The 110,326-nt window shown below is 67.6% G+C and carries 81 protein-coding genes (1 of these 81 running past the window's edge); 33 read left to right on the top strand and 48 right to left on the bottom strand.

The window, feature by feature from the left end; genetic code table 11:
• From ON22_RS11530 to ON22_RS11520, 3 genes are all read right to left on the bottom strand, one after another.
• On the bottom strand, positions 1 to 798 hold a 798-nt coding region (locus tag ON22_RS11530; RefSeq protein WP_043740018.1), incomplete at its 3' end, for an ABC transporter permease.
• Positions 799 to 1,156: 358 nt separating this feature from the next.
• Positions 1,157 to 1,384: a hypothetical protein gene (locus tag ON22_RS11525; RefSeq protein ID WP_033246181.1), complete on the bottom strand. Its 228-nt coding sequence runs from the start codon at positions 1,382 to 1,384 to the stop codon at positions 1,157 to 1,159.
• Positions 1,385 to 1,474: 90 nt separating this feature from the next.
• Positions 1,475 to 2,401 carry an alpha/beta hydrolase gene (locus tag ON22_RS11520; protein ID WP_033246278.1) on the bottom strand — a complete coding sequence of 309 codons (927 nt, stop codon included), beginning with the start codon at positions 2,399 to 2,401 and terminating at the stop codon, positions 1,475 to 1,477.
• A gap of 332 nt (positions 2,402 to 2,733) precedes the next feature.
• Here ON22_RS11520 and gnd point away from each other — a divergent pair, with 332 nt between their 5' ends.
• Both gnd and ON22_RS11510 read left to right on the top strand, forming a co-directional pair.
• Positions 2,734 to 4,179, top strand: coding sequence for an NADP-dependent phosphogluconate dehydrogenase (gnd, locus tag ON22_RS11515; RefSeq protein ID WP_033246182.1), 1,446 nt, complete (start codon positions 2,734 to 2,736; stop codon positions 4,177 to 4,179).
• 81 nt (positions 4,180 to 4,260) lie between these two features.
• Positions 4,261 to 6,111 carry an N-acyl-D-amino-acid deacylase family protein gene (locus ON22_RS11510; protein ID WP_081595504.1) on the top strand — a complete coding sequence of 617 codons (1,851 nt, stop codon included), beginning with the start codon at positions 4,261 to 4,263 and terminating at the stop codon, positions 6,109 to 6,111.
• On the opposite strand, the gene ON22_RS11505 is transcribed toward ON22_RS11510, so the two are convergent.
• Positions 6,039 to 6,995: an oxygenase MpaB family protein gene (locus tag ON22_RS11505; protein ID WP_033246183.1), complete on the bottom strand. Its 957-nt coding sequence runs from the start codon at positions 6,993 to 6,995 to the stop codon at positions 6,039 to 6,041. The two genes, ON22_RS11510 and ON22_RS11505, sit on opposite strands and share 73 nt — an antisense overlap.
• 62 nt (positions 6,996 to 7,057) lie before the next feature.
• Between ON22_RS11505 and ON22_RS11500 the strand changes: the two genes are divergently transcribed.
• Positions 7,058 to 7,747, top strand: coding sequence for a TetR/AcrR family transcriptional regulator (locus ON22_RS11500; RefSeq protein WP_255218526.1), 690 nt, complete (start codon positions 7,058 to 7,060; stop codon positions 7,745 to 7,747).
• Between the two features lie 11 nt (positions 7,748 to 7,758).
• On the opposite strand, the gene ON22_RS11495 is transcribed toward ON22_RS11500, so the two are convergent.
• The 5 genes from ON22_RS11495 to ON22_RS11475 form a co-directional block, all read right to left on the bottom strand.
• Positions 7,759 to 9,966, bottom strand: coding sequence for a molybdopterin-dependent oxidoreductase (locus ON22_RS11495; protein WP_051157467.1), 2,208 nt, complete (start codon positions 9,964 to 9,966; stop codon positions 7,759 to 7,761).
• Between the two features lie 339 nt (positions 9,967 to 10,305).
• On the bottom strand, positions 10,306 to 11,358 hold the full coding sequence (locus tag ON22_RS11490) for a Gfo/Idh/MocA family oxidoreductase (protein WP_033246184.1): 1,053 nt from the start codon (positions 11,356 to 11,358) through the stop codon (positions 10,306 to 10,308).
• A 27-nt stretch (positions 11,359 to 11,385) separates the two neighbouring features.
• Complete coding sequence (locus ON22_RS11485; RefSeq protein WP_033246185.1) at positions 11,386 to 11,799, bottom strand: YjbQ family protein; 414 nt, start codon at positions 11,797 to 11,799, stop codon at positions 11,386 to 11,388.
• A 197-nt stretch (positions 11,800 to 11,996) separates the two neighbouring features.
• Complete coding sequence (locus ON22_RS11480) at positions 11,997 to 12,890, bottom strand: Sir2 family NAD-dependent protein deacetylase (RefSeq protein ID WP_081595497.1); 894 nt, start codon at positions 12,888 to 12,890, stop codon at positions 11,997 to 11,999.
• 153 nt (positions 12,891 to 13,043) lie between these two features.
• Positions 13,044 to 13,274 (bottom strand): hypothetical protein, encoded by a 231-nt coding sequence (locus tag ON22_RS11475; protein ID WP_033246186.1) that lies wholly within the window; start codon positions 13,272 to 13,274, stop codon positions 13,044 to 13,046.
• Between the two features lie 422 nt (positions 13,275 to 13,696).
• On the opposite strand from ON22_RS11475, the gene ON22_RS11470 reads away from it, so the two are divergent.
• The 3 genes from ON22_RS11470 to ON22_RS11460 all read left to right on the top strand — a co-directional run bounded on the left by ON22_RS11470 (position 13,697) and on the right by ON22_RS11460 (position 16,699).
• Complete coding sequence (locus tag ON22_RS11470) at positions 13,697 to 14,467, top strand: MHYT domain-containing protein (RefSeq protein ID WP_033246187.1); 771 nt, start codon at positions 13,697 to 13,699, stop codon at positions 14,465 to 14,467.
• A gap of 212 nt (positions 14,468 to 14,679) precedes the next feature.
• Positions 14,680 to 15,750, top strand: coding sequence for a nucleoside hydrolase (locus tag ON22_RS11465; RefSeq protein ID WP_033246188.1), 1,071 nt, complete (start codon positions 14,680 to 14,682; stop codon positions 15,748 to 15,750).
• Positions 15,751 to 15,796: 46 nt separating this feature from the next.
• Positions 15,797 to 16,699 (top strand): amidohydrolase family protein, encoded by a 903-nt coding sequence (locus ON22_RS11460; RefSeq protein ID WP_373280853.1) that lies wholly within the window; start codon positions 15,797 to 15,799, stop codon positions 16,697 to 16,699.
• Between the two features lie 7 nt (positions 16,700 to 16,706).
• Here the strand turns inward: ON22_RS11460 and meaB are convergent, their stop codons facing one another.
• Genes meaB through ON22_RS11445 form a run of 3 tightly spaced genes read right to left on the bottom strand, consistent with a single transcriptional unit; the run spans position 16,707 to position 21,855 of the window.
• On the bottom strand, positions 16,707 to 17,699 hold the full coding sequence (gene meaB, locus ON22_RS11455) for a methylmalonyl Co-A mutase-associated GTPase MeaB (protein ID WP_033246189.1): 993 nt from the start codon (positions 17,697 to 17,699) through the stop codon (positions 16,707 to 16,709).
• Positions 17,696 to 19,981 carry a methylmalonyl-CoA mutase gene (gene scpA / locus ON22_RS11450; RefSeq protein ID WP_033246190.1) on the bottom strand — a complete coding sequence of 762 codons (2,286 nt, stop codon included), beginning with the start codon at positions 19,979 to 19,981 and terminating at the stop codon, positions 17,696 to 17,698. The genes meaB and scpA overlap by 4 nt, the downstream gene beginning before the upstream one ends.
• Positions 19,981 to 21,855, bottom strand: coding sequence for a methylmalonyl-CoA mutase family protein (locus tag ON22_RS11445; protein WP_081595495.1), 1,875 nt, complete (start codon positions 21,853 to 21,855; stop codon positions 19,981 to 19,983). Before ON22_RS11445 ends, scpA begins: the two co-directional genes overlap by 1 nt.
• A 336-nt stretch (positions 21,856 to 22,191) precedes the next feature.
• On the opposite strand from ON22_RS11445, the gene ON22_RS11440 reads away from it, so the two are divergent.
• Together ON22_RS11440 and ON22_RS11435 are read left to right on the top strand one after the other, a co-directional pair.
• Complete coding sequence (locus ON22_RS11440) at positions 22,192 to 22,914, top strand: TVP38/TMEM64 family protein (RefSeq protein ID WP_051157465.1); 723 nt, start codon at positions 22,192 to 22,194, stop codon at positions 22,912 to 22,914.
• Between the two features lie 159 nt (positions 22,915 to 23,073).
• Positions 23,074 to 25,020, top strand: a complete 1,947-nt coding sequence (locus ON22_RS11435) for a cellulose biosynthesis cyclic di-GMP-binding regulatory protein BcsB (RefSeq protein WP_051157464.1) — start codon at positions 23,074 to 23,076, stop codon at positions 25,018 to 25,020.
• Positions 25,021 to 25,040: 20 nt separating this feature from the next.
• Here ON22_RS11435 and ON22_RS11430 read toward each other — a convergent pair whose 3' ends face one another.
• From ON22_RS11430 to ON22_RS11420, 3 genes are all read right to left on the bottom strand, one after another.
• On the bottom strand, positions 25,041 to 25,271 hold the full coding sequence (locus tag ON22_RS11430) for a glycosyltransferase family protein (RefSeq protein ID WP_033246191.1): 231 nt from the start codon (positions 25,269 to 25,271) through the stop codon (positions 25,041 to 25,043).
• A gap of 251 nt (positions 25,272 to 25,522) precedes the next feature.
• Positions 25,523 to 26,791: an SPFH domain-containing protein gene (locus tag ON22_RS11425; RefSeq protein ID WP_033246192.1), complete on the bottom strand. Its 1,269-nt coding sequence runs from the start codon at positions 26,789 to 26,791 to the stop codon at positions 25,523 to 25,525.
• The gene (locus tag ON22_RS11420; protein WP_033246193.1) at positions 26,792 to 27,223 is read right to left on the bottom strand and encodes an NfeD family protein; all 432 of its coding nucleotides are present in this window, start codon (positions 27,221 to 27,223) and stop codon (positions 26,792 to 26,794) included.
• 100 nt (positions 27,224 to 27,323) lie between these two features.
• Between ON22_RS11420 and ON22_RS11415 the strand changes: the two genes are divergently transcribed.
• Positions 27,324 to 28,151, top strand: a complete 828-nt coding sequence (locus tag ON22_RS11415) for a DUF3097 domain-containing protein (protein ID WP_033246194.1) — start codon at positions 27,324 to 27,326, stop codon at positions 28,149 to 28,151.
• Between the two features lie 64 nt (positions 28,152 to 28,215).
• Positions 28,216 to 29,031, top strand: a complete 816-nt coding sequence (locus ON22_RS11410) for an Rv1486c family protein (protein ID WP_033246195.1) — start codon at positions 28,216 to 28,218, stop codon at positions 29,029 to 29,031.
• Positions 29,032 to 29,443: 412 nt separating this feature from the next.
• Here ON22_RS11410 and ON22_RS11405 read toward each other — a convergent pair whose 3' ends face one another.
• From ON22_RS11405 to ON22_RS11375, 7 genes are all read right to left on the bottom strand, one after another.
• The gene (locus tag ON22_RS11405) at positions 29,444 to 30,502 is read right to left on the bottom strand and encodes a ferrochelatase (protein WP_033246196.1); all 1,059 of its coding nucleotides are present in this window, start codon (positions 30,500 to 30,502) and stop codon (positions 29,444 to 29,446) included.
• A 25-nt stretch (positions 30,503 to 30,527) separates the two neighbouring features.
• Complete coding sequence (inhA, locus tag ON22_RS11400) at positions 30,528 to 31,361, bottom strand: NADH-dependent enoyl-ACP reductase InhA (RefSeq protein ID WP_033246197.1); 834 nt, start codon at positions 31,359 to 31,361, stop codon at positions 30,528 to 30,530.
• A gap of 118 nt (positions 31,362 to 31,479) precedes the next feature.
• The gene (gene fabG1 / locus ON22_RS11395) at positions 31,480 to 32,196 is read right to left on the bottom strand and encodes a 3-oxoacyl-ACP reductase FabG1 (protein ID WP_033246198.1); all 717 of its coding nucleotides are present in this window, start codon (positions 32,194 to 32,196) and stop codon (positions 31,480 to 31,482) included.
• Positions 32,197 to 32,374: 178 nt separating this feature from the next.
• Positions 32,375 to 33,376 carry a VWA domain-containing protein gene (locus tag ON22_RS11390; protein WP_033246199.1) on the bottom strand — a complete coding sequence of 334 codons (1,002 nt, stop codon included), beginning with the start codon at positions 33,374 to 33,376 and terminating at the stop codon, positions 32,375 to 32,377.
• Positions 33,373 to 34,323: a DUF58 domain-containing protein gene (locus tag ON22_RS11385; RefSeq protein ID WP_033246200.1), complete on the bottom strand. Its 951-nt coding sequence runs from the start codon at positions 34,321 to 34,323 to the stop codon at positions 33,373 to 33,375. Before ON22_RS11385 ends, ON22_RS11390 begins: the two co-directional genes overlap by 4 nt.
• Positions 34,324 to 34,352: 29 nt before the next feature.
• Positions 34,353 to 35,507, bottom strand: coding sequence for an AAA family ATPase (locus ON22_RS11380; RefSeq protein WP_081595494.1), 1,155 nt, complete (start codon positions 35,505 to 35,507; stop codon positions 34,353 to 34,355).
• Between the two features lie 511 nt (positions 35,508 to 36,018).
• Positions 36,019 to 36,708, bottom strand: a complete 690-nt coding sequence (locus ON22_RS11375; RefSeq protein ID WP_174375573.1) for an Rv1476 family membrane protein — start codon at positions 36,706 to 36,708, stop codon at positions 36,019 to 36,021.
• A gap of 289 nt (positions 36,709 to 36,997) precedes the next feature.
• On the opposite strand from ON22_RS11375, the gene acnA reads away from it, so the two are divergent.
• The 5 genes from acnA to ON22_RS11350 all read left to right on the top strand — a co-directional run bounded on the left by acnA (position 36,998) and on the right by ON22_RS11350 (position 42,755).
• Positions 36,998 to 39,802 (top strand): aconitate hydratase AcnA, encoded by a 2,805-nt coding sequence (gene acnA, locus ON22_RS11370; RefSeq protein ID WP_033246201.1) that lies wholly within the window; start codon positions 36,998 to 37,000, stop codon positions 39,800 to 39,802.
• A 290-nt stretch (positions 39,803 to 40,092) separates the two neighbouring features.
• Positions 40,093 to 40,659 (top strand): TetR/AcrR family transcriptional regulator, encoded by a 567-nt coding sequence (locus ON22_RS11365; RefSeq protein WP_033246288.1) that lies wholly within the window; start codon positions 40,093 to 40,095, stop codon positions 40,657 to 40,659.
• A gap of 49 nt (positions 40,660 to 40,708) precedes the next feature.
• Entirely contained in the window at positions 40,709 to 41,125 is a 417-nt protein-coding gene (locus ON22_RS11360; protein WP_033246202.1) for an acyl-CoA thioesterase, read from the top strand.
• 212 nt (positions 41,126 to 41,337) lie between these two features.
• The gene (locus ON22_RS11355; RefSeq protein WP_033246203.1) at positions 41,338 to 41,784 is read left to right on the top strand and encodes a hypothetical protein; all 447 of its coding nucleotides are present in this window, start codon (positions 41,338 to 41,340) and stop codon (positions 41,782 to 41,784) included.
• Between the two features lie 11 nt (positions 41,785 to 41,795).
• Positions 41,796 to 42,755, top strand: coding sequence for an MvdC/MvdD family ATP grasp protein (locus ON22_RS11350; protein ID WP_033246204.1), 960 nt, complete (start codon positions 41,796 to 41,798; stop codon positions 42,753 to 42,755).
• 86 nt (positions 42,756 to 42,841) lie between these two features.
• Here ON22_RS11350 and ON22_RS11345 read toward each other — a convergent pair whose 3' ends face one another.
• Complete coding sequence (locus ON22_RS11345) at positions 42,842 to 43,075, bottom strand: helix-turn-helix domain-containing protein (RefSeq protein ID WP_033246289.1); 234 nt, start codon at positions 43,073 to 43,075, stop codon at positions 42,842 to 42,844.
• Between the two features lie 82 nt (positions 43,076 to 43,157).
• Positions 43,158 to 44,789: an ABC-F family ATP-binding cassette domain-containing protein gene (locus ON22_RS11340; protein ID WP_033246205.1), complete on the bottom strand. Its 1,632-nt coding sequence runs from the start codon at positions 44,787 to 44,789 to the stop codon at positions 43,158 to 43,160.
• Between the two features lie 191 nt (positions 44,790 to 44,980).
• Between ON22_RS11340 and ON22_RS11335 the strand changes: the two genes are divergently transcribed.
• Positions 44,981 to 45,745 (top strand): SDR family oxidoreductase, encoded by a 765-nt coding sequence (locus tag ON22_RS11335; RefSeq protein WP_033246206.1) that lies wholly within the window; start codon positions 44,981 to 44,983, stop codon positions 45,743 to 45,745.
• A 157-nt stretch (positions 45,746 to 45,902) separates the two neighbouring features.
• Here the strand turns inward: ON22_RS11335 and ON22_RS11330 are convergent, their stop codons facing one another.
• Positions 45,903 to 46,349, bottom strand: a complete 447-nt coding sequence (locus ON22_RS11330) for a PaaI family thioesterase (protein ID WP_086007707.1) — start codon at positions 46,347 to 46,349, stop codon at positions 45,903 to 45,905.
• Between the two features lie 348 nt (positions 46,350 to 46,697).
• The gene (locus ON22_RS11320) at positions 46,698 to 47,405 is read right to left on the bottom strand and encodes a hypothetical protein (protein ID WP_033246208.1); all 708 of its coding nucleotides are present in this window, start codon (positions 47,403 to 47,405) and stop codon (positions 46,698 to 46,700) included.
• A 229-nt stretch (positions 47,406 to 47,634) separates the two neighbouring features.
• On the opposite strand from ON22_RS11320, the gene ON22_RS11315 reads away from it, so the two are divergent.
• The 8 genes from ON22_RS11315 (at position 47,635) to ON22_RS11280 (ending at position 57,255) form a co-directional block, all read left to right on the top strand.
• The gene (locus ON22_RS11315) at positions 47,635 to 48,024 is read left to right on the top strand and encodes a BlaI/MecI/CopY family transcriptional regulator (protein ID WP_033246209.1); all 390 of its coding nucleotides are present in this window, start codon (positions 47,635 to 47,637) and stop codon (positions 48,022 to 48,024) included.
• 38 nt (positions 48,025 to 48,062) lie between these two features.
• A complete protein-coding gene (locus ON22_RS11310) occupies positions 48,063 to 49,001 on the top strand; it encodes a M56 family metallopeptidase (protein WP_033246210.1) in 939 nt (312 codons plus the stop codon).
• A complete protein-coding gene (locus ON22_RS11305; protein WP_373280852.1) occupies positions 48,994 to 50,331 on the top strand; it encodes a DEAD/DEAH box helicase in 1,338 nt (445 codons plus the stop codon). Before ON22_RS11310 ends, ON22_RS11305 begins: the two co-directional genes overlap by 8 nt.
• Before the next feature lie 184 nt (positions 50,332 to 50,515).
• Positions 50,516 to 51,952, top strand: coding sequence for a GuaB1 family IMP dehydrogenase-related protein (locus ON22_RS11300; RefSeq protein ID WP_033246292.1), 1,437 nt, complete (start codon positions 50,516 to 50,518; stop codon positions 51,950 to 51,952).
• 248 nt (positions 51,953 to 52,200) lie between these two features.
• Entirely contained in the window at positions 52,201 to 53,595 is a 1,395-nt protein-coding gene (locus tag ON22_RS11295) for a hemolysin family protein (RefSeq protein WP_033246211.1), read from the top strand.
• On the top strand, positions 53,588 to 54,655 hold the full coding sequence (locus ON22_RS11290; RefSeq protein WP_033246212.1) for a hemolysin family protein: 1,068 nt from the start codon (positions 53,588 to 53,590) through the stop codon (positions 54,653 to 54,655). Before ON22_RS11295 ends, ON22_RS11290 begins: the two co-directional genes overlap by 8 nt.
• Positions 54,652 to 55,548, top strand: a complete 897-nt coding sequence (locus tag ON22_RS11285) for a 3-methyladenine DNA glycosylase (RefSeq protein WP_231508714.1) — start codon at positions 54,652 to 54,654, stop codon at positions 55,546 to 55,548. The genes ON22_RS11290 and ON22_RS11285 overlap by 4 nt, the downstream gene beginning before the upstream one ends.
• A gap of 129 nt (positions 55,549 to 55,677) precedes the next feature.
• Positions 55,678 to 57,255, top strand: a complete 1,578-nt coding sequence (locus ON22_RS11280) for an LVIVD repeat-containing protein (protein WP_051157462.1) — start codon at positions 55,678 to 55,680, stop codon at positions 57,253 to 57,255.
• 287 nt (positions 57,256 to 57,542) lie between these two features.
• Here ON22_RS11280 and ON22_RS11275 read toward each other — a convergent pair whose 3' ends face one another.
• On the bottom strand, positions 57,543 to 58,379 hold the full coding sequence (locus ON22_RS11275; RefSeq protein ID WP_033246214.1) for an MHYT domain-containing protein: 837 nt from the start codon (positions 58,377 to 58,379) through the stop codon (positions 57,543 to 57,545).
• 159 nt (positions 58,380 to 58,538) lie between these two features.
• A complete protein-coding gene (locus ON22_RS11270) occupies positions 58,539 to 60,233 on the bottom strand; it encodes a hydrogenase maturation protein (RefSeq protein ID WP_033246215.1) in 1,695 nt (564 codons plus the stop codon).
• Between the two features lie 886 nt (positions 60,234 to 61,119).
• Here ON22_RS11270 and ON22_RS11260 point away from each other — a divergent pair.
• Entirely contained in the window at positions 61,120 to 61,989 is an 870-nt protein-coding gene (locus ON22_RS11260) for a methyltransferase domain-containing protein (protein ID WP_051157461.1), read from the top strand.
• A 40-nt stretch (positions 61,990 to 62,029) separates the two neighbouring features.
• On the opposite strand, the gene ON22_RS11255 is transcribed toward ON22_RS11260, so the two are convergent.
• From ON22_RS11255 to ON22_RS11230, 7 genes are all read right to left on the bottom strand, one after another.
• Entirely contained in the window at positions 62,030 to 63,235 is a 1,206-nt protein-coding gene (locus tag ON22_RS11255; RefSeq protein WP_231508715.1) for an aminotransferase class V-fold PLP-dependent enzyme, read from the bottom strand.
• Positions 63,236 to 63,248: 13 nt separating this feature from the next.
• Positions 63,249 to 64,568: a pyridoxal-phosphate dependent enzyme gene (locus tag ON22_RS11250; RefSeq protein WP_033246218.1), complete on the bottom strand. Its 1,320-nt coding sequence runs from the start codon at positions 64,566 to 64,568 to the stop codon at positions 63,249 to 63,251.
• Complete coding sequence (locus tag ON22_RS37540; RefSeq protein ID WP_197039718.1) at positions 64,565 to 65,191, bottom strand: type III PLP-dependent enzyme domain-containing protein; 627 nt, start codon at positions 65,189 to 65,191, stop codon at positions 64,565 to 64,567. The genes ON22_RS11250 and ON22_RS37540 overlap by 4 nt, the downstream gene beginning before the upstream one ends.
• Before the next feature lie 33 nt (positions 65,192 to 65,224).
• Entirely contained in the window at positions 65,225 to 66,004 is a 780-nt protein-coding gene (locus tag ON22_RS37535; protein WP_197039719.1) for an alanine racemase, read from the bottom strand.
• A gap of 223 nt (positions 66,005 to 66,227) precedes the next feature.
• On the bottom strand, positions 66,228 to 67,262 hold the full coding sequence (locus tag ON22_RS11240) for an acyl-CoA dehydrogenase family protein (RefSeq protein ID WP_033246219.1): 1,035 nt from the start codon (positions 67,260 to 67,262) through the stop codon (positions 66,228 to 66,230).
• Between the two features lie 244 nt (positions 67,263 to 67,506).
• Positions 67,507 to 68,781: a cation:proton antiporter gene (locus tag ON22_RS11235; protein ID WP_051157460.1), complete on the bottom strand. Its 1,275-nt coding sequence runs from the start codon at positions 68,779 to 68,781 to the stop codon at positions 67,507 to 67,509.
• A 471-nt stretch (positions 68,782 to 69,252) separates the two neighbouring features.
• Positions 69,253 to 70,656 (bottom strand): MFS transporter, encoded by a 1,404-nt coding sequence (locus ON22_RS11230; protein ID WP_033246220.1) that lies wholly within the window; start codon positions 70,654 to 70,656, stop codon positions 69,253 to 69,255.
• A 72-nt stretch (positions 70,657 to 70,728) separates the two neighbouring features.
• On the opposite strand from ON22_RS11230, the gene ON22_RS37930 reads away from it, so the two are divergent.
• The gene (locus ON22_RS37930; RefSeq protein WP_255218527.1) at positions 70,729 to 71,298 is read left to right on the top strand and encodes a Fur family transcriptional regulator; all 570 of its coding nucleotides are present in this window, start codon (positions 70,729 to 70,731) and stop codon (positions 71,296 to 71,298) included.
• Positions 71,299 to 71,378: 80 nt separating this feature from the next.
• On the opposite strand, the gene ON22_RS35640 is transcribed toward ON22_RS37930, so the two are convergent.
• On the bottom strand, positions 71,379 to 71,882 hold the full coding sequence (locus ON22_RS35640) for a flavin reductase family protein (protein ID WP_081595492.1): 504 nt from the start codon (positions 71,880 to 71,882) through the stop codon (positions 71,379 to 71,381).
• 98 nt (positions 71,883 to 71,980) lie between these two features.
• On the opposite strand from ON22_RS35640, the gene ON22_RS11215 reads away from it, so the two are divergent.
• Entirely contained in the window at positions 71,981 to 72,694 is a 714-nt protein-coding gene (locus ON22_RS11215) for a class I SAM-dependent methyltransferase (protein ID WP_033246221.1), read from the top strand.
• 48 nt (positions 72,695 to 72,742) lie between these two features.
• On the opposite strand, the gene ON22_RS11210 is transcribed toward ON22_RS11215, so the two are convergent.
• From ON22_RS11210 to ON22_RS11190, 5 genes are all read right to left on the bottom strand, one after another.
• Positions 72,743 to 74,035, bottom strand: coding sequence for a cytochrome P450 (locus ON22_RS11210; RefSeq protein WP_051157457.1), 1,293 nt, complete (start codon positions 74,033 to 74,035; stop codon positions 72,743 to 72,745).
• A complete protein-coding gene (locus tag ON22_RS11205) occupies positions 74,032 to 75,192 on the bottom strand; it encodes a Gfo/Idh/MocA family oxidoreductase (RefSeq protein WP_231508716.1) in 1,161 nt (386 codons plus the stop codon). Before ON22_RS11205 ends, ON22_RS11210 begins: the two co-directional genes overlap by 4 nt.
• A complete protein-coding gene (locus ON22_RS11200) occupies positions 75,189 to 76,328 on the bottom strand; it encodes a saccharopine dehydrogenase NADP-binding domain-containing protein (protein ID WP_033246223.1) in 1,140 nt (379 codons plus the stop codon). The genes ON22_RS11205 and ON22_RS11200 overlap by 4 nt, the downstream gene beginning before the upstream one ends.
• A gap of 203 nt (positions 76,329 to 76,531) precedes the next feature.
• The gene (locus ON22_RS11195) at positions 76,532 to 82,027 is read right to left on the bottom strand and encodes a non-ribosomal peptide synthetase (RefSeq protein WP_033246224.1); all 5,496 of its coding nucleotides are present in this window, start codon (positions 82,025 to 82,027) and stop codon (positions 76,532 to 76,534) included.
• The gene (locus tag ON22_RS11190) at positions 82,024 to 92,271 is read right to left on the bottom strand and encodes a non-ribosomal peptide synthetase (protein ID WP_255218525.1); all 10,248 of its coding nucleotides are present in this window, start codon (positions 92,269 to 92,271) and stop codon (positions 82,024 to 82,026) included. The genes ON22_RS11195 and ON22_RS11190 overlap by 4 nt, the downstream gene beginning before the upstream one ends.
• Positions 92,272 to 92,434: 163 nt before the next feature.
• Between ON22_RS11190 and ON22_RS11185 the strand changes: the two genes are divergently transcribed.
• The 4 genes from ON22_RS11185 (at position 92,435) to ON22_RS11170 (ending at position 97,792) form a co-directional block, all read left to right on the top strand.
• Positions 92,435 to 93,448, top strand: coding sequence for a methyltransferase (locus ON22_RS11185; protein WP_033242086.1), 1,014 nt, complete (start codon positions 92,435 to 92,437; stop codon positions 93,446 to 93,448).
• A 14-nt stretch (positions 93,449 to 93,462) separates the two neighbouring features.
• Positions 93,463 to 94,695, top strand: a complete 1,233-nt coding sequence (locus ON22_RS11180) for a cytochrome P450 family protein (protein WP_033242085.1) — start codon at positions 93,463 to 93,465, stop codon at positions 94,693 to 94,695.
• Positions 94,696 to 94,770: 75 nt separating this feature from the next.
• Positions 94,771 to 96,360 (top strand): NAD(P)/FAD-dependent oxidoreductase, encoded by a 1,590-nt coding sequence (locus ON22_RS11175; protein ID WP_051157455.1) that lies wholly within the window; start codon positions 94,771 to 94,773, stop codon positions 96,358 to 96,360.
• A 106-nt stretch (positions 96,361 to 96,466) separates the two neighbouring features.
• Positions 96,467 to 97,792 carry a salicylate synthase gene (locus ON22_RS11170; protein WP_033242084.1) on the top strand — a complete coding sequence of 442 codons (1,326 nt, stop codon included), beginning with the start codon at positions 96,467 to 96,469 and terminating at the stop codon, positions 97,790 to 97,792.
• A gap of 801 nt (positions 97,793 to 98,593) precedes the next feature.
• Here ON22_RS11170 and ON22_RS11160 read toward each other — a convergent pair.
• Together ON22_RS11160 and ON22_RS11155 are read right to left on the bottom strand one after the other, a co-directional pair.
• Complete coding sequence (locus ON22_RS11160; RefSeq protein WP_033242082.1) at positions 98,594 to 100,339, bottom strand: ABC transporter ATP-binding protein; 1,746 nt, start codon at positions 100,337 to 100,339, stop codon at positions 98,594 to 98,596.
• Positions 100,336 to 102,186, bottom strand: coding sequence for an ABC transporter ATP-binding protein (locus ON22_RS11155; RefSeq protein ID WP_033242081.1), 1,851 nt, complete (start codon positions 102,184 to 102,186; stop codon positions 100,336 to 100,338). The genes ON22_RS11160 and ON22_RS11155 overlap by 4 nt, the downstream gene beginning before the upstream one ends.
• A 592-nt stretch (positions 102,187 to 102,778) precedes the next feature.
• Here ON22_RS11155 and ON22_RS11150 point away from each other — a divergent pair.
• Positions 102,779 to 103,195 carry a Fur family transcriptional regulator gene (locus ON22_RS11150; RefSeq protein ID WP_063820573.1) on the top strand — a complete coding sequence of 139 codons (417 nt, stop codon included), beginning with the start codon at positions 102,779 to 102,781 and terminating at the stop codon, positions 103,193 to 103,195.
• 139 nt (positions 103,196 to 103,334) lie between these two features.
• On the opposite strand, the gene ON22_RS11145 is transcribed toward ON22_RS11150, so the two are convergent.
• Genes ON22_RS11145 through ON22_RS11125 form a run of 5 tightly spaced genes read right to left on the bottom strand, consistent with a single transcriptional unit; the run spans position 103,335 to position 109,339 of the window.
• The gene (locus tag ON22_RS11145; protein WP_033242510.1) at positions 103,335 to 104,768 is read right to left on the bottom strand and encodes an ABC transporter ATP-binding protein; all 1,434 of its coding nucleotides are present in this window, start codon (positions 104,766 to 104,768) and stop codon (positions 103,335 to 103,337) included.
• Positions 104,765 to 105,568, bottom strand: coding sequence for an ABC transporter permease subunit (locus ON22_RS11140; RefSeq protein WP_051157454.1), 804 nt, complete (start codon positions 105,566 to 105,568; stop codon positions 104,765 to 104,767). Before ON22_RS11140 ends, ON22_RS11145 begins: the two co-directional genes overlap by 4 nt.
• Complete coding sequence (locus tag ON22_RS11135; RefSeq protein WP_231508066.1) at positions 105,565 to 106,518, bottom strand: ABC transporter permease; 954 nt, start codon at positions 106,516 to 106,518, stop codon at positions 105,565 to 105,567. Before ON22_RS11135 ends, ON22_RS11140 begins: the two co-directional genes overlap by 4 nt.
• Positions 106,506 to 108,077, bottom strand: coding sequence for an ABC transporter substrate-binding protein (locus tag ON22_RS37925; protein ID WP_033242079.1), 1,572 nt, complete (start codon positions 108,075 to 108,077; stop codon positions 106,506 to 106,508). The genes ON22_RS11135 and ON22_RS37925 overlap by 13 nt, the downstream gene beginning before the upstream one ends.
• Positions 108,074 to 109,339 carry an MFS transporter gene (locus ON22_RS11125; protein WP_157170406.1) on the bottom strand — a complete coding sequence of 422 codons (1,266 nt, stop codon included), beginning with the start codon at positions 109,337 to 109,339 and terminating at the stop codon, positions 108,074 to 108,076. The genes ON22_RS37925 and ON22_RS11125 overlap by 4 nt, the downstream gene beginning before the upstream one ends.
• Before the next feature lie 115 nt (positions 109,340 to 109,454).
• On the opposite strand from ON22_RS11125, the gene ON22_RS34575 reads away from it, so the two are divergent.
• Positions 109,455 to 110,326 carry the 5' portion of a LysR family transcriptional regulator gene (locus ON22_RS34575; RefSeq protein ID WP_051157452.1) on the top strand. 46 nt of this gene lie beyond the right edge of the window, so 872 of the gene's 918 nt are visible here — the first part of the coding sequence; the start codon lies at positions 109,455 to 109,457; the stop codon falls past the right edge of the window.

Raw genomic sequence — 110,326 nt, 5'->3', positions numbered from 1 at the left:
GTAGATCAGGAAGGCCGAGACCACCAGCGCGGCCGCCGCGGCCATCAGGGTGGAATAGCGGATGATCATCACCGCACCGCCCGCCTGGGCGGCGCGCAGCCCCGGGTCGGCCACCACCGCCCGGCCCGCGACGGTATCGGTCAGGGCGGTACGCAGCCGTTCGATATCGGTGCCGGATTCGGCGATGATCTGGATGGAATCGAGCTGCCCGGTGCGGCCGGTGAGTTTCTGCGCGGTCGCCAAGGTGGTGGCGATCAGGTACCCGCCGTTGAGTTGCCCGGCGCCGTCGGTGTCGAGTATTCCCGCAACGGTCGCGGTGCCGGAGCCGAGCGGAAACGTTTCGCCCTCCCGGTATCCCATGGCGGCGCCGGTCAGCACGCCGTTGGGCACGGTCAGCAGTTTCGTGGCATCCGAGCCCAGCGATCCGGTGAGCGAACTGCCCAGTTCGGCGATCCGGGCATCCGCGCCCACCAGCAGTGCCCGGTCCGCGTCGGCACCGGTCTGCGCACGCAGCATCGGCACCGCCGTCCGCACTCCCGGGGTCGCCGATACCGCGCCCAGCAGGTCCTGGCCGAACCCGGCATCGGTGATACCGCTGATCTCGAGCTGGGCATCGCCACCGAGACCGGCGACGAGTTTGTCCACCGAACCGGTGACCGAACCGGAGATACTGAACACCGCGACCAGCAGCGCCGCCGATACGGCCATGACGATCAGCGACATGAGGGAGCGGCCCCGGTGGATCAGCAGATCACCGATATTGAACAGCCGGAACCGGTCCCAGCCGGCGGCGATCACCGCACTCCCCGCTCGCCGTGCCCGGCCCCGCGGCGCACAGCCCTGTTTCGCCTGACGTCCACTCTCACAACCCCGGTCCTGTCCCCCGGCCCATACATCCCCGACGCCGTCCATCCTGGTGCATCCCGGCCCCGGACGCCATACCTCGAACCGGGTTCGGTGTCTCCTCCGGATGCCGCTACCGGGGTGTCCGTGGCTTCCGCGCTGTCAACCCGGCGGCCCCGGCCACGAGAGTCACCCGTATTCCGGTCGCGGCCTGCAACAACCCGAGCTACGGCCTAGTCGCGGTGATCGACCTCGGCACCCAAGGCTGTACCGCCTCGGTGGCTTTCGTGGTCTCAGCAGTAGAGCCGGGCCGTTATTCGTGTTCCGGGCGGGCGAACATCTCGAGGTGACCGCAGCGCACGCACCGGTAGGTGTCGACCGCGCGCCGTGGTCGGCCGATACGTTTGGCGCCGCCCAGAATTCCCCGTTCCAGGGCGCCCGCAACCCAGCGCACATGCCCATCGGCTCCGTGCCCGCGATCCTCCAGGAAACCTGGTTCCAGTTCCGTTCCGGCGCAGTAGGTGCACCGCAGTTCGTTCATACGATCATGATCGCCGATCGGTGCGCGCTCGGCCCGGTGTCGCTGCGCCGGCGGGCTCCGGCTATCCGGCCGATTCCGCCGTCCCGGCGCTCACACCCCGAGGGCGCGTGCGAGATGGGGCCAGGAATCGTGCAGGTCGTATTCGAACTGTCCCCAGGTGTGCGCGCCGGCCGGGCGGTCGACGTGTACGGCGCCGACCCCGAGTTGGGCCAGCCGATCGGCGAAGGCCGATGTGCAAGCACTGGCGACGGCTTCGACAGGCGGGAAACCCCAGCCGCGGTCGATGGTGCCCGGGATGCCCGAAGCCGCGGACAGGTACACCGATTTACCCGCGAGCCTTCCGGCATGCCGGAAGGCATCGTGCGCCTGCCACCCGGGGCCACCGGGCGGACCCCACATATTGCCGGGGTTACCACCGCCGCGAAGCACCTGCGCACCTACCATCGCGACCCCGGCCGCATCCGCCGACCAGGGACAGCCGCTGTAGGAAGCGACCGCCTCGTAGCGGCCGGGCGCTTGGATCGCCAGGTCCACTGCCGAGCCGCCGCTCATGGATACGCCGGCGATCGCATTGCGGCCGGTGGTGGCGAACCGGGCGTCCACCACCGTGGGCAGTTCCGCGGTGAGATAGGTCTGCCAGCGGGCGCGCCCGAGCGCCGGATCATCGGTCTGCCAATCGGTGTACATGGTGTACGCACCACCGATCGGCATCACCACGTTCACCTTCTGGTCGGCGAAGAACTGCCGGACATCGGTATCGTCCCACCAGGAGATGCCGTCGGTCCCACCACCGATACCGGTGAGCAGGTAGATCGTCGGAGCGGGCCCGCCACCGGCCGCCGGAATGACCCGGTTGGTGATCACCGTGTTCATCGCCGGGGAGAACACCTCCAGTTGCACGGCCCGCCCGCCGAGCGGCCGCTCCGCATCCACCCGTGGGCCGGGTGCGGCCGCCGCCGGGGACGGGATGAACAGTGATACGGCGGCAACGAGCGCCGCACTCGAGACCGCGAACAGATATTTCCACCGCACCTTTCTCTTGTACCCGTTCTCGCGGCGCAGCAACGTCTCGCGGTGTTCCCGGTTACCTTGCGCGGGAACCGAGTCCGGTACGAACGGCTGTTGCCGGGGCGCCCATGGAACTCCCGGCACCGCCGCGCCGCCGGAGTCCGGCAGGCCCCGATGCGCGGGCGCCGGGCCGGCATCGGCGGGTCCGCGCGCACGGGCCGGGAGCCACCCGGTAGAAAAGACATAGAGGCAGTCAGCCGTGCTCGCGAGCGAACCGCACCTGTTCGCGGACGCGGCGCGACCGGCCGGAAACCAAAACTGTCGAACGAAAGAGCAGGTTCATGGCGTCCTCCACAGCGCGTGCCCAGATCGGGGTCACCGGCCTGGCGGTGATGGGCAGCAATATCGCCCGTAACTTCGCCAAGCACGGCTACACCGTGGCCCTGCACAATCGCAGCGTCGCCAAGACCGATGCGCTGCTGGCCGCGCACGGTGGCGACGGTGAGTTCATCCGTACCGAAACTGTCGCCGAGTTCGTCGCGGCGCTGGAGAAACCGCGCCGCGTGCTCATCATGGTGAAGGCCGGGGACGCCACCGATGCGGTGATCGAAGAGCTCGCCGCGGCCATGGAGCCCGGCGATATCATCATCGACGGCGGTAACGCCCTCTACACAGACACCATCCGCCGGGAGGCGGCGCTGCGCGAGCGCGGCCTGAACTTCGTCGGCGCCGGTATCTCCGGTGGTGAGGAAGGCGCCCTCAACGGGCCCTCCATCATGCCCGGCGGTCCGGTCGAATCCTACGAGTCGCTGGGTCCGCTGCTGGAGTCGATCGCCGCGCAGGTCGACGGCACGCCGTGCTGCACCCATATCGGTCCCGACGGTTCCGGGCATTTCGTGAAGATGGTGCACAACGGTATCGAGTACGCGGATATGCAGCTGATCGGCGAGGCCTATCATCTGTTCCGCGCCGCCTTGGACCTGGATCCGAAGCAGATCGCCGATATCTTCACCCAATGGAACTCCGGTGACCTGGAGAGCTACCTGGTGGAGATCACCGCCGAGGTCCTCGGGCAGGTGGACGCGAAAACCGGTAAACCGCTGGTCGATGTGATCGTCGATGCCGCGGAGCAGAAGGGTACCGGGCGCTGGACAGTGAAATCGGCGCTCGATCTCGGTATCCCGGTGACCGGTATCGCCGAGGCGGTGTTCGCCCGGGCGCTGTCGGGGTCGCGGGCCCAGCGCGCCGCCGCCAAGGATCTGGCCGCGGGCGAACTCGCCGCCAAACCGACCGATATCGCGCAGTTCACCGAGGATATCCGGCAGGCCCTGTACGCCTCCAAGGTTGTCGCCTACGCCCAGGGCTTCGATCAGATCGCGGCGGGTAGCGCAGAGTACGGCTGGGATCTGAAGCCCGGCGATATGGCCACGATCTGGCGTGGCGGCTGCATCATCCGGGCCCGCTTCCTGAACCGCATCAAGGAGGCCTACGAAACCGATCCGGCGCTGCCGAGCTTGATCCTGGATCCCTATTTCCGCAGTGCGATCGAAACCGCGATCGACAGCTGGCGCCGTGTGGTCGCCACCGCGACCCTGCTGGGTATCCCGGTACCGGCGTTCGCGTCCTCGCTGTCGTACTACGACGCCCTGCGCGCGCAGCGGCTGCCGGCCGCGCTCACCCAGGCCCAGCGTGATTTCTTCGGCGCGCATACCTATGAGCGGGTCGATGCCGAGGGTAAGTACCACACGCTGTGGAGCGAGGACCGGTCCGAAGTCCGGACCAGCTGAGCATCCGGTGCCGGGCGGATCGGCCCGCCCGGCACCGTCCGCCTCTTGACTCCGGTCAGATGACCAGTTGCAATGGGGCGTGTGAGATACGACACGATCATCCGCGGTGGCCGCTGGTTCGACGGCACCGGGGCACCCTCGGCGATTCGACACCTGGGTTTACGCGGCGACCGGGTCGTGGCCGTATCCGAGACCCCGCTCGACGAAACCGGTTGCCCGGATGTGGTGGACGCCCGAGGGAAATGGGTGCTGCCCGGGATGATCGATATTCACACCCACTACGACATCGAAGTGCTGAAGACACCGGCACTGTCGGAATCGGTACGGCACGGCATCACCACGGTGCTGCTCGGTTCCTGTTCACTGTCGACCGTCCATATCGATCCCACCGGGGCCGGCGATATCTTCGGCCGGGTGGAGGCCATCCCCCGCCGCCACGTCATCGACACCCTCGACGACACCAAAACCTGGCACTCGGCAGGCGAATACATCACCGCACTCGAACAGCTGCCGCTGGGCCCGAATATCGCGGCGATGCTGGGCCATTCCGATATCCGCACCGCCCGGATGGGCTTGGACCGGGCCACCCGTCACGAGGTGCGGCCCACCCGCGCAGAGCTCGCGGATATGGAAGCGTCACTGTGCGAGGCGCTCGATGCCGGGTTCGTCGGGATGTCGGCGCAGCAACTGTTGTTCGACAAGGTCGACGGCGAGACCTGCCGCTCCCGCACCCTCCCGTCGACCTACGCGAAGGCCCGTGAACGCCGGCGGCTCAACGCGATCCTGCGCCGGCGCGGACGCATCCTGCAGGGTGGTCCGGATATCACCTCGCCGCGCAGTCTGGGGGCGATGATATTCAGCAGTCTGGGGATCGGGCGCAAACGGTTGAAAACCACACTGCTGTCGGCCGCCGATATCAAGGCCAACCCGTTCGCTGTCGTGCTGATCGGCACGCTGGCCCGCCTGGTCAACGGGCTCGGCGCGGACTTCCGCTGGCAGCATCTGCCGGTGCCGTTCGAGGTGTACGCCGACGGAATCGATCTGGTGATCTTCGAGGAATTCGGTTCCGGTGCCGCGGCGCTGCATCTGGCCGACCGGGTCGAACGTGACGCGCTGCTGGCCGACGAGAGTTACCGTCGCCGGTTCCGCAAGGACTACGACGCAAAGTTCGGGCTGCGGGTGTGGCATCGCGATTTCTTCGACGCCGAGATCGTCGGCTGCGCCGACGAAACCGTTATCGGGAAGACCTTCGGTCAGGTGGGTGCCGACCGGGGTGGTGTACATCCGGTGGACGCCTTCCTCGACCTGGTACTCGAGTACGGGACGAAGCTGCGCTGGCGCACCACCATTTCCAATCACCGCCCGGAGATCCTGGACCGGTTCGCCGCCCACCCCGGAATCCAGCTGGGGTTCTCCGATGCCGGTGCCCATCTGCGGAATATGGCCTTCTACAACTTCGGGTTGCGTTTCCTGCGCCGGATGTACCAGGCCGAGCAAGCCGGGCGGCCGGTGATCCCGCTGGAGCGCGCGGTGCACCGCCTCACCGGTGAACTCGCCGACTGGTACGACATCGACGCCGGACATCTGCGCGTGGGTGATCGCGCCGATGTGGTGATCGTGGATCCGTCCGGGCTCGACGATTCCCTCGACGCCTACGCCGAGAGCCCGGTCGCCCAGTACGGGAATCTGTCCCGGATGGTCAACCGCAACGATGCGGCTGTGACGGCGGTGTACGTCGGCGGCCGTTTCGTTTTCGGCAACGGATCCGCCGATCCGGTGCTGGGCGCCGAGCGCACGGGTCGGTTCCTGCGAGCGGGCAGCGCTGACCCCGGGGCGGCCGTCGCGGCACCCCGGCGGGTTCAGCGCCGGTTCTCGGGGACGGCGAAGGATTCCAGGCCGAAACTGCGGAGGGTCCGGATCAGCTTCTCGTAGTGGATCCGGTTGTATGCCAGTGGCTGGAGCAGCACGCGGTCGGGCAGGTTCCGCCAGGCCCATTGCAGCAGCCGGGCGTAGAGTGCGAATTCCTGGTCGTGGCGCGGTTTCAGTTCGAAACCGGTCAGCTCCTGCACCCGCGGATGCATCACCTTGGACGAGCACACCTGGATCACATGGCCCGCGACCGGTCGCACCACCAGCCACATCGGGGTGAGTGCCCGCCGGGCCGGCGAGGGAAGACCCAGGGTGGGCAGCGGAAGGTGGGTGAGTCCGGCGAATTTCTCCACCAGGAACGGGTTCGCGCGGAGTTCCTCGGCCGCCATCGTGTCGTAGTATTCGCGGGCTTCCGCAAGGTCGGCGGGCAATTTGCCTGCGGCGCTGGGTAGTTCGAGATCGGCGAAAGCCTCGCGGAGCAGCTGGTAGGCCGCTTCCTCCTCTTCCGGCCGCAGTGCGGTACCGGTGCAGTGCGTGAAGGTGTTCAGTACGACGAAGATGCCGCTCACCGCGATCCACTTCCAGGTGAACGGGCTCAGCGCACTGTATTTCACGTCGCCGAAATCCTTGGTCCCGGTGCCGCGGACATCGCGATGCCGCACTTTGAGCCAGTCGGCCTCGGCGCGGCGGTCGTCGGAATCGCCCCACAGCGCGATCATCGCCGAGGCCCCGCTGCGAACCCCGCGGTCAGCGAAATTGGCGGCGAACCGGCCGGTGCGGTCCACCGAGGCAGCCACCGGCACCAAGGCGACCTGGTCGAAGGCCGCTCCGGCGAAGACACCGGTCAGGACGCTACCGGAATGCTTGCGGAATTCCCGCAGGACCTCGGGCCGGATCCGGGGGTCGGTGGACTTTTCGGCGGTGCGCACCGTTGCGTTGTTCGCCATTTCGTCACCTCGAGAGGAGTGGAAAATGATAGTTCAACCACCTTCAGGCTATCATCGAGGTCGTGCGCGCACCAGCAGACCGAGGCCCAGACGATCATCCCGCCGCGTGGCGGGCCGGTAGGCCGGCGCGAATGGAGACCGCTGCGCCGTGGACCGAACTGCAGCAGTTGGATACCAGATCACGCGGTATCGTCGACGCCGCCCGGGACTGTTTCGCCGCCGACGGATTCGACGACACCACCATGGTCCGGATCGCCGAAACCGCCGGTGTCGGCGTCGCCACGGTATACCGGCGGTTCGGCACCAAATCGGCCATCCTGCGCTACGCGCTGATGGCCGAATCGCAACGGGTCTCGACGATTGTGGCCGATGCGATGCACCGGTCGTCCGGCCCGGTGGGTGCACTGGCGGATATGTTCGCCGCGTTCGTCAGCGAGGCCACCGCGCCCCTGCTGCTCACCCGCAGTCTGCGGTCCTCGGGCGGCGCCGAACAGCTCACCGATTTCCTGACCGGCGACGATGCGGTCACCCAGGGGCGCGACCTGGTGGCGCGTTTCCTGACCTATTGGCAGCAGCGTGGGGACCTCGGCACTTTCGATCCGGAAGTGGTGGCCGAGCTGTTCGTCCGGCTCACCATGTCATTCATCGCGAACCCGCGCGGGGTGCTTCCGCTCGGCGATACCGAGGCCGCGCGGGAATTCGCCCGCTGCTACCTCGCGCCGCTGATGTACCCGCACTCCGGCGGCGACTGAGCCGGCACCGGTCAGGCCGGCGCCAGGGTGACGGGTACACCGTTGAACACTGCATTGCCGGACGGTATGTCGAGTACCGCATCATCGGTCAGCGTATTGGCGTTCACCCCGGGGTTTCCGACCGCCACTTGTTGCGCGCTTCCGTCGTGACCCCAGCCGTGTGGCAGGCTCACCACTCCCGGCATGATCGTCTCGGTGGGTTCCAAGGGAACGATCAGGGAGCCGGCGGCCGATTTCACGATCGCATGCTCACCGAGCCCGAGGCGGGCGATATCGTCGGGATGGATCTGCAGTGTGCAGCGGTTGGTACCGCCGACCAGCCGCTCCATATTGTGCATCCAACTGTTGTTCGAGCGCAGATGACGCCGGCCGATGAGCACCAGATCCGCCGGTGCCGCCGCCGAACCGGCTCGTAGTCGCTCGATATCGGTCAACAGCAGCTCGGGGGCGAGTTCGACCTTTCCCGAGGCGGTCCGCAGGACCTCGGGAAGGCGGGGCCGCAGCGGGCCGAGGTCGATACCGTGCGGATTGTCCAGCAGAGTCTGCAAACTCAGGTCGCCGCCGTTCCAGGCACCATAAGGGCCCAGGCGCAGCATCAGGTCCACCCGTTGTTCGGTGGTGGTGGCGCCGAGCAGATCCGGACGGCGCTGGGCGAAACCGGCGCGCTGCAGGGTATCGGCGATAACGAATTCGTCGAAGGCGGCGAGCGGATCGAAATCCGCGGTGGGGTTGTGCGGCTGCCCGCTCACCGCCGCGCCCAGCCGCACATACACCGCCGCCTCGGAAGGCTGGTCACCCAGCGGTACCAGGGGTGGCGAGTACCGGGCGTAGTTGCGTACCGCGAACTGCAGTAGCGCGAAATCGTAGTGCGGCGACTGCACCGGGCGGGGCGGGGGCAGGATCACATCGGCGTGCCGGGTTGTCTCGTTGAGGTAGCGGTCGACGCTCACCATGAATTCCAGCCCGGCGAACGCCTCGTCCAGCCGGGGGCCGCTCGGCGCGGACAGCACCGGATTACCCGCGACGGTGATCAGGGCACGGACCTGACCCTCACCCGGTGTGGTGATCTCGTCGACGAGGGTCGCGATCGGCAGTTCGCCCATCGCCTCCGGAAGCTGCCGGACCCGGCTGCGCCACCGGCCCGGACGGAAGGGTTTGGTGCGGACGATGCCGCGCGCGGCGGCGGTCGCGAACATGACCCCGCCGGGACGGTCGAGATTGCCGGTCAACGCATTGAGTACATCGACCAGCCATTGGGTGAGAGTGCCGAATTCGGCTGTGCACGTTCCGATGCGGGCATACACCGCGGCGCTGGGCGCGGCGGCCAGTTCACGTGCCAGGCGGCGCACGGTATCGGCGGTGACTCCGGTCCGCTCGGCCACCAGTTCCGGCGGGAAATCCGCCGCCGCGGCCCGCACCTCGTCCAGACCGTTCACCTCGACGCCGATATCGGTGAGGTTCTCGGCGAACAGGGTGTGCACGATTCCGAAGAGGAGGTAGGCGTCGGCGCCGGGCCGGATGAACAGATGCTCGTCGGCGACGGCCGCGGTCCGGGTGCGCCGCGGATCCACCACGACCAGCCGGCCCCCGCGTTCCCGCAAGGCGCGCAGGCGACCGGGGAAATCCGGGGCGGTACATACCGAACCGTTGGATTCGAGCGGATTGGCGCCCAGCATCAGCAGATAGCCGGTGCGGTCGAGATCGGGCACCGGCACGGCCAGCGGATCACCGAAGAGCAGACCGCAGGCCAGCTGCTTGGGCATCTGGTCGGCAGTACTGGCGGAGAACAGGTTTTTCGTACCGAGTGCGCGAATCACCGCCGGGGCATACAGAGTGCCGGCAACGGTGTGGGCGTTGGGATTGCCCAGATACAGCGCGACCGCCTGGTTGCCGTGCGCCGATTTGATCGCGGGAATACGTTCGGCGATGAGATCGAAGGCCTCGTTCCAGCTCGCGGTGCGCCAGGTGCCGCTCGCGCGATCCCGGATCATCGGCTCGGTGAGGCGATCGGGGTCGCTGTCGAGGCGGCCGAAGCTCGCGCCTTTCGGGCAGAGGAAACCGGCGCTGAACGGGTCCTGTTTATCACCGCGGACCGCAGTCACCCGGTCGTCGGCGTCCAGGGTGAGTTCCAGGCCGCACACCGCCTCGCACAGCGGGCAGGTGCGCAGTAGATTCCGCGAACCGGTCGCGGGGTCAATAGGAGACGTAGGACGGGCCATGACTCCATCATGGCCCGGCGGCCCCGTCCTCGAGGAGTATTCCGCCGTTTCGGTGGATATAACTGCGGCACCCCGCCCTCAGTCGACCCTGTCCTGATCATCCAGGACGGACGGGTCGGCTGACGACCGCGTGGTAGATGTACCGGCAACTCCCGGCCCGGGCATCGCCCCTTTGCGCTTGCGCCGGCCCCAGCGCGGTCCGGGAACTCGTTGCGGTGGACGAGTTGCGGTGGACGATGGGCCCGTTACGGCCGAGCGGTGGCATCGACACGTTCCGGGTGCCCGGTCAGCGCGTTCCCCGCCGACAGGATTCGGCACGCGTCATCACCGCACACGCAGTCAGAGGTGCACCACACTGCCCGACCCGGCCGATTCCCGGGCGGCCTCGAGGATTTGCAGACCGGCCAGGGCGTCGCGCGGGTCGACCGGAACCGGTGCGCCGTCGAGCACCGCATCGGCCAGGGCGCGGTAGAAGGCGAGATAGTCGCCGGGCAGGGTCGGAACGGCAGACCCCTCCGGGTCCGCGCCGAGGATTCCGTACCGTTCGGGTTCCACGGTCCCCCAGGGCTTTCCGTCGCCGGGGCGTCGGCCGCTGCGTAGCGCAGCCTCCTGCGGATCCAGCCCGTACACCTCGTAGCCGGCCTTCTCCCCAAGTACCCGGAAACGCGGGCCGAGGCGCGGCGCGACCGCGCTGGCCCACAGGTGGGAGCGAACTCCGCCGGTATGGGTCAGCGCCAGGAACACATCGTCGTCGGTGCTCACCCCCGGGCGCCGGGAGTCGAGTTCGCAGTAGACGGCGCCGACCGGGCCGAACAGGGTCAATGCTTGATCGACGAGATGGCTGCCCAGGTCATAGAGGGTTCCGGCGGCGTCGGCGGCGGTACCGGTCTCGCGCCAGCCGCTCTTGGGCACCGGCCGCCAGCGTTCGAACCGGGATTCGAAACGGCGCACCTGGCCCAGCCGGCCCGACCCCGCCAGTTCGCCGACCGTCCGGAAATCACCGTCCCACCGGCGGTTCTGGAACACCGTCAGCACGCTGCCGGCTCCTTCGGCATACCGGACCACCTCCGCGGCCTCGGCAGCGGAGACCGCGAACGGCTTGTCCACCACTACGGCGGCGCCCGCGGCGAGCGCCCGCAATGCCAGTTCGGTGTGAGTGCGGTTGGGTGCGGCGACGACGACCACATCGATTCCGGACAGATCCGCGAACAACGCATCGGCGTCCGGCAGAACCCGCACCCCCGGATGCTCGCGCCGGGCCTGCTCGCCCCGTTCCCGCGAGCCCGTCACCACCGCGGCGACCCGCAGTCGCGGTTCGGCGGCGACCAGCGGTGCATGGAATACCGCACCGGCCAAGCCGTACCCGATGATCGCGACGCCGAGACTGCTCATACCCGCGACGTTACCCGGCGCCGCCGCTCACCCCGCGGAGGCCAGGAACGACAGCCGCACCTGCCGATCGGGGTTGTCGACATTCACATCGACGAGGGCAATGGACTGCCAGGTGCCGAGCGCGAGTTCCCCATCGAGCACCGGAACGGTCGCATACGGGGCGATGAGCGCCGGCAGGACATGGGAGCGCCCGTGCCCGCGCGACCCGTGCACATGCCGCCAGCGATCGTCGGCGGGCAACAGATCCCGCAGCGCGGCCAGCAGGTCGTCGTCGCTGTGGGCACCCAGTTCCATGATGGCGACACCGGCGGTGGCATGCGGAACGAAGACGTGTAGCAGTCCATCGCCACCCGCCTGCCGTACGAATTCCGAGCATTCGCCGGTGATATCCCGGACCGTCTCCGTACTCCCGGTGCGTACCGCGATCAGTGTGCTCCGCATATCCGCAGCGTACGCGGCGACAGTTGCCCTCGACCAGCGTGCAGGCCGTGTGCCACAGCGCGCTGAGCAGGTGACTTCCGACCGCCGCGGCGGTCGCAGCGCCGACCGTTCACTGCCCCTCGAGCACTGGTCGGTGCAGGTTCGGGCGAGCGCTGCCGCATCGAACGGCTGATGGGCTGACCGTACCGCGTGGACTTTCACCACCGCCCTGAATGGCGGCGCACCAACCCACCCTGATAGCGCTCGGCGATCCGGACCATGATCGGCGAACAGCCGGCGGCCACCGTGCGCGCGGCCAAGTGGTCGCTGCGAGTGGGGCCACGGTTGACGATCAATACCGTGCCGCCGCGGCGGGCGACGCGGTGGACGAAGCGGCGACCGGACCACACGGTCAAACTGGACCCCGCCACGAGCACCACTTCGGCCGCGTCCACCAGCGCATAGGCCGCTGCTACCCGGTCCGGCGGCACATTCTCGCCGAAGTAGACGATATCGGGCTTCAACAGTCCGCCGCAGTGTTCGCAATCCACCATGCGGAAGCCGGCGATATCCTCCACCACCGCGTCCGCGTCCGGGGCGACCTCGAGGCCGGTCACCGAGGAGACGGCGAAACCCGGATTGACGCGTTCGAGCCGTTCGGCGAGCGCCATCCGGGAGATCCGGGACTCGCAGGACAGGCATCGGACCTGTGCGTAACTCCCGTGGAGGTCGATCACCCGCCGGCTGCCCGCTTTGGTGTGGAGCAGATCGACATTCTGGGTGATCACACCGGCCACCACATTGTGGCGCTCGAGCGCGGCCAGCGCACGATGCCCGTCGTTCGGCCGGGCAGCGTCCATATACCGCCAGCCCACGTGATTACGGGCCCAGTACCGGCGGCGGAATTCCGGATCACCCACGAACTGCTGGTAGGTCATCGGATTACGCGGCGGCGAATCGGGCCCCCGGTAATCGGGAATTCCGCTGTCGGTGGAGATTCCGGCGCCGGTGAGGACGACAACGCTCCGGTTTCCGATCAGCGCGACCAGGTCATCGGCTGCGTCCACGTCGCGTATCGGGCGGTCGTCACTGAGCAGCGCCGTATCGGACATGCTCCCGAGAGTACGGATCTACCGGCACCGTCACATCACCCCTAGGGCGACAGGGGTGGCTACCGCCTCACGGCACGCATACACCTGGCCGGTCGGTGACGGGGGCTCGCGCAGGAAGCCGCGAGTCGGCGGTGCGCGCGAGCCGGCCGGGAATCAGGTCTGGAGACCGGCTAGTTTCCCCGCCTCAGCGTCGAGTCCGAGCATCGCTAGGAGGTTCCGGCAGTCGGCGGCATCGGTCGAGTGTCCGGCGACGATCCGGGCGGCGACGGCGCTGCGACGGGCGACCTCCGCCCGCTCGGCGCTGCGGATCTCGGCGAATTCGGCCAGTTCGGCCTCGGGTAGCTCGTGATCGACAGGGGTGGGGCGGCTGGATGTGCCAGGCATGGGTCTCCTTCGAGGTTGCCCGAAGCCTACGCTGCCCGCGGGTGCGGCACATCCCAACCGGAAAACATCCGGCGCCGCACCGTGGACATCGAGGGCGGGACCCGGTTGGTCCGGCGGAACTTCACTGCAGGCGATTACCGGAGTACGGTGCGGCGGTATCCGGCAGGTCTACTGGAGAATTGCCGCTTCCGGCGGGTGCCGATCGATTGCCGGAACAATGGTGGATACCGAATCCAGGCGTGGAGGATCGCCACCGGCGCCAACCGGAAACACGATTGTCTCCAATACGCCTATGTCGCTTCTGGGGCCCTTGTTTTATACGACATATCTCCTCTAAATTCACTCCCTGCACGTTCACCGTTCTGGAATGCCCGTGCTCCGCAGCCGTGCGGCCGGGGTTCCGTGTAGCGAGGAGGTCCCCGGTGGAGATCGACCACTTCAGCCACGGCTGGCTCACGCCCGTGGTCGCCTACGTCATGTCGTTCACCGGGTCGTTGCTAGGTCTACGGTGCATGAGCCGGGTGCGTAGCGGTTCGATATTCGACGGCTGGCTCATCGCCGCCGCCGTCGCCATCGGCGGCACGGGAATCTGGGTTATGCATTTCATCGCCATGCTGGGTTTCCGGATCGACGGCGCGGCCATCAAATACGACGTCCCCGTCACGCTGGCAAGCGCCCTGATCGCGATGATCGTCGTCTGGCTCGGACTGTGCCTGGCCCAGCAGCGCAGCCTGGGAAACCGGGGGCTGCTGGTCGGCGGCGTGGTGACCGGACTCGGCGTGGGCGCCATGCACTACGCCGGTATGTATGCCATGAAAACCGATGTGGAGATCGGCTACGACTGGCCGACCGTCATCCTGTCGATGATCATCGCGGTCCTCGCCGCGACCGCCGCACTGTGGTTCACCCTCAACGTGCGCAGCACCCTCGCGACTCTCGGCGCCGCCCTGGCCATGGGGATGGCCGTGGCCGGAATGCACTACACGGGGATGTTCGCCATGCATATCGGCGATCAGCAGCACCATATGCCGCCGGCGGGCGCGGGAGCCGCCCAGTTGCTCACACCGCTGATCGTGAGTGTCAGCCTGGTGACCGTCGGCATGCTTTTCCACCTGGGCCTCACGGAGGTCGGCGGCGCGACACCCCTCACCCGACGGCCTGCCACCGAGAACTACTGGCCGACCCGGGACTGAATTCGCCCAGTGTCCGAAGTGCGTCACGTGACGTAGCCACGCCACCGCAAAGTTCGGCCGAATTGTTCAGTGCGGAATGCCCTATCCAGCGGGCCCCTTGTTCTCGTGGCGCCCGGCAATCCGGCGCCCCCGGGGCAGCGGGCGGATCATCGCGCCACCGCTCGATACGGGGCGCAGGCGAAGGCGCCCTGCGACGCCACTAGGCTCGGGGAGTGCGGCAGCGGATCATCGTGGATGTGGATACCGGCGTGGACGATTCCCTCGCGCTGCTGTATCTGCTCGCCAGCCCGGACGCCGAGATCACCGGCATCGCCGCGACCGCCGGAAACGTGCCCGCCGGACAAGTCGCGATCAACAACCTGGCCTGGCTCGACCTGGTCGGCGCCCCGGATATCGAAGTGGCGCTGGGCGCGACCGACCCACTCGAGATACCGCTGCGCACCACCGAGGACACCCACGGACCGCAGGGTGTCGGCTACGCCGAACTCCCCGCACCGGCCCGCCGGATCTCCGGCCGCAGCGCGGCGCAGATGTGGGTCGATCAGGCGCGGGCGCATCCCGGGGATCTGCTCGGCCTGTGCACCGGACCGCTCACCAACCTCGCCCTCGCCCTGCGGATCGAACCCGAGTTGCCGCGGCTGCTGCGCCGGCTGGTGATCATGGGCGGGGCGTTCAACCATCCGGGCAACACCACCCCGACCAACGAGTGGAATATCCACGTCGATCCCGAAGCCGCGAAAATCGTTTTCGACGCCTTCTCCGCCGCGCCGGCGCATCGGCGACCGGTGGTGTGCGCGCTCGATATCACCGAAACCATCGAGATGCGGCCCGCACATCTCACCCGGCTGGCGAGCCGGGCCGGGAGCTTCCCGATCGAGACGGTATCGCCGGCGGATCCGCCCGCAGCGCGGTCGGCGGCAAGCAATCCGATCATCCGCCACGTCACCGATGCCGTCCGCTTCTATTTCGACTTCCACCACGGCTATGACCTCGGCTACTTGGCCCATATGCACGATCCGTTCGCGGCTGCCGTAGCCCTGGACCCCACACTCGCCCGCACCCGGCCCGCGACTGTGGACGTAGAGCTCGCCGGCACCCTCACCCGCGCCACCACCGTCGCCGACTGGGCGGGTATGTGGGGCCGCCCGCCCAACGCCGATATCGTCGTCGCCACCGACCCGGACCGGTTCTTCGACCGGCTCATCACCCGGATCGGCGATTATGCCCGCGCACGCTTCCCCGCGGCCGCCGGCGAACACACGCTCACAGCGGAATCGAGCTGACCCGGCCGCACCGAAGTGCCCGATCCGACCCCAGGAGGACCAGCCAGTGACCACACCCGGTGGCGCCGAGATCCCGGCCGACGAAGCGTATCTGACGCAGTTGCGGCAACGCCTCGACCTGCCCGGACTGATCGATGTACACACCCATTTCATGCCGCACCGGGTCATGCGCAAGGTATGGGCATATTTCGATACGGCCGGACCGCTCATCGGACGCCCGTGGCCGATCACCTACCGGGACGAGGAACCGGCGCGGCTCGAGGCGCTCCGCCGGTTCGGGGTCCGCGCGTTCACGGCCCTGGTCTACCCGCACCGCCCGGATATGGCGGCGTGGCTCAACGACTGGACGGCGAAATTCGCTGCAGAAGTCCCGGAATGCCTGCATACGGCGACGTTCTATCCCGAACCGGCCGCAGCCGGATACGTCACGGCCGCACTGGACCAGGGCGCACAAGTCTTCAAGGCACATATCCAGGTCGGCGCCTACGACCCCCGCGATCCCCTGCTGGAACCGGTGTGGGGTGCACTCACCGACGCACAGGTACCGACGGTTATCCACTGCGGTTCCGGACCGGCGCCCGGTATTTTCACCGGCCCGGAACCGATCACCGAGGTACTCCGCCGTTTCCCGCGGTTACCGCTGATCGTGGCGCATATGGGTATGCCGGAATACCGCGAGTTCCTCGATCTGGCCGACCGCTATCCCGGTGTCCATCTCGATACCACCATGGCGTTCACCGATTTCGCTGAGGAGGGCAGCCCCTTCCCGTCCGATGCCCGGAAACGGCTGGCCGATTACGGCGACCGGATCATGTTCGGCAGCGATTTCCCGAATATCCCGTACCCATACCGCCACGCCGTGCAGGCGCTGGAACGCCTCGATCTCGGCGACGACTGGCTGCGCGCAGTCTGCTACCGCACCGCCGCAAAGCTTTTCGCTCTCGACTGACCTCCGGTCAGCTGTCGAAGGCGTCCAGTAACCGTTCCGCGGCCAGCGCAGCGGTGAGCGCGCCCGCGCGCACCTGCGCCTCCACATCGCCGCGGATCGACTTCACGTTCGGGTTGTCGGCCAGTCGGCGCAGCAGCTGATCGTGCACCATGGTCCACGTCCAGTCGACCTGCTGGCGGCGCCGCTTCTCGGCGAACTCCCCTGCCTCGGTGAGCACCCGGCGATGGTCCAGCACGGTCTGCCAGAACTTGTCCAGCCCGGTGCCCTCGAGGCCGCTCATGGTGAGTACCGGCGGTTTCCACAGCGCATCGTGCGGATGGATGAGCCGCAGCGCTCCGGACAGCTCCCGAGCCGCGCCCTTGGCCTCGATCTCGTGTTTACCGTCGGCCTTGTTCACCGCGACCAGATCGGCCAGTTCCAGCACACCCTTCTTGATGCCCTGCAACTGGTCACCGGTGCGGGCCAGGGTGAGGAAGCAGAAGACGTCGACCATATTCGCCACCGTCACCTCGGACTGGCCGACGCCGACGGTTTCCACCAGGATCACGTCGTAACCGGCCGCCTCGAGCAGTGCGATGGTCTCCCGGGTGGCCTTGGCGACCCCACCGAGTGTCCCGGCGGTCGGTGAGGGCCGGATGAAGGCGTTCGGCTCCACCGACAGCCGCGCCATCCGGGTCTTGTCACCGAGGATCGACCCGCCGGTGCGGGTGGACGAGGGATCCACCGCCAGCACCGCGACCCGGTGGCCCTCCTGGATCAGGCTCATCCCCAGCGCGTCGATGAAGGTGGATTTACCCACCCCTGGCACACCGGTGATCCCGACCCGATTCGACAGTGCGGCACCGGGTTCCGGAGTCAATTTCAGCAGGAGCTGCTGGGCCAGCTCCCGGTGGTCGGTCCGGGTGGACTCGACCAGGGTGATCGCCCGGGCGAGGGCGGCCCGCTCACCGGAGCGGACCGCCTGCGCGAGCGCGTCGACATCGATGGCGCGCGCGTTCATCCCTGGGTATTCGCCTCGGTACCGGTTGCGCCGGAACCGAGCTCGTGTCCGAGCGCGGCGCCGAGCTTACGCAGCAGGTCGATCGCGGCGTCCGCGATCACCGTGCCCGGCGGGAAGATCGCCGCGGCACCCGCCTCGTAGAGCTCGTCGAAATCACCGGGCGGGATGACCCCACCGACGATGACCATGATGTCGGGCCGGCCGACATCGGCCAGTGCCTGCCGCAGGGCCGGCACCAGCGTGAGATGACCGGCCGCCAGCGAGGACACACCGACGCAGTGCACATCGTTGTCCGCGGCCTGACGGGCCACCTCTTCGGGGGTCTGGAACAGCGGACCCACATCGACGTCGAAGCCGAGATCGGCGAAGGCGGTGGCGATCACCTTCTGACCGCGGTCGTGACCGTCCTGGCCCATCTTCGCGACCAGGATGCGCGGACGCCGTCCCTCGGCCTCGGCGAACTCCTCCACCAGATCCCCGGCGGTGGTGATGTTGGTGACCTTGCCGGCCTCGTCGCGATACACACCGGACAGGGTACGGATTTCGGCCTGGTGCCGGCCGTAGACCTTCTCCAGCGCGTCGGAGATCTCGCCGACGGTCGCCTTCGCCCGCGCGGCGTCGATGGCCAGCGCCAGCAGGTTGTTCTCCATCCCGCCCTCGGACGATGCGGCGGCCCTGGACAATTCGGCCAGCGCCCGCTCCACCGCGTCCTGGTCGCGATCGGCGCGCAGGCTCCGCAGCTTCTCGAGCTGTTCGGCCCGCACCCGCGAATTCTCGACCTTGAGGACCTCGACCTCGTGATCCTCGGCGACCTGGTACTTGTTGACACCGATCACCGGCTGCTGGCCGGTATCGATGCGGGCCTGGGTCCGGGCCGCGGCTTCCTCGATTCGCAGCTTCGGAATACCCTCACCGATGGCCTGCGCCATCCCACCGTGCGCCTCCACCTCGGCGATATGCGCGCGCGCACGTTCGGCGAGCTGATGGGTCAGCCATTCGACGTAGTAGGAGCCACCCCACGGATCGATCGGACGGGTGGTGTTCGACTCCTGCTGGATGAGCAACTGGGTGTTGCGCGCGATACGGGCCGAGAAATCGGTCGGCAGCGCGAGCGCCTCGTCCAGGGCGTTGGTGTGCAGCGACTGGGTGTGCCCCTGGGTCGCCGCCATCGCCTCGATACAGGTGCGGGCCACATTGTTGTAGGCGTCCTGCGCGGTCAGCGACCAGCCCGACGTCTGCGAATGGGTCCGCAGCGACAGCGATTTCGGGTTCTTCGGCTCGAATTTCGCGACCAGTTCGCTCCACAGCAGCCGGCCCGCGCGCAGCTTGGCGACCTCCATGAAGAAATTCATGCCGATGGCCCAGAAGAACGACAACCGGGGCGCGAACTTGTCGATCTCCATTCCGGCGTCGATTCCGGCTCGCAGGTATTCCACGCCGTCGGCGAGGGTGTAGGCGAGTTCGAGATCGGCGGTCGCACCGGCTTCCTGGATGTGGTAGCCGGAAATGGAGATGGAATTGAACTTCGGCATCTTCGCACTGGTGTAGGCGAAGATATCGGAGATGATCCGCATCGACGGTTTCGGCGGATAGATATAGGTGTTGCGGACCATGAACTCTTTCAGAATATCGTTCTGAATCGTTCCGGCCAGCTGTTCCGGCGCCACACCCTGTTCCTCGGCCGCCACCACGTACAGCGCCAGGATCGGCAGCACCGCGCCGTTCATCGTCATCGAGACGCTGACCTGGTCGAGCGGGATCTGGTCGAAGAGCTGGCGCATATCCAGGATGGAATCGATGGCCACGCCCGCCATGCCGACGTCACCCTGCACCCGCGGATGGTCGGAGTCGTACCCGCGGTGGGTGGCCAGGTCGAACGCCACCGACAGACCCTTCTGGCCGGCCTGCAGGTTACGGCGGTAGAAAGCATTGGAATCGGCCGCGGTGGAGAAACCCGCGTACTGGCGGACCGTCCACGGCTGGTTCACATACATCGTCGGATACGGCCCGCGCACGAACGGCGCGACACCGGGGACGCTGTCGAGCGGGAAACCCGCCGCGGCCACGGCGTCCCGATCGGCCTTGGTGAACACCGGCGGCACATCGATCCCCTCGGGGGTCGACCACACGAGCTGTTCGGGGGCGTAGTTGTTCGCCGTGGCCGATTCCTGAACGAAGGCATCGCGTGCGCTGTCGTCGGCCGCGGCCGGGGTCAGCCCCGGCTCGGTGAGCGGTACATCGGCGAAACTACCGACCACCTGCTCGATTCGCTGAGTCGTCATCAGGCTCCCACTTTCTCCAGCAGGGCGGTCAGGGCGGCGACCGCGTCGATCCGGGCCGCCAGGAACCCGTCCGGACGCCGGGCCTCCTCGATACCGGCCACGACCTTCTCCGGCCCGGCCAGCAGTACGGTTTCGACACCGGCGCTGCGTAGTTGTTCCACCGCGCCCGCGGCATCGGTGCCGTACCGCGCGTCGGTGCCGCAGAGCACCGCGATCTTTGCGCCGGATTCCTGTGCTGCCGCGGCGATCTCACCGTCGGCCAGGGGGCCAGGATCGACGGATTCGATCCCGCCCGAAGCCAGCAGGTTGGCAATGAAGGTGACCCGCACGTTGTGCTCGGCCACCGTGCCCAGCGGCACCAGCAGCGCCTGCGGACGGGTGCCGTGCGCCGCCAGATAGGTATCCGAACGATCGCGCAGCGCTTCGAACGCGGCGCCGTAGCGCTGTCCCGGTCCGGCCGTCAGGGCGGCCTCCGACAGCGGCGCCTCGGCCAGGTTCGGGAATTCGTTGACACCGGTGACAGCGGTCCGGCGGTGGGCGATATCGCTTTCCCGCAGTGCTTTCGTCGCATCGATCTGCGTGCCGAGGAGGCCGGAATCCAGCGCCGCACGATATCCACCGGCGGATTCGAGTTCCTGCATGAATTCCCAGGCGGTAGCAGCCAGATCGGCGGTGTACTGCTCGACGTACCACGAACCCGCACCGGGGTCGTGCACATGCCCGAGATGGGATTCCTCGAGCAGGAGCAGCTGGGTGTTACGGGCCATCCGCTCCGAGAACGACGCCGAGACCCCGAGTTCGCCCGCGGGCAGCGCGGAATCGAACGGCAGCACGGTGACGGTATCGGCGCCACCCACACCGGCGCCGAAGGCGGCCAGAGTGGTGCGCAGCAGGTTGACCCAGGGGTCGCGCCGGCTCATCATCGCCGCGGAGGTCACCGCATGCTGCGGGGCCGCGCCTTCCGACGGTGCGCCGAGGGCGTGGGCGACCCGCGCCCACAGGCGGCGCGCGGCGCGGAACTTCGCGATGGTGGCGAACTGGTCGTCGGTGGCGGCGAACCGGAACTCCACCTGGCGCAGCGCTTCGGCGACCGGCATCTCCCCGGACAGCACGCGCAGGTATTCGAGTCCGGCGGCGACAGCGGCACCGAGCTCCTGGGCGTCGGAGGCGCCGGCATCGTGGAAGACGGTGCCGTCCACGGTGATCGCGCGGACGGTTTCGGGACGCCGGCCGGCGGCGGCCGCCAGGGCCGTCGTCTCGGCGAGACCGAGCTCCTCGGTACCGGCGAACGCGGCGGTGAGCGGGGCCGCGCCGAGCGAGATCCGGATCGCGGAGCGGTCGGGTGCCGAATACCGGCCGACCACCTCGTAGACGGCTTCGGCCGCTTCGGCGGCCTCGGTGCCCGCGCGCAGGGCCAGTGGTGCCAGCTCGAACAGCAGGCCGTCGAGCGCGGCGGCCAGATCACCGACCGGTACACCGTGCGCACCGGCGGCGAGTTCGACGGCACTCGCGCCGTTCTCCAGGCCGGTGGTGAGCTCCCGGTTCGCGGTCGCCGCATCGGCGGCGGCGATGCGGACGTTGACGTACCAGCCGCGATGGATATCGCGGGTGCCGTCGCCGCCGCGGACGAACGGGTAGGCACCGGGCAGCGGCTGCTCGGGCAGTTCGTCCCGGCGTGTGTACAGCGGCGCGATATCCAGCCCGTCATAGGTGGACTGGTTCAGCAGCTTTTCGGGTTCTGCACCGAGTTCGGCCGCATCGACCTTGCGGGTCTTGGCCAGTACACCCGCCACACCCTTGCGCCAGGCGGGATATTCGGGCACCGCGGACGAGGACGGATCAGCCCCGGCCGCGGGCTCTGCAGCAATCGGCATACCCTGTTCCCTCTTGTCGTTCCAGTACAAGCGCACCAACTACGTGCGCGGGTACCTTGGCATCCGCCCAGCTCAGCGAATACTTTGGTTAACGGGCATTCAGCCCGCCCCTCCGATGCTAGCCGGGACGCCCGATTCGAGCGCCCGGGGCCACCGCTACCAACGGGTAACCTCATCCGGCCGAGACGGCCCGCCGAGTGGTCCGCTACTGTTCTCGGCCACCTCGGCCGATCCCACAACCGCCGGGCCCAGGGATCGTGCCCGGCCACAGCGCCGGCACGCGGCGCGGACAACACCGACTGCCGCGGCGCGGACAACACTGGGTAATCTCGCCCGGTGTTCCGCATCCTCCACGACCGCCGGCTGGTCCTCGTGCTGTGCCTCGCCGTGGTCGTCTGCGCGGCGGCACTACTCACCCCGTTACCCGATCCCCGCCAGATCCAGGAATGGGCCGAGGGCGCCGGCCCGTGGTTCCCGGTGCTGTTCTTCGCGGCACATGCGCTGATCATCATCGCGCCGGTTCCGCGCACCGTGTTCACCGTGGCATCGGGACTGCTTTTCGGCCCATTCCTAGGCCTCGGCGTAGCGGTCACGGCTTCACTGCTGAGTGCCGCAGCGGCCTTCCTTCTAGTCCGCGCATTCGGCCGGGACCGGGTCGCGCCCTATCTCGCCCACCCCACGGTGCAGATCATCGACGACCGCCTGCGCCGCCGCGGCTGGCTCGCGGTCGGCGCGCTGCGTCTGATCGCCTTCGCGCCGTTCTCGGTGGTGAACTATTCGTGCGCGCTGTCCTCCATCCGCTTCTGGCCGTATCTGGGCGCCACACTCGTGGGCATCCTGCCCGGAACGGCCGCCACCGTGGTCCTCGCCGACGCACTGACCGGCGGCACGCATCCGGTCATGGTCGGGGTGTCGATCGCCTGTATCGCCGCCGGCTGCCTCGGCCTGGTGATCGATCAGCGCTGGAAACCGGTCGCGAGCGACTCGGCAACAAGCCCCGGAACACATCGCACCACAGCGCCGTCCGCAACGCCGGACGATATCGTTGCCGACAGGTAACCAAACTGTTTCCGGTTACCATTCAATCGCACCGGTTTACCGCGCACACGTGGCGATTCATCGGAGGAATCCGATTTATGCCACCGGATAGCTGAGGGGTCGTGGCATGCGGATTCTCGTTCGGACATTATGTGCTTGCGGGGCCGCCCTGGCACTGGTGTGCACCTCCCCCACGGCAATCACACTCCCGGGACCGCTGTCCCTCCTGCGGGTGAGACCGCATTCTCCGCCCGCGATCTCGGTCTCGGCGATCCGATCACGCTGCGCGGTGACGACGACGATGTACAGCTGGCGATCCCGGTACCGCCGGGGACCACTCCTACCGAACTCACCATGGCCGTCGACCTGCCGGCCGATCTCGCGCGCGGAACCATCGATGTGGAATCCGGGCAGCGGTTCATCGCCCACGCCGACCTTCCACCGGGGCCGGCGACCCGGGTACCGATCACCCTGCCGTTGAACGAGGCCACCGTCGAGGAGCAGGCCGCGACGGTGACCCTGCACGTCAACCTCTTCCCCGACGAAGGCCGCTGCCCCGACGACTGGTTCGACCACGGAGCCGTACTGCGCGATATCCGGACCGGATACACCGGTAGTCCCGATCCGCCCACCGTCATCGCCGATTTCCTGCCGCCGATCCTGCAGGAGCTCCGCGTCTACGTACCCGATACACCGTCGGACCTCGAGTCCACCGCAGCGCTGTCGCTGTCCACCGCGATCGTCGCCCATTACGGCAGTCAGCCGATCCGGGTGAGCCTGCGCAGGCTCGCCCCGGACGGCTCGATCACCGAACCGGACGATCCGTTCACCCGCTCGGTCGCAATCAGAGCCGGTGGCGATGCGGCCACCACTCTCACTCCGGGCGCCGGCATACCGTCGCTGCTGATCACCGGCAACGACGCGGCGCTGCTCGACCAGACCCGGCTGCTCACCAGCCGGGTCGCCGATTTCGCGGTCGCCAGCCGTGCCGTTGTGGGATCGCTGGATCAGGCACCGGTCCTCGCGCCGGACACCACGACCCTCGGCGAACTCGGGGCGGGCACGCTCACCGCGAGTTCGCATGCGGAGGTCAGCGTCCGGTTCTCCCTCGACCAGTCACAGCTCGGCCGGCCGGCCGGGCATATCCGGATGAAGCTCCAGGGTCACTACACACCGTTACCGCCCAGTCAGGCGGGCCAGCTCGTCGTCACCGCGGGTGAGCAGGAGCTCGCGAACTGGGCGGCGGATTCGGCCGGGCAGATCGACCGCTGGATCGATATCCCCGACGATGTCCTGCAACGCAACACACCGGTTCAGGTGACGTTGCGTACCACCGGGGACACCGGCCGCTGCGGTACCGATCAGCCGCTGACACTGACCATCCTGCCCGGTAGCGAGGTCACCGGCGACGCGGCGCCAGGAGGTCCGCCCCGCGGCTTCCAGGCGTTACCGCAGGGGCTGTTGCCCGTGGTGGAGGTGGGCGCCACGGGCGGCGGTTTCGACGATCTGAGCCGGGCGGTCGCCGTGACTGCAGCTCTGCCCCGACCTCCGGTTCGCCTCGCTGCAGAGCTACTACGACGGCACGCGTCAACTGCTGGTCGCCGCGAGCAACGCCGGCCCCGGCGAACTCGACCGCACCATCGACTGGCTCGCCGGACGGCTGGTATTCGCTCTCCGGCGATGTCCTGTTCACCGCCGCCGGCCGGGAGCCCGTCAATTACAGCCTTCCGGCGCCCGCACCGGACACCGGACCCGAGTCAGCTGTCTCGGCGACCATGCGCACCGTGCTCGTCGTCGCCGCGGTACTGCTCGCCCTCGGCCTCCTCGTGGCATTGTGGTTCGCCGCGCGCGGCCGCCGGACGAACCGACGCTGACCGGCGATGCGCCGCGGCATCGCAGCACCGAGGACGCGCCGTGCGGTGCGCTGGACGATACTGTTCGTCCTCGCCGCGCTGGCGTTCCGGCGCACACTCGCCGATATCTGGCGGGGTGCGGGTGAAGGCACCTCCATCGGTTATCTGTTCGTCCTGCCCGTGCTGGCGCTGGCGCTCATGCTCGGGGTCCGGCGGCACCGCAAACCGGTCCTGCCGATCCATGATCGGGAAACCGATGTCATCGTGGGCCTGATCGGTCTGGTTGTCGCGCGGTTAGATGGTGACGATATCCCCGGTCGCGAAATGCAGCCCGAAGTTGCAGGCTTTGGGTTTGGTCCGGGGATCGGCCGGGGGAACTTCGATGATGCGCAGCGTTTCGGGCGCGTCGACGGCACGGGCGGCCGCGATGGTGGCCTCGTCGTCGGCCTCGAGCAGCAGCAGTATCTGCAGCTTGTCCGCCGGGTACCGGAAGGCGGCGAGGTTTTCGATCACCGTGGCGATCACCTCCGGCTCCCGCGCCCGCTGCCGAGGAGGCCGTGCACCGCGGTTCGCCCCGCCCCGGCCAGAAGGGCGCGGCAAGTCGCTGCACTCCGCAGGAAGGGATCGGCAGGTTCCGCCGGGCGGTCCCGGTGGTACCGGCTCACCGGCTGTTCGCACCCGCCTGATTCCCGGCACCATCACGTGCCGGCTGCCGCCCACTGGGACCGGCCCCGGACTGCGGCTGCCGCAACTCCGTCTACTGCGGAGCGGGCAGGTTACTGCTGGTGCGGTGGCCGCGGCTGCTGGTGGTACTGCTGCGGAGGCGTCCCCGGTTGCTGTGGCTGCACGCCGTACCCGGGACCGGGTTGCGGCGGCATGACCGCCTGCGGGGGCTGCTGCCGCGGCGCGGGCTGCGGATCCGATTTGGCGGTGTTCACGGGCGCTGCCGTATCCACCGGTGTCCGCGCCACGGACTCGGCGGCGCGGACCGCGCGCTCGACGGCCGGATCGGTACTGGTGTCGAACCAGTCCGCGACCTCGTCGGCATCGTCGTCCAATTTGCCCGCGGTCTCGTCCTCGGCCGGGGGCTCGTACCGGAAGACACCGTCGTCGCCCTTGGTTGCGAAATTCTTGGCGAAACCCTCGAGTGCCTTCCCGAAATCGCTCGGCACCAGCCACACCTTGTTCGCATCGCCCCGGGCAACCATGGGCAGGGTCTGCATGTATTGGTAGGCCAGCAGCTCGGGGGTGGGTTTGCCCGATTTGATCGCGGCGAAGACCTTCTCGATCGCCTTGGCCTGGCCCTGTGCCTGCAGGTAGGAGGCGGCGCGCTCACCCTGGGCCCGCAGGATACGGCTCTGCCGTTCACCCTCGGCGGACAGGATCGCCGACTGCTTCGCACCTTCGGCGGAGAGGATCTGCGACTGTTTGGCGCCCTCGGCGGTCTTGATCTGCGATTCCCGGTTGCCCTCGGCGGTGAGGATCATGGCTCGCTTCTCCCGGTCCGCCTTCATCTGCTTCTCCATCGACTCCTGGATCGACGGCGGCGGATCGATGGCCTTCAGTTCCACCCGGGCCACCCGCAGACCCCAGCGGCCGGTCGCTTCGTCGAGCACCCCGCGCAGCTGGCTGTTGATCTGGTCGCGGGAGGTCAGCGTCTCCTCCAGGGTCATCCCGCCGACCACATTGCGCAGAGTGGTGACGGTGAGCTGTTCGACCGCCGCGATGTAGTTGGAGATCTCGTAGACCGCTGCCTGCGGCTGCATGACCTGGAAATACACCACCGAGTCGATCTGCAGCGTGAGATTGTCCTGGGTGATCACCGGTTGCGGCGGGAAGGACACCACGCGTTCGCGCAGATCGACCTTGGCTCGGATCCGGTCGACGAACGGCACCAGGAACGTCAGCTGTCCCGACGCCGTTCGCGAATACCGGCCGAGTCGTTCGATCACCGCGGCCTCGGCCTGCGGTACCAGCGCAATCGACTTGAAAACCACCACCGCCGCCAGCACCACCAGTGCGGCGACGAGTATCAATGCAGCCATTTACGGGCCCTTCCAGACGACCGCTGTCGCCCCGTCGATCTTCATTACGTATACGGTCGCGCCCTCCGGGTACTCCTCCCCCGGGTCCAGGGACCGGGCGCTCCACACTTCGCCGCTCAGTTTCACCCGGCCGTCGTGTTCACCGACCGGTTCGAGCACCAGCGCGGTCTTACCGGTCAGGGCGTCCACATTGGTCGGTGTCGGCGGTGGAGTTCCGAAGCGCCGCAACAGCGTCGGCCGGACGCCGAGCAGCAGCACCACCGCCGAGACCGCGAAGACCACCGCGTCCACGACGACGGGGGCATCGGTCAGGAAGCTCACCCCCGCGGTCAGCAACGCGGCGGAACCGAGCATCAGCAGCGTCAGTTCACCGACGAACATCTCGGCAGCCGCCAGCAGCACACCGGCGACCAGCCAGACAATAGCGGCCACGCCGCCCAGCCTAGTGGGATATTCCCCCGCACGGGGCCCGGACGGCGACACCCGCCCCGGCAGCCGCCGCCGAACCCCTCGATACGCTACTTTCGGGCCGGTGAGCGATCGATACGGCGATATCTTTTCCGGCCATCCGCGCACCGCGAAACGCACCGTTACCCAGGTCGTGGCGGAACCCGAACTCGTGGTGGAGGACGCGGCCAGCGGTTTCTGTGGCGCGGTAGTGGGGTTCGACCGCACCTACGACGGCGATTTCGTGAAATTGGCGGACGCCCGCGGCGCGGTGCGCCTTTTCGCGATGCGCGAAGCGGCTTTCCTCATCGACGGCACACCCGTCACATTGCTGCGGCCGGCGAAATCGGCCCCCGCGAAACCCGCCCGTTCGGCCTCCGGGTCGACCCGGGTCGACGGATTGCGCGCGAAAGTCGCTGCGCCGAGCCGGATCTGGGTGGAAGGTGTGCACGACGCCGCCTTGGTGGAGCGGGTCTGGGGTCACGACCTGCGGGTCGAGGGTGTGGTGGTGGAGCATCTGGAAGGACTCGACAATCTCGCTACGCGCCTGGCCGAATTCGGTCCCGGACCCGGTAAACGTGTCGGTGTGCTCGTGGATCATCTGGTGACCGGGTCCAAGGAAACGCATCTCACCACCGGGCTCGGTGAATTCGTCCTTGTCACCGGGCATCCTTTCGTGGACATCTGGCAGGCGGTGAAACCTGCGGCCGTCGGAATACCGGAATGGCCGCGCGTCCCCCGCGGCGAGGACTGGAAAACCGGTGTCTGCAGCCGACTGGGCTGGGGCACACCGCAGGACGGCTGGCGGCGGGTGTATTCGGCGGTGAATTCGTTCCGGGATCTGGAGGCGCCGCTACTCGGCGCGGTGGAACGGCTGATCGATTTCGTCACCGAACCGGGGCAACAATTCTAACGCGTGCCGACAGCCTGCGCAGACGCTGCCCGCCGACTGCCTGCACCCTTTATGCTCGATGATTATGTGCTCTCCCAGTGCCACCCTCACGCTGTGGGCCGGTTCGTGGCTCGCGGGTCGCAGCGCGCCCGATGACGTCCTCGAGGCATTGCACGCCTGGGCTCCGCGGCACACGCTGTCCGCCGGTGATCCGGTGACCGGCGGGCGCACCGACCTGCCCTGGACCGCACTCGGGGAGACCGCCACGACAGCGGTTATGCCGTTGCTCAAGATGATTCGGCAGGCGCTGGCGGCCCCTGGCGCGGAGCTGCGGCTGGTGCTGCCGGTACCCGGCGATGTCCGCGGGCTGCCGGTGGGGACTGCGTTCGCCACCGATGCGATCGAGGCGGGTGAGGGAATTCTCATCGGAGTTCCGGGCACGGAGGGCACCGGTCTCATCCCGTATCACGAGGACGATTCGACGCTGCAGTGGACGGTCTACGCCGCTCCGATGCCACCGGCCGCGGGCCCCGAGATGTCGCTGGGTGAGGCCGAGTACGCCATGCGCGAAGCCGTGCGGGATGCCGCCGACGCGCTCATGCAGCTGCATACCACCGGCCTCGGCGGCGGCGATGCGGATCCGCGCGAACTCATCGAGGCCGAACTGGCCGACTACTCCCGTCACACCTACCCCGATTACGTACCGCTGCGGGCCAAACGCATCCTCGACACCGCCGACCATGTGGCGGCGATCCTCACCGTCGCCCAGCGCGAGCCCGCCTCCGCACCGACCTCGGCCACCGCTGCCACAACCCACGAATCCCTGCTCCGTCCCCTGTGGGATGCCCTTCGCGCCGCCCGCCTCGTCGCCGTGCACACGGCGGCTCCCCAGGCACGCTGAGCCGACCGCGCGATGGATCGGGCCTCCGGATCTCCGCCGGGCGCTCCGATATCACCAGCCGGATCGTTCACGCAGGGTGCTCAGATCATCACCGATCGACCGTGGTTACGACGGACCCGCTGGACGCCATCCTCACCACCGGCCACGGCGACCGTCTCCCCGCCGGACGTGGCGGAACCGACCACCGCCCCGGACCCCGGACATCGCAGACCGAGCCCCGCGTCCCTGCCGGCCGAGAGAGACGAAGCGACCGCCACCTGCCGGTTATCGTGCCCTGAAGGTGTGGCCGCGGCGATCCGCCGGCCGGCCCGTCACGGTCTGCTATGGCCGCCGGCCGGCGTGAACCCAGTCTTCGAGGTCGGCGAGTGGTGGTGCACCGGCGCCGCGGTGCGGCGCCGGTATGGTGCGACCGCTAGCGACCGCTGGGTCGCCGCACGGGTTCGCAACACCCGACGGCGCACAGCGCGCCGTCGACCGTGCACCCGTAACCGGGTACATCACCGAGACGCCGCGGCGGCGTTGCGCGCAGTTGCTCGGTGATCAACTCGACCACCATTTCGGCGAATCGATCGTCGGTACCCGGAGTTGCCGCGCGGGCGAAGGCGATCCCGAGTTCGGCGGCCTTCGTGGCGGCTTCGTTGTCGAGATCCCAGATCACTTCGAGGTGATCGGAGACGAAACCCACCGGGCAGACGATCACAGCATCGAAACCCTTGTCCGGCAAGGTTTCCAGATGGTCGACGATATCGGGTCCGAGCCATGGGACCTGCGGTGGTCCCGAGCGCGACTGCCACACTACGTCGTAGTCGTCGAAACCTGTTGCGGTGGCACATAACCGCGCGGCCTCGGCGACCTGCCGACTGTAGAGATTACCGCCGTCGGCGGGCGGCCCGGCCGCGCTGTCTGCGGCGATCGGCACCGAATGCGCGGTGAACACCAGGCGCGCGTTATCGGACCGTCCGGCCGGAAGTGTCTCGCGCGCCGCGTGTATCGCGTCCGCGAAGGCCGCGATCAGTAGTGGATGATCGAAATAATGCCGGAGCTTCACCAGTTCCGGCGCCTCCGGGCCCACCACTGCCCGGGCCCTGGTGATGTCCTCGTCGTACTGCCGGCACCCCGAGTAACCGCCCCAGGCCGAGGTCGGGAAAACCAGGGCCGAGTGCACCCCGTCGGCGGCCATCCGCGCCAGTGTGTCCTCGACCATAGGGTGCCAGTTCCGGTTGCCGAAGTACACGGGCAGATCGAGCCCGGTACGCGCCAGCCCGGCCTCCACCGCGGTGATGATCGCGCGGTTGCAGGCATTGATCGGCGACACCCCGCCGAAGTGCAGATAATGCTCCGCGACCTCGGTCAGGCGTTCGGGTGGGACGCCGCGGCCGCGGGTGACGTTCTCCAGGAACGGCAGCACATCCTCGGGCCCTTCGGGTCCACCGAAGGACAACAGCAGCAGTGCGTCGGCCGCGCGGGCCACGGCGCCTCCTTACCAGGTCCGGTGATCAGTCCAGCGGCATGTTCTCGGGGAACCAGGTGTTGTGGCTGGCCCCGCCGTCGACATACACGATCGATCCGGTGGTCGCGGGCAGCCAATCCGACAGCAGCGCCACGATCGATTTGCCGACCACTTCGGCACCGCCGTCCCAGCCGATCGGGGACGCGCCGTCCCAGTAGGTATCCAGCTGTTTGAGCTGTTTCGCGTCATCGGTTGCGGTCCCGGCGATCGCCTTGGCGGCAAGGGTTTTCACCGGACCGGCGGCGATCAGATTGGACCGGATCTGCTTCGCGTAGCCGACCTCACGCGCCACATACCGGTTCACCGATTCCAGCGCGGCCTTGGCCACACCCATCCAGTTGTAGTACGGCATGGCGGTACGGGGATCGAAATCCATGCCGACGATCGAGCCGCGCTCGTTCATCACCGGCAGTACCGCCCGCGCCAGCGCCGCATAGCTCCACGCCGAGATCTCGAAGGATTTCGCCGCATCCGCGCTCGGGCCCTCCAGGAACGGCACGGCATCCGGGCCCATCAGCGTCTTCGGGGCGAAGGCGATCGAATGCAGTACACCGTCGATCCCCTCGGGGGCGAGACGGCGCAGCTCGTCGGGCAGTTTGTCCAGATCTTCCTGGTTGGTGACATCGAGCCCGATGGCCGGCGGCACCTCCTCGGGCAGGCGCTTGGCGATCCGGTCGATCAACCGCAGGCGTTCGGTGAGACCGGTGATGATCACCCGGGCCCCCTCCTTCTGCGCGATCGCCGCCGCGTGGAATGCGATCGAGGCATCGGTGATGATGCCGGTGACGAGGATCGTCTTGCCTTCGAGCAATCCGCCCATGAGTTCTCGGTTCTCCCTGATGTGTGGTGTTGTGGATCGCGTTCGACCGGCCGTGCCGGACGGTGTTCACCGTGTTGCCGACGCGGCCGCGAGATGTGTTCGGTGACCTGTGGGCCGGTCAGTGCCCCATACCCATACCACCGTCGACCGGGATAACCGCACCGGAGACGTAGCCCGAATCCTCCGATGCGAGGAAACTGACCACGGCCGCGACATCCTCGGGTTTGCCGACCCGCTTCATCGGGATGAACTTTTCGGCCAGTTCCCGCATCTCCTGCGGCAGGTCCTTGGTCATATCGGTATCGATGAAACCGGGCGCGACGACATTGGCGGTGATCGAACGCCCGCCGAGTTCGCGCGTGATGGACCGCGCCAGCCCGACGACACCGGCTTTCGACGCGGCGTAGTTGATCTGCCCGGCCTGGCCCGCGAGGCCCACCACCGATCCGAGGAAGATCATCCGGCCCCACCGGGCGCGGAGCATGGCCCGGTTGGCCCGCTTTGCGCACCGGAAGGCGCCGGCCAGGTTCGCATCGACCACCTTGGTGAACTGGTCTTCGGTCATCCGCATGAGCAGCGTGTCGTCGGTGATGCCCGCATTGGCGACCAGTACTTCCACCGGCCCCTGCTGCGCCTCGACCTCGGAAAACGCCCGATCCACCGATTCACTGTCGGTGACATCGCATTTCACTCCGAACAGGCCCTCGGGTGCACCCGAACCGCGATGGGTGACGGCCACCTTGTGGCCGTCGGCGTGCAGGCGCTGCGCCACCGCGAGCCCGATCCCGCGGTTGCCGCCGGTCACCAGAACCGAGCGTGCTGTGAAGTTCGACATGGGGACAAACCTACCTGGCGGTGCCGGTAGCGATCGCATGGGACGTCCACCCATATTTCGCCGGTGTACTTGTGCGTCTCGCACAAAACCGGGGGTACGCCGACGGGCCGGGTTCGATATCGAACCCGGCCCGTCGGCAGCGTGCTCACCGGCCTGCGAGAAGCGCCGGTGGATCCGGTTACGGCAGCCGCTGCCGCAGCAGCAGGGCCACCACGACACCGGCGAGGGTCGCCAGCAGACCGAGCAGCCACCAGGGCCGGCTCGCGTCACCGCGGGTGATCTCGTAACCGATTTGTTCTTCGAGGGTGTCGTAGACGCCGGAGAGTTCCTCCAGGCTGGAGGCCGTATAGAACTCTCCGCCGGATAGTTGCGCGATTTCCTGCATCGCCTCGTCGTCCACCGGAACCTCGACCTGATCGGTACCCCCGTCATCGCGCGGGATCTCGACCACACCCCACTGCGTGCCGAACGAGATCGTCGACACCGGGATCTTTTTGGTCTTGGCCAGCCGGGCCGCCACGAATTCGTGGCGCGGATTATCGAAATCCTCGAAATCCGGCACCGTCTGTTTACCGTCGGACATCAGCACGATCCGGGCCGGCGGCGGTGTCTCCGACCCGCCCAGCACCGAGGCCAGGGTTTCGATCGACTGCAGGGCGGTGAAGATGCCCTCACCCGTGGCCGTGCGCTCGGCGAGGCGAATGTTGTCGATGGCGGCCTTCACCGAACCGCGGTCGGTGGTGGGCGAGACGAGTACCGAGGCGGTCCCCGCGTAGGTCACCAGGCCCAGGTTGATCCCCGGGGTGAGACCTTCGGCGAAATCCTTGGCCGCCTGCTGGGCGACCTCGAGCCTGCTCGGTGATACATCGGTGGCTTCCATCGACAGCGAGACATCCATGACGAGGACGACGGTGGCCCGGTTCCGGGGCACCTTCTGCTCAGCGGTGGGCCCGGCGGCGCCGATGGTGGAGAACACCATGCCGACGATCACCAGGATGATCGGGATATGCCGCCAGAAGGTCGGCCGGTTCGGCGCCACCTTCTCGAGCTGCTCCATATTGCTGAATCGCAGCATATGGCGGTGTTTACTGCGCTGGACCAGCAGATATGCCAGCGCGAGCAGCAGGATGACGGCAAGGAACCCGAGCCAGATCGGGGCGGCGAAATTCGAAATACTCACTGGCGTGGCACCCGCGAAGTCGAGGCGCCGAGGCTGTGGCGCCGAGTGGAGACGAACCGGACCACATCGGCGATCCAGTCCCGGTCGGTCTGCAAGGTCATCACCGGGGCGCCGCAGCTGCGCAGGGTCTGCTCGACCTCCTCCCGGTGCCGCTGTGCGGCCGCCGCATAGTCGGCACGCAGCTGGGGCGTCACGCTGAACTCACGGGTCCGCCCGGTTTCCGGGTCGTGCAGTACGACGTCACCGATATCGGGCAGGGCCATATCGCGCGGATCGAGCACCTCCACGGCCAGCAGTTCGTGGCGCGCGGAGATGGCGCGCAGCGACCGCTGCCAGGTGATATCCCCGAGGAAATCGCTGATCACCACGGCGAGTCCGCGTTTGCGCTGCGGGCGGCGCAGCGATTCGATGGCGCCGTGCAGATCACCGCGTACCCCGTCGCGCGGATGCGGCGTGGTGGCGATACTGCGGAGCAGCGATTGCGCATGCACCCGGCCGCTGCGCGCCGGAATCCGCCGCAGCTGCTCGCCGGTGGCCACCACGGCGCCGACCCGGTTACCGCCACCCATCGTCAAATGGGTGATCGCGGCCGCGGCGGCGACCACGAGATCGCGTTTCTGGCAGGCGCCGGTGCCGAAGTCCAGGCTGGCGGACAGATCCACCACCATCCAGGTTTCCAGTTCCCGATCGGCGATCATCTGCCGGACATGCGGATGGGTGGTGCGGGCGGTGACCGACCAGTCCATCTGCCGGACATCGTCGCCCGGCTGATACGCGCGTGCCTCACCCGGTTCCGAACCGGGTCCCGGGATCAGGCCGAGATGATCGCCGTGCAGTACGCCGTCCAACCGGCGGCGCACCGTGAGCTCCAGGGTTTTCAGGGCGGCCGCCAGATGCGGGTCGGTCAGCTCGCCCGACCGGAACGACGGTGGCGCGTGATCTGCCATGGGCACTCGGGCACGGGGGTCCGGCCGGGTCACTGGGGCTGGTTCGAGCCGGCGGTCTGCGGCACCTGGGGCGCCTGCTGCGGCGGAGCGGGCGGCCGGCCGTTACCGTTCTCGGCGGCGGGCGGCGCACCGGGCGCCACCGCCTGCGGCGCCACCTGCGGCAGGCCGACGGTCTGCAGTACCCGCTGGATCACGTCCTCGGGGCTGACCTCGTCGGCGAGCGCATCGTAAGAGAGCACCAGGCGATGCCGGAGCACATCCGGGATGACCTCGAGGACATCCTGCGGAACCACGTAATCGCGACCGCGGATCAGCGCGACCGCGCGGGCGGCGGCGATGATGCCGAGGCTGGCGCGGGGGGAGGCGCCGTAGGAGATCCAGTTCGCCACATCGTGCATACCGAATTCGGCCGGGACACGGGTGGCCGAGATCACCCGGACCACATAGTCCACCAGTGCATGGTGCACAAAGGTGCTCGCGGCGAGTTTCTGCAACCGCAGCAATTCCGTCGGCTCCAGGATCTGCCCCGGCTCCGGCGGCGCGACACCCATCCGGTAGATGATCTCGCGTTCCTCCTCGACGGAGGGGTAGTCGACAACGATCTTGAACAGGAACCGGTCACGCTGCGCTTCCGGCAGCGGGTACACGCCTTCGCTCTCGATCGGGTTCTGGGTGGCCATCACCAGGAAGGGATCGGGCATCGGGTAGGTCTTACCGCCGATCGATACATGACGCTCGGCCATCACCTCGAGCAGCGCCGACTGCACCTTCGCGGGGGCGCGGTTGATCTCGTCGGCCAGTACGAAGTTGGCGACGACAGGGCCCAGTTCGGTATCGAACTCTTCCCGGCCCTGGCGGTAGATACGGGTACCGACGAGATCGGTGGGCACCAGGTCGGGGGTGAACTGGACGCGGGAGAACGACCCGCCGACCACCTTGGCGAAGGTTTCCACCGCCAGCGTCTTGGCGATACCGGGCACACCCTCCAGCAGCACATGACCGCGGGCGAGCACCCCGACCAGCAGCCGCTCGACCAGCCGGTCCTGCCCGACGATTACCCGCTTGACCTCGTAGATCGCTTTTTCCAGGGTCTGGACGTCGCGTTCGAGGGTGCTCGAAGCAGGCGTCGGCGGTTCTTTCGCCAAATCCGCCCCTTTGACACCGTCCGTCGAAGTCACCAACATCCCCGCTTTCGCCTCGGTCCTGTGCGTGCTGTCACAACTATTCCAGGTGATGACCGTATCCGCCGCAACCGGCTCCACTGTCGCGGATTTCGCCGCCTTCACCTGCGGTCGCCGGTCCGGCGGATGGTGTCCACCCGGTGGCCGCGGCCACCGGCATCGCCCGTCGCCCTCGACCATACGTACCGATAAGGCATGATGCCCGCCGCAGCGGCCGCCGAAACCTGCACAATTTCTGCCGGGCGACAACTCCTCGATCGCCGCGTCCGCCACAACCCCATCAGGCGTTCGCGACGGCGAAGCGCAACCACGGACTGGACGCGCACCCACGAAACACAGAACGACCGGCTCGACGCGCAACCACACGCTTGCGCTCAGGGCATCGAGCCGACAACCCCGGCGGACGGCTTTCCTGGTGCCCGCGAATCCGGGCGCACAGCAGAAGAGGAGCCCGCGATGTCGAGCCCACCCGGCCGAAACGGCACTGCGGACACGGCCGGTGGCAGGCGAAGGCCTATCGCGAGGCCGGTTCCCGCACGGCTTCGTCGGCAAACCGGGTAGGAACCTCGGAGTCCGCCGCGGGTGCCGGAGCATCCGGCGCCGGCGCGGTATGCGCTGCCGTCGTATCGTCACGACGGCGCGCCTTGACCCAGTACAACCCGCCGATCACCAGGACGAGCCCGGCCAGCAGCACCGAGGTGATCTCGGTCCAGCTCACCGTCGGCGTCTGTTCGAGGCGGTGCACCAAGATCTGCGCCGCCTCCTCGCTGTCACCGCCTTTGAACTTCGCCGTGTCTTCGGCCCATTCGAGCCGCACCCGGCTGATCGAATCGCTGGTGGTGCCGATCCAGTCGTCGCTGAAGACCGCGATCGTGCCGTGCTGGAATCCCGCGACCTCGGTGGCCAGATCCCGCAGTTCCGAATCGTGGCCGGGGTTGCCGTGCATCACCACAATGCTCAGGTCGATGCCGTGTGCCCGCGCATCGGCCACGATTGCGGCCAGTTCGCTCTGGTCGTCTCCGTCGGGTGTGAACACCCCGTTGTCGGCGAGATCGGTCCGGACTTCCGCCATGGTGTCCGTGTCGAATTCGTCCGGCAGCTTGGTGGCCCTGAGGGAGAAGGCCGAAGTGTGGGTGACGGTCATCTTCCATCCGGTCTTGGTCGAGGCCGCATCGTCGGACGAGGCGACAGGGGTAGCGAGCACTGGGCACGAATTCCCGGAGTACCCGACGGCACGCCCCGGCAATCCGGTCCAGCTCGAGAGCAGATTACGCGACAACGGAGCGGTCGGTGCACACCCGCCACGCCGAACGGTTGCCACGCCGGGCCGCGGCGACCGGGCACCGCCCCGAAAATTTCACAGGACAAGCGTACTGTTAGGGTTGGGAACCGCGGGGAACCGGCGCCATCCCGGGCCGGCACCTCATGCCAGAGACGTACCGCCGCCGGCACAGCCCCGCCGACGGCGCCCACACCCGACAAGTGGAGCTGACGTGACCAAAAGTATCGATACTTTCGGCGCCAAGGGCAACCTCGAGGTCGGAAGCAACTCCTACGAGATCTTCCGCCTCTCGGCCGTGCCCGGCACCGAGAAACTCCCGTACGCACTGAAGGTCCTCGCCGAGAATCTGCTGCGCACCGAGGACGGCGCGAACATCACCGCCGACCATATTCGTGCGCTGGCCGGCTGGGATCCCAACGCCCAGCCCAGTATCGAGATCCAGTTCACCCCGGCCCGCGTGGTGATGCAGGACTTCACCGGCGTGCCCTGCGTGGTCGACCTGGCCACGATGCGCGAGGCCGTCTCCGCCCTCGGTGGCGACCCGGAGAAGGTCAACCCCCTCTCCCCGGCCGAAATGGTCATCGACCATTCGCTGATCCTCGATGTCTTCGGCCGCGCCGACGCCTTCGAGCGCAATGTCGAACTCGAATACGAGCGCAACGGCGAGCGCTACCAGTTCCTGCGCTGGGGCCAGGGCGCATTCGACGATTTCAAGGTCGTCCCGCCCGGTACCGGCATCGTCCACCAGGTGAACATCGAATACCTGGCCCGCACGGTCATGGTCCGCAACGGGCAGGCCTATCCGGACACCTGCGTCGGCACCGACTCGCACACCACCATGGTCAACGGTTTGGGCGTGCTCGGCTGGGGCGTCGGCGGTATCGAGGCCGAGGCCGCCATGCTCGGCCAGCCGGTCTCCATGCTGATCCCGCGCGTGGTGGGCTTCAAACTCACCGGCGAGATCAAGCCGGGCGTCACCGCCACCGACGTCGTGCTCACCGTCACCGATATGCTGCGCAAGCACGGTGTCGTCGGCAAATTCGTCGAGTTCTACGGCCAGGGCGTCGCCGAGGTACCGCTGGCCAACCGCGCCACACTGGGCAATATGAGCCCCGAATTCGGCTCCACCGCGGCGATCTTCCCGATCGACGAGGAGACCATCAACTACCTGCGCCTCACCGGCCGCACCGATGAGCAGCTCGCGCTCGTCGAGGCCTACGCCAAGGAGCAGGGCATGTGGCACGATCCGGCCGCCGAGCCCACCTACTCCGAGTACCTCGAGCTCGACCTGAGCACCGTGGTGCCCTCCATCGCCGGCCCGAAGCGTCCGCAGGACCGCATCGCGCTGGACGAGTCGAAGATCGCGTTCCGCAAGGACATCCACAACTACGTGGAAGATCAGCACCCGACGCCGCATTCCCAGCTGGACGAGGCAGTCGAGGAGTCGTTCCCCGCCTCCGATCCGGCCTCGCTGTCGTTCGCCGACGACGGCGCCGTCGATGTGCAGTCCGCGGCGGTCAATTCCCAGGGCCGTCCTTCCAAGCCGGTACGGGTTGTCACCGAAGAGCGCGGCGAGTTCATTCTGGACCACGGCGCGGTCGCGGTCGCGGGAATCACCTCCTGCACCAACACCTCCAACCCGTCGGTCATGATCGGTGCCGCGCTGCTGGCCCGTAACGCGGTGGACAAGGGCCTGACCAGCAAGCCGTGGGTGAAGACCAATATGGCCCCGGGTTCGCAGGTCGTCACCGACTACTACGAGAAGGCCGGTCTGTGGCCCTACCTGGAGAAGCTCGGCTTCCACCTGGGTGGCTACGGCTGCACCACGTGCATCGGCAACACCGGTCCGCTGCCGGAGGAGATCTCCAAGGCGGTCAACGACAACGACCTCACCGTCACCGCGGTCCTGTCGGGTAACCGTAACTTCGAGGGCCGCATCTCCCCCGACGTGAAGATGAACTATCTGGCTTCCCCGCCGCTGGTCATCGCCTACGCGCTCGCGGGCACCATGGACTTCGATTTCGAGAACGATCCGCTGGGCACGGACACCCAGGGCAATCCGGTGTTCCTGAAGGATATCTGGCCCTCGGCCCAGGAGATCGACGACACCATCAAGTCGGCGATCAGCCAGGAGATGTTCACCAAGTCCTACGCCGATGTCTTCAAGGGCGACGAGCGGTGGCGCAGCCTGCCCACCCCGGAGGGCAACACCTTCGAGTGGAGCGACGATTCCACCTACGTCCGCAAGGCGCCGTACTTCGACGGTATGGGCATGGAGCCGGAGCCCGTCGCCGATATCAAGGGCGCCCGCGTCCTGGCCCTGCTGGGCGATTCGGTCACCACCGACCACATCTCCCCCGCCGGTGCCATCAAGCCGGGCACCCCGGCCGCGGACTACCTCGATTCGCACGGTGTGGCACGTAAGGACTACAACTCCCTGGGCTCGCGGCGCGGTAACCACGAGGTGATGATTCGCGGTACCTTCGCCAACATCCGGCTGCGCAACCAACTCCTCGACGATGTCTCGGGCGGTTACACCCGCGACTTCACCCAGGACGGCGCTCCGCAGGCGTTCATCTACGATGCCTCGCAGAACTACCAGAAGGCCGGTATCCCGCTGGTCGTGCTGGGCGGTAAGGAGTACGGCTCCGGTTCGTCGCGCGACTGGGCCGCCAAGGGCACCCGCCTGCTGGGTGTGAAGGCCGTGATCACCGAATCGTTCGAGCGTATCCACCGGTCGAACCTGATCGGTATGGGCGTGATCCCGCTGCAGTTCCCGCAGGGCGAATCGGCGAAATCGCTGGGCCTGACCGGAACCGAGGTCTTCGATATCGCGGGTATCGAGGAACTCAACTCGGGCACCACCCCGGCCACCGTCCACGTCACGGCGACCAAGGACGACGGGTCGAAGGTGGAGTTCGACGCGGTGGTCCGTATCGACACCCCCGGTGAGGCGGATTACTACCGCAACGGCGGCATTCTGCAGTACGTGCTGCGGAATATGATCCGGAACTGATCGCAGGTACCGCGAGCCCGGTAGCTACCGGGCTCGCGTACCGGATACCGTGCCCCGAGCCGCCGGCTCATCCGGTTCCGGGCTCCGGTGCGCGGGCCGCTCCCGGGCATTCCGCGAGGCGCCCGGCCGGCCGCAAGGCCACGCCGGACCCGGATGCGGCACGGTTCATCCGGGATCACATAGTAGACACCGGGATTCCCCGCCTCGGTCTCGGCCGCGGCGGGGATGCGCGTATCTGTGACCCACCGCTCGTCATTTCGTATCCATCCCCCGCTGTGGAGGAGAAGTCCATGCCCAAGGTCAGCGACGATCATCTGGCCGCCCGGCGCACACAGATACTCGACGGCGCGCGCCGCTGTTTCGCCGAGTTCGGATACGACGGCGCCACCGTGCGCCGCCTGGAGGATGCCATCGGCCTGTCTCGGGGCGCGATCTTCCACCATTTCCGCGATAAGGACGCTCTCTTCCTGGCGCTGGCCCAGGAGGATGCCGAGCGGATGGCCGAGGTCGCGGCCAACCAGGGCATCGTGCAGGTGATGCGGGATATGCTCGCCGACCCGCAGGAGTACAACTGGCTGGGCACCCGGCTGGAGATCGCCCGGCGGCTGCGCACCGATCCCGAGTTCCGGTCGAGCTGGACACAGCGTTCGGCCGAGCTCACCGCGGCCACCCTGGCCCGGCTGGAGCGCCGTAAGGCGGCCGGAGCGCTGCGCGACGATGTACCCACCGATGTGCTGCTGGGCTACCTCGACCTGGTGCTGGACGGTCTCATCGCCCGCATCGCGTCCGGGCATACGAACGAAAACCTCACCGCCGTGCTGGATCTGGTGGAGGCTTCGGTACGACGCCGTCCCTGAGCGCCGGTGCGGCGGGAACAACAGTGGTCCGACGCGAGTTCGCAGAGGTATGACCTTCTCCGTCCCCATCACTGTCCGTGGTTACGAACTCGACGTCCAGGGCCATGTCAATCAGGCGGTCTATCTGCAGTACGCCGAACACGCCCGCTGGGAGTGCCTGGTCGCGGCGGGCCTGCAGGCGGACAAACTGGTGGCGGCCCGGCTGGGACCCGTCATTCTCGAAACCACCATCAAGTACCGGCGCGAACTGCGCAGCGGCGACGAGGTCCGGGTGAGCTGCGAGTTCGAATGGGGTTCGGGCAAAACCTATCGCATTCGGCAGGAGATGATCCGCGCCGACGACACACTCTCGGCCGAGGTGGTCGGTGTCGGCGGAGTGCTGGATCTGGATGCTCGCCGATTGGTCACGGATCCGGCGGGCCGTTTGCGCGCACTGGCCGAGAAGCCCGAACTCCTCGGCGGCTGAACGGCACCTCCGAAGCATTCGGCAAACCTTCCGGCCGCCGGGCCGTTCTACCCTGTTTCCGGAAAACTTCCGTCCCGGTAATTTCCCCGGTCTCGAAATCGGCCTTCTATGGACGCAAATCCGGCGATATCGGCCGCCACCGCCCCTCGGCGGCGTTATGATCCGGACGCGCTCGGGTCGTGGCACATTGCGAGCTAGATCGGAGAAATCAGATGACCGATGTCCTGCCTCCCGTCGGCACAACGCAATCCGATGCGGTGGCCACCCTCGCCGGTGTGCTCCTCGGGCACGACGAGGGCGCTGTCCGGATCCAGGTCGCGGACGGGACGTGGACGTTCGATCCCTGCGATGTACTCGGGATCCGCGAGCACGACGGCCGGTCCAGCTCCCCTGCGGGCGCGGTCCTGGTCGATATCCGGTCCGGCGCGACCGCCGATTTCACCCGCCGGCTCCGTATCGATGTGGGGGAACGGCCGCTGACGCTGGCGGCGCCCCCGTCACCGGCCCTCGGCGATACCCAGCTCCGCCGGCTCACCGAAACCTGGGCGCGGCGGCTACATCTCGCCGAATTACCACATCACCCGGCGACCTTCACCTTCGCGCAGACCCGGTCGCACAACAGCAGCGACGACGGTGTCCACTGCGACAGTCTCGACTGAGCGGCAGCACGATGACCACCCGGCAGGGGTCGGTCCTCATCGTCTCCGAATCCGATGATCTGCACGCCGCCGCCATGCAGTCCACGCTGCGAGAACAGTACGGCATCGCCACACTACGGCTCGATCTCCGCGATTTCCCCCGGGAATCGGGCAGTTTCCGGCTCGACGGGTCCGCGAGCACACGCTCGTTGGCGGGTCTGTCCGGCCTCGACGACGTCCGCGCGGTGTGGTGGCGGCGTCCGTATCCCAGCCGGGTCCCGGCCGGGATCCGTGCCGACGACGACGCCTACCGGCAGGCCGAATGCGATGGGTTCGCGCAAGGGCTGTTGTGGTCGCTACCGGCCCGGTGGGTCAACGATCCCGGCCACGATCGGCTCGCCCACCGCAAAATCGTGCAGCTCGACACCGCCCGCCGGGCCGGCTGCGCGATTCCGGAGACCCTGGTCACCAACGATCCCGGTGCGGCCCGCGAATTCGTCGAAAACAGTCCGGGGCGGGTCGTTTTCAAACGCACCGGCACGTCCCGGGCGGAGTTCGCCGAGACCCGGCTCATCGAACCCGCCGATCTGGACCGGCTGGGTGCGATCCGCTGGGCGCCGACGATCTTCCAGCGGTATATCGATCCCGAATGCGATCTACGCGTGGTCTGGGTGGACGGGCAGGAGTGGACGGTCCGGATCGATTCCCGCGCGGGTGCGGGCCGCGTCGACTCGCGACTCGACGTCTCGGTCGATTTCTCCCCGGCTCGCCTTCCGGCCGGGGTCAGCAAATCACTGGCCACCCTGATGGGCACGCTCGGACTCCGCTTCGGCGTGCTGGATCTGCGGGTGGGTCTCGACGGCGAGCACTATTTCCTCGAGGTCAACCCGCAGGGACAGTTCGCCTATCTCGAGATCAAGACCGGGCTGCCGATCTTCGCCAGTCTCGCCGGCCTGCTGGCGCACGGCGACAGCGCGGTACCCGGCTGGTGAACCGGGCATCTCCGGCTCGTCACAGCACACCGGGCCGCGCGCCGCCGGGTCGATATCCGGCGGCGGGGCCTGCCGATACGGTGCGGCTAGCGGGCTTTACGGCGGTTCGCGCCACCACGGCTGCGGAGCTGCACATGCGACTCCGTCAACACATTGTGGATGAACCCGTAGGAACGCCCGGTCGCACGTGCCAGCGACCTGATGCTCGCCCCTGCTTCGTATTGCTTCTTCAACTGGGACTGCAGGCGGTCGCGTGACTTTCCCGTGACGCGGGTGCCTTTACCCAATGTGCTCTTGCTCTGTACCGGCCTGTCGCCCATGGCTTCCTCCGAGTCGCCGAGCAGCGTCACTCTCAGGCTAAGCATTCGGCGAGCATCCGGCAATGAGTTCTTGTGATGAAACTCACGCGAGCTGAATCAATTCCAGGTACTCGGCCGACCAGTGGTCCTCGGTGCCGTCCGGGAGCAGGATCACCCGCTCCGGATTCAAGGCTTCGGCGGCACCGGGATCGTGGGTGACCAGCACGACCGCACCGGCGTAGGTGCGCAGCGCGTCGAGGACCTGTTCACGGGAGATGGGGTCCAGGTTGTTGGTCGGTTCGTCGAGCAACAGCACGTTCGCCGCCGAGGAGACCAGCCCGGCCAGCGCCAGGCGGGTCTTTTCGCCACCGGACAGTGTCCCCGCGGGCTGGTCGAGCTGCGGACCGCTGAACATGAAGGCGCCCAGCAGACCGCGTAATTCCTGTTCGCCCGCATCGGGTGCCGCATGCCGGATGTTCTCCCAGACGCTGGCCGTATCGTCGAGGGTGTCGTGTTCCTGCGCGAAGTACCCGACTTTCAGCCCGTGACCGGGCACCAGCGAGCCGCCGGTCGGCTCCTCGGTACCGCCGAGCAGCCGCAGCAGGGTGGTCTTACCGGCACCGTTGAGACCCAGGACCACCACGCGACTGCCCCGATCGATCGCCAGATCCACGCCGGTGAAGATTTCCAGCGACCCGTAGACCTTGGTGAGGTTCTCCGCCATCAACGGGGTCTTACCGCAGGGCGCCGGTTCCGGGAATTTGATCCGCGCGACCTTGTCCGCAACGCGCACCTCGTCCAGTTCGGCGAGCAGCCGATCGGCGCGTTTGGCCATATTCTGGGCGGCAACGGCTTTCGTGGCCTTGGCACCCAGTTTGGCGGCCTGGGTCCGCAGCGCCGAGGCCTTCTTCTCGGCGTTGGCGCGTTCCCGGCGGCGCCGCTGCTCGTCGGTGGCGCGGGCATCGAGATATTTGGTCCAGCCCATGTTGTAGACATCGGCTTCCCCGCGGACGGCGTCGAGGAACCACACCTTGTTCACGACGTCCGCGAGCAGCTCCACATCGTGGCTGATCACGATGAGCCCGCCGTCGTGGTTCTGCAGGAACCCGCGCAGCCAGGTGATGGAATCGGCGTCCAGGTGGTTCGTGGGTTCGTCGAGCAGCAACGTGGTATCGGACCGTCCGCCGCTGCCGTCGGAGGCCGCGAACAGAATGCGGGCCAGCTCGATTCGCCGCCGCTGACCGCCCGAGAGCGTCCGCAGCGGTTGCCCCAGCACCCGGTCCGGCAGGCCCAGGCTGTGACAGATCCGGGCGGATTCGCTTTCCGCGACGTAGCCGCCGAGCGCGGAGAACCGATCCTCGAGCCGCCCGTACTTGCGTACGGCCCGCTCGCGTTCGGTTTCGTCGGCGAGCTCGGCCATGAGCGCCTGCTGCTTCTCCATATCCCGGATCAGTGCGTCCAGGCCGCGGGCCGAGAGCACCCGGTCGCGCGCCAGCACATCGAGATTGCCTTCGCGCGGATCCTGCGGCAGGTAGCCGATATCGCTCGACCGCATGATCGTGCCGGCGTACGGTTCGCCTTCCCCGGCCAGGATGCGCAGGGTGGTCGTCTTACCGGCGCCGTTCCGGCCGACCAGGCCGATCCGGTCGCCGGCCTGTACCCGCAGCGCCGGTCCGGGCGCGGACAGCAGGGTACGGACGCCGGCCCGGACCTCGAGGTCGGTCGCGGTGATCACAGATATCTCCTCGGCAGCAGGTTGGGGGCGACGGTCCGGCGGGTTCGGGCGGAACTTTCCACCCATCATCGGCCGTATCCGGACACGGAACCACCGATTTTACCTGCCCGCGCGGTGGCCCCGACCGCTGCCGCCACCGGCACCGCCGCTGCCGACCGGCAGCCGTCTCGGACACGGTAACGTGCCCGGCTATGAGCACCGATCTGTTGGGTAAGAGCGCGCTGGTCTCCGGGGCCAGCCGGGGTATCGGCTACGCGGTGGCCGCAGAGCTGCTGAGCCGGGGCGCAAACGTGCTGATCACCGCGCGCAAACCCGAACCGCTGGAGAAGGCGGCCGCCGAACTGCGCGGGTTGGGGCATCAGGGCGAGGTCGTCGCGGTGGCCGGTAACTCCGGTGACGCCGAGGCACGCACGGCTGCGGTCCAGCGGGCTGTCACCGAATTCGGGTCGCTGGACATTCTGATCAACAACACCGGCATCAACCCGGTGTACGGCTCCCTGATGGAGGCCGATCTCGACGCGGTCCGCAAGATCTTCGATGTGAACGTCGTCGCCGCCCTGGGCTATATCCAGGAGGCGTACAAGGCCTGGATGGGCGAACACGGCGGTGCCGTGGTGAACGTGGCCAGCGTCGCGGGCCTGCGCTCCACCGGGGTGATCGCCGCCTACGGCGCCTCCAAGGCGGCGCTGATCCGGCTCACCGACGAACTCGCCTGGCAGCTCGGCCCGAAGATCCGGGTCAACGCAGTCGCGCCCGGTGTGGTGAAGACCAGTTTCGCCGATGCGCTGTACTCGGCCGACGAGGAGGCCGCGGCGCAGGTCTATCCGATGAAGCGGCTCGGTTCGCCGGAGGATGTGGCCCGGCTGATCGCGTTCCTGGCCTCGGAGCAGGCGCAGTGGATCACCGGCGAAACAGTGCGCGTCGACGGTGGCCTGCTGTCGACCGGCGGAATCTGAGCAACCCCACATATCCGAGCAGCCGGAGGCCCCGAGCAACCGGAGACGTCCCAGGTGCCCGGAGATATCCGAGTTCGCTCGTTGGCCGGGTCGCGGCCGCGCTGTCCGCGCGGCCGCGGCCCGGCTTTCGTTCGGCCGCCGTTGTGCCGCCCAGGCCTCAGGACCGGTGCGGCAGATTCTGTATCCGTACCTGACCGCGCGCGACCAGCCGATCCTCCTCGTCGGTGACCAGGACCTGCCATAGCTGCTGCATCCCGCCCCGATGAATCGGTGTGGCCTCGGCGGTGAGCTTGCCGGCGCGTACGGCCCGCAGGAAGTCGGTGGAGTTGTTGACTCCGACCACGATTCCCCGGTCCCCGTACCAGGCCGAGGCGCCGGTGCTGGCGAGCGTTTCCACGGCGGTACACAGGACCCCGCCGTTCTGGATCCCGGCCGGCTGATGATGCTGCGGAGTGACGACCCATTCACCCCGCACCCGGTCCGGGCCCAGTTCGGTCACCTTCAGGCCCATCAGGCCCGCGAAGGTCCCCTTGCTGATCTCGTTCAGCTCCTCGGGGCCGAGATCGGCCATCGACTGCGGGAGCCCGGTCTGCTGTTCGGTCATGTCTCAACAATCGCACGGTGGCCGTGTACGGGGCCGAACCGGTTGCCCGATACACGTCCCGGGATTCGCCTTTCGGCTGCGCGCGCTGCCGCTCTGTTCCGGTGCGATCGAACGCTCGCCGCCCAGCTCGGTCGTCGGCCCCGGAGCGTCCTGTGCGTACCACGGCCGGGGCGACGCCGGCCGTACGCGATCCGTGCAGAGTTTCGGTCCGTATGTCATCCGGGAATGAAAGCGGCGGGCCCCACATGTCGTGGAGCCCGCCGCGCGTCTGGATCGGGGGTCACCGCAGCCCTCGGGACTCTCGCGCGATCCGTACGCCGCTTCCAAGTATAGGTCAGGCTTACCTAACTAGGCAACACGTTGGGCGCGCCGGATTGCCAGCCCGCGATCCTCGAGGGCTGTCAGCAGGCCCTCCCCACGCCGGGCGCCCGCCACCGGATCGGCCCCCGCCAGCGCGGGAACGTAGGTCGTGGCGCCACACACGGATTCGGCAACCAACGCCCAGAAGCGCCGCGGGCTCAACCCGGCACACCGGGCCAGCGCACCCTGCACCAGCAGGAGCGACGGTTCACAGCGGTAGGCGAGCCATACCCACATCGCGCGCTCACACGGCAGTGTCACCACACCCGGTGCATCGGCCAGCGGATCCCCGTCCACTACGCGAATCGTCGTATCGGCCAGACCCGCCCAGTCGATACCACCGTCGTTGTCGGTATGGATCCAGATGTTCTCCAGTCCGGGATCCCAGGCCCGACCGTCGGCGACCCACAGCGCCGCGACCCGGCCGACCACCGCATGGATCAGGGCGGTGGCGACCACCTCGGCGGCCGCGGTCGCGCTGATCATCTCGGCGGCGTGCCGCCGGTACATCAGGTCGATCCGCCCCTCACGCAAACCGGTGGACAGCGCCCACCAGCGCCGCTTGCCTTGATCGGCCATGGCCGCGGCGGCGTACACCCGCGGATGCTCCGGCTGCAGCGACCGCAGCCGGGAACATGCCGAACCGAATGCCGCGTCGTAGGGACGGGGGATGCGCACAGTGGCCAGTTCGGACATTCGAACCTCCTCGGGATCGGCGTTGCAGCAACGGCTTGATCGAAAGATAGGTTAGCCTAACCAGACCTGGCAAGTATTTCGCGCAAACGAATCGAATGCGTAGAACGCCGGTCTCGCACCACCCCCGGAATCACCGCCCGAGCGGGCGAACTGTGAGCTATGACCAATCCCACGACGTTACGACACCCTGTAGTACGCCCAAGTGTCGTTGAAGTCGTAAAATCGAAAGATGGCTGGACTTGGTGAACTCGAGAAAGCGGTTATGGACCAGTTGTGGTCGGCCGACGAACCACAAACGGTCCGGCAGGTGCACGAGGCCCTGTCGGCGCGCCGTGAACTCGCGTACACCACGGTGATGACTGTGCTACAGCGACTGGCGAAGAAGAATCTCGTGGTGCAACGGCGCGACGACCGCGCCCACCGGTACGCTCCGGTACACAGCCGCGACGAACTGGTCGCCGGACTCATGATGGATGCGCTGCAGCAAGCCGACGAGGCCGGCAGCCGGGCAGCGGCCCTGGTGCATTTCGTGGAGCAGGTCGGGAAGGACGAGGCTGCGGCCCTGCGGGATGCGCTCGCTAAGCTCGAAGCAACCGAGGACACCGCACCGCCGCAGTGAGCTCGGACCCTGGCCCCACAACGCAGTGAGCAGAGTCGATGAACGCAGCAGCACCGGCATTCGCCGTACTTGCCTTGCTTCTCGCCGGTCCGGTCCCGGAGGCGCTCAGCCGTGCAACCTGGACCTACCGGGTGCCGCGGGCCGCACTCGTCCTCTGGCAGGCCATCGCACTGGCGGCCGTGCTCAGCGCCTTCAGTTCCGGGCTCGCCATCGCCGCCGAACTCCTGGTCCCCGGCCCCGACGGCCGGCCGACCACCAAGCCCACCGATGAAATCGATGCGCTCGGCCTGCCGCTGTGGCTGGCCTATGTCTCGGTTTTCATGCTGACCCTGCTGGTCGGCGCGCGGCTGGTCTACGCGTCGATCAGGGTCGGGATCCACACCCGGCGGCGGCGGGCCCGCCACCGCATGCTCGTGGATCTGCTCGACCAGAGCGGGCCGGTCCGCCGCGCCGCCGATATCCGGGTGCTCTCGGCCACCGAGCCCATCGCCTACTGCCTGCCGGGCCTGCGGCGCCGGGTCGTGGTGAGTGCGGGCACCCTGGACAATCTCACCGAACAGGAACTGACCGCCATCCTCAGCCACGAACGGTCGCATCTGCGGGCCCGCCACGATCTGGTACTCGAGGCGTTCACCGCGGCGCACGAAGCCTTCCCCCGCTTCGTCCGCAGCAAATCGGCACTGGATTCGGTGAAACTGCTGATCGAACTCCTGGCCGACGATTCCGCGGTGAAGGTGACCGGACCCAAACCGCTGGCCCGGGCACTGGTCGCCTGTTCGAAATCCACCGCCCCGCAGGGTGCGCTCGCGGTCGGCGGTCCGAGCACCCTCATCCGGATCCAGCGCCTGGCCGGGCCGCTCGGCGATATGCGTATCGCCGGCGCCGCCTATCTCGCTTCGCTCGCCATCCTGGTGGTGCCGACACTGGCCGTCGCGATTCCCTGGCTCGTCGAGCTGAGCCGGCTCTTCCGTGCCTGATCCGATATCCGTCCCGGAGCGGCAGTCACCGGATTCCACGGCTTCGCCCGCCCGTCCGCCGTTCGCCCGGCTGGGCCTGCCGGTACTGACGGTCCAGGCGCTGCGGCGCGAAGGTCTCACCGACCCACTACCCATCCAAGAAGCGGCCGTTCCCGACATCCTGGCGGGTCGCGATGTCCTGGGCCGCGCACCGACGGGGTCGGGCAAAACTCTCGCCTTCGGGCTGCCCATGCTGGCCCGCCTCGCCGGGCGGCCCGCGATTCCCCGGTCCCCGCGCGGGCTGATCCTGGCGCCCACCCGCGAACTGGCCCTGCAGATCGAACGCGCGCTGGAACCCTTCGCACTGGGTCTGCGGCTGGGTACCGCGGTCGGTGGTATGCCGGCGAGCCGCCAGGCCGACAAACTGCAGCGCGGTATCGACCTGCTGATCGCCACCCCGGGCCGGCTCACCGACCTGGTCGAGCAGGGTGCCGCGGTACTGGATGCAGTGCGGGTCACGGCCGTCGACGAGGCCGACCATATGGCCGATTTCGGTTTCCTGCCCCAGGTGCGGCACCTGTTGGACGCGACCCCCTCCGACGGGCAGCGGCTGCTGTTCTCGGCGACCCTCGACGACGAATCCGTCCAGGACCTCGTCCGGCACTATCTTCGCAACCCGGTCACCCACAGCGTCGCCCCCGAACCCACGGCAGCCGTCGCCGTCCACCATCTGCTCTACGTCGAAACGGCCGACAAACCCGCCGTGCTCGCGCGAATCGCCGCCCGCGAAGGGCGCACGCTGCTGTTCGTACGCACGCAGTACGGTGCCGAGAAACTCACCCGCCGACTACGCGACCAAGGCGTTACGGTGGCCGCCCTGCACGGCGGCAAAGCGCAGAACCGGCGGCTGCGCACCCTGGCAGCGTTCGCGGACGGTGCGGTACCGGCCCTGGTCGCCACCGATATCGCCGCCCGCGGCATCCACGTCGACGCGGTTTCCCTGGTCGTCCACGCCGATCCGCCCACCGACCCGAAGGACTACGTCCACCGCGCCGGGCGTACCGCGCGCGCCGGCGCCACCGGCTCGGTGGTCACCGTGGTGACCCCGGATCAGCGCGCCGAGGTCACCGCCCTCACCGAGGCAGCGGGCGTCGACGTGGTGACCCACACCGTCGGGCCACAGGACCGGGAACTCCAGCAGCTCACCGGCGCTCGCTCCCCCGCGGGCACACCCGCGGCCCCCGAACCGGCAGCCCCCGGCCATACCCGCCCGCGAAGCGGAGCCGGACGCGGGTACCGCACCGCCGACCCGCCCCGGTCACGCCGCCCACATCGACGCCGGACGAAGTAATCGTCCCCGCGGCCCTCCATCACAACGGCCACCGGAACAGCTGTATGGGCACTGTGCCCCCGCGTGCACTGTTCCCGCGACCGCGGTAGTCGCCGGTCACCGAAGCGAAGTCCACACCTGAATGCCGGGAGGAGCCGGGGCAATGCCCGCCCGCCGCGGTCCGGACCCGATTACCATGGGTGCAGTGCAGTTTCTCCCCGGACAAACCCCGCCGTACGACCTGACCTACAACGACGTCTTCCTGGTTCCGAACCGCACCGATATCGCGTCGCGGTTCGATGTCGATCTCACCACGGCCGATGGCTCCGGCACCACCATCCCGCTGGTGGTCGCGAATATGACCGCGGTCGCCGGGCGGCGGATGGCCGAAACGGTGGCCCGGCGCGGCGGGCTCGTGGTGCTGCCGCAGGACCTGCCCAACAGCGCGGTTGCGGAAACCATCGCGTTCGTCAAGAGCCGCTCGCTCATCGCGGATACCCCGGTCACGCTCACCCGGGACGATTCGGTCTCCGATGCGATGGCGCTGATCCATAAACGGGCGCACCGCGCGGTGATCGTCGTCGACCGGGACCGGCCGGTCGGCGTTGTCACCGAGGCGGCCTGCGCCGATGTCGACCGGTTCGCCCGGTTGCACGAGATCGCCACCACCGATTTCGTCACCGCCCCGGCCACGGCCGAACCGTCCTATATCTTCGACCGGCTCGAGGCCGCTCATGCCGATCTGGCGGTGCTGCTCGCCCCGGACGGCACACTCGCGGGTGTGCTGACCCGTACCGGCGCGGTACGGCACGGGATCTACACCCCGGCCGTGGACGGGGACGGCAAGCTGCGGATCGCGGCCGCCGTCGGCATCAACGGTGACGTCCCGGCAAAGGCCAAGGCGCTGGTGGATGCCGGCGCCGATCTGCTGGTGGTCGATACCGCCCACGGGCACCAGGTGAAGATGCTGGAAACGCTGCGTTCCATCCGCGACCTGGGCCTCGGCGTGCCGCTCGTGGCCGGGAACACGGTCTCGGCCGAAGGTACCCGGGATCTGATCGCCGCCGGCGCCGATATCGTCAAGGTCGGGGTGGGTCCGGGCGCCATGTGCACCACCCGGATGATGACGGGTGTCGGCCGGCCGCAGTTCTCCGCGGTGGCCGAATGTGCCGCCGCGGCCGCGGACCTCGGGGCACATATCTGGGCCGACGGCGGCGTCCGCCATCCGCGCGATGTCGCGCTGGCGCTCGCGGCGGGGGCGTCCAATGTCATGATCGGTTCCTGGTTCGCCGGCACCTACGAATCGCCCGGTGATCTGCGGGTGGATCGGGAGGGCAACGCCTACAAGGAGAGCTTCGGGATGGCCTCCAAACGCGCCGTCGCCGCCCGCACCGCCGCCGACCGCGGCTACGATCGCGCCCGCAAGGCCCTGTTCGAGGAAGGTATCTCCAGCTCCCGGATGCTCCTGGATCCCGAGCGGCCCGGCGTCGAAGACCTGATCGACCACATCTGTTCCGGCGTCCGCAGTGCCTGCACCTATGCCGGTGCCCGCACCCTCGCCGAGTTCCACGACCGCGCCGTGCTGGGAGTCCAGTCGGCCGCCGGATTCGCCGAGGGACGCCCGCTGCCCGGCGGGTGGTGAGCGGGCGGCCCCGCCGACCGGCCCGTGCACCCCGGTGTACGGGCCGGTACCATGAGGTGCGTCGGCGGTTGCCGGCCGTGAATTCACCAGGACGAAAGGAACCAGTTGTCACCCGCGTCCGAGGGCGCCACTCAGGAGGGCTCATCTATCGAGCCGGGTGACAGACCCGGCGTCCCCCTCCGCACGACCCTCCACCGACCACCTGTTCGTCCGGCCGTCGTTGCCGATGCCCGCCGGGTGGTGGGGATATGACCGTCGTACTCACCATTGCGAGCCTGATCGGGTTCGTCGCGCTGACCGCGGGCACCGCCCTGTTCGTGGCCGCCGAATTCTCCCTCACCGCCTTGGAACGCAGCACCGTCGAAGCGCATGCCCGCGACGGTGATGTCCGGGCCCGCGCGGTCCGGCAGGCCCATCGCACACTGTCGTTCCAGTTGTCCGGGGCCCAGCTCGGAATCACCATCACCACCCTGATCACCGGCTATATCGCCGAGCCGGTGCTGGCCCGGTTGCTGGCACCGCTGTTCGGCCTGGTCGGCATCCCCGATTCCGCGGTGACCGGTATCTCGCTGGTTCTCGCCCTGATCCTGGCGACCTCACTGTCGATGATCTACGGGGAACTGGTACCGAAGAACATCGCGATCGCGGCACCATTGGCCACCGCACGCACCACCGCGGGACCGATGGTGGCGTTCTCGACGGTGTTCAAACCGATGATCCAATTCCTCAACGGCACGGCGAACTGGGTGGTGCGCCGTCTCGGCGTGGAACCGGCCGAGGAACTGCGCTCGGCGCGGTCGCCGCAGGAACTCGGTTCGCTCGTGCGTACCTCGGCCCAGCACGGCGCGCTCGATCAGCGCACCGCCCAGATCCTGGACCGGTCGTTGCAGTTCGGGGCGCGCAGTGCCGAAGAACTCATGACGCCCCGCGTCAAGATCGAGGCGCTCGAACGCACCGATACCATCGGCGATCTGCTGGCCGCCGCCGCCCGCACCGGTTTCTCCCGGTTCCCGGTGATCGACGGCGATCTGGACAACACGCTCGGCGTGGTCCACGTCAAACAGGCCTTCACCCATCCGGCGCGCACCCGTGCCGGGGTGGGTCTGGCACAGATCGCGCAACCCGTTCCCGTCGTACCCGCCAGCTTGGACGGGGACGAAGTGCTCGAACGGGTCCGGGCCGACGGTATGCAGGTCGCGCTGGTGGTCGACGAATACGGCGGCACCGCCGGCCTGGTGACCATGGAGGACATCATCGAGGAGATCCTCGGCGATGTCCGCGACGAACACGACGAGGAAGAACGCGATGTCCGCCGCGTCTCCGACGGCTGGGACTGTTCCGGGCTGCTCCGGATCGACGAGGTCTCCCGGGCCACCGGCTACCAGGCTCCCGAGGGCGAATACGAAACCCTCGGCGGTCTGGTGCTGACCAGGCTCGGCCGGATCCCGGCGGCCGGCGATATCGTCGTTCTGCCGCAGCGGCACGGCCACGACCGCCGCCATATCGACGGCCCGGGTGGTTGGCTCGCCCGTGTCGATCGGATGGACGGGCGCCGCGTGGACCGGGTCCGGCTCGTACCGGTCGACGACCGATCGCTCGAACGCGAACAGCAGCCGGCCGGACGGGAGTACCACCATGGGTGATCTGTTCGCTGTCGGGTTCACCGTGCTGCTGCTCGCCGGGAACGCTTTCTTCGTCGGCGCGGAATTCGCGCTGATCTCGGCCCGGCGCGACCGGCTCGAGGCGCTCGCCGCGCAGGGCAAACGTAATGCCGATACCGTGATCCGGGCCGGTCAGAACCTTTCGATGATGCTGGCGGCCGCTCAGCTCGGCATCACCATCTGTTCGATTCTGCTGGGCCGGGTCGGCGAACCCGCGGTCGCGCATCTGCTGGAATACCCCTTCGAACTGGTGGGTCTGCCGGAGGGGCTGCTGCATCCGGTGTCGTTCGTGGTGGCGCTGACCATCGTGGTGATCCTGCATATCCTGCTGGGCGAGATGATCCCGAAGAACATCGCGCTCGCCGGTCCGGAGCGCAGTGCGCTGTTGCTGGTGCCGGTGCATCTGGCCTGGTTGCGGATCGCCCGGCCGCTCATCGCGCTCTACAACTTCGCGGCCAACGCGACGCTGCGCATGCTGCGGATCGAACCGAAGGACGAACTCGAATCCGCGGTTTCGAGCGATGAACTCGCCGAGATGATCGGCGAATCACGGTCCGAGGGGCTGCTGGACGAGGAGGAACACCGCCGTCTCACCCAGGCCCTGGGCACCGGGGAGCGGTTCGTGGCCGAGGTCATGGTTCCGCTGCACCGGATGCGCACCGTGCCGTTACGGGGAGCGGGCGGTACCACGCTCGGCGATATCGAAACCGCCGTCGCCGAAACCGGGTTCTCCCGGTATCCGGTGCGGGCCGCGGACGGGTCGCTGGTCGGGTACCTGCATGTGAAGGATGTGCTGGACAAGGTCTCCGACGAGTCGGCCGGACCGACTACCGAGATCCCGCGCACCGATATCCGGCCGCTGCCGACCGTACTGCTGGGCACCACCCTGTACGAGGCGCTGGCGCGGCTGCGCCGCACCAGCAGTCATCTGGGCCGGGTGGTCGACGCCCGGGGGAACACGGTCGGGATCGTGGCGCTCGAGGATCTGGTCGAACAGTTCGTCGGTACGGTGCGCGATGCAACGCACCGGGTAGCCGAATGACGGTCGGTACCGGTGTGGCGGTCCTCGCCGAATCCGAGTGGCGGCCACGTGCCACCGCGCACGCCGCCCGCGCCGATGAACTCGCCGGTGAATATCTGCGCCGGCGAGCCACCGGAACCCGCCACCCGGTGCTCGACTTCCTGTGGACCTACTACGGGCATCGTCCGGCGCAACTGCGCCGCTGGCACCCCGGATACGGCGTCGCCTTACGCGGCGCCGCCGAGTACAGCGGTCTGCGCGGTTATCACCGGCTCGACGGGACCGGCACCGTCTCCGGACCCGTGGTGACCGCCGATCCGCGGTTCCTGCGCGCCCGCGGCGATACCGTGGCCTATATCGCCGGATTGTTGCGTGCGACCGCCTCCCGACCGGCCCAGCTGTCCTGTTTCGGCCTGCACGAATGGGCGATGGTGTACCGCAGCGGCGAGGTCCGTCACGATTCGGTCCCGCTGCGGCTGGGGGCGGCGGGTACCGATGCCGTCCTGGAGTCGATGCCGGTGCGCTGTACCCATTTCGACGCGTTCCGCTTCTTCACCCCGCCCGCCGTGGGCCGTAACAACCGGCATCTCACCCGCGACGACCAGCCGCTCGTCGAACAACCGGGCTGCCTGCACGCGAATATGGACCTGTACAAGTGGTGCTTCAAGCTCAGCCCGCTGGTGTGCTCGGATCTGCTGCTGGACTGTTTTTCCCTGGCTCGTGATGCCCGCGAACTCGATATGCGGGCAAGCCCGTACGATCTGCGGGATTACGGTTACGAGCCCGTACCGATCGAAACCCCCGCCGGCCGCGCCGATTACGTCCGGGCACAGAGCGCGATCGCGGACCGGGCCGAGGTGCTGCGCCGCCGGCTGCTGGATTCCTGCGAATCCCTGTTGGCAGCCCTGGACTGAACACCGCATTCGGCGAAAGCCCTCTTCGGGCGGGCTCCGAATCGCTACCATCACTGGACAATTCCGGATGGTGTCCCAAATACCGTCCGGGCGGGTCGGACGAGGTAGCTCGGGAAGCGCGAGGATGCAATGGGGCGTCCCTTCGGAGAATTCCATCGGACCAGAGCGGTCGTGCTCGGCGTGGTCACGGTGGTCACCGCGATTCTGCTGCCGGGTAGCGCCACAGCGGATCTGCAGGCCGATATCCACAACGAGGTCCGGGAGTTCCTCGACGTGGGCCGTACCGCCGTACCGCGCGCCGAATGCGGCCCCGGCGCCATGCCCGAACCCGGGCTGCAGGGCGACGTTCCGGCGGCCGATCGCGACAGTGGACGCAGCACCCAGGGCTACCGCTGCAATATGTCGATGGTCGGCCAGTTCGCCGGCCGCGGCGCCGGGATCACCTCGACCAGCTTCGAGCACTGCGCCTATATGGGGACCTTCTTCCCCGGGAACCTGCTGCACCAGAACGGCGGGGTGCAGGTCCTCGATGTCTCCGATCCGGCGCATCCGCGCCCGACCGTGACCCTGAACGAACCGGCCATGGTCGCCGGTACCTGGGAGAGCTTGAAGGTGAACGCCCGGCGCAAGCTGTTGGTGGGCACCGGGGTCCCGATGCTGGTCGGGGCCGGATATCTGTCGGTCTACGATATTTCCGACTGCGCACATCCACGGCTGCTGAACCCCGGCCCGGGTACAAACCTCGGTATGCCGCTGCCGATCACGACCCATGAGGGTGGATTCTCCCCGGACGGCAACACCTACTGGGCCTCCGGGATCACACCCGGTTTCCTCAGCGCGGTCGATCTCACCGATCCCGCGAACCCGCGGGTCGTCTGGCAGGGTCTCACCGGTATCACCGCCCATGGTTTCGGGGTGAGCCCGGACGGCAACCGGCTGTATCTGTCGGCTCTCAGCGGCGTAACAGTGCTCGATATCAGCGCGGTACAGCGGCGCGACCCCAACCCGCAGGTGCATCATCTCGGGCGGATGTTCTGGTCCGACGGCTGGGCCACGCAGCACAGTATTCCGGTCACCTACGACGGCCGGCCCCATATCTACACCGTCGACGAGGGCGGTTCAGGAGGCGTGAAACTGATCGACGTCTCCGACGACACCGACCCCCGGGTCGTCGCCAAAGTGAAACTGGAGATCAACCTGCCGCAGCATCTGGACAGCAGTATCGCCTCCTCCATGGGCGGTTCGGTGTTCGCGTACGAATCCCATTACTGTGCCGCCGACCGGCCGGCGAACCCCACCGCACTGGCCTGCGGCTGGATATCGTCCGGTATCCGGGTGTTCGATATCCGCGACCCGCACGCGATCCGGGAGATCGCCTATTTCAATCCACCGGCGCGCACCGGACGCAACCTCGAACTGACCAACTCCCCGCATGCACTGGCGTCACTGCTCGGTATTCCGGCGATGACGGCGCCCAGTGCGGCCCGCGCAGTACTCGAGGGGCAGTTCGACCCGTCGCAGGCGCTCTCCGCGCGGACCGGCAAACTCGCCTTCGGCGATGTCTCGACCGACTGGTGCCTGTCGCCGCCGGAATGGCGGGGCAACGATCTCTACGTGACCTGTTCCGATAACGGTTTCATGGTGTTGCACGTCGACGAATCGGTGTATACACCGCCGGCCGATCAGCAGTCGGTGGTGGGTTCCTGACCGGGGCCCTGCGAGCGCCCCCTGAAACAGCCGAGCCCGGGTGCACTCGGCACCCGGGCTCGGCTCGGCTGTCAGCGACTCACAGCGGCGGGAACCCCGCCGAGCCGGTGGCCATCCAGTTCCAGAAATCCCCCACCCGCATCACGATCAGTGCGGCGATATCGAGCACGGTACTACCCATCGAGCAATCCTCACATCAGTTTGCAGATACGGCGGCCCAGAATAGGACCACCGGCCCATCGGAACAACCGGGCCCCGCCCACGGTGTCACGACTGCGAACACGAGGCTAATCGTGAGTGGGTAGCCGTGGCCACTGGCGTCCACTATGGGCCAAGGTGGCGGGGTCCGTGGTGAGCAGCGTGCCGGCCTCACCCGATTCGCGCACCGTGCTCGCCGCGGCGACACTGCGCACCTCGAGCTCGGCCACACCGACCAGCACCACGAGGCCCACGACGACCAGCGCCACCGTGGTCAGCAGCGGGGTGAGCAGTTCGACGGGCGCGACGCCCTCGGGTAGCCCGTGGTGTTCCCCGTGGTGCGCGCTCATGGACGCCATACCGGTGTAATGCATACCGCAGACCGCGACCCCCATGATCAGCGCCGCTCCTACGGTGTTGCCCCAGCCCTGCACGTGCAGCATGAACCACAACGCGGCGGTGGCCGCGACCACCGCGATCGCGATGGACAGCAGGACCAGGCCGGTGCTGTATTCCATATCGACGCCGGTGCTCATCGCGGCCATCCCCAGATAGTGCATGGCCACCACGCCGAGCCCGGTAATGGCACCGCCGAGGGGCAGTGCGACCGCCTCTCGCTGCCCCCGGACGATCACCAGCCCGATCAGCACCACCACGATCGCAATCACCGCGCTCAGCACCGTCATCGGCATGTTGTACCGGATGCTCGCACCGTCGATGGTGAAGCCGAGCATCGCCGTGAAATGCATAACCCAGATTCCGGCACCGCCCAGCGCGATGGCGGCCGCGACCAGCCAGCCGTAGGCGGGGCTCGCCGTACGCGCACGAACGGCGCAGCGCAGGCCGAGCACCGAACCGATGAACGACATCACATAGGCAAGGACAGGAGTCACCCAGCCGTTGCTGAAGTGCTCGAGTTGTAGCACGTCTCTACTCCGCTTGTACTAGTCGATTTCCGAACCACAGCCACGCAGGCAGAAGTTCGATGTTCCCGAAGCCGGGCTACAAAGTAAAAATTTCACCTCAGGTGGGTATGCCCACGCCACCTGATGTCACAACTGGGCTACCCGGCCCGGACCGGTGAATCAGCCCAGCAGATAGGCCGGGGTGGCCGGGGGGACGACGTTGTACACGAAGTTCTGCCGCAACTGGTGGTACGGCTCGCCCTCGGCGAAGAAGTTCCGACGCATATGTGCCAGCTCCTCGGCACGGTAATCGGCCAGCGGTTTGACCGCTTCGTCCGCTTCCCGCTGCCGTTTCTTCGCCGTCAGGCGGCCCTCGAGCTCCGGCGAATCGGCGAGCAGGGCCGCCTCCCGGCGCACCCATTCACGGAATTCGGCGGTACCGCCCGCCCCGACCCGGTCCACCAGGCCGATGGCCGCCGCCGCGCGGGCGCCGACCGGCAGGGTGTCGCGGGTCAACCGCGCGGCCTCGGTCGCCCCCACGCGGCGCGGCAGCGAATACGTCCAGTACTCCGACCCGTACAGGCCCATGAGCCGGTAGTGCGGATTGAGCACGGCCGATTCGCGGCACCACACCTCGTCGGCGGCCAGCGCGAGCATCACCCCACCGGCCGCGGCGTTCCCGGTCAACGCCGAGATCACCAGTTTGTCCGTCGTGGTGAGGATGGCCTCCACCAGATCGTTCATCGCGGTGATGTTGCGCCACGATTCCTCGCCCGGGTCCTCGGCCGCCTCGATGACATTGAGATGGATACCGTTGGAGAAGAAGTCGCGGGCGGCGCCCAGTACCAGCGCACGGATCGGCCGCGCACAGGCATGACGGTAGGCCGCGAGCAGGCGCCGGCACTGCACGGTACTCATGGCGCCACCGGCGAAGGCGAATTCCAGATAGCCGACGGAGCCCTGCTCGTAATAGCACAGCTCCGACCAGGTATTGCGGACCGCCGCCTCGGCGGGCGTGACCGGTATCTCGGGAATATCGCCGGGCAGATCGGTACCGAGCGCATAGGTGGCGGGTCGTTTGAAGGTCGCCGGGCCGCCCGGTTTCCGGCGTCGCCGCAGCTGCGGCAGCCAGACCGCCCCGTCGACAGTGGCTCGGCAGATCGCTCCGTCGCGAGTGGCCACGACGGCCCCGGGGGTGCCCCGCAACCGGTCTTCGTGGTGACCGCCGTGGAGGAAATACTCCCGGCCGTACAGTTCGTCGAGCACTCCCGGCTGCGAATCGGCGGCGCGCAGTTTGCGCAGGATCGACGCGGTGTCCTCGCTGCCCCAGTCGATCCGGCGGTACTGCTGGGAATGGTAGGGGCGCAACTGCCCGCGCACATCGGGACGGCTGTAATCCAGGGGCTCGGGCTCGAATTCGCTGTCGGCGAACCGGTCGACGGCCAGCAGTACCGCGGTCACGGCGGCATCGGAGACCTCGTTGCGGTACAGCTCGCTCTTCCCGCAGGCGGCCACCGGGAACCGTACGGAAGCCCAGATCGGCCCCGCATCCATTTCCGCGACGGCCTGCAGTACGGTCACACCCCACTCCCGGGCCCCGGTGCTGATCGCCCAGTCGAGCGAGGAGGGCCCGCGGTCTCCCTTCGGTCCGGGATGCACGATGAGCACGGTATGCGCGGTCCAGATGTCTTCCGGGATCGCCGTGGTCAGCATCGGCGCCACGATGAGATCGGGGCGGAAATGCGTGACCCGGGCCCGCAGCAGATCGTCGCCGAGTGCCAGTTCGACCCCCACCTCGTGCCCGCGACCGCGTAACTCGGTGTGCACGCGCTGCGTAAGACTGTTGAATGCGCTGGCGACGAGCAGGACGCGCAAGGTTTTTCCTCCATCGGGTGAGATCTGTTCGATCCCAAAGTATTGTTTCGATTCCCGACAAAGCTAATCCCCCGGCGCGCCATCCGCAGTCCGGGGTGATCCCCGCAACATTTCACCGCACGACGTATCCGTCCACCGCCCAGTACATTCCGAACCCTCCGGGCCGGAAGAGCCACTCGCAGGCAGTCCGGCGGCGGGCGCCCGGCCCACGGCCGATTCCGCCACCGGTACACCGATACGAATGATCTCGCGGTGTTCCCGTTCCGCCGGCGCCCGGTGGCTCCGGGCCGGGCGATCAGGACCCGTTCTTCGCAGCCAGTGCCTTGGCCTCGCGGCGACGATGCAGGATCGGCTCGGCCTGGCCTACCGACTCCGGTTCGATGCGCTGGGCGAATGCGTTAGGCAGCGACCGCAGCCGGCCGCTCCTTGTCTGCTCCCGGGATCAGCACGCCTGCCGCCAACGCACCGACGGCAATGAGGGCGGCGCCCAGCAGCAAAGCCGCGGAATAGCCGTCACTCAGCGCGTCGGGGGATCGGTGGTATTCCTGATGTGCGGGCCACCTCGAGCCCGCCGCACCCCTGCGGTGCGAGCGTGCCGACATCGCGACGAACACTTCAAACCCCGTTCCGTTCGGTGTCGGCACGCTGCCACACACCCCGAGACGCCCCGCGGACAGGCGAGATCGGACCAGACGGTCCAGGTGCCCGCTACGGCTGCGCCAAGACACGCTGTGCGTGACGCGGAGACCGGCGATGCGTTTGCCGTCCAATTCACGAACGGTGAACCGATTCCCACGTCCCGTCGCCCCTCCCGGCTGGGGTTGTGAACGGCAACCGTCGCGCGCCGATTATTCATTGAAAATGATGTTCAGTAGTATCGCTTGCCGTGACGATCAGCCAGCGCCGACGGACCGGCCCAGCGGGGACCGGGACGTCCACCGACGACCCGGCCGCCGCCGAAGCCGTGTTTCTCGATGCCACTGTGCGCCTGCTCGAACCGCTGGGCGTGCGGCCGGGTGAGACCGTCGTCGAGGTGGGGCCGGGTGCCGGGTCGGCGACCGTCGCGCTCGCGCATGCCGTCGGCGAACTGGGCTGTGTCTACGCCGTCGACGTGGACGCCACCATGCTGGACGTCACCGTTGCTACCGCCCGCGCGGCGGGTGTGGCCGATCGAATCCGTCTGGTATTGCACGACCTCGAGGAGGGTGTGCCGCCGTTGCCCGGGCCGGTCGACGCGGTCTGGTCGTCGTGGTGTGTGCATCATGCTCGTGACTGGGACGCTGCGGCGCGCGCGCTGGTCGGCATGCTGCGGCCGGGTGGCCGGATATGCCTGGCCGAGGGCGGGCTGCCGTCCCGGTGCCTGCCCTGGGATGTCGGGATCGGGCGGCCCGGGCTCGAGGTCCGGCTGGACGAGGCACACGATCGGCATTTCACACAGTGGTTCTTCGGTCGGCCGGGCGCCACCCGGCCGAATCGGGGCTGGAACGAGATCCTGCACTCCGCCGGGCTCACCGATATCACTGCGTTCAGCGTGCTGGTCGATATTCCTGCGCCGCTTTCCGAGCGCGCCCGCGACGTGGTGCTCGCCGAGCTGGCGGCCCGGGTCCGGCGGGCACAGCCGTTTCTGGCCGAGGACGACGCCGCGACCTGGTCGCACCTGCTCGATCCCGACGACGCGGCCTGGCTCGGGCACCGCGGTGATCTGGCGCTGCTCACCGCCCGTACCGGATTCAGCGGGCGCAAACCCGACGCGTAGCCACGACCCAGCGGCCGGGAGGCAAGCTGTCACACGGCGTTCAGCTCGTCATCTGTTCGCATCGCCGGACGACCTCGAGCACCCGGTCGATCTCCTCCGGTGTGTTGTAGACGTACGCGCTCACCCGCACAGCGTGGTCGTCGGAGCCACGGCCGGCCTGACATTGGCTGTCCGCCCGCACCATGATTCCCTCGTCGGCGAGAACGAACCCGAGGTCGTCGGCGCGTACCCGATCGTGCCGGAAGGTCACGATGCCCTCCCGGCGCTGTACCGGAGAATCCGCGGAGAGGCTGGTCTGACAACCGAGCACCCGCACACCCCGGAGTCCGGCGAGGCCCTCGGTGAGCCGACTACTCAACGCTGTGGTCCACGCGTGGATCTCGGCGGGGCCGGCGGTGTCGAGCCAGTCGAATGCCGCCGCCAGGCTCACGATTCCCGCGGTGTTCGGGGTCCCTGCCCAGCCGTGCAACCCGAAGCGAGGTCCGCGCCGGTTACGCGCCCATACCGCACCCACACCGGGCAGGGCCAGCATCTTGTGCCCGGAGAAAACCACGAAGTCGACGTCGAGTTCGGCCACCGATACCGGGCGGTGTCCGACGCTCTGCGCGGCGTCCAAGCAGATCGGAATCTCGGGTCCCACCGCCGCACGCACGCGATGCACATTCATATCGGCACCGAAAACATGGTGCACATGGGTCACCGCGACGAACCGGGTTCGCTCGGTCACCAGCGCCGGGAGCGCGCGATGATCGTAGTCACCGGAGGCGGGATCCACCGGCACGGGCAATACCCGCACCCGGGTACCGCTCCGGGCGAGGGTATCCCGCATATCGAGCCAGGGCCGCAAATTGGACTCGTGATCACCGAACGGAACGATGATCTCGTCCCCGTCGACGAGCAGGTCAGCCAGCCATCCGGCGACCGCCCGCAGCCCGGCGCTGGTGCCGTCGACGAACTCGACCACCGAATCGCCGCCGCGATCGCCCAATGCCGAACATACGCGCTGCCGGGCTGCCTCGATCCGGGCGGTGGTGGCGGTGGCCCACGGGTAGGAACCACGCGCGGCATTGGCGTTTCCCGTGCTCAGGTATTCGGTGACGACATCCAGCACCGCCTGCGGTTTCTGCGTGGTCGCCGCGTTGTCCAGATACGCGAGCTCCGGGTTGTCCGCGATAATGGGGAACTGCGCGCGCAGCGATCGCTGCCAGCCGGCAAGGCGGTCGAGCACTTCGCTCGGGTTCGTCACGGCCGTCATCGCATCAGTCCCGGACCAAGAGCGCGCCGGCGTCGCGCCAGGCCACTACACCGCCACGCAGACTGCGCGCGTCCTGGTGCCCCATTTTGGTCAGCAACGCGGCATAACGCGCCGATTTCTCGCCGACCGGGCAGACCAGCAGCACCGGCCGGCTCGCCCCGAACGGCAGGCCGCCGCGGACCAGTTCGTCGAACAAGTCGTCGACGATGTTCACGGAGTTCTCGATGTGCAGGGCGGTGAAGGCGAATGCCCCACGAAGGTCCACGATCAGCGGCCGCTGCCGGGTAATCCACTCGCGTGCCTCGGCGACATCCATCTGCGTTGCCCTGGCGACCTCGGCCTCGGCCAGCGTCTCGAGTGAATTCGGCCGCACCGGCTGGTTGAACAGGTCCGGCCGGCGTTTCCGGATATAGCTCATATAGCTTTCGATCCGGTCGCAGACGATGAATACCGCGGTCCGGCGTTCGGCGAGCCCGGCATCGAGAGCCGAGAGATAGCGCAACGCACCGAAATAAGCGGCACCGGCCGTCGGGCCGCCCAGGATGCCGCACCGGCGGTTGAGGATCAACATTCCCTCGATAGCCTCGTCCGCGCTCACCGCGTCGATGGTGTCGTAGTTCTCCGGTTCGAACAGGCCGACCTCGTTCACCTCGTCGATATTGCGGATGCCCGGGATGAAATCGCTTTTGGACGCGACCAACCCGACCACCTCGACCGCGGGATTGTGTTCGCACAGCACAGACGCCACGCCGGCAGACGAGCCCGCGGTGCCGACGCAGGCGATGAACACATCCGGACCCTGCCCGTCGAGATCTTTGATGATCTCCGGTGCCGTGCCGGCACGGTGCGCGTCGAGATTGCGTGGATTGAAGTACTGATCGGTGTGCAGATAGCCGCTACCGTCCCCGGTGAGCGTGCGGTACATCCGGCTCAGTGGATCCTCGGTATCGGTGGGGTCCAGGCACTCGGTCTGCCCGGGCAGTTCTTCGATCTGCGCGCCGAGCAACAACAGCAGGTCCTTGATCTCGGGCACCCGCATCCGGTTGGTGACGCTCTTGAACGGCAACCCGTGCATCGCAGCGATCACCGCGAGCGCCTTCGCGGTGTTGCCGCTGGACAGTTCCACGATGGCGTCCCCACGCGCCGCGGCGCCGGGCAGTCCGTCGCGCACCATGTTCCAGGCGGGCCGGTCCTTCACCGAGCCGAACGGGTTGAGCATCTCCAGTTTGGCGAAGAGGTCGATATTTCGCAGCCCGTGCACCTGGGGGGCGATACGAACCAGTGGCGTGTCCCCGACCACGTCGAGGATGCTCTCGTACTTCATGAGCGGCTACCTTTCCCGGGCCAATACTGTTCATCCAGGCACCACGACCAGCCACCCCCGTCACGAAACACCGCCGCCGTGCGGGCGATGGGCTGCATCAATGCGTGGTCCGCCGCGAAATCCATGAAGTAACCTGCCGTGTTCACGAAGGCCAGCAGATCGCCGGGAACCGGCGTACGCGGCAGTGTCACACGCCGGCGGGTGATGAAGTCGTCCTCCAGGCACAGGTTGCCCGTGAGATAGACGCCGGCAGGTACGCCGGGCCGTTCGGGCAACAGCACCGGATCCATCAGTACCGCATGACTTTCGGCACTGATGTCACGGGAGTTCGCGGCGACGCGGACCAGCGTGTCCCCCGCCTGGGTAGTGCGAACCTCGACCACCCGGGCCAGCGTGAGACCACACTGATCGGTCAGCCCGCGACCGGGTTCGATATAGAGCTCGTAGAGGTTCTCCAGGAGCAGGGTGGCCAGTGATCTACCCAGCGAGGAAGATTTCCACGACAGCAGCTCGTCGAGGTAGCGCGCACCCGCAACCTCTCGATACGCGGGATAGACCCCCAGCGTGCCGCGTAACGTCCCCGATTCGGCGTGCAGGCCGTAGCCATGGTTCTGCCAGGTCATCGACGGCCGCCTGCCGAGCACGGCAGAACCCAGTTACGTTGTGTAGCGTTCCCACTGCTCCCGATCGGCCAGGTAGTTCACGCCGAAACCGCCACCGATATCGATCGCGGTGGGCGCGAAACCACGAGTCAAGGCCTGGTGCATGGCCAGTAGGCACCCCTCGAGCGCCAGCGCCTTCTCCTCCACTCCGGTGGTGTCGAGGTGATAGGAAACGCCGAGCAACCGCAGGGAATCCCGATGCTTGTCGAGCAGATCCAGTGTCGCGCCCAGTTCCCGGGCGTGCACGCCGAACCGGCTGGGCCGGCTCAGAATCGGCACACCCGCGGAGTCGAACCCCGAGAGCCGGATCATCACCCGCACCGGCGCCGATCCGAAACGCGCCGCGATCGCCGCCAATTCCGCCAGCTCTTCGCAGGAATCGGCGTTGACCACCGCCCCGACGCGGGCGGCCAGCCACAGGAACTCGGCGTCCTTGGGACCGGTCGCCATGATCCGGTCCCCCGTGAACCCCGCCGCGAGTACGTGCCGCAGTTCCCCGAGCGAAGCCACGTCGACTCCGCACTGCCCGGCCACCAGACAGCGGATGAAGGCGCTCGATCGGTTGGTCTTGTGCGCGAAATAGGTACGCCCGCTCAGCCGATACCTGCGATACACGTCGCGATAGTGCTCCGCGTTTACAGCCATCCGTTCCGGGACGACCACATTCAGCGGGGAACCCAGCGCCTCCACCATCGCGGACACCCGCTCGGGTTCGGCGAGAACATCGCGCAGCAGTCCGTCCACCCGCGGTTCCAGGATCGGTTCCGGCTCCACCCTCATCTCCCGTTCGCGCTACGGCACCGCATCGCCGCTGCTGGTACCCGCGGTGCCCGTTGGAAGTGTTCGATATCCTTTCCGCCCACGAGTTCGACCCCCGCAGCAACAGACGAGCCGCGATAGTGCTCCGGAGCGTCTGCACGGCAATGGTTTCCGATACCAGAGTAGCGACCCCACCGATCGCTCGGCCCCTTCACGGGAAGGAGGGAGCCGAGCGGAGTCACCGGGCGGCCATTGTATTCACCAGAATGTCGCGCATTTCCGGCCGGCTTCCCGCCACCGCGGTGAATACCGCATCCCGCAGCGAACACTGCGCATGATTGTCCGCGAGCAGGGCACGGGCACCGGTGCCGGCGATGAGAGCGCCGGCCGCCCGCACCGCCAGATCGGCGGCGCCGGCACGAGCGGCGGGCAGCCGGGTGGAGTCCGCCAGGCCCGCGTCCAGCTCCGTCCGCGCTCGGGCCAACTGCTGATCCAAGGCCGTGGCGGCGTCGACTCGGCCTGCTTCGCGGAGCAACCGGATGGCCCGCCCGGCGACACCGCAGGCGACGCACCCGTTGAGCCGGGAGCCGAAACTCTGCAGACCGACGAAATCGGAGTATGGGCTCGCCGCGATGGTCCGGTCCGAAGTCACGAGGAAATCGGCGAAACGCAGGCGGACGGTTTTCGTGGCTTCGCCGATGGCGAGGTCGATCGGGTCGGCGGTCAACCCGGCACCGGCGGTGGCATCGACGAGACCCGACACCACTGTGCCGCCGCGCCCATCGGGCACCACTGCCGACACTTGCACGACATCCACCACACCCCAGCCGCTGACAAACGGTGCCTCGCCGTTGAGCAGATGGCCGTCGGCAACCGGTTCCGCGTGCAGCTTCGCGGCCTTTGCCAGCACTCCGGCAAAGGCCGCACCGGCCCGGACCCGCCCGTGCACCAGATCGTCGAGGTACCGAGCACGAAGCGCCGTGTTCTCGCTGCCCGCCAGGCTCAGCACCGCGCCGTTGTGCTGCATCCATACGAAAGTGGTGGCAAGGCATCCCCCGGCCAGAATCTCGAGCACTTCGACGATCTCCGCAAAGCCGAGCTGATCCGGCCCCGGTGCCGCCAGTCCGTACAGCCCTTCCCGTGCCAATAGGTCCCAGTGTTCCGGCGGCACCGTACCCGTGCGGTCTACCTGTACGGCCACGGGAAACAGCACGTCATCCGCGATTCGGCGGGCGCGTTGAACGAGAGACTGTGGATCGGCGACGTCAACCATAGGACCTTCCTGACTCGACAGGAGCACGAGCGGGCTCGAACTCACGGACTCGCTGCCGCGTGCACAGCCGCGCAGCGACTTCCGTGGCCGATACCGAATAACACACGCGTATTTTTAATACAGCGTAACCCCCATATGGTCCGCAGCACCTGTCCTTGCCAGAACCCGGGACACCGGGCCCAGAGCCTGCGCTCACCACTGTCGCAGCCGAACAGAAGCGGGCCGTCATCACCGCCGGTGCCGGTCAGCTCCCGGACTGCACCCCTGGCGGCAGGATCCGAAGTTGCGCCTCGGGCCGCCCGCGGGACCGCGAATGCACCAGGGGCATCAGCGCCCCGGTCATTGCCGTTGTCACCAGGGCCATCACCACCAGCAGTGAATACAGGGCCGTGTCGAGCAGACCCAATTGAAGCCCTACAGTCAGCGCGATCAACTCGGTGAGCCCCCTGGTGTTGAGCAAGATCGCGAGTATCGCCGAAGACCGCACCGGGATCCCACTCAGGCGGGCGCCGATGTACGCGCCGAGACCCTTACCGCCGATGGCGACCAACAGCACGAGGGCCAGTTCGCCCAGGACGGAACCGCCGACCTCGGAAAGGTCCACCGCCAGCCCGGCAACAGCGAAGAACACCGGCAGCAGCAGCGAAGCGACTCGCCGCACCCACGGCAGCGTCCATTCGTGCATGCTGTCCCAGTTCCGGCGCGGCATGGCCACACCGAAAAGAAATGCCCCGAAGATCAGGTGCAGCCCCATCCATTCGGTGGCCCCGGCCGACAATGCCAACCCGGCCGCGACCACAGCGAGAACTCCGGCACGTCTCCGCCGCGTGACCCCGGGCCGGCCCCGATTCCAGCGATCTCCCAGCCGAGTCAGCGCAGGCCGCATCACGAATACGAGCAGCACGGCGAACGGCACGACGAAAAGGAGCTGCCACCACAGCGCTACCGCACCGCCGGCCAGCGCGGCTACGACTGCGAGCAGAGTCCACGCCAGAACGTCGCCCACCGCAGCACAGGCCAGCGCGAGCGCACCGATCCGGGTTTCCATCAGCCCACGGTCGCCCAGGATGCGGGCCAGCACGGGAAAGGCAGTGACCGACATCGCGGTTCCCAGGAACAGCACGAAAGCCAGGCGATCCCCGGTGGGGTGCTTGTCGACCAGATACAGCGCCAGCGCAACCCCCAGCACGAACGGCACCGCCATGGAACCCAGCGCTGTACCGGCCACCGCTTTCCCCTGCCCGCGCAACAGCTTCTCGTTCAACTCCAGGCCGACGAGGAACATGAAGAGCACAACGCCCACGTCGGCGAGTATGCGCAGCGGAGGGCGCACTTCGGAGGGGAACAGCAGCCGGGTCAGCTCGCCACTGAGCAACGTCGGGCCGAGCAGAATTCCCGCACAGATCTCACCAACCACAGCCGGTTGGCCGACCCGCTCGGCGAGCCACCCGGCAAGTCGCGCGACCACGAGGATCAGCGCGAAGGCCACCAGCAGACGCAACAGGATATCCGGAGTCACCGAGCCATCCAGTTCCCCGGGCGAACCATGGCACCGACGCCGTTGTGCCACCGGCCTGCTCTGCCACCGTCGCAATTCCACCGGTGACAACCCGCGGCGACGCGACCCGCACCGGCCCCGGAAGAGCGATCGAACCCACCCGGAAACTGGCACTCTGCCGAAGATCCGACCGCTGACCCGCGCCGAAGCCGCACGAACACTGGCGGCGAGGCTGCTTCCCGCCGCAGCGCGAGTGTCCACAGGACCGAGCTCCCACCGCCGAGCGCGACCTCGCCCTTCGACTCCGGCACCACAGACCGGCAGCCGATAAGCGTCCGGGAATGGGTGTGCGAAAGGCGAATGAGATCTGCTCGACATCGCCGAGCCCGGGCGTATGAGACGGTCCGGCACGACCCGCCGCGGGCTGCGCAGACCGAGATTCTGCACAGCCCGCGACGCGCGACCCGAAGAGACGGGTCCGAGTCGCCGAGCTTACGCACCGACCGGCGTCGCCTGCTCCTTTTCCGGCCGCGGGACAAGCACCCCCGCCACTACCGCACCGACCGCGATGAGGGCCGCACCCAGCAGCAGAGCTGCGGAATAGCCGTCGCTGAGCGCCTGCGGCGACCGACCGTCCCCGGTTACCGCAGCCGCTACCGTCGTCAGCACGGCCAGGCCGATCGCACCACCGAGCTGGCGGGAACTGTTCAGCAGACCGGAGGCCATCCCCGCCTCCTCCGCCGAAACTCCCTGCATCGCCACTGCACCCATCACGACAAAGCTGGCTCCGATGCCGATACTCGCCACCATGGACGGACCGAGAAGCTGGGCGGCGAACGAGCCGCCGGGCCCGGCCAGGCCGAACCATGCGATACCCAGCGCACCGAGCAGACCACCCGCCACCAGGGCGGCACGCTGACCGAAACGCCGCACGATCGGCCCGACCCCGAACATACCTATCACCGCACCTATGGAGAACGGAACGAACGCGAGGCCGGCTGCCACCGGAGAGTATTGCAGCACGTTCTGCATGTGCAGCGAGAGGAAATAGAACGCGGCCAGCTGTCCCGCGGTGATCATAAACCCGAAAACGTTGGCGCCCAGCACACTTCCGTGCGCTAATAATCCCAGCCGCATCAGCGGCTCGGACACCCGGGATTCCACCACGACGAACCCGGCCAGCAGGATCACGGCCACCGCGAGAGTCGCCACGGTGGCACCGGATGCCCAGCCCTGCTCGTCGGTCCGCACCACCCCGAGGATCAACAGGATCATTCCCGCGGTGACCAGCAGCGCCCCGAGCGCATCGAGCCGGGGGCGCTCACCTTCCCTGACCCCGCCGATTCCGGCCACCGCGGTGACCACGGCAACGGCGACAATCGGGATATTGATCAGGAAAACCCACCGCCAATCCGCGAAGTCGGTGAGTACACCACTGGCGACAACACCGAGTGTGCCGCCCAGCATGGTGGACGCACCCCACAGGCTCATGGCCTTGGTGCGCGCACGCCCCTCCTCGAAGGTCACACTGATCAACGCCAGCGACAGCGGCGACAACGCCGCGGCACCCAGGCCTTGGACCGCCCGGGCCACGATGAGCAACGCTGGATCCTGCGCGAGCCCGCCCACGAGGCTGGCGATACCGAAGACCCCGAGACCGATGAGCATCGTATTGCGGCGGCCGATCACATCGCCGAGCCGGCCACCGAGCAGCAGGAAACCACCGAACACCACGATGTAGGCGTTGACCACCCACTGCAATGCGGTCGCCGACATCCCGAACTCGGACTGGATCGCCGGCAGCGCGACGTTCACCACGGACAAATCGAGGGAAACCATGAATTGGACAATCACGACCGTGGCCAGCACCGCGGCCGGTCTGTTGAGCTGAGTCATCTACCTCTCCAGCAGAAAATCGAAACGTAGGGCAAAATAGCTCCGCCGCAGCGTCTTCCGTTGCACACGACCGTGTTTCACGGCACGGGCACGTACACAGTCTCGGCGGCTGCACACCCGGGTACAGCCATATCCGTCGACGGCGCGAGTGGCGCACCTTCAGGCGCTGGCAGCCTACTATTGAAAATCATTTTCAGCCATGCTCAACCAGGGACCCTGGTCGGGGAGTATGCGACAACCCCTACGGGACTCCGCTGGTCGCGACAGCGGGAGTTGATCGTGTCCGCGCTCGAAGCCAAGGGGAAGTTCGCCACCACACAAGAGTTGCACACCCAGCTCTGCCGCGATGGACACCGCATCGGAATCTCCACCGCCTACCGGACACTGGCCGGACTGGAACGGGGCCAACGACTCGACATCGTCCGCCAAGAGAACGGCGAACGCAGGTATCAGCTTCGCCGCTCGCGCCTGCATCGTCATCATCTGATCTGCCGGCAGCGCGGGGACAGCACCGCCCTCGACGCCGAGGTCGTCGAGAAATGGATCGACGAACTCCCTCGGACCACCGGGTTCATCGATATCAGGCATGCACTCGAACTCGACGGGGTGTGTTCTCGCTGTATTACATCGCATAACGAGTAGGTCGCCCGAGAGGCGAGTACAGAAACCGTCAGGGATCCGGCCGGCTACCGCGACCGCTCGCAACAGAGCGTGCGACGGGCCTACCACGAGTCGGATGGCGCGGCGAGGAAGTACTCCAGGTCGGCATGCCATGCCGCGTACAACGGATCGATGGGCGCCATAGCGGCGTACCGGCCCCGGTAGAACAACAGCGGCCGACCGGCACCGGCGGATTCCGACAGCGCCAGCACCCGGCCGACGACGATGAAATGATCGCCGCCGTCTACGACGTCCGCCACCGAACAGTGAATGGCCGCGAGTGCATTGCCCAGCACAGGCAGGCCCAGGTCCGAGGTGTACCACTCTGTTCCGGCGAACCTATCGCGCACGTGGGACCCGAAGCGAGCGCACACCTGCTGGAAAGCACGCTGGTCGAATTCGGAAAGGCTCGTCGATGCGATTGCCGTGTCTGCGCCCGGCGCGGCTGCGATCCCCTCATTTCGGCTTTCCCAGCGACTACCGGTCGCCGGAAAGCCGGCCACAGCAATCGACGGGCGGTCAGCGCCCTCGGCGCGAGACTCGTGAGTACTCCGGAACGACGGCATCGCAGACCCTTTCACTGGCACCGAATCACACCAGCATAATGATAATCTTTTTCATTAAACAGCCGCGTGGCTGTGGTCACGAAGCAGGAGAGATGTGCATGGACGACTTCTATTCGCCGGTCGCCGAGTTCTACGACCTGGTCCCCCGCGCTCACGCCGAAGGTGAAGCCGCCCTTCGGAAAATACTGGCCGACGTCGACCCGAGCGCTGGCCCTGTGGTCGATATCGGCGCCGGTACCGGACGTACCTGCCGCATCGTCGCCGAGGTGCTCCCGACGGCGAAAATCCTCGCCTGCGAACCGGCGCCGGCGATGCGGGCGGTCCTGACCCATGATGTGGTCGCCGACGAGGACCTCCGGCGCCGGGTCACCATCGTGGCAGAGCCGGCGGAATCGGTTGTACTGCCCGACTCGATCTCGGCATTGATCGTCTTCGGCGTACTCGGGCATATCGAAGCCGAAGAGCGCCGGGCACTGTGGGATCGAGTACTGCCCCGGCTGGCGCCCGGAGCACCGGTGCTGGTCGAACTGCTACCGGTTACCCGTCCTACGACATTGCCCACTATGGAACTGGCCCGTGAGCAGATCGGCGACCTCGTCTACGAAGGGTCGCTCGAGGCCGAGCCGGTCGGCGGCGATCTGATCCGGATGACCTCGACGTGGCAGATCAGTGGCGATGCGGCACCCACCCGGGTGGTCCGCAATGTCAGCGAGTGGCATACGTTCGGCATCGAGGATCTGGCCGAGGAAACCGGTCTGACCGGCGAACAGCTCACCGCCCAGGCCGGTGTCCTGCGCGCTCCGCGCACCTGAGCCGAGCGGATGTACCCGCGGTGCAGGCCGCGGGTACATCCCGATGCTTCAGTGTTTTTCGTCGATACGTATCACGATGCCACCGCTCGGGTGCATGCCGATCAATCCCGCGGGCCGCGCATCGGTTGTCATCAGCTCACCATCGATTCCTCGCGCGATGACAGCAAAGGCGGCTTTGATCGCCATGGTGGCGAAGTTGGCGCCGGTACAGCGGTGCGGACCGACCCCGAAGGGCAGGAACTCGTGCGGCGCCGGACGGCGATAACGCTCCGAACCCGGATCCCATCTGCTGGGGTCGAAGCGTTGCGGCTCCGGCCACACCGAGTCCAGCCGGTGGGTGTGAAACGGACTGAAGATCAACAGATCACCGGGGACGAACCGCTGTCCGGCCAGGGTGAACTCGGTGGCGACGGTACGCGAGATAATGGCCGTCGCCGGGTAGAGCCGCATGGTCTCGGAGACGAGGTGATCCAGACCGGGCGGATCCGGCTCGGTCGCGCGACGCTCGGCGATCGCGCCGGTGATCTGCGTCCACAGAGGACGATCGCGCAGCGTGCAGTACAGCATCCACGACAGCTGCGCCGCCGTGGTCTCGGCTCCCGCCTCGAGCAGGCTGACCAGCTGGTCGGTGATCTCGTCGTCGGTGAGCCGGGCACCGTCCACCCCGCGCAGCAACGCGCCCAGGACGTCGTTGCCCGGATCGTCCTGTTCGGCCCGCCGCTCGATCTCGGCGGTCACCCAGCGGTGGACCGAAGAACGCGCCAGCAGTGCCCGGCGCCAGACGGGTGACCCCGATCCGCGTTCTATGCTGCCGCCCACTACGTCGGTGTCGATGGCGCGGTGGATATCGTGTAGCCAATCGTCCAGGCCTTCGGAACGTTCCATGGCGGCCGAGCCGAACAAGCTCTCCAGAGTGGCCAGTCGCATGGCCCGGCGCAGTGCTGGGTACACGTCGATAACGTCGCCCGGTGCCCATTCCGCCAGGGCGGTCCCGATATGCCGGGTGACCGTATCGAGGTGGTCGTCGACCCGGCGGGCGGTGAAGGCCGGGGTAACGAGCCGGCGCAGGCGGCGATGCCGGTCACCGTCGTTGACGAGCAGAGCGGACCGTCCGGTCAGCGGGGCCAGCGCGGCGAATGCCGCTTCCCAGCTGAAAAGGTGACTGTTCGCGAGGATGTAGGCGCTTGCCTCGGTGCCGAGGGCTATCCGGAAACGCATCGGTCCGGCGCCGACTGTGGAGATCGCACCGTTGTCACGGTAGAGCCGCTGCATCGTCGTGAACGGGTCGGCCGAGAATGCCTGCAGGTCAGCCAGTTCGCGTGGCGAGTCGGTGGTGGTCATCGGGCATCACCGGTCCACGGCGGACGGGCGGCGAGCAGTTCGGGTAGCGGCACCGGCGTGGGTGTGTCCGGCCGGATCAGCTCGGGTTGCCCGAGCACCGTCGTGAGTCGTTGCCAGAGTGCGGTGACGGTCACAGCCCACTGGCCGGCGCCGATGCAACGGCGCGGATCGGCGATATCGGCGCGCAACTGATCGAGCGCTACCCGGACACTGCCCGGCCAGAGTTCGTCGAAGACGGTCCGGAATGTGGGTACGTCCGCCGGGCCGAGAATCTGGGTGCTCGGTATTTCGAGCCGTTCGGTACCGGGTCCGGACATGACCAGTCGTCCGGTCGCGTCGCGATCGGTGTGCAGCCGCGGACTCCACAACACCGGACCGTGGGTATCGGCGAGGGACAGCACTCCGCCTTCGAAGGCGATCGCGAGCCGGTGCAGCAGCAGGGCGTGGTTGTCCGGGTCGGCGGGGTGAATCTGGTTCTGCACCCGCAACGACACCGGAACACCGCCGATCACCGCGGTGAGGTGGGTGTAGGGCATCGGTGGATCGGCCAGTGCGGCCAGTTCCGGGGGGACAGGTGCGGGATCGCCGATCGCCCACGGCCGGAGCCGGCCGACCGCTCGGCCGACGATATCGAGCAGCGAATAGACCACTTGGCTACCTGCCGCGGCATCGACATGTAACGGCTGCTGCCGCTCCCGCAGGATCTCCGCCGCCTGCAAGAACAGCTCGACCGGCGGTAGGTGCGGATAGAACGAGTTGAGCCGATAGCACACCCCGTTGTCGCGGGCGGTGCGCAGACAATCGGTGAGCTCGCCGGGATGCAGCAGGTGCTCCTGCAACACGTGAATGCCGCGGCTCAACAGGCTCTGCGACAGTTTCGCGCCGTCGCCGCCCGCGGCGCCGGCCCGCACCGCGACGCAGGCGATATCGATATCATCGGGGAGCTGCTCGACGCCGAGATAATGCGGCACTCCATAGGATTTCGCATACCCCCGCGAGGCGGCACTACCGCGCGAGACGACGCCCGCGAGTTCGACGCCCGGGTCTTCGTGCACCGCTTTCAGGTACACCCGGCCGAACGAGGTACCGCACACGACAACCTTCGGTGGTGCGGACTGCATGCTCTGCCGGCTCGGCGTTTCTGGCGATTCGTTCACAAGCTGCCGATCTCCATGGGTTCGTCATGGGCATGACGATGGGTCTGAAATACGGGTAGCGCTCCGAGACCGGTCACGGCGTCGAGTAGCCCGCGGGGGTCGAGGACATCGTCGGCGTAGTGCAGACCCGCGGCGACCTTCCCGGCCAGCACGGATTCGACCGCGTACGCGGCTGTGGCGGCGGTGAGCTCGAAACTGCTCGAGGTACGCAACACCGCGGTAGCGGTGGTGTCCGGGCCGTGCACCGTAAAGGCCATCAGATAGAAGGGGTCGAGTCCGGCCAGGTCGAGTCCGGCCGCCGTGCTGATCTCGTCGGCGATAGCGGCCAGGGTGGCCGGGTCGCTGCGGACCCGGCCGCGGAGCCGGGTGAGCGTGAGCCGCAACGCAGTGCCCACGAACACGTTGTACCAGTGGAGATCGTCGAGTCCCGTCGTGCGGGCGAGCCGCTCGGCGTCCGCTGTCAGGAACGGCATCGTGGTCACCCGGCCGGGGAACCCGGCGACCTCGACGTCCTCGCGCACCGGAAGGGCATTGCGCCGGCGTCGGCCGCCGGCCCACGCGGTGAGAGTCTCGCCGTACCAGTGGCCGTCGTCATCCGCGCCGTCGGAACTGTCGAGTGACAGCGCGAGGTCCCCCGCCGAGGCCGGCGCGAACGGCTCGATACCGCCCGCGTAGACGACCAGCCGGGCGCCGGTGAGGTCGTCGGCCAGCAGCCGGGGGACAACGTTGGCCAGGCCGGGCAACATACCGGCGGACAGCACCGCAGTCCGCTCACCGGTCAGCAGCGGCGACCCTTCGAGCAGCCGATGGGCGGGCCCGTCCCCGGAGACATCGACATAGTCACTGCCGGCCGCCAGCGCGGCCCGCGCCACCCGGTCCACCAACAGGTAGGACGGGCCCGCGCAGTTGAGCACCAGCCGTGTTCCCGCGCAGAACTGCTCGAGCGATGCCGGGTCGCCGGCGTCGACCCGCCGCACCTCGGCCCCGGGCGGCACGGCCGCGGAGTCGATCCCGCCGACCGCTCGCGCGCCGATTCGCAGTTCGCCCATACCGAGCCTGGTGAGCATCCGCACCGCCGCCCGCCCGACGACACCCGTGGCACCGAGCACCGCTACCCGGCTACCGGTCCCTGTCATTACCGCACCTCCTCGACGGCACGGCACCCGGCGCGACCGCCGGTGCCGTACCGGTGACCGGCTCTTCGTACTCAGTCATGAATCCTTCTCGTAAACACTTGGACCTACGGTGACGCAGGCACGGATCCGGGGCTTCCGGCCGAAGCCCCGATCCTGTGCCCGGTCCGGTTCCTCGTTGTGCACGTGACCACCGGTCCGGCTCACTACACCGAATCCGGGAGTGGCGCGGTGATATGGGCGGCGAGCTCGGCGGCATGCGTCGCGGACATGCTGGTGAGATGATCGCCGGGAATATCGGAGATGACGAGGGCGCCGAGCCCGATCTGCGACCAGAACCGGTCCACTTCCGCGCGCGTACCCATCAGCGTCGCGGTCCCGCTGTTGCTCAGTACCCGAATCGGGCCGAAGTAGGGCTCGGCCCGATGGGCGCCCATCGCCCGCAGATTGTGCGCGAAAATATCGAACTGCCTGCGGAACTCCTCGAGCGTGAGACCACCGGACCGGTATGGCCCGGTCCCCGAGGTGGCGGCGGTGTGCAGCGCCGCGAGACGATCGGCGCGTGACACGGCCTCCAGCGCCCGGAGCTCCGCCGCCGGCATCGCCGAGTCGCCCTTCAACCCGGTGAGGGCACCGGCGGGAACCCGGTCCGGAGTGCGGGCCAGAATTGTGCGCAGCGCGGTCTCGAATGCTTCCGCGTCGGCCGGGAATCCGACTGCGGCCGGATCGACGCCGATGGACTGCGCGAAAACGTATTCGGTCACCAGCCCGTCGTGCACCGCAGGGGGCTGGTAGGAGCCGATCACCGTCAGCTCGTCCACCGTCGCACCTGCCTCGGTCAGGTTGCGCGCGATTTCGGCGGCGAGCAGGCCGCCGACGGAGTAACCGATGATCCGGAAGCGGCGGTCGTGTTCGAGCAATTCCTTCGCGTAGTCGGCGGCTTGCCTGGTGATCACGGTATCGGCCGGGAGATCCAGATACTTCCCGGGATCGGCGACTTCGAGCCCGAGCAGCGGACCGGGATGCGCCTCTCGCAGGTGTGGAAGCAGCGCGTCGTACGGCGACAGCGTACCGGTGCCACCGTGAACGAGCACCCAGGCGCCATTGCCGTGCCCTGGTTCACCGCCCAGGGACCGCACCGCGGTCTGCTGAACCGCGGGCGCCGCCGGTGTCTGCGCGTGATGGCGGCGGGCGGCGAGCGCGGCGACGGTGGGGTTGCGCAGCATATCGCGGAGCAGTTCCTGCCATTCGATATCGGCGACCTCGGGCACCCGATCCCGTAGCTTTCCGACCATCTGCGACAGCAGCAGCGAATCGCCGCCGAGGGTGTAGAAGTTCTGGTCGCGGCCCACCTTCGGGACACCGAGCATTTCCTGCCAGAGTTGCGCGATCCGCTCTTCGATCTCGTCGGCGGGCGCGATGTAGGAGGAGTCCGCGTCGTCGCCGGTGGCGGCCGCGGTGGCCCGTTCGGCCAGTGCCGCGCGGTCGAGTTTGCCGTTCGCCGAGCGCGGCAGCGCGTCCAGCAGAGTCATCTCGTCCGGCACCATATGATCGGGCAGCAGGGCCGAGACGTGTTCGGTTAGCTGCTGTTCGGTGACGGTGTGCCGCTCACCTTTGAACCGGGCGAGGAATACCCCCTGACCGGAGGCAGCGAGCGGGGCGTTCTCGGCGGGCAGCACCCGGACGTGGTCGGCGCCTGCGGTGTCGAGCTGGCGCAGCCATTGATCGCGGGTGAAGAACGCCTGCCCGGTCCCCGCGCGGACGTCGGTGAAAGCGGTGAGTTCGCTGAAGAATTCGAACTCCATCGACACCAGCAGCGCGTAGTTGTGCTGCCGGGTGGGTTCCAGGAATACCAGCCAGCCGCCCGGTGCGAGCAGATCGCGTAGCCGCGCGAGCACCTCGTCGGCGTCGACGGAGTTGTGCAATACGTTCGCGCACAGGATGACATCGACCGAGTTGGGCCGCAGGCCCTGGTCCAGCGCGTCGGCGTTGATATCGAAGCGTCCGTAGCGCACCCACGGGTAGTCCGCGAACTTCGTGCGGGCCTCGCCGAGAAAGTACTCCGAGACATCGGTGAACTGGTAGTCCGGCTCGAACTCGGCCAGCGCGGGAATCAGGTCGGTGCTGGTACCGGCGATACCCGCGCCGACTTCCAGCATCCGCAGCCGATGCGGTGACTGCCGGGCGATCTCGCGCACAGTGTCGATCACGATGCGGTGGGAACTGCGTGCCACCAGGTTCGTGCGGTAGACAGCGTGCGCCGCACCGGGCTTGCCCGCGGGGAACAGCAATTCGCGCACATCGAGCGCGCCGCGCAGCAGGTCGTCCAACCGGCTGCTACAGGCACGGATATAGGACAGGGTTTCGCTGCCGTAACCGACGATCTCTTCCAGCTCGTCGATACGCTTCCACGCCGCCTCGACCGCACGGGGGCCGGCGGCGATCAGGTCGCGGTAGCGGCCGGTGTCCGGGTCGTGCACCACCGCTCCCCCATCCGCGAGGGCGGTCAGCCAGCGCTTCAGCAGGCCGTGCTGCCGCTCGGAAACACCGGTGGCCGCGGCGATCTCGGTGAGGTCGTGCGAGCGCTCGCGATCATCGAACAGGCCGCCACCGCGCAGCTGGGCGGCGATGGACAGCATGGCCATATCGTCGACTGCCTGCATCAGCGCGACGAAGGATTCACCGTCGACTTCCTGCTGCGCCGCGGTGGCCGCGTTCTCGGCGGTGGCGAGCACATCGGCCGCGGCCTGCTCGCCGAGGCCCTGGCCGCCGGACGCATCGGAGGCGATCTCGGCGAAACCGAGCAGCCGCGCCCCTGGCCCGCGGTCGTTCACCAGCACCGCGGCGTCGGCCACGGCCGGATGGCGGCGCAGCGCAGACTCGACCTCGCCCAGCTCGACCCGGTGTCCGCGGATCTTGACCTGGGTGTCCTCGCGGCCGAGGAATTCGAGCCGGCCATCTGGGTGGAAGCGGCCGAGATCTCCGGTGCGGTAGAGCCGGGCGCCGGTTCGTGGATGCCGGATGAACCGCTGCGCGGTCAGGTCCTCGTCCCCCAGGTAGCCCTCGGCCAGACCGCTGCCGCCGATGTAGATCTCACCGGTGACGTACTCGGGGCAGTCCTGGAGGGCGGTGTCCAGTACATGCATGGCCTGGTTCCGCAAGGGTGTGCCGTAGGGGATGCTGCGCCACTGCGGGTCGATATCGCCCACCGGGTGGTGGATGGACCAGATGGCGGCTTCGGTGGCGCCGCCCAGCCCGACCACGGTCAGATCCGGGTGGTTCGCACGCATCCGGTCGGGCAGGTCCAGGGGGATCCAGTCACCGGAGAGCAGCACCGAACGCAGCGATTCGGCACGGGCACCGGGTGTGGAGTCCAGGACGTCCAGCAGCATCTGCAGCTGGCCCGGCACGCTGTTCCACAGGGTGACCGAATGCTGTTGTATCAGTTCGAGCCAGTGCGACGGATCGGTCGCACGGTCCTGTTCAGGGAGCACCACGGCACCGCCGGCCGCGAGCACACCGAAGATATCCCACACGGACAGGTCGAATGCCAGGCTCGCGACGCCGAGTACCCGATCGCTCGGCGTGAGGGCGAAGCGCTCATCGATATCATCGAGAGTGTTCGCCGCGGCCCGGTGGGTGACGACGACGCCCTTCGGTTCGCCGGTGGAGCCGGAGGTGTAGATGACGTAGGCCGGGGCATCCGGGTCCCCGGTAACCTCGGGCAGGGTGTCGATGCCGGGCAGCTGGTCCACGGCCACGGACCGTGCGGTCGTGGGGATTTCGCCGGAGTCGCGGAGCCAGGATTGGGTGAGTACCACCGTGGCGCCGGCGCGGTCGATGATCCGCTCGCGGCGCGCCATCGGCTGGGTGACCACGATCGGTACGTAGGCGGCGCCTACCACCGAAGTGGCGAGCACGGCAACGACCTGCTCGGGCCCTTTTTCCATCAGGACAGCCACCCGATCACCGGGTCGAACGCCGGTTTCGCGCAGGGCCGCGGCGGACGCGGCGACACGGCGGCGCAGCTCGGCGAAGCCGAGGACGGTGTCCCGGTGGATCACCGCGGGGGCGTCCGGGTCGGTGTCGGCTCGTTCCAGAATCCGCTGGTGCAGCAAACGTGGTGCGGTGTCGGCAGCGGTGTCGCTGTAGCTGTCGCGGCGGTGCTGCTGCCCGGACGGCAGGGCGACCGGATACTGCTCGGTCCACGCGGCGGGCGTTTCGGCCAATCGGGTGACCAGGTCCACGAACGCGGTGAAGGCCTCGGCGGCGGTATCGCCTGCCAGGACGTCGCGGCGCACGTCCCAGGCGATCATCAGGCCGTTGTCGTACGGGGTCACCTGGCAGTCGAGCCATACCTGTGGGGTGCGGGTGATTCCACGCAGGATCCGGCCCCGGTTCTGTAGCGCGCCGGGATCACCGCTACCGAGCGTGCTGGTGAACACCACGGGCATGAGTACCGGATTGCCCGCGCGGCGGGTGAGTTCGCTGAGTACTTCGACACCGTCGAAGAGCCCATGATCGAGATCGGTGAACAGCTGGGTACTGATACCACGGGCACGCTCGGCGAAAGTGTCCTGTGCGTCGAGGTCGATGCCGAGGAGGTTGACGGAGGTGAAATCGCCGAGCACCGCGCCGATATCGTCATGGGCCGGAAGCCGGTTGAAGACCGGCAGATTGAGGGTGAATTGCCGTTTCCGGCTCCAGCGACCGACGACCTCGGCATAGGCGGCGAGTACCGCGCCGGAGGGGGTGAGGTCGTGCGGGGTCGCATTGCGGGCTAAACCGGCCAGCACCGAGCCCGGCAGCCAGTGATGCAGCCGGTCGAAAGCGGGTTCGGCGTCGACTCCGGTGCCGTCGTCGGTCGCCCGGGTGGGCAGCTCCGGCGCGGTGGGCAAACTGTCGATCCGCTCGTGCCAGTACTCGCGGTCTCGCTGGTAACGCGATCCGTTGCGCAGCTGCTGTACACCCAGGATGTAGTCGCGGAAGCCGATCCCCGGTGCGGACCGCAGCACCTCGTCGTTCCCGGCCTCGTGAACGAGTTCGTCGAGTTCGGCCAGTAGCAGTTGCAGGCTCGCGGCATCCACCACCAGCAACTCCACCAGCAAGTGCAGAACGCACACGGTGTCGGTGCGGGTGATGCGCAGGGCGAACAACGGCCACGTATCGGGGTCGCCGGCCGGGCCCAGCAGGTCGTCGCGTTGCCGGTCGAGCACGGCATCGACCTGTGCGGAGTCGTCGCCTCGGACGTCGGTCACCGGGATCTCGTAGTGCGGCGCGGTCGCCGCGACCTGCTGGTAGCCGTCACTGTGCACGGTCGCGCGCAGCATGTCGTGGCGGCGCACGAGTGCGTTCCAGGCCGCCTCCACGCTGCCGGGCTCGACACCGGCGTAGGAGATTTCGAGGTAACTGGCGCAGGCCACACCCCCGAAGGGATAGGTGGGGTCGCGGCCGATCAGGTAGGCCTGCTGCACCGGGGTCAGCGGAAACGGTTCGTGCGCGGCGGCGGAATCGGCGGATACGCTGATCATCGCCTGATCCCGGGCGAGGAACTCCAGGACCGCGGGCTTGTTCACCACCAGCTGTTCCCGGTGTTCGGCGGTCAGCACACCCTGGGGAGCGCGGAACCGCAATTGTTCGCCGTCGGCCCAGAGCTGAACTCCGCGCTGTCGTAGCTCGTTTACCAGGTCGGAGACGTTCACAAAGCACCTTCTTCGAGGTCGATATCGGTGTGCGGTTGGTTATTGCCGAGTCCGGCGATGGTCGGGGTCGTGAAGAATTCGCGCAGCGTCACGGTGAGGCCGAGTTCCCGGGTGAGGCGGCCCACCAGACGGGTCGCCGACAGTGAATCGCCACCTGTACCGAAGAAACTCGTGTGCCGATCGGGCGGCGCACTGCCGAGCGTCTCCGACCAGATCTGCGCTATCCGGGTCTCCAACCCGGGACGGATCGGCTCGCTCGGCTCGGAACTCGCTGCCTCGGCCGCTGATTCAGCACGTCGCACCAGTGCGGCGTGATCGACTTTTCCGTTCCCGGTCAGCGGCGGGTCGAGGAGTGGGATGAGTTCGGGGGTCCAGGCGGAGGGAATACGGTCGGCGAGGAAGCGTGGCAAACTTTCCGGGAGCCGCGCCGGGTCGGCCGGTGTTTCCGGTTCGACGAAGACGACCAGCCGCGCCTGTGCGCGCTCCCCCACCGCGAGCGCGATCGCCCGTCGAACCTCGGGGTGGGCGGTGATGGCTTGCTCGATCTCACCCAGTTCCACCCGATGACCACGGATCTTCACTTGACGATCCGCGCGACCGAGAAACTCGAGGACGCCGTCCGCCCGATACCGGCCGAGATCCCCGGTCCGGTACCAGCGGATACCGCCTTCCTCGAAAAACGACGCGGCAGTGAGGTCGGACCTGCCACGATAGCCCCGCGCGACTCCGGCACCACCGATCAGCAGTTCCCCCGGCACCCAGTCGGGCCGATCCAAGCCGTTCTCGTCGACCACCCGGAACCGCTGGTTACGCAGCGGCCGGCCATAAGGAATCGAGGTCCACTCCGGTTCCACGGTGCCGACTTCGAAGTAGTTGGACCAGATCGACGCTTCCGTGGCACCACCCAGGGCGACGAATCGGCAATCATCGCCGAGGGCAGCCAGACGGCCGGGCAAATCCAGCCCCACCCAGTCACCGGATACCAGCACCAAGCGCAGCGACGGCACCGGATCGGACTCGGCCACCGTGAGCAGCATGTCGAACATCGCCGGCACCGTGTTCCAGACGGTCACGCCGTGTTCGCGAACCAGCTCGAGCCAGCGATTCGGGTCACGCCGGTCCTCGTCCGGCACGATCACCATGCTGCCACCGGCTCCGAGCACGCCGAACAGATCGAACACCGACAGATCGAAGTCGACAGCGGCCACCGCAAGCACCCGGTCCCGCGGGCCGAGATCGTAGCGATCCTGCAGGTCGACAAGCGTATTCACCGCCTGTCCATGCTCGATCTCGACTCCCTTCGGGACACCGGTCGAACCCGACGTGAAGATCACATACGCAAGATCGCCGAGGCTTCCGCGATACACCGGCGCGGGCTCGTGGTTTCGCGAATCCGCGATCGCCAGCACCGGGACCCCACCGGCGTTCGGTTCGGCGGCGTCACCGCCACCGGCGACGTTGTCGTGTGCGGTCCGATCGGCAACGACACCGGCGTCGTTCGAGGAAACGCGCTTGCCGGCACCGGTCGCATCGGCGGCGTCCGCGGCCGCAGCAAGGACAGCGGTTGCGCTCGTGCCGTCGTGCTCCGGGGGGCCATCGGAACGGCCTGTGCCGGTGTGCTCGGCAGCGGCACCGGCATCGTTGTGCCGGACAGCGGTAGCGAATCGGCTGGTGTCGTCGCTGAGCACGGCCGAAACCCCGGCCTGTTCCAGGATGGCGCTCCGACGCTGTACCGGCTGGTCCTTGGCGACCGGCACATACGCCGCACCAGCGGCCAGGACCCCGTACAACGCCGCCACCTGCGCCGCACCGCGCGCAGCGGACACCGCCACCGCATCACCCGGCCGGACACCGTGCGCGATCAACAGCGCCGCGACCCGGCGGCTCCGCTCGGCGAGCTCTCCGAACGACACCGCTGTATCGCCATCGACAACGGCGATCCGGTCGGGATCGGCAGCCGCTGTGTCGAACATCGCCGTATGCAACAGCCTCGTCGACTCAGCCGCGTTGCCGCCATCGCCCGAGTTTTTGCCGGTACTCGGTGTGGGCAGCCGCCAGGGCCGGGCAGTGTCGTTGACGGAGTCCCGCATCATCCGCTGCTGTGCCGGCAGGATGGGCGAGGTGGCGCCGAGGGGCTGCTCCCAATCCAGCTCGCCCAGCCGCGTCAGCAGCCGGTGGTAGGCGGCCAGCATCTCCTCGACCATCCCGTCGGGGAACAGCTCGTCGACCGAATCCCAGCTCAGCAGGAGCCCGTCCGGGAGTTCGATGACCTGATGGTCGAGCCACACCTGCGGAGTTTGCGTCCGCGTGTAGTCGGGCCAGCGCACCGACCCTGCCAGCTCGTCGTCGACCCCGAGCATGGACGTGAACACCACGGGCACCGGTTCGGCGGGCACCGCACTGTCGCGAGCGAGCTCGCGTAGTACGCGTACCGCGGAAACCTGCTGATGGTCCAGATCGCTCCACAACTGCTCCTGCAACCGCCGCGCCCGCCCCAACCAGCTCTCGTTCTCCGCAGGGCGATCCGCCACCAGCAGCAGCGAACTGAAATCGCCGACCACTCGCATGATGTCCGGATGCACCTCGCGACGATCGAACCGGGTCAACGTCACCGTCAGATCCCGCTGCGCACTCCAACTCCCCAGCACCCACGTGTAACACGCCAGCAGCACCACACTCGGCGTCACACCGAAACCACGAGCCCGCGAGGCGATCCGACTCCAGACATCGGCATCCAACCGGACCTCCCGACGGACGAACCGGGGCCGCGCCACCACCGCCGGCAACACCCGCAAGGGCAACTGCGGGCCCGGCGGCAACTCCGGCAACCGTGCGCGCCAATACGACAGAGCCGCCCGCACCTCGTCTTCCGCCGGCGAACAGGTCATCGCGTAGTCGCGGAACTCGACGGCCAATGGCTCCATGACGAGCGTCGGGTCCGTGTACCAGCGCGTCCATTCGGAGATGAGCACCAGGGCGCTCAGGCCGTCGACGACCAAGCTGTCGAAGACCACGCAGACCCGGGACCTCTCGCCCTCGCGCACGACCCGGATATCGAACAGCGGCCAGGCGGCGGCATCCACGGCTCCGCAGGCCATCTCTTCCCGCAACGCGGTGGCCGCGCCATCGAAATCACCGCCGGCCTCGATGATCGGGATCCGGTACTCCGGGGTGTGGTGGGGCAGGACCCGCTGCAGGCCGTCGGCGCCGACCACCGCACGCATCATCGCGTGCCGCTCGATCACCCGGTTCCAGGAGTGCGCCAACCGGTCCACGTCCAGACCGGGCCAGTCGTATTCGAAATACAGTTGTGCCCCGATACCGCCCAGATCGAAATCGCCCGACCGGCCCAGCCAGTACGCCACCTGAATATCGGTCAGCTCGAACGGATCCAGCCGATGTGCGATATCGGCCGTCAACGCCGGGGCGGCGAATGCATTGCGCAACTGCTCGCCCGGTACGGCGGTCTCGGCCTCGGTCCGGTGGTGGCCGAGTCCGGCGATGGTCGGGTCGGTGAAGAACTGACGCAAGGTCACGCTGATGCCGAGATCGCGGGAGAGGCGGCTCACCAGCCGGGTCGCGGACAGCGAATCACCGCCCGCGCCGAAGAAATTGGCATTCCGGTCCGGAAGACCGCCGCTGAGAACTTCTTGCCAGATCTGCCCGATCCGGGTCTCCAGGCCCGGACGGACCGGCTCGCTTCGCCCGGCGCCGGCCCGGTCGGCGGCAGTCGCTGCTTCGGCTCGCCGTACCAAGGCGGCGTGGTCGATTTTCCCATTGCCGGTCAGGGGTGGGTCCGGCAGTGCGATCAGCTCGGGTGCCCAGCCCGACGGAATCCGGTCGGCCAGAAAGCTCGCCAGGTCTTCGGGCAGTTCCGGTTCGACGAAGGCGACCAGCCGCGCCTGTACACGCTCCCCCACCGCGAGCGCGATCGCCCGCCGAACCTCGGGGTGAGCGGCGATGGCCTGCTCGATCTCACCGAGTTCCACCCGATGACCACGAATCTTCACCTGGCGGTCCGCGCGACCCAGGAATTCGAGGACGCCGTCCGGCCGGTAGCGGCCGAGGTCCCCGGTCCGGTACCAGCGGATACCACCTTCCTCGAAAAACGACGCGGCAGTGAGGTCGGGCCGACCGCGGTAGCCCCGCGCGACTCCGGCACCACCGATCAGCAGTTCCCCCGGCACCCAGTCGGGCCGATCCCGGCCGTTCTCGTCGACCACCCGGAACCGCTGGCTACGCAACGGCCGACCATACGGAATCGACGTCCACTCCGGCTCCACCGAATCGACCTCGAAGTAGTTCGACCAGATCGCCGCTTCCGTCGCACCACCCAGAGCGACGAGACGGCAACTCCCGGACAGCGCGGCAAGGCGGCCGGGCAGATCCAGCCCCACCCAATCTCCGGACACCAGTGCCAACCGCAGCGTCGACGACAGCCCTGGACCGGCCTCGGCCACCGTGAGCAGCATGTCCAGCATCGCCGGCACCGTATTCCACACCGTCACACCGTGCTCGCACACCAGCTCGAGCCAGTGGTCCGCATCACGCCGATCCTCATCGGGCACGATCACCGCGCTCCCACCGGCTCCGAGCACACCGAACAGATCGAACACCGACAGATCGAAATCGACAGCGGCCACCGCAAGCACCCGGTCCCGCGGGCCGAGATCGTAGCGATCCTGCAGGTCGACAAGCGTATTCACCGCCTGTCCATGCTCGATCTCGACTCCCTTCGGGACACCGGTCGAACCCGACGTGAAGATCACATACGCAAGATCGCCGAGGCTTCCGCGATACACCGGCGCGGGCTCGTGGTTTCGCGAATCCCCGATCGCCAGCACCGGAACCGAGCCGACGTCAAGTTCGGGGTCACGAGCAGCACCTGCGGCACCGCACCCGGGAACCGGACCTGCACCATTCGAAGAGAAACGCTGGGCGACACCACCGGGACCGGCCGTGCCGGCAACCCCGGCAATGCCGCCGGGGTCGGCAGTACCGGCAACTTCGGCGACGCCGCCGGAGGTGTGCTCGGCGATCTCGGTAGGTCCGTCCACGGCGTGGCGATCGGCAGCGAGGGTGAATTGCGTGGTGTCGTCGGTGAGTACCGCGGAGACACCGGCCTGTTCCAGAATCGCGTTCCGACGCTGTACCGGCTGATCCTTGGCGACCGGCACATACGCCGCACCAGCGGCCAGGACCCCGTACAACGCCGCCACCTGCGCCGCACCGCGCACAGCGGACACCGCCACCGCATCACCCGGCCGCACACCATGCGAAATCAACAGCGCCGCGACCCGGCGGCTCCGCTCGGCGAGCTCCCCGAACGACACTGCCGTATCGCCATCGATGAGCGCTGTGCGGCCCGGGTCGGCTGCGGCGATCTCGAACATCGCTGTATGCAGCAGGCGGCCCGGAACGCTCCGGCCTGCACCCGGGTGCGTCGCGGCGGTGGTTCCATCGAGTGCGTCGGGCCAGGCGGTGTCGTTCACGCGGTCGCGGACAGCCCGCTGAGCGGGTGGTAGTACCGGCAATGCCGAGTCGAGCGGCTGCTCCCAATCCGTCTCACTCAGCCGGGACACCAGCCGGTGATAGCTGGCCAGCATCTCCTCGACCATCCCGTCGGGAAACAGCTCGTCCACCGAATCCCAGCTCAGCAGAAGCCCATCCGGGAGTTCGATGACCTGATGGTCGAGCCACACCTGGGGCGTCTGTGTCCGCGTGTAGTCCGGCCAGCGCACCGACCGAGCCAGCTCGTCGTCGACGCCGAGCATGGAGGTGAACACCACCGGGACAGGTTCGGCGGGCACCTCGCTGTCGCGAGCCAGTTCGCGTAGTACGCGTACCGCGGATACCTGCTGGTGGTCCAGATCGCTCCACAACTGCTCCTGCAACCGCCGCGCCCGCCCCAACCAGCTCTCGTTCTCCGCAGGGCGATCCGCCACCAGCAGCAGCGAACTGAAATCGCCGACCACTCGCATGATGTCCGGATGCACCTCGCGGCGATCGAACCGGGTCAACGTCACCGTCAGATCCCGCTGCGCACTCCAACTCCCCAGCACCCACGTGTAACACGCCAGCAGCACCACACTCGGCGTCACACCGAAACCACGAGCCCGCGAGGCGATCCGACTCCAGACATCGGCATCCAACCGGACCTCCCGACGGACGAACCGGGGCCGCGCCACCACCGCCGGCAACACCCGCAAGGGCAACTGCGGGCCGGGCGGCAGTTCCGGCAGCCGCGACCGCCAATACGAGAGTGCTACCTGCACCTCGTCCTCCGATGGCGCACAGCTGCGCACATAGTCACGGAATTCCAGCCCCGGTTCGGGCAATGCCAGATCCGGCTCCGCGTACAGTCTCGTCCACTCGGAAAGCAGCACCAGCACGCTCAGGCCGTCGGCAATCAGTGTGTCGAACGCCGCACAGACCCGAGTGTCCGCACCGTCGCGTGCGACCCGGATATCGAACAACGGCCAGCTGCCGGCTTCGAGCAGGCTCTCCGACATTTCGTCACGGACGCTTGCCACAGGGCGCTCGACCACCGGTATCCGATAGGTGGGTACCTCGTCGAGGACCTGCTGCGCGCCGTCCACGGTAATCACGGCGCGCAGCATCGGATGCCGGTCGATCACGCGATTCCAGGCGGCCTCCAACCGAACCGGATCGACCCCGGGCCAGTCGTATTCGATGTACAGGTGCGCAGCGATACCGCCGAGATCGAAGTCCTCCGACCGGCCCAGCCAGTAGGCGACCTGGATATCGGTCAGCGGAAACGGCTCGTACCGGTGCTCGGGGTCCGGCACGATCTCCGCACTCTCCGTGGCGGTGCCGAAGGTCAGGGGCGCGGCGAATGCGGCGAGCGTGGGCGCGGTGAACAGGTGCGCCAGATCCGCGCCCGCCACACCCTCGGCCGCCAGTCGCCGAATCAGGCGGGTGGCCAGCAGACTGTCGCCCCCCAGGGCGAAGAAGTCGTCGTCGCGCCGAATGTTCTCGATATCGAGCACCGCCCCCCATGCGTCGGCGGCGACCCGCTCCATGCCGGCCAGAGGCTCGTCGGAGGCGGTGCCGCCGCGACTGTCCACGGCAGCGGCGAGGGCGGTATGGACCGCGTCCCGATCGATCTTGCCGTTACGCGTGATCGGGAGTTCCGCGCTTCGGACGAACCGGCGGGGAACCATGTAGGTGGGCAGTCGTTCGCCGAGCCAGGCACGCAGTGCGTCGTCAGTGAGGTCGTCGAGATCACCAGTGGCGCCCACGACAACAGCGCCGAGAGACCTGGTCGGATGTTCGAGGACGACGGCGGCCGCGGCAGTGATCCGGGGATGGTCGGCCAGCACTGCCTCGACCTCACCGAGTTCGATCCGGTGCCCGCGGATCTTGACCTGGTGGTCGGTACGGCCGAGGAATTCGAGTACTCCGTCCGGCCGATAGCGCACCAGGTCACCGGTCCGATACCACCGGACGCCGTCGTGCTCGACGAATTTCTCGGCGGTGCGCTCCGGGTCGCCCCGGTAGCCGTGTGCCAACCCGAGCCCCGTGACCCACAGTTCCCCGGCTGCCCAGTCCGGACAGTCCCGGCCGTGGCGGTCGACCACCCGGCAGCCGGCGTGCGGTAGCGGAACCCCGTACGGCACGCTCGACCAGCCGGGGTCGACGGTGCCGACCTCGCAGACGGTGGCATGGATGGCGGCCTCGGTCATCCCGCCGAGGCCGGCGAATCGGCAGCCCGGAACCAACCGGCGTAACCGATCCGGCAGGTCCACGGTGACCCGGTCGCCACCGAGCATGACCACCCGCAGCGCGCTCCCCAGCCCGGAGCCGGCGGCGGCGATCAACAGCATGTCCAGCAGCGCTGGTACCGCACTGACGACGGTCACTTCCCACCGGCGGATCAGTTCGGCCCAGGCCGCGGCATCGCGACGCTGTGGCTCGTCGACCACGACCACCGAGCCGCCGAACGCCAGGAATCCGAACATGTCGTAGGCGGAGAGGTCGAAGTCCAACGCGGACAACGCGATCGTGCGATCCTCCGCACCGATGCCGAACCGGCCGTTCACCGCGTCGACGGTGGCCGCGACGGCCCGGTGCGGAACCTCGACACCCTTGGGCTCGCCCGTGGAGCCGGAGGTGAAGATGACGTACATGACGTCTTCGGGGTTTACCTCGACGATCTGGGTCAACGGGGCGACGGCACGGGCCTGCTCCGGGAAAACCGCGTCGATATCGTCGGGCCACGAGCCGGTGGCCACGGTGTTCCGGTCGGTGACGACCAGTCGGACGTCGGCGGTGCGGTATATCCGCGCGCGCCGCGCAACAGGTAGATCGATCCCCGAGGGCACGTAGGTCGCGCCGGCGGCGAGCACACCCAGCGCCGCGATGATCTGGTCGACTCCTTTGGGCAGGGTGACGGCCACGCTGTCGCCGCGGCCGATCCCCCTGTCCTGCAACAGTCGCGCCATGCGCCGGGCGCGTTCCGAGAGTTCACCGTAGGAGATCGGTGCGCCGGCGGCGAGCAGGGCGATCCGTTCCGGATCGGCGGCGGCCCGGGTGAAAAAGCGCTGGTGTAGCGGTATGGCAGGCGCGAGGGCGACCTCACCGTACCGACGGCCGAGGGCCGGCCACGGCGCCTGACGGTCCCATGCACCGTCGTCGTCCAGCAATAGTTCGACCAACCGCACGTAGGCGTCGAACATGATGTCCAGCAGTCCGGGCGGGAACAGCGAGACCCGGGCATCCCAGTTGAGCAGGATGCCGCCGCCGAATTCGGTCACCTGGGCGTCCAGCCGGACCTGCGGCCCTTGGGAAATCGTCCAGGACGGTTCGCCCAGGCATTTCCGCACGTCGGGGGCATACAGCTCGCCCAGGCTCAGTGCACTGGTGTACACCACCGGCGCGAGTATCCGCTCCCCACCGTGGGCCCGGCTCAGATCCCGTAATACCTCGACGCCCGAATACGCCGCGTATCCCAGTACCTCGCGCAGCCGGGCGGTGATCGCCTGTCCCCGTTGGGTGAGCGACATCGGAGCGGACAGGTCCACGTCGAGCAGCACCGAGCTGGAGAAGTCGCCGACAAGGAGGTCCACGTCGTCGTGCAGGGGCTCCCGGTCGAACGCGGGCAGGTTCAGCAGGAAGCGGTCGGTGCTGCTCCAGGCGCCGATGGTTTCCGCGAAAACCGTCGCGAGCGCGCCGGCAGTGGTCAGTCCGGCGTGCTGTGCCCGTTCACGCAGCTGTGCCGCGCGGTCCGGGGACAGCCAGTGCCGGCGCCGGTCGACCCGTGCCCCGCCGCTCGCTTCCTCGGTCGTCAGCAGTGGAAGTTCGGGCGCTGCGGGCAGTTCCGGCAGCTGCGCCTGCCACCAGCGCCGGGCCTGTTCCTTCGCGGTGGCCCGATTCCGGCCGCGGTCGGCGAGATACCGGCCGTAGCTGTATTCCAGCGCGCGCAGCGCCCCGGGACCGTGCTCGTACAGAGCGGTCAGGTCAGCGAGCAGATTGCGCAGGCTCAGTGCGTCCCCGGCGATCATGTCCAGGTCCAGGTGCACCCGGGACCGACCGCCGGGCAGTAACGAGAGCTGGAGATCGACTACCTCGCCTGCCGCGATATCCATGCTCCGATGCGAGAGAGTGTCCCGGATCCGTGCCGAGCGCCGAATGCGCTCCGGCTCGGGCAATTCCCGGAGGTCGTGGACAACCAGGCCGGGCCAGGAGCCGCGCTCGGTTACCTGCTGCATACCCGCGGCGTCGATCGCCACCCGGAGCATCGGGTGCCGCGCAATCAGGGCACGCATCGCGCGCTCCAGCCGATCCGGGTCGAGACCGCCCTCGTGGTCGAACTCGGTGTAGAAGTGGGCGGCCACATCGCCCAGGTACTGCGTCTGCGTACGCCCGATCCAGAACGCGTGTTGCATCACCGCCAGCGGAAAGGGCGCCGAGTGGTCGACGGCGACCGGTTCATCGGCAGTATCCCGCTCCGCGGGAGCGTCGGATCGGCCGCTGTCCAGCAGTTTCCGCCATGCCCCGAGCGTCGGATTCTGCACGAGATCCCGGAACTCCACCCGCGTACCCGCACGTCGCATGAGCCCGGAGATGCGCATGATGGTCACCGAGTCGAGTCCCAGGCCGAGCAGGTCGGCGTCGTCGGTCAGCGCGTCCACCGGGACTCCGGTCAGCCTGCCGACTTCCTGCCGCAATCCCTCTCCGCCGTGGCCCCAGTCCACCTTTTTCGTCGTACGTGCGAGTGGCAAATGGAGCTCTTCCTGCATCACAGTCCCAACTAGCAAACGATAACCATTTTCAATAGTGCTACAATCTACGGCGTGCCGACAGGTCCGGTCAAGCGACCTCAAAAGTTCGGCGATGCGAAACACATTGGCGGCGAGGCACTTCGGTGACGTACAGGAAGTAGGCATGGCAGCTCATCAGCGACTCATGAATATGATGTTCGGTACAATCTGTTCCCAAGTCGTCGGCACCGCCGCCCGTCTCGGGCTCGCCGATCACCTGGGCGACAGAGAACTCGGTTATCCCGAACTGGCCGAACTCACGGGCACCCATCCCGGTGCACTCGCCCGGCTGCTCCGGGCACTGGCCGCCTTGGAGATCGTCGTCGAAACCCGCCCGGGCACATTCCGGTTGGGTGAGGCGGGAATACCCCTGCGCACCGATCGACCGGATTCCCAGGCAGCCGCCGTGCTGTTGTTCACCGATCCGGCCCTGCTGGATTCCTGGAAACACACCGAGGAGGCGGTACGCACCGGACGGCCGACCTTCGAAGGACTCTACGGCACCGATTTCTTCAGTTTCCTCGCCACGAAACCCGAACTGTCCGAACGGTTCAACGCGACGATGCGACAGGTCAGCTTGCCGATCGCACAACTGATTCCGGTGAGCTACGACTTCACGAGATTTCACACCGTCATCGATATCGGCGGCGGCGACGGCACCCTGCTCTCGCAGATCCTGCGTGGTGCACGGGCCGTACACGGCGTGGTATTCGATTCGCCGACCGGGGTCGCCGAGGCCACCTCGACCCTGACCACGGCAGGCGTTGCCGACCGCTGCCGCATCGAGGCCGGCGACTTCTTCTCCGCCGTGCCCGAAGGCGGAGATATCTACCTACTCAAAAACATCCTGCACGACTGGGACGACGAACGTTGCGTCACGATCCTGGAACGGTGCCACAAGGCAATGCCGGCCGAGGGGCGCCTGCTGATCGTGGAATCCGTCCTGCCCGATGTGGTCGACACCTCGGACCCGGCTCCCTACCTCACCGATATCAGCATGCTCGTCAACATGGGCGGCCAGGAACGCACCCGCACCGAGTACGAAGACCTCTGCCGCCGAGCCGGATTCTCGGTCACCGCGGTACATCCGACCGTCTTTCCCACGTCGTACTCGCTGATCGAGGCAACACCGGTCTGAACGGAACGCCACCCATGCCCGACAAGTCCCGCCCGATCGTTGTCGACCTCCTGGCCGACGATTTCCATGAACGAGCCCACGCTGTCTACGACGAACTGCGCGCGCAGTCACCGGTCGTCTTCGCCGAACTGCCGGAGCAGCCGGGCCGCGGTTTCTGGATGATCACCGGATACGCGGCAGCCGAAGCGACACTCCGCGACAACCGCCTGGCCAACAATCCCCGCGCACTCCTTTCCCCGCAGCAACTCGCGGCCAGGGCGCGAGCCCAGATCCCGGAACCACCGCACACCATGCTGCTCTCCGACCCGCCGGAGCACACCCGGCTGCGGCGGGCTGCGCAGCAAGCGTTCACCTCCAGGTCGATCACCGCGTTGCGGCCCACGGTGATCCGGCATGCCGGACAACTGCTGGACGAGGCGGAAAAGACTGCCCGAAACGGTAACGGCACCGTGGACCTGCTGCACGCCTACGCCTACCCACTGTCGCTGACCGTGCTCGGCGAAATCCTCGGCTTCCCCGAGACCTGGCACCCCGGCCTGCACGATCTCGCCGTACGCGCGGCGACCGCCTCCACCCCGCTCTCCGGCCCCGATCCCGCTCTACGCGAACTGCTCGAGAACTACACCCGCGATCTCGTCCTCCTCAAACGCGACACCCCCGGCGACGACCTGGTCAGCAGGCTGGTACATCCCCGGTCCGGCAAAGACGCCCTGTCCGACGGCGAACTGATGGCCATGATCGGCCTGCTGGTCGCCGCGGGTTTCGAGACCTCCGCCAGCCTCATCGCCAGCGCCACCTTGTCCCTGCTCACCCACCCGGCCCAGTGGGCAGCGCTTCGCGACAACCCGGACCTGGCTGCCCCCACCGTGGAAGAGACCATGCGCTACTGGGGTCCGGTGGAATCCGCAACGATGCGGCTCGCACTCGCTCCACTCGAACTCGGCAACCGGCGCATCGAACGTGGCGACCGAGTCCTGGTGTTCCCCGCCGCCGCCAACCGCGATCCCGCCCACATCACCGACCCGCACCGCTTCGATATCCACCGCCGGCCCCGCCCTCATCTCGGCTTCAGCGGCGGCATCCACAACTGCATGGGCGCCGCCCTCGCCCGCACCGAAGTCGCCATCGCACTCACCACTCTCACCACACGCTGGCCCGAGCTGAGCACCGCCGTGCCGCCGGCCGAATTGCGCTGGCGCCCGGGTATGGGCCTGCGCGGCCTGCGCCGCCTGCCGGTACATCCCTGATCCCGACCATCGCGTGTACCGGGCGCCGCTTCCGCGGCCGGGCACCGAGCACACAACAGCACAAGGAGTTCGACCATGTCATCCCCGACCGACGCCCAGTACGACGTTGTAATTCTGGGCGCCGGAATCGCCGGCAGCACCCTCGCCACGATCCTGGCCCGCCACAAGCTGAAAGTCCTGCTCATCGACGCCGGCGTCCACCCACGCTTCGTCATCGGCGAATCCACCATTCCGCACGCGACCACCACCATGCATATCCTCGCCGAACGCTACGACATCCCCGAGTTCAAAGCCCTCGCCAATTTCGAGGACACCGCTGAGCAGGTGACCAAGACATGCGGGCAGAAACAGAACTTCGGATTCGTCTACCACGAGCAGGGCCGGCCCTCGGATCCGGGCAAAGCAAATCAGGTTGTACTGGCCTCCGGATACCGCCGCGCCGAAGCTCACTGGTTTCGCCAGGACATCGACTCATACACGTTCCACCTCGCCGTCCACTACGGCGCCGAAGTCCGGCAGAACACCCGCATCGACGATATCGAGATCGACCCGCACCGCGGAGCCCGGCTGCGCTCCCCATCCGGCGAGTCCTTTCACGCGAAATATCTGGTAGACGCCACCGGTTTCCGCTCCGTGCTGGCCGACCGATTCGGGCTCCGCGAACAACCCACCCGGGCGCGGACACACTCCCGGTCCCTGTTCACCCATATGATCGGTGTCCAGCCATTCGATGATGTCGCGCCGGTCCGCTATAGCCCGCCTACCCGGTGGCACAACGGAACCCTGCACCACGTCTTCGACGGCGGCTGGCTCTGGGTGATCCCGTTCGACAACAACGACAAGTCGATGAATCCACTGTGCAGCGTGGGACTCACACTCACCGGCGATACGGTCTTCGACGACCGCCCCGCACCAGAACAGGAATTCAACGATTTCCTCGAGCGATTCCCGTCCGTCGCGAAACAATTCGAGAACGCCACAGCCGTCCGGCCGTGGGTGAGCACCGGGCGATTGCAGTACTCCGCATCCCACACCGTCGGCGACCGCTTCTGCCTGACCGCACAGTCCGCCGGAGCCATCGACGCCCTGTTCTCCCGCGGGCTCGCGAATTCCTTCCAAACCGTGAACGCCTTGGCCTGGCGGATCATCGAAGCCGCGCGCGACGACGATTGGTCGACCGAGAAGTTCGCCGGCCTCGACGCGGTACAGCAGCGCATGTACGACGTACACGACGATCTCGCCTACTCGTCGTATGTGGGTTTTCGCGACTATGCCCTGTGGGACGCGATCTTCCGGGTGTGGCATACGTACAGCTTCTATTCCGACGCCGTCTTGGAACACGCCCTGTCCAGGTATTTCGCCGGTCAGGACGACCAGGTGTTCCGCACCCTGGAACGCGGCGATTCCGAGCTGGCCCAGGCTGTGCGGGGATTGTTGACCAGCGCGCGCGAGAACTGTGAAGCGGTCGAGCGCGGGGAGTTGACGCCCACGGATGCCGCGGCGGCGATCATCGACCGGATCAACCGGGACCGCTTCTTTCCCGAATACCTGCCCCACGGAAATCCGGAACTCAAGTACATCGATATCTCCCAGGACAAGGCGATGGAGTTCATGCAGTGGACCCGAACCGAGGCACCGCGGTGGATCACAGAGTCCTTTGCCTGACCCTGCGCTGATATCCGAGGGACGTCCGGCTCCCGCGACCCGCAGTAGCGACCGCGACCCGGACGTCCATCGGACGGCACCTCCTGCGAATCCGATTGTGAGCACGATGAACCGGCCCACCACACTCGGCGTTGACGACTACGTGCATACCGTGCACCCGCACAACACCGACCCATTGACCTTGGCAGCCACTATCGCGGCTTCCGGACAGCTCACCGACTATATCGTGTACGAACAGCCCGGACGCTGGTATGTGGCCGGGAATCCGATCGGCGCGGTGACCGTCGGCCCGAACCGGTTGCACACCACGCTCGGTGGCGACCGCACCGAATACTGGAGCGGCAATCCCTGGCCACAGCTCCACGCCGCCCTCGACCGGGCACCGGTACACCGATGGCGGGCCTACGGCTGGGCCTGCTTCGAACTCTACCGCCCGGACACCGCGGCACCGGACGATATCCTCGCCCACTTCATGGTGCCCGGGGTGGAACTGGAGATCACCGAGACCGCGGTGCACATCCGTAGTTACGGCGTCCCGTTCGAACTGGAACTCCCGGATACTCCTACCCCCATGTCGGCGCCCAGACCGGTACCCGTGGAAACAGTCGACACTGCCTACCTGCTGCGCGTACAGGATGCGCTGGACCGGATCCGTCACGGTGACCTCGACAAGGTCATCTTGTCCCGCCGAGTAGACGTGCCGTTCACGGTGGACATGCCCGCTACCTACGCCGCTGTCCGCCGGATGAACACCCCGGCACGTTCGTTCTTACTGGACCTCGGCGGCTGGCAAGCCGCCGGAGTGAGCCCGGAAACCGTTTTGGAAGCCGACGGCGCCGGGCTGGCGACCACTCAGCCGCTGGCCGGTACCCGGGCCCGGACCGGCGACGCCGAACGCGACCGGGAGCTGCGGGATGATCTGCTCTCCGATCCGAAAGAGGTCTACGAGCACGCCACCTCCGTACGCCTGGCCTACACCGAACTCGACAGTGTCGGCAGCCCGACGCGAGTCAGCGAATTCCTCACCGTGAAAGAGCGTGGCAGCGTGCAACATCTCGCGTCGCGTGTCGAGACCCTGTTGCCCGACGGCCGGACTTCATGGGACGCCCTCGCCGCGGTATTTCCCGCCATCACGGCTTCCGGTATTCCCAAAGCACCTGCCTGCGCCGCGATCGACGACCTCGAACCCGGCACCCGCGGCCTCTACAGCGGTGCCGTCGTGCGCGCGGACAGCACCGGGTCCCTCGATGCCGCACTCGTCTTGCGCGCCGTCTATCAACGTGAGGGCCGAAGCTGGCTGCGCGCCGGAGCGGGTGTCGTCACCGGCTCGACACCGGCACGCGAATACGAGGAGACCTGCGAAAAACTGGCCTGTATCGCCCCTTATCTCGTGCCGGTGCGGCCCGGAAACCGAGGGCCGGCCGCCGAGTAACCCGCCGGTTCCGGCGCCGAGCAAAGACGGCGGCCCGCAATGACCTCTCCCACAGTCGTTCTCGTCCCGGGAAACCTCACCGGAGCCTGGACATGAGCGGACACCGTCGCCTTCCTGCAACAGCAAGGAATTCGGGCACTATAGCTGGAACTGCCGACCAGCGGATCGGCCGCACTCGACGCCGACTTCCACTCCGACGCCCACGCCGTACGCGAGATTCTGGACGCGCTGACACCCCCTGTCCTGCTGTACGGCCATTCCTCCGGTGGCGGAGTGATCACGGAGGCGACAGCGGACCCGCATCCGTCGGTTGGCGCACCTGGTCTACCTCAATGCCGTCGTCCCTGATGCCGGGGGACACTCTGGTAGGGCTCATGACCGCCGCGGCGGCCGACAGCGATCCTGCGGACCGGACGGATCACGCAGTACGGTTCCGCGGCGACGGGCCGGCCGAACTCGTCCCCCAACACGCACGCCGACTGCTGTTCGGCGACAGTATCGATGGACGCGGACGAAGGAGTGACCATGCTGCGTCCCGCGAATATCATCAGCGGAACCCAGGCGTTGAGCGGCGCGGCAGGGCACCACGTTCCGGCCACCTTCGTGCGCTGCACCCGGGACCCGATGCCCGAAGCGATTGCACCGGCCTTCCTCGAACAGGGTCCCGACACCGTAGAACTCCCCGTCGATCACTGCCCCAAACTGGAGCCGCCCGGATCCGACCACCGAACTACTCACCCGCATAGCGAAAACGATGCTGGACTCAGCTACCCCGATAGACCGCTCGCCCGGACCCGCATGCTAGGCCGAGGCGGTCACCCGCCAGTGCCGCGCTCGCGTCTGTGCCTCCCACATCGCGCTGTAGCGCCCCTCCTGGGCGATCAGCTCGTCGTGGGTGCCGCGCTCGGAGACCACGCCGTCTTCCAGGACCAGGATCTGGTCCGCGGCCACCACGGTGGAGAGCCGATGCGCGATGACGATGACCGTCTTCTCCGCGACCAGTGCATCGATGGCCTCCTGGACATAGACCTCGCTTTCGGTGTCCAGGGCGGCGGTCGGTTCGTCCAGCAGGACGATCGGCGCGTTCTTCAAGATCGCGCGGGCGATCGAAATGCGCTGGCGTTCACCGCCGGACAATGCGCCACCGATCTCACCGACCCGGGTGTCGTATCCGTGCGGAAGCCGTTCGACGAAGGTGTGCACATTGGCGGCCCTGGCCGCGGCCTCGATTTCTTCCTGGGTGGCGTCGGGGGCCGCCATGGCGATATTCGCGCGGATCGTATCGTCGAACAGATACACGTCCTGGAAGACCACCGCGATATTGCGGTATATCTCCACCGGGTCGAGAGTGCGCAGGTCCAGCCCGCCGATCCGCACACTGCCGCCGTCCGGGTCCGCGTACCGGGTCAGCAACCTGGTCACCGTCGTCTTACCCGACCCCGACGGCCCCACCAGGGCCGTGAGTGATCGGGCGGGAGCGGTGAAGGAGACTCCACACAGGACCCGGCTGCCGTCGGAGTATCCGAAATGCACCTCGTCGAAGGTGATGTCGTAGGCGGTGATCCGGGCCTCGGGGTCGCTCACGGTCAGCGCCGGGGCATCCAGCACCTGACCGACCCGCTCGAGCGCCGAATCGGTGATCTCGAAAATCGAGGAGAGATTGGCCATGGTCGACAACGGCTCGGCGAAACGCACCGCCGCGGCCACCACGGCGATCAGTAATGCCGCCGACATGTCCAAGTCGAGCACCAGCGCCGCCCCGGTGGCGGCCATCGCCACGAGGCACAGCTGGACGACGCTGGAGGCCAGCAGTCCCGGCCAGGTGAGCCGCTTCTGCATGGCCGACATGGCGTCGTTCTGCTCTTCGAGGGTTTCGACCAGACGCTGCGACGAGCTGCCGATCTGCCCCGTCGCGCGCAGCACCGGCAACCCCTGCACGTATTCGACCACCCGGCTCGCCGCCGCGGCGTCGGCCGCATCGGCCCGGCGCGCACCCACTCCGGTGATCTGCTGGATACGCCGGACGAACAGCACCGCGAACGGAACCGCTACCGCGAGCACCAATCCCAGGCGCCAGTCCACGACGAAGATGATCACCCCGATAACCGCCGGAACCGTCACCATCTGGATGAACAACAACGCCATCCCCGACGAACTCATCGTCGCGTTGGCAACATTGCTGCCCATCACCGTGGTCAGATCTCCTGCGGCCCGGCGCTCGAGGTCGGCCTGCGGCATGGTTCGCAGCTTGTCACCCAGTCGCATCCGGGTAGCGGCGAGCACATCGGCCCACCGGCCGAATTCGAATCGGAGCTGGCCGTAATGGAATGCCGCTTGCGTCACCCAGCAGGCCACCAGCACTCCGAACCAGGTCCACACCACAGTGGTGTCGATATCCGGTTGGCTCAGCTCGTACAGAATCGGGATCAGCATGGCATACGCGGCTGCCTGCAGGACAGAACCGAGAAAGGCACACCACAGGGTGCGACGGAACTCGTCGCGGTAGTCGCCGGCGGCGAGCAGCATGAGCCCCAGAATTCGCCTCATCGGGTCGTGGCCTCCTTCTTCTTACTGCTGCCGAGACCCCACCCGCGAGCGCGCTGGTGATGTTCCCACAGCCGGGCGTAACGGCCGCCGGACGCGACCAGTTCGGTATGAGTGCCGGATTCGGTGACCCGCCCGGATTCGAGCACCACGATCTGATCCGCGTCGACGATCGTGGACAGGCGATGCGCCACCACGAGGACGGTCCGGCCGCGAGTGAGCTCGGCGATCGCGTCCTGGATCGCCGCTTCGTTCTCCGGATCGGCGAACGAGGTCGCCTCGTCGAGGATCACGATCGGTGCGTCCGCGAGCAGTGCCCGGGCGATGGTGATCCGCTGCCGCTGGCCGCCGGACAATCGTGCCCCGCGCTCGCCGACCGGTGTGTCGTAGCCCTGGGGTAATTCCGCGACGATGAAATCGTGGGCTCGAGCCGCCCGCGCCGCGGCTTCGACCTCGGCGTCGGTGGCCGAGGGACGGGCGAGCCGGATGTTCTCCTTCACGGTGTCGGAGAGCAGGAACGGATCCTGGAACACCATCGCCAGCTGCCGGAGCAGGGTCTCGGAACTGATCCGGCGGACGTCCACTCCGCCGACCAGTACATCTCCGGAATCCACATCCCAGAACCGTGGGATCAGGCGCGCGACCGTCGATTTACCCGAGCCGGACGGCCCGACCAGCGCGCACACCGTGCCGCTCGGAATTGTCAGGTCCACACCGTCCAGTGCGGCGCGGTCCGCGCCTCCGTAACCGAACCGCACGTTCCGGAACACGATCGACCCGTCCGCCGGGGACTCCGGGTGCTCCGGCTCGCGCAGCGGTTCGATATCGAGCAGCTCGACGATCCGCGCGGCACCGGCCTTGGAGTCATTGATCAGATTGGACAGGTTCATCAGCGGCACCACCGATTCCACCGGAAGGGTGCCGATAAGAATCGCAGCAACCAGCTGCGCCGGCGACATCGACCCGTTCGCCGTCAACCAGATACCGACCGCGGTCACGATCACGATGGTGGGCAACGGCGCCACCGTCAGGTTGGCGAAGATCATCGCACTGCGATTGTTGTTCTGCCACACGGTGGTCGCCACGTTGAACTGCCGGACCCGGTCCACGAAACGCCGGAACGACACCGTACCGTCGTCGAAGGTCCGTACGACCGGCATGCCCTGGACGAACTCCACCGTCGCCGCATTGATGGCCTCGTTGGCTTCATCGTAGCGACGCCGGGTTTCGACGTAGTCCCGCAGTGTCAGCTGCATTCCGATGAACACCACCGGTAGGAACAACGCGACCGCCAGAAGAAGGCGCCAATCCACGAACCCCAGGGCCACGAGCGCCGCGACGGGCTGGGCCACTGTGAAACCGGCCAGCGGGACGGCATCGGCCACCGCCATGTGCAAGCCACGCACATCGTCCTGGACAACTTTCTTCACAGCCCCCGAACCCAGGCGCTGCGCCTCGCCGAGCGGGACCCGCGCCAGATGGGCGGCGAGATCGCTGCGCAGACGTTGTTCGAGATCGAAGGAGGCCAGGTGTGAGAGGAGGAAAGACCAGGCGCGCATGGCGAATCGGACGAGGAACCCGGCGGCGGCCAGCACCAGAAACGCCACCACCGTGCCGGTTTCGGCGTCGGTGTCGACCAGTTCTCCGAGCGCGAGTGCCAACCCCACGAAACCGGCCACCCCGGCCGCGCCACCGAGTGCACCGACCGCCATGGCGGCACCGAGCCGGCCGCGTACCGGCTCGGTCACCCGGAACAAGGCATTACCGGGCGTCACCCCGGCTTCGGCCGCGGCTACCCGGGGTTCGTGCCCCGCTTCGTCTACCTGGAGCGACGCCCCGGTATCACCCATTACGGCTCCTGTCCGTCATTTACGCGACAACTCCCGGCCCCGCCGACAGGGCGGCCCCGGTACCACGCTCGGGATCTGCCAGATCAGCGGCGACAGCAAAAAAACTGTTTCTAAAAATGATTGTCATTATCGGACAAGCCGGAGGCTAACACAACACCCGCACCGGCGCGACCGATCCGGACCAACGCCAACCGGCAATCACGCACATCGGACCATCTCCGCCGAAGTGCGAACCGCCAGGGAGGGTTTCGACCAGGCAAGCGACATGGCCGCGACCCGAACAAAGTCAACGGATGAAACCCGGCAGCACGGTCGATACGGACCGACCAGGAGCGCCGCCGGACGAGCAAACCGCCCGAGAGGCCATCCGCGAACGCCGCACCCAGCTCCCGGTCCCAGCTGCCGCCACGACAATCCCCTACATTTAACGAACGCGTATTTCTAGTAGCATAAGCAGACCCGCACGCTGTGTCGACACGGTTCGCCCAAACCGCGAAAGACAGTGCACCCTTTCCCCATCCCGATTCGGCGAGCCCATTGAATCAAACCACCATTTGTTGAAAACGATTTTCGTTTGTGCTCAACTGGGCGCATGATCGGGGAGCATGTCGCAGCCCCTGGAATGCGCCGCTGGACACGACAGCGTGAGTTGATCATGTCCGCGCTCGACGCACAGGGAGGGTTCACCACGGTGCAGGAGTTACATACGCGGCTACGCCTGGAGGGACACCGCATCGGCATTTCCACCGTGTACCGGACACTGGCGGAACTCGACCGAGCACAGCACCTGGACGTCGTCCGCCAGGAAACCGGCGAACGGCGATACCAGCTGCGCCGATCCCCGACCCACCGGCACCACCTGATCTGCCGAGCATGCGGGGACAGCACCGTGCTGGATGCCGATGTCGTCGAAGAATGGATCGGCAAACTCCCTCAGATCACCGGATTCACCGATATCGCGCACACCCTCGAACTCAACGGCGTGTGCGTCCGCTGCCGCATCACCTGACCCATGCCGCTGCCGGACCCGCACGGCCGGCCCGCTCGAATTCCCGGCCATGGGCCGGAAAGACGTGCGACCACGCCGGGGCCGCACGACGCCGGCCGCCGAGCCGATACAGGCGCCGACGTGGTGCGGCGGTCCGTTCTCAACCGGACAGCGCGCCCTCCTGCGCCTCGATGGCGCTGTCGGCATCGTCGACCGCCCCGAGCGCGAGCACACGGTCGGCGAATCGGCGGGCGACTCGATCCTCGTGGGTGATGAGAATCAGTGCCATCCCGTCCCGCACCCGCCGTTCGAGAAGATCCAGGACCGCTTCCCGCGTGACCGCGTCGAGGCCGGTGGTGATCTCGTCGCAGACAAGTATGTCCGGGTGTACGAGCAGCGCGCGAGCGAGGGCAGCGCGCTGCAACTCCCCTCCCGACAGTTGGGCGGCCCGGCGGGCGAAACACTCCGGCCGAATACCTACCTCTCCGGCGATATCGGCCAGGGAATTCGCGGTAGCCGACGGATTCTCACCACGCAGGTTCACCGCCGGCCGAATCGCCTGTGCTCCGATCGGACGGAAGGGGTCGAAGGCCGCGCGTGCGTCCTGAAAAACGTACTGTAGCCGCGACCGGTCAGCGCGGCTACGGAATCGCGCCGCCCAGGGGGTCACTTTCTCCGCCAGGCGCAGCTCACCCGCGAATGGCTCGTGCAGGCCGGCGAGGCAGCGCGCCAACGTGGACTTACCTGCACCCGACGGGCCACGCACGGTAAGTGTGCTCCCCCGCTCGAGCCGCAGGTCGAGATCCTGTAGAACCGGCACTCCGCCCCGTCCGTACCTCGCCGAGAGCCCCTCCACACGCAGTACCGGCGAGTCCGCCGCCGCGGATGCGGAACGTCCGGCCGGAATTTCCATCGACCCGGCTCGGAACAGTTGCCGTGTATAGGGTTCGCGCGGATCGGTCCACACCGTCCGTCCCTGCTCGACCACGTCACCGCGCCGGAGGACGAGCGTGTAGTCGGCGAGGCGGCGCACGAGTGAGAGGTCGTGGCTGAGCAGGATGATCGCCGTGCCGTCGTCACGTAGCGATTCGAGTTCGGCGGCGAGTAGATCACGATGGCCGGGGTCCTGGCCGGTGGTCGGCTCGTCCACGACGAGGCATTCGGGGTCGCCGATCAATGCCAGTGCCAGGACCGCGCGTTGCTGCTGGCCGCCCGACAGCTGGTGCGGGAAACGCCTCAGCAACGCCGGATCGAAGTGGGCCCGGGCGACCGCATGTGCGACCGCTGCCGCAATATCGCCGGTACCGCGCACGGCGGCGACTTCACGCAGCACCGAGCCCACCCGCCGGCTGGGAGTGAGTGCGGGCCCCGAATGTTGTGGCAGGTAGCCGACTCGACCGAGATCGCTTTCGACAGTGCCGACGACGACCGAGTCGCCGGGGAACTCCCCCAGTACGGCGAGACCTGTCGTGGTCTTACCGCTGCCCGATTCTCCGACGAGTGCGACGATCTCGCCCGGCCGCGCGGTGAACGAGATCGGGCCGACCAGGGTTCGCTGCCCCAGGCGCACGGTGAGTCCTTCGACCACGATCATGTCTGTGTCTCCTCCACCCGTGTCCGGGTATGCCATTCGTCCATTGCGAGGTTCAGTCCCACCGCGAGCGCAGTGATGAGGCAGGCGGGTAGGAGCGTGGCGAGCGGCTGGAGCAGCAGTCCGTTTCGATTCTGCTCGATCATCACGCCCCAGTTGCTCTGATCCGGGTCAACACCCACACCCAGAAAACTCGCCGACGCGACCAGGTACAGGGCGCCGACGAATCGCACGCCCGCATCGGCCGCAACGGTTCGCAAGGCCGAACGGCCGAGGAACCAGCCCACCCGTCGCCAGCGGGGTTCTCCGGCGAGCAGCATCGCCTCCGCGGCCGGGCCGCTCGCCGGTCCGAGGGCGGCGGCGCGGATGACCCGCGTCGCGTCGGGGGCGAGGACCACCACGACGATGCCGATCAGGACGATCACGCTCTGCGGCGCGATCGAGGCCAGCAGGATCAGCAGCAACAACGATGGCATCGCGAGGACGATGTCGAGCGGTCGCATGATCAGTTCATCGATCCAGCGCCGGCGGCCGGCAGCCGCGGCGGTGAGCGCCAGCGGCACCGCCAGCACATAGCACAGCACCGTGGCGCCGACCGAGGTGATAACGATGGGCGCACCACCGAGAAGTAGTTCCCGGCCCAGATCGCGGCCGGCGAAATCGGAGCCGAACGGGCCCGCGGCAGGATCGAACGCCCTGGACCGGCTCTCCGCGGGACAGGCGAGCAACGGTCCCGCGATCGCCAGGAGGCCCGGGATCGCGATGAGCGCGACGATGAGTGCCCGGCGTGCCAGAATGATCATGCGATCACCGCCGCCGGATTCATCCGGTAGCTCACGAGATCGGCGAGCACGTTCACCAATACTGTGGTGACACCGAAAAACACGGCCAATCCCTGCACGATCGGTACATCGCGCGCGCTCACCGCATCCACCAGTGTCGTACCGAGACCGGGGATCACGAACACCGCCTCCACGATGATCACGCCGCCGAGCAGCCAGTCCACGGCCCGCGCCAGCTGCTGGACCGCGGGCGCCCCAGATGTGGGCAGAGCGTGCCGCCACAGGATCCGGCGCTCGCCGAGACCGCACCGGCGCAGGTGCGCCGCGTACTCACTGTTCTGCGCGTCGACCAAGCCGGCCCGCACGAGCCGCGATATCGAGCACAGTGGCCGGATGAGGAGTACGACGACCGGGAGCACGAGCACCGCCGGTTCTTCGAGAAGATTCGCGACGCCGAGCGCATTCGCGGGCAGCATGCCCAGCTGTAAGGCGAACAGTGAGATGAGCACGATGCCGGACGCGAACTCCGGCACCGAGTACAGCCCGAGCGTGGTGCTACTGATGGCCCGATCCACCACCGATCCGGGGCGCCGGGCCGCGGCCACACCGAGCGCGGTCGCCAGCGGCGGAAGCAACAGGAAGGTGATGCCGGCGAGGGTCGCGGTGGGCGCGAGCCCGGCGAGGAGCGTATCCAGCACAGGCCGCTCCGAGATGAGTGAGACCCCGAGGTCGCCGCGTAACAGTCCGGCGAGCCAATCGGCATAGCGCTGCATCCATGGCTCGTCCAGCCCCAGCGCGACGCGCAACCGTTCGATCCGCTCGGGGTCCGGTGAATCACTGGCGATCACCACGGCCGCGTCGCCGGGGAGTGCGTCGGTGAGTACGAAGACGACGGTGACCACCCCCAGCACCTGCACCGCGCCCAAGGCGAGCCGACCGGCCAGTATCCGGAAGAGGCTCACGCCAGCCACACGCGGTCGAACCGCGCCCAGTCCAGCGAATTGGCGGGCGATTCGACGACTCCGCCGACATTCCCGCTCGTCGCGACGATCCAGTCGGCGAAACCCCAGATCAGGAAGCCGCCCCGGTCGTGGAGGGTCTGCTGCATCTCGTGGTAGATACCGGCCCGCTGCCCGGGGTCTACCGTCGCGATCGCGGCAGCATAGCGGGCATCGAACTCGGGATCGCGCCATGCGGTGGCGTTCGTACTCGAGTTGCTGAGCAGCCGCTGCGAGATATGGGACTCGATGGGCATACCGCCGGAGCGGTAGGCACACAGCGTTCCTTCCCGGAGGATATCCGACCAGTAGGTCCCTGCATCGCGTTGCCGCACCGAAGCCCGCAGCCCCGCGGCGCGGAGTTGATCGGCGAAAACGTTCGCGCTCGCCGCCATGCCCGTACCCGCGTCGGCGGTGTCGATGACGATCTCGTGCTCGGCCAGCCCGCTGGATGCGATGAGCCGGCGGGCGAGCCCCAGATCCTGTTCGCGCTGCGGCAGGTCGCCGGCGTAGTACTGGTATCCCTTGCCGAACAGATCGTTGCCGATACTGCCGGCGCCGCCGAGTGCTGCATCGACGAGCTCCTGACGGTTGGTCAAGGCGAACAGCGCCCGCCGGGCGTCGGGTTCGTCGAAGGGGGCGCGATCGGTTTTCATCGCGAACCCGTTCATCCCACTGTTCGCCAGCCGGGTGAAGACGATGTCGGCGCGACCGGCGTAGGTTTGCGCCGTCGCCGCTGTGACATCGTGCGCGTACTGCACGGTGCCGCTCACCAGCGCGTTGATCCGTGCGGATTCCTCGTTGGTGATGAGGTACTCGAGACGGTCCAGATACGGCCGGCCCTCCCAGTACTCGCCGAAGGCGTCGAGCGTCAGGGAGCGGCCCGGCGCCCAGTCGGCGAAGCGGAACGGCCCGGAACCGATCGGCTCGTCGAATCGTTGCGCACCCTCCGGCACGATGAAGGCACCGAACGCGGCGAGTGAGTTGGGGAACTCGGTGTAGGGGCGGGTCAGTCGCAGCCGCAACGTACGGTCGTCGAGGACCTTCGACCCGCCGATATCCACCATGGCGAAGTTGGCGCGGGCACGGAAACCCTCATGCGGGTCGGTGATCCGGCGCAAGCTGTACAGGACGTCGGCCGGCCGCACCGGCCGCCCGTCGTGGAACACGGCCGCACGCAACCTGATCGTCCACTCGGTCCCCTCGGCATTCGGCTCCCACCCCTCCGCCAGCCGCGGCACCGCCGACATATCCGGTCCGACGTCCGCGAGCTTTTCGAAAATCATCTTCGAACGCGAAGCTTCCAGGAAGAGGTTCGCCCGGTGCGGGTCGAGCGTTTCCTGCGCCCCGCCGCCCGCGAATGCCGCGCGCAGCGTGCCGCCGGACACCGGCGTCGACCCGGGACCCGCTGCCGGTCCACTCCGAGATGACGGCCCGCAGCCGGACAACCCCGCCACGCCTGCCAAGCCGGCGAGAGATGCACCGATGAGCAGGGATCTGCGGGTCGGACGGAAACCGGTAGGTGAGGTCATCGTGGGATGCTCCTTTCTGATGGCCCCGGCCGGGACGACGTCCGGTGCGTAGCACCGGGACCGGGATCTGTGCCGTGCTCGGTGCGCGGTGCGGTGAACGGGGACAGCGACAAGGTCGCCGCGCCGAGGGCGATACCGGCGCAGGTGATCCAGGCCAGCGGTGCGGACTGCTCCAACAGAGCACCGAGCAGCGCGCCGGACGCCGCCGCCAACACCCCCGAGAGGAGATAGAACGCGCCGTAGTAGGTGCCGGTCATCCCCGCCGAGGCGTGTTGCGCGATCCGCTCGAGCATGAACGGCTGGGCGATCACCACGCCGAGGCCCAGGCCTACGGCCGCGAGCAGAATCGCCGCAAATCGCACGACCGGAGAACACGCCGTGGCCGCCACGGGCAGGAGGAGACCGGTTCCCATGACGACGTAGCCGACGACGATCGAACGGTGGGCCTGCCACCTCGCCACAGCGAATCGGGTGAGCGGGCGCTGGCAGACCACCGCGACGAGGGTGGAGACGGCGAAAACCGCCACGGTCCCGACACTCCCGGACACCGCGGCATCGGCTTCCTGCGGAAAGAGCAGATACAGCTGATTCTGGAGCGAGAACACGGCACTTCCGGCGAGTGCAAACAGCCAGAAGCGGCCGTTGCGCAGCAACCCCGCCATTCCCGCCCGCATCGGCTCCGCACGATCCACCCGCTGCGGCGGCAACCAGATCGCCTGCGCGACCGTGAGCACCGCGAACAGCGCGGCGGCGACGCCGGCGACCACGCGGAAGTCGACGAGCAGGAGCGCCGCCCCCAGGAGCGGACCGACGAACATCCCCGCGTTACCCGCGAGAGTGAACCACGCGAAGGCGTCCACGGTGCGGTCGTCGGACGCGGTGGCGACATAGGAACGAACCGCCGGATTGAACAGGGCGCCCGCCACACCACTGAGGATCGACGCCGCGAGGAGCCCCCCGAGTTCGTCGGTCAGCGCGAACAGGCCGAACCCGACGACGCGCAGCAGACAGCCGGCCATGATCATGGGCCGGCTACCGAACTTGTCGGCGCAGACCCCACCCACGAGAAACATGCCTTGCTGGGCGAGATTGCGCACCCCGAGTATCAGACCCACCGCAGCCAAGGTCAGACCCACCGAATCGGTGAGATACGCGGCGAGGAACGGGAGCAGGAGGTAGAAGCCGGCGTTCACACCGAACTGATTGATCACCAGTACCTGCACCGGGCGCGAAAAGGAACGCAGGTTCGAACGGGTTGTCATCCGAGCTGCTCGATGACGTGCGAGAGAAAGGTAAACATGCCGAAGCAGAGTCTGCGCGATACCACCCATGATGCGGTAGTGGTTTTCATTATCGTTTCGGCTATAACTTGAGCCTATGGCGAATCACACCGACGGCATCAGCTCGATCGACGATCTACGTCTCGCCGTCGCGCTCGCCGATCACGGCTCCGTGCTCGCCGCTGCCGCGAGCCTGCATATCGCGCAACCCTCCGCCTCGCAGCGGCTACGCCGTATCGAGGCACGACTCGGCGTGGCCCTGTTCGATCGCGATACGCGCGGAACCCGGCCGACCGCGGCAGGACTGGAGTATGTACGCCTCGCACGGCAGGCCCTGGCGTCCGTCGCGGCCGTCTCCGACGGCGCGCGCCGAGCCGCCGGCATCCGCCGGTATCGAGTGGGCACCTTCACCAGCCTCTCCGTACCGGTCTTCACCGCACTCCAACGACTCCTTCCGCCGGAAACGACAGTCGAGCAGCGAATCGACAACGGGCGCCGGCTTTTGCGCATGATCGACGAAGGCGATCTCGACGCGGCCGTCGTCATCGCACCACATACCACCTGGGCACCCGCCGCGGCGGAAGTCACCAGGCTCGGAAGCGATCCATTACTGCTCGTCACCCCGCCCGGCGTCACACCTGTCGACCCCCGGCTCGGCAACCGCGCACCGTGGACGACTCCGCTGTGGCTCGCGAGCTACAGCTCACAGCCGGACGACGTCGCCCAGGACTTCACCGCACGAGGAGCACGGGTACACCTCGCCGGTACGGCGCCCATTGCACTTGCGGTTGCGCGGGAACGCAGCGAGCTCGCCGCAGTACCACGTACGGCGTGGGCCGCTGACCCACGAGCAGGTGAACATACCCGGGCACTGCCGCGCCCCCTGTCGATGCCGCTGGCCCTCGTAACAGCCCACGCGAACCCAGTTTCTCGATACTCCGGCAATCTCGCCGAGGCATTGCACCTGGA

The sequence above is a fragment of the Nocardia carnea NBRC 14403 genome, assembly GCF_000308515.1.
GTDB classification, from domain to species: domain Bacteria; phylum Actinomycetota; class Actinomycetes; order Mycobacteriales; family Mycobacteriaceae; genus Nocardia; species Nocardia carnea.
Note: the sequence above shows the minus strand (reverse complement) of the source record. Positions and strands in the feature narration are given on the sequence as shown.

What these genes read in the sequence shown, in the direction of transcription:
- ON22_RS11525 (WP_033246181.1), bottom strand. Translation starts at nt 1,384, where the DNA reads ATGAACGAACTGCGGTGCACCTACTGCGCCGGAACGGAACTGGAACCA.
- gnd (WP_033246182.1), top strand. Translation starts at nt 2,734, where the DNA reads ATGGCGTCCTCCACAGCGCGTGCCCAGATCGGGGTCACCGGCCTGGCG.
- ON22_RS11505 (WP_033246183.1), bottom strand. Translation starts at nt 6,995, where the DNA reads ATGGCGAACAACGCAACGGTGCGCACCGCCGAAAAGTCCACCGACCCC.
- ON22_RS11495 (WP_051157467.1), bottom strand. Translation starts at nt 9,966, where the DNA reads ATGGCCCGTCCTACGTCTCCTATTGACCCCGCGACCGGTTCGCGGAAT.
- ON22_RS11490 (WP_033246184.1), bottom strand. Translation starts at nt 11,358, where the DNA reads ATGAGCAGTCTCGGCGTCGCGATCATCGGGTACGGCTTGGCCGGTGCG.
- ON22_RS11485 (WP_033246185.1), bottom strand. Translation starts at nt 11,799, where the DNA reads ATGCGGAGCACACTGATCGCGGTACGCACCGGGAGTACGGAGACGGTC.
- ON22_RS11480 (WP_081595497.1), bottom strand. Translation starts at nt 12,890, where the DNA reads ATGTCCGATACGGCGCTGCTCAGTGACGACCGCCCGATACGCGACGTG.
- ON22_RS11475 (WP_033246186.1), bottom strand. Translation starts at nt 13,274, where the DNA reads ATGCCTGGCACATCCAGCCGCCCCACCCCTGTCGATCACGAGCTACCC.
- meaB (WP_033246189.1), bottom strand. Translation starts at nt 17,699, where the DNA reads ATGAACGCGCGCGCCATCGATGTCGACGCGCTCGCGCAGGCGGTCCGC.
- scpA (WP_033246190.1), bottom strand. Translation starts at nt 19,981, where the DNA reads ATGACGACTCAGCGAATCGAGCAGGTGGTCGGTAGTTTCGCCGATGTA.
- ON22_RS11445 (WP_081595495.1), bottom strand. Translation starts at nt 21,855, where the DNA reads ATGCCGATTGCTGCAGAGCCCGCGGCCGGGGCTGATCCGTCCTCGTCC.
- ON22_RS11425 (WP_033246192.1), bottom strand. Translation starts at nt 26,791, where the DNA reads ATGGCTGCATTGATACTCGTCGCCGCACTGGTGGTGCTGGCGGCGGTG.
- ON22_RS11410 (WP_033246195.1), top strand. Translation starts at nt 28,216, where the DNA reads ATGTGCTCTCCCAGTGCCACCCTCACGCTGTGGGCCGGTTCGTGGCTC.
- inhA (WP_033246197.1), bottom strand. Translation starts at nt 31,361, where the DNA reads ATGGGCGGATTGCTCGAAGGCAAGACGATCCTCGTCACCGGCATCATC.
- fabG1 (WP_033246198.1), bottom strand. Translation starts at nt 32,196, where the DNA reads ATGTCGAACTTCACAGCACGCTCGGTTCTGGTGACCGGCGGCAACCGC.
- ON22_RS11385 (WP_033246200.1), bottom strand. Translation starts at nt 34,323, where the DNA reads ATGGCAGATCACGCGCCACCGTCGTTCCGGTCGGGCGAGCTGACCGAC.
- ON22_RS11380 (WP_081595494.1), bottom strand. Translation starts at nt 35,507, where the DNA reads ATGTTGGTGACTTCGACGGACGGTGTCAAAGGGGCGGATTTGGCGAAA.
- ON22_RS11365 (WP_033246288.1), top strand. Translation starts at nt 40,093, where the DNA reads ATGCCCAAGGTCAGCGACGATCATCTGGCCGCCCGGCGCACACAGATA.
- ON22_RS11360 (WP_033246202.1), top strand. Translation starts at nt 40,709, where the DNA reads ATGACCTTCTCCGTCCCCATCACTGTCCGTGGTTACGAACTCGACGTC.
- ON22_RS11355 (WP_033246203.1), top strand. Translation starts at nt 41,338, where the DNA reads ATGACCGATGTCCTGCCTCCCGTCGGCACAACGCAATCCGATGCGGTG.
- ON22_RS11350 (WP_033246204.1), top strand. Translation starts at nt 41,796, where the DNA reads ATGACCACCCGGCAGGGGTCGGTCCTCATCGTCTCCGAATCCGATGAT.
- ON22_RS11345 (WP_033246289.1), bottom strand. Translation starts at nt 43,075, where the DNA reads ATGGGCGACAGGCCGGTACAGAGCAAGAGCACATTGGGTAAAGGCACC.
- ON22_RS11335 (WP_033246206.1), top strand. Translation starts at nt 44,981, where the DNA reads ATGAGCACCGATCTGTTGGGTAAGAGCGCGCTGGTCTCCGGGGCCAGC.
- ON22_RS11330 (WP_086007707.1), bottom strand. Translation starts at nt 46,349, where the DNA reads ATGACCGAACAGCAGACCGGGCTCCCGCAGTCGATGGCCGATCTCGGC.
- ON22_RS11320 (WP_033246208.1), bottom strand. Translation starts at nt 47,405, where the DNA reads ATGTCCGAACTGGCCACTGTGCGCATCCCCCGTCCCTACGACGCGGCA.
- ON22_RS11315 (WP_033246209.1), top strand. Translation starts at nt 47,635, where the DNA reads ATGGCTGGACTTGGTGAACTCGAGAAAGCGGTTATGGACCAGTTGTGG.
- ON22_RS11310 (WP_033246210.1), top strand. Translation starts at nt 48,063, where the DNA reads ATGAACGCAGCAGCACCGGCATTCGCCGTACTTGCCTTGCTTCTCGCC.
- ON22_RS11295 (WP_033246211.1), top strand. Translation starts at nt 52,201, where the DNA reads ATGACCGTCGTACTCACCATTGCGAGCCTGATCGGGTTCGTCGCGCTG.
- ON22_RS11290 (WP_033246212.1), top strand. Translation starts at nt 53,588, where the DNA reads ATGGGTGATCTGTTCGCTGTCGGGTTCACCGTGCTGCTGCTCGCCGGG.
- ON22_RS11285 (WP_231508714.1), top strand. Translation starts at nt 54,652, where the DNA reads ATGACGGTCGGTACCGGTGTGGCGGTCCTCGCCGAATCCGAGTGGCGG.
- ON22_RS11280 (WP_051157462.1), top strand. Translation starts at nt 55,678, where the DNA reads ATGGGGCGTCCCTTCGGAGAATTCCATCGGACCAGAGCGGTCGTGCTC.
- ON22_RS11250 (WP_033246218.1), bottom strand. Translation starts at nt 64,568, where the DNA reads ATGAAGTACGAGAGCATCCTCGACGTGGTCGGGGACACGCCACTGGTT.
- ON22_RS37540 (WP_197039718.1), bottom strand. Translation starts at nt 65,191, where the DNA reads ATGACCTGGCAGAACCATGGCTACGGCCTGCACGCCGAATCGGGGACG.
- ON22_RS11240 (WP_033246219.1), bottom strand. Translation starts at nt 67,262, where the DNA reads ATGGTTGACGTCGCCGATCCACAGTCTCTCGTTCAACGCGCCCGCCGA.
- ON22_RS11230 (WP_033246220.1), bottom strand. Translation starts at nt 70,656, where the DNA reads ATGACTCAGCTCAACAGACCGGCCGCGGTGCTGGCCACGGTCGTGATT.
- ON22_RS35640 (WP_081595492.1), bottom strand. Translation starts at nt 71,882, where the DNA reads ATGCCGTCGTTCCGGAGTACTCACGAGTCTCGCGCCGAGGGCGCTGAC.
- ON22_RS11215 (WP_033246221.1), top strand. Translation starts at nt 71,981, where the DNA reads ATGGACGACTTCTATTCGCCGGTCGCCGAGTTCTACGACCTGGTCCCC.
- ON22_RS11210 (WP_051157457.1), bottom strand. Translation starts at nt 74,035, where the DNA reads ATGACCACCACCGACTCGCCACGCGAACTGGCTGACCTGCAGGCATTC.
- ON22_RS11200 (WP_033246223.1), bottom strand. Translation starts at nt 76,328, where the DNA reads ATGACAGGGACCGGTAGCCGGGTAGCGGTGCTCGGTGCCACGGGTGTC.
- ON22_RS11185 (WP_033242086.1), top strand. Translation starts at nt 92,435, where the DNA reads ATGGCAGCTCATCAGCGACTCATGAATATGATGTTCGGTACAATCTGT.
- ON22_RS11180 (WP_033242085.1), top strand. Translation starts at nt 93,463, where the DNA reads ATGCCCGACAAGTCCCGCCCGATCGTTGTCGACCTCCTGGCCGACGAT.
- ON22_RS11175 (WP_051157455.1), top strand. Translation starts at nt 94,771, where the DNA reads ATGTCATCCCCGACCGACGCCCAGTACGACGTTGTAATTCTGGGCGCC.
- ON22_RS11170 (WP_033242084.1), top strand. Translation starts at nt 96,467, where the DNA reads ATGAACCGGCCCACCACACTCGGCGTTGACGACTACGTGCATACCGTG.
- ON22_RS11160 (WP_033242082.1), bottom strand. Translation starts at nt 100,339, where the DNA reads ATGAGGCGAATTCTGGGGCTCATGCTGCTCGCCGCCGGCGACTACCGC.
- ON22_RS11155 (WP_033242081.1), bottom strand. Translation starts at nt 102,186, where the DNA reads ATGGGTGATACCGGGGCGTCGCTCCAGGTAGACGAAGCGGGGCACGAA.
- ON22_RS11150 (WP_063820573.1), top strand. Translation starts at nt 102,779, where the DNA reads ATGATCGGGGAGCATGTCGCAGCCCCTGGAATGCGCCGCTGGACACGA.
- ON22_RS11145 (WP_033242510.1), bottom strand. Translation starts at nt 104,768, where the DNA reads ATGATCGTGGTCGAAGGACTCACCGTGCGCCTGGGGCAGCGAACCCTG.
- ON22_RS11140 (WP_051157454.1), bottom strand. Translation starts at nt 105,568, where the DNA reads ATGATCATTCTGGCACGCCGGGCACTCATCGTCGCGCTCATCGCGATC.
- ON22_RS37925 (WP_033242079.1), bottom strand. Translation starts at nt 108,077, where the DNA reads ATGACCTCACCTACCGGTTTCCGTCCGACCCGCAGATCCCTGCTCATC.
- ON22_RS11125 (WP_157170406.1), bottom strand. Translation starts at nt 109,339, where the DNA reads ATGACAACCCGTTCGAACCTGCGTTCCTTTTCGCGCCCGGTGCAGGTA.